Consider the following 114809-nt stretch of genomic DNA (forward strand, 5'->3'; position numbering starts at 1 on the left):
TTGAGTAAACTAAGAATATCGCTGGCGGCAGGCAACATTTTAATTTCCCTTTATATGTTAATCACCCAAAGCTTTGATTGGATTCCATTTAGTTCTTTTCTTTTAGGCATGTTAATGCTGGTGATAGGCTGGGAAGAGCTGAAGAAAGGCAAAAGGGGATTCTTTTTCATCACGCTTCAAACATAATTAGCCTAATGGTATAATAAGGAAAAATCGAAAGAAGTGTTCTTTTTGGATCTTATGACGGGGAAAATCGTGTTTACTTCTTTATTTATTATCCTTATACATAGTATTGAAACACTGGCTTATGCAGTCCGATTATCGGGTGCCAGGGTCAAGCTGATAGCATCAGGGCTTTCTTTGTTCAGTACCATTGTCATTGTTTCACGAATGGCAAACATGGGGCAGCAGCCTTTGCTTGGCAGTATTATTGATACAGCGCCTGAACAAAACTTTCTCGTTTATGTGGAAAGCCAATTCAGGGTGTTAATAGGGGCATCCACAATAGGAACCATAATTGGAATTCTATTGCTCCCAACATTCATAGCCATTTTCTCAAGAGCGATTATCCGTCTTGCCGATGAGGAAGGGTCGGTTCCTTCATTACTGAAAATCGGGTTTAATTGGAAATCGGCAAAGAGAATGGTTAAACATTTTAAAATTCCGAGAATCTCCTATTTAAATGGGCTTAAACTTAGTGAAATTCCAAAACGGCTATTTTTATTCAATATGTTTGTAACAGCCATATATACAATTGGAGTACTGGCAGCCTTATATGCTTCCCTGCTTACAACGGCTAGCTCAAATACTGCTGTAATGGCATCCGGACTCATAAACGGTGTGGCAACGATTCTTCTATCCATTTTTGTGGACCCGAAAATTTCTGTTATGTCAGATAATGTGGTGCACGGGAAGGCCAAGTATTCGAATTTAAAAGGAATTTCGATTATGATGGTTACCTCCAGATTGATTGGAACAGTCCTTGCACAAATCATGTTTATACCCGGTGCATATTACATAGCCTGGGCTTCAAAGTTTTTTGTATAAAACATAAATAGAAACGGCACTGTCCATCCAGTGCCGTTTCCATTTAAATTTATATACTTTGGCTTTTTTTGCGCTTGTTTACATATTTGTAAGTGAACACTATAATGACTGCTGCAATGATGATCAGGGCTAGAGGCAGGGCATAGCTATTAAAAATTTCCTCTGCTTCTTTGTAGTGAGGGCCCAGTTTATATCCTAAATAAACATAGAATGCGGTAATCGGCAGCATTGCGAGGAATGTATAGATAGAGAACTTCCACACATTCATTTTGGCCATCCCGCATGGAATGGAAATCGCAGTACGGACAACTGGCATAAATCGGGCGAAGAAAGCTACCCCTGCGCCATATTTTTCAAAAAACTTGTCCGAAGCATCAATCTGTTTTTGAGAAACCAAGAAATATTTTCCGTATTTTAAAACCATTGGACGGCCGCCATATCTGCCCAATGCATATAAAGTCAGCGGTCCAATCGTTCCTCCCACTGTACCTGCTAATACGACTAAATAATAATTAAAGTCTCCCTGGAAGACCCAAAAGCCCGCCAAAGGAAGAACCACTTCTGCCGGGATAAATTCAAAGCATAATGAAAGCAAAATACCAAAGTAAGAAAACTGTTTTAAGAAATCAATAAAGCTGATAATAATTTCTGACATAGCCACACATCCTGTTGATTAATAAGAAAAGCGCAAGCGCCTTGCCCACCCCGACACCTCGAGGGGGCAGGCTGCTTGCGCTGGACAATTCACGAAATTAAAAGATATAAAACGTACATAAGTCAGTCTAACGGGTAATAGGAAAACAATCAAGTATTTATATAGACAGGCAAAAAAGAAACGGCAGCTGCCGTAACCGGAGCCGCCGTTTTTCCTAGCTTAATTGGGGCTTGCTTTTAAAAACTTCCAGATAATGCAGCTGGTGCCCATCTTTTTCGTGGACTTTAAATGTAAATCCATCTGCTTCAATCTCTGTTCCTATCTCTGCTTCCATATGCTGTGTCAGGAACCAGCCGCCGATTGTATCAACGTCTTCATGCTCAAAATCTGTGCCAAGCAGATTATTGACATCGTCTATAAGAAGCTTGGAATCCAGAATATAGTGGTTATCGTTAAGCTTTCTAATTTCAGGAACCTCATCTTCATCAAATTCATCACGGATTTCTCCGACAATTTCTTCAAGAATGTCTTCGACAGTCACCAATCCGGAAGTTCCGCCATATTCATCCATTAAAATGGCAATATGGATGCGTTCTTTTTGCATTTTGACTAGCAGGTCATGAATCGGAATGCTTTCAATTACATGGATAACCGGGTTAATAAACGAGTCAAGCTCAAGATTCTCCGGGGTGATCCTGTTTGTAAGACTGGCCGTCAGAAATTCTTTTACATTAATAAACCCTCGGATATTGTCCTTATCCCCATCTTCCACTGGATATCGTGTGTAATTCTCTCTCTGGATTGTTTGCATAATATCTTCTATTGTGTCATCAGAAGCAATCGTAATCATTTCAGTACGCGGAACCATGATTTCTTTTGCAATTCTTTCATCAAATTCAAAGATATTGTTCACGTACTTTAACTCATTTTTATTGATCTCACCGCTTTTATAACTCTCGGATAAAAGAATTCGCAGTTCTTCTTCGGAATGGGCGATCTCATGCTCAGAAGCCGGTTTTAAACCAAATATGCCAACCAGTACCCGAGCAGATCCGTTTAAGAACCAAATGAAAGGGAACATCAAACGGTAGAACCAAATAATCGGCGCTGCGAACGCCATTGTAACAGCCTCAGCTTTTTGAATGGCAACGGTTTTTGGTGCAAGCTCACCTACAACCACATGCAGGAAGGTGACTAAAGCAAAGGCTATGCCGAAGGATAAAATATGGGTAAGCGATTCGGCAATCTCAAATCTTTCAAATACCGGGTGCAATAACTTTTCGACAGTAGGCTCACCAAGCCAGCCCAGCCCTAATGCGGTAATGGTTATTCCCAATTGACAGGCTGATAAATACTCATCAAGGTGAGTGACGACTCTCTTAGCTGAAATAGCCCTTTTATTGCCCTCAGCAATCAGTTGATCAATTCGGGAAACACGTACTTTTACAATCGCAAACTCAGTTGCTACGAAGAATGCGGTTAATGCTATTAATAGTGCAATCAGTAATAAATTTATGGTTGTCAACGAGCAGTCTTACTAAAGTAAGACATACACCTCCTAAAATGGTTATAATCCTTATAAAGTTCACTACTTAAATTGTGCCCAAATAGATATCCATAATGCTCCAAAAACCCAAAAAACGTTTTGGGACAGGATATCAGTTGAGCAATAAAAGCAATGTTTGAATTAATGATAAGCTTTCATGTGAAATATTCTTTTTGACATATTCGTATTTTTCGGGATCAGATTTTTTAAGCTGTGAAAGTGCTTTTGTCACATCTTCCTCCAGATCCTGAATTTTGAGCCTTAGTTCAAGAACATCTACCTCTTCAGAAAATCGGCCGATAACTTTTTCTTTATTTCCTCCAGCGACAAACCATCCGCTTTACATTTTTCGATAAAAGCAATACGTTCGATGGCGGAATAATCATAATAGCGATAATTTGAAGGGGAACGTTCTGCTTTTAGCAGTCCGAGTGAAGTATAGTAATCAATCGTTCTCTTAGTAACCTTTGCTTTTTCAGCCAATTCTCCTATTCTTAACTTCTCAGCCCCATGAGGATTCCTCCAAACTGTTACGTGATGGTTATGAATCTAATTATACTAAAAAATAATAGAAAATCAATGAATTTGAATAATGAAACAAGCAGGGAGGAAGAGATTTCCACAAAAAAATAACACCGGATAACCGGTGCTATTTTGCATTCAGGCTTTAACGGCCTCTTTCTTTGCTTCCGTTTCCGCTACAATTACTGCACAGGCAGCATCACCTGTAATATTAACTGCTGTTCGCGTCATATCAAGCAGACGGTCAATCCCAATGATTAATGCGATACCTTCAACAGGAAGATTGACAGAGTTAAGAACCATCGCTAGCATAATCAAACCGACACCAGGCACACCAGCTGTACCAACGCTGGCAAGAACGGCAGTAAGGACAACCGTGATTAGCTGTGTCAATGTTAAATCAACATTATATACCTGGGCAATGAAAATAGTTGCAACTCCCTGCATGATGGCTGTTCCATCCATGTTGATGGTTGCACCGAGAGGCTGAACAAAGCTGCTGATTGATTCAGGAACTTTCAGATTTTTTGGGCCGTATTCATGGAAATCGGCAGAGTCGCATTACTGCTTGATGTACTGAAAGCAACCCCCATGGCCGGCGCAAAGCCTTTAAAGAACCATAGCGGGTTTTTCTTTGCAAGTAAAGCAATAGAACCTCCATAGGTTAAAATCGCATGTATAAATAACGCAAGAAGAACTACGATCATATAAAGTCCCATAGCTTTAATGGCACTTAGACCCTGACTTCCTACAGCAGAAACGATAAGTCCAAACGTTCCATAAGGAGCGAACCTCATAACCAGGTTAACAAGGTACATCATCATGTCATTGCCTTGTTCAATAAGGTTTAATATACCTTTTGTTTTATTGCCGAGCATGGTTAATGCAAATCCGACAAAAATAGAAAAAGTGATAATCTGAAGCATATTGCCTTCCGTGAAGGCTTTTACCGGATTGGTTGGAATAATATTTAATAGTGTCTCTGAGACAGGAGGAGCTTCCTTCGATTCGTACTCCACGTTTGTTACGTCAAATTCACCAACGTTTCCTGGCTGGAAAACAGCTGCCAAAGCAAGACCTATGACGATTGCAATGCTGGTGGTAACCAGGAAGTAGGAGATTGTCTTAATCCCAATTCTTCCCAACTTCTTAGGATCACCGAGGCCTGCTGTTCCAAGGGTGATGGAAAAGAAGACGATCGGAACAACCAGCATATTGATGAGATTTAAAAAGATTTTTCCCAGCGGAGTAAACAAAAACTTGTCAAGCTCGGGGAAAATGCCAGGTGCAAATAAATTAATCAACAGCCCTGTGATTCCCCCGCGATCAAAGCAAGAATAATTTTAGTAGATAATTTCATACACGTTCCTCCAATGAAATAAATGATGTAAAAAAATGTAAATCGCGCACAAAAAATATTTTGCCTTTCCTATAATACCCCCAAAAAACATAAACCTAACTAAAAAAGGCAACAAAAAAACACAGAGGTAATAACCACTGTGCATTTATGCAGTGTTCCCTCTCAACACGCTTACGAGGTTAGCTGTCGGGTTCGGGTCTTGAGAGTACCCTACCTGTAAAAGGATTCACCCCAGGTACTTTTGTTAAAAAAGTACAGTTGGTTCCCCCGCTCAATTAAGATTAAGCGAAAATTATTAATGTTTTTTTAATATATTAACAATAATCATAAAAGTTGTAAATCATACGATTTTCTTATCTAGGTTTACTAAGGTTACTATAATTCAAATAGTAATTTAATAGGAAAGGTCAATTTGGTTTTTTAGCAATAAGATTAGAAGTTAAGCCAGCTTAAAAGAGGATGTCTTTTTTTGTCTTTCACTTTCAATTCCTTCTTATTCAGCTTGTCTTCATGTTCGGCCAGCCACTCTTTTAACTCTTCTTTGTCCTTGCATTGCGTATAATAAGTCTCGCCGTTTTTCCCAGTGGCACTTACAACATATCTGCATGTATTTCCCATAAAGCACCCTTTTCAAAGTAATTTCTTTTAGAATTATAACAAGATTTATGACAATGTCCACCATTATTTTTTTGGATTATGAGTATATTGGCTTTGGGGATATTGCTGATGAAAATATGCCTGAAAAAATTCAGGTAAGATATCCGCTGAATTATTGTCGCTTCTGCATTTATCCAATTGGTCCGGCAGCTTATTGATTACTGGGAAAGTTTTTTCCTGTTGTCTGTTCCAGGGGAATGGCCTTTCTTATTTGCGCGGGAAACTGTAATAAAGCCGTCGAGAATCTCATGACTAACAGTAAACCCTTTGCGAGTATAAAATTCAAGAGCCTCTGTATTCCTATTTGATACATAGATAAAATAATCTTCCACATCTTTGAATTGGCTTAACCATTCCATCGACATGTTAGAAAGAACTGATCCAATTCCATATGGTCTGTAGCATTTTTTATAAAGAATTGAGATAAGCAGCCAACATGGCTTTTCCCGACTGAAGTCAGATCAAAAAAAGTGGCGAAATCATTGGAGCTGGCTTCCTTAGGAGAAACATTGGAATAGACATAGCCCGCGATTTCTTCATCGTCCTTAACGATCTCTAAATAATTATGTAAAGCTGATTTTACGGATGGAATCATTCTAGTTTCAAAATTCATGCTGTCAAAACGCTCAGGTGTTATATGTGCCTTAGATTTCTGAAAAGCCATCAGCTTATTGCATAAATCCCGGCAAAGTCTGATTTTCTCTTCTGTTATCACTTCATATTTTAAATTCATCCTATTCACCCCTAGTTAAATTTTAAATTGGAAGGTCTTCATTCGTCCAAAAAAGAGGGAATTTATCCTTGATAGAGAAGTTTATCTTAAAACTAATATAAAAAGAGGGACCATAATGATTAGGGAAATTGATATTAAAGATCGAAAAGCTGCTGTGCAAGTTCTAAGTGTCCAGCTTCCTGCGTATAAAATTGAGGCTGAAATCATTGGATGTCCTGATTTACCGCCTTTGAAGGATACGGCTGATGACTTGCGAATAACCGGAGAAACCTTCCTGGGGTATTTTATAGGTGAAAAATTATGCGGTGTGATTTCTTTTAAAGAGGAAAATAATGTTTTAGATATTCATAGACTGATTGTGCATCCTGAACATTTTAGAAAGGGAATTGCACAAAAGCTGCTGAACTTCATTGAACTGAGGCCGATGAATGAAAAAATGATTGTCACAACAGGCTCTAAGAATACCCCTGCTGTCACTTTTTATTTAAAGAATGGTTTTAAAGAGCTGAAGAAAATGGAAATAAATGAATCACTGACTATTACTGCTTTTGAAAAATATTTATAAAATACTAAAAGATTAAGCGACTCTTTCATTTGGAGGAATCATCCTCTTTAAATCCGTTATATGTTTTTATAGAGTCTGCTATTACTGTCCCGCATTGCTTTAGGTCAATGGAATATTACTTAAAGGGGAATACTCATGTTATTTAGGGATTATGATAAAAGGTTAAGGTCTGTAATTAAAAATGTTGGTTTTTCCGGTGTCGTACTTGTTAAAGAAAAGGAGGAATTGATCCTTCAATTAGCAGAGGGGGATGCTGATCGAGCAAACAAAACCCAAAATAATCCAGGTACCAGGTTTGGCATCGCCTCCGGGTGTAAGATTTTTACGGCGGTTGGCATTTGTCAATTGGCCGAGAATGGATTCATATCATTCGAAACAAGACTTAATGATGTATTGAAGGATGTTTTTCCCTTATTTGATGAGACAATTACCATTCATCACCTGTTAACCCATACATCCGGAGTGCCCGACTATTTTGATGAGTCAATTATGGATGATTTTGAGGAGCTGTGGAAAGAAAGGCCAATGTATCTATTAAATCATCTGAGAGATTTTCTTCCTATGTTCCAGAATAAAAAGATGATGTTTAAGCCCGGGGAGAAATTTCATTATAATAATGCCGGATATATACTTTTGGGTTTAATTATAGAGAAGAAGACAGGACTGAGTTTCCAGGATTATATTCATTCCCAAATTTTTGAACCATGTGGAATGAAGGATTCAGGCTTTTTCCGATTTGACAATCTTCCTGAAAATACAGCAATTGGTTATATAGATAATGAAGAAGATGGGACATGGAGAACCAATATTTATTCATTGCCCATCAGAGGCGGTTCTGACGGAGGAGCCTATGTTACTGCTCAGGATATGATCTTATTTTGGGAAGCATTGTGTAATGATAAGCTCATGAGCGGGGAGTATACTGAAAAGCTGATGTCCCCGCATGCCAAAGCAGATGAGAATGAGTATTACGGCTACGGATTATGGATCAAAAAGAAAAACGAAGCCATCTTCAAATATCACCTCATGGGCTATGACCCGGGAGTCAGCTTTCATTCTGCCTATTACCCTGAAAGCGGGATAACCCTTGTGGTGCCATCAAATAAATCATATGGGCCATTTACTGTAATGAAAGAAATTGAAAAGGACTTTTAGATGAGCTAAGTACAGGTGCTTATTTTTTGTATCTGATCGGGTCTGTTTATAAAGGAGCGGTTATATGAATTTTAATTTAAGAGAAGCTATTGAGATTCTTGAACGTACACCCCATACGCTGGATGCATTACTAAGCGGTCTATCTTCGGAATGGCTTAATGGCAATGAAGGGGAAGGCACGTGGAATGCTGCCGAAGTGGTTGATCATTTGATTGATGGCGAGGAGAAAAATTGGATTCCACGGCTAAAATTTATTCTGCAGGAAGGGGAAAGCAAGCCCTTCCCCCATTTGACCGCTTTGCTCATTTAAATGTGTCAGAGAGTCTATCACTTGAAGAAAAGCTTGAAGTCTTTAAGACCCTTAGAATGAAAAATTTGGCCATGCTTAGGGGTATAACTGATCTGGAAATTCATTTCGAAAAGACAGGGCTTCATCCAGCATTTGGACCAGTCAGAGTCAGGGAATTGATTTCCACTTGGGCTGTGCATGACCTTACGCATATTTCACAGATTTCTCGAGTATTGGCAAATAGATACAGAACTGATGTTGGTCCTTGGATTGAGTATCTGGGCATTTTAAAAAGTAAGCACTTTAAATAAATTGCATCATAGTTAAGTTTGTAAATTCTGTGTGAAAAGTAAACTTTTGGGACCAAAACCTCATGATATGGCCGAAGGTGTTCATTTATACTTGTATGGGATTGTGACTTTTCTGATTATTTAAGTCCATTCAAAAAATATGGAGGCGAATGAATGCTGAATCGTAAGAAAAAAGGCCTGCTGTTAACTTTTATTCTGGTTACTGTCATTCTGATCGTGATGCAGCCCATTCAAAATTCTATAACTAGGGCAGCTGCAGGGGATGGCTCCTGGACATCACCTTATTCCGTATCACAGGGAATCAATACTCAAAACAACTCATCCAAAACTGTTCAAGGCTATGTGGTTGGACAGCCGACTGCGGCAAATACGGTTATTTCAAACCAGTTTCCAAATGACTATGCTTTGGCCCTGGCGGATAGTCCATCAGAGACCAGCACAGCTAAGATGCTTTATGTTCAAATTCCTTCCACGTTTCGCTCTGCTTTCGGCTTAAAATCCAATCCATCTTTGATTGGAGAAAGAATTAAGGTAACCGGAACACTTACCGCCTATTTCTCTCATCCCGGGCTAAAAGATGGGACGGCCTTCGAACAAGCTGGTGATGGAACAGTCATTCCCGGCCCTGAACCAGGAGGATATTATGATGCTGCAAACGGAAAAACAGGGGAGGCTTTAAAAACAGCCCTCCACACTATCATTGATGATCACACGGAAATTTCCTATTCGAATGTATGGGAAGCACTGCGCGAGACAGATGAAGATCCTGCCAATCCCAATAACGTCATTCTTTTGTATACTGGCCGCTCTCAGGGGAAATTCACCAATGGTTCTGGCGTCAATGATTGGAACAGGGAGCATGTTTGGGCTAAATCTCACGGGGACTTTGGAACAGCTATGGGTCCGGGAACAGACTTGCATCATTTGCGGCCAACAGATGCTTCAGTAAATAGCTCGAGAGGGAATCTTGACTTTGACGATGGGGGCACCCAGCATTCAGAGGCACTGGGAAACTACTATGATTCAGATTCCTGGGAACCCAGGGATACAGTAAAAGGCGATGTTGCGAGGATGCTTTTTTATATGGCTGTCCGTTATGAAGGAGACAGCGGAGAAGTGGATCTGGAGCTAAACAATCAGGTCAATAATGGCTCTGCTCCTTATCATGGCAAAATGTCTGTCCTGCTTAAGTGGCATAAGGAAGATCCGGTAGACGATAACGAGCGGAGAAGAAACGAAATCATCTATTCTGATTACCAGCATAACCGCAATCCATTTATAGATCATCCCGAGTGGGCATCAGCAATTTGGGAATAATCTTCAGGAAAGCACTTTCCGTTACTGGGAAGTGCTTTTTATTTTACTTACTTTGAAAAAAAGATTGACAAGAGATTTCCATGGGAGTAATTTATATTTATTAATTTCATAGTAACCTTTTTGCTGAATCATTATGAGCGGGGGAACCAATTTTGATAAACCTGGTTTATCTTGGGGTGAATCTTAGCATATTAAGGCTAAGAAGGGATACTCTCAATCCCTAATCCGACAGCTAACTCCGTAAGCCGAATCGAGGGAAGGGTTGATGGAAACCATTGGCCATTCTTTTTTTAAGAGTGGTTTTTTTGTGTTCATTTTCAAAAAGAAGGGAATTTCTTCAATGAAAAAACAGTATGCAGTATTTGGTTTAGGCCGCTTTGGCGGAAGTCTCGTAAAGGAATTTCATGAATTGGGAGTGGAAGTGCTCGCAATTGATGTAGACCAGGAGAAAGTAAATCAATACGCACAGTTTGTGACATATGCAGTTCAAATCAATGGCATTGATGAAGCTGCCATAAAGCAATCAGGGATAAAAAATATCGATCATGCATTTGTTTCATTTGGTGAAAACATTGAGTCCAGTATATTGACATCCTTGTTATTAAAAGAAATGGGGATTCCAAAGGTGTGGGCAAAGGCACATAATGAGTATCATGCCAGGGTGCTCGAAAAAATTGGCGTTGATCGTGTTATCCACCCGGAGCGGGATATGGCTAAGCGGATTGCCCACCATATTGTTTCGGAAAAAATGATTGATTATATTGAGCTGTCTGAAGATTACAGTATGGTTGAGATTGTGGCTACAGATAAAATTGCCGGAAAATCCCTTTCTGAATTGAATATTAGGGCTAAGTATGGCTGTAATATTGTGGGGATTCAGCGCGGGAAGGAAATAATCGTTACTCCGTCAGCTGAAGAGGTTATTTTAAAGGGCGACGTCCTGATTGTAATGGGACACAATAAAGGGATTGGCAGATTTGAGAGGCATGGAGTATAAGCCTTGCCGATAAAAAAATACCAATACAAGGGGTTAGCCCTATATGTATAAGGAGCATAAAAGAATGAGGAGAATGGGACGTTCCTATAACTGGATAAAAATGAATCCGGCACAAATGCTTTCGGTCGGTTTCTTAATCTTAATTGGTGTAGGCACACTGCTGCTGATGCTGCCTTTTGCTACGAAAGACAGACATCATTTATCGTTTATCGATGCACTTTTTGAGGCGACTTCTGCTGTATGTGTAACGGGTCTCGTGGTAGTGGATACCCAAACCACATTTACTGTTTTTGGCCAGATTGTACTGATGGTCCTCATACAGATTGGCGGCCTTGGATTTATGACATTTGGGGTTCTCATAGCTATCATGCTTGGAAAGAACATTGGTTTGAAAGGAAGGCTGATGATCCAGGAATCTTTAAATCAGCTTTCGATTGAAGGGATGGTCAGGCTGGTTAAATTCGTTGTCGGCTTTACATTAATCGCTGAAATGATCGGTGCATTGATATTGGCTATTCGCTGGTCGTCCGATTTTGGCTTCCCCGCTCATTGTATTATGGCATTTTCCATTCGGTTTCTGCCTTTAATAATGCCGGATTCGATATAATGGGCCAATTCAGGAGCGTTACTGAATATGCCGGTGATTTTACTGTCATCATGACACTCAGCTTCCTGTTAATAATCGGAGGTATCGGCTATATCGTTGTACTTGATGTAAAAAGAAACAAGAGTTTGAAAAAGCTCTCTTTGCATACAAAATTGGTCCTCCTGATGACGCTGATCCTTAACATTCTCGGAACAGTATTTATCTTTGCGCTTGAATATGATAATCCTGGGACACTTGCCAATTTGCCTTTAAAAGATAAACTATTGGGGGCTTTTTTTCATGGTGTGGTCCCGAGAACGGCTGGATTTAATTCTTTGAATACTGGCGAATTAACTTTAGGTTCGCAGCTGGTAACAATGCTGCTCATGTTCATTGGAGGGGGATCAGGAGGTACCGCCGGCGGCATTAAAGTCACTACCTTTGTCTTGATTTTTCTTGCAGTCAGAGCGCTGATAAAGGAAGAAGATGAAGTGAGCCTGATGGGAAGGCGAATTCCAAAGGATCTTATTGTCAGAGCTTTTACAATAACCGTCTATTCAATAGGATTCATCTTCTTTATCTTATTTATTTTATCCATAACAGAAAATGCTCCATTGAACGTCCTTTTATTCGAGGTGATATCCGCTTTTGGCACGGTAGGCATGTCGATGGGGCTCACACCTGAATTAAGTGCAACAGGAAAAGGGGTAATTGCATTTATGATGTTTGCAGGAAGAGTAGGGCCAATCACAATCGCTTTTGCACTTGCCCGAAGAAAAGGAAAGGCCAAATATAAATTTGCAGAAGAGAAAATCATGATTGGATAAGTGAAGGAAAGTTATCTGGTGTATAGGACAGAATAATTTAGTTTCAATAAAATTTTCCACCATAAATAGGATAGGGGATTTTAAATGAAAACCAGATTTAATGACTATATAAGCATTAAGATCCATCAAATAGACCTGACCTTAACAAGCTATATTAAGACTAAATTAGCCCACTTAAATATTGCCCCGGAGCAGAACCTGATTCTAATGCTTCTCTGGGAAGAAGACGGATTAAGCCAAAATGAAATCGCCAGGCGGCTGGATAAAGATAAATCTAACATTGCCAGAATGCTGAGCAGTCTTGAAAAGAAAGGCTTTATCAAAAAAAGCATGAATAAAGAGGACAGCAGATCTCTGAATGTTTATCTAACCAAAAACGGCAAAAATCTCAGTGAACATGTATATCCCATCACAGAGGAGTTTCACTCAATCGTCACATCGGGTATTACGAAGGAAGAGCTGAGAATTGTTGACGATGTTTTAATGAAAATGAGAAGAAATATGGAGGGTAATTAGCGGTGCAGGATAGAGTGGGATGCTTCTATCCTGTTTTTTTGTGAAGGTCATGAAGCCCAAAATGAGAACAGCGCTGAGAAACAGTCGCCATGAAGGCTCCATGAACCCGAAAAGTCGTGAAGCGAGAAGAAAACAGTCGCCATGAAAGCTTCATGAAGCCGAAAAGTCGTGAAGCGAGAAGAAAACAGTCGCCATGAAAGCTTCATGAAGCCGAAAAGTCGTGGAGCGAGAAGAAAACGATCGCCATGAGGCAGTCATGAAGCCGAAAAAGAGAGCAGCGGTAAGAAAACGGTCGCCATGAGGCAGTGATGAAGCCGAAAATGGGAGCAGCGCCGAGAAAACTGTTGCCATGAATCTATAAGAATTTAAAACGGCACTCTAAAGAGAATCAGTTTATATGCAAATTTGAACTATCTGAGTTACCAGGTAAATCGATTCAGTTCATTCATTAATAATAGTATAATAAAATACATATATTTCTATATCTGGCTAACGGATGTTTTCATTGAGTCATACAGGGGGAAGATGATGACGAAGATTATGCAGATATCAGATGAACTAAAGGATTGGATTGTGGGTGCGCTAAAAAGTGATGTGAGTCCGATTGCGCTTGCGAACGCTTTGATTAAGAAGGGTTTCGATAACCGGTTTGCATATGAGACTTTATTTAAAATTGTTGGAAATGAAGCAATTAAGACGACAGAAGGGCAGCAGATTCGATATACTTATGAAGTCCCCAAAATAGGCAGGAAGGGGAATATCCTTCATACGAGTGATAAGGACGTAAAAGTGCTTTCCAGAAATGAAAAGCCATTTGTGCTCCATTTGGATCAGGTGCTCAGCTCAGAAGAATGTGATGAGCTTATCAGTCTTTCAAGGAGCCGGCTGCAGCCATCCCTGGTGGTGGATAGGGGTTCTGGAGAAGAACGGGCGGGTTCAGGAAGGACAAGCAAGAGCATGGCTTTCCGGCTTAAAGAAAATGAACTGGTCGAAAGAATCGAAACGAGGATTGCTGAATTGACCGGTTATCCTGCAGAAAATGGTGAAGGCCTTCAGATCTTAAACTATGGATTGGGTGAAGAATATAAGCCTCACTTTGATTTCTTTCCCCCACATGGCGGATGCCAGCAAAGGCGGACAGAGGGTTGGAACGTTCCTCATCTATTTGAATGATGTGGAGGATGGCGGTGAAACGGTCTTTTCTAAAGCTGGACTTTCATTTGTTCCCAAAAAGGGAGCGGCCATTTACTTCCATTATGGCAATGCTCAGGGTCAGCTGGACCGATTGTCAGTCCATAGCAGTGTGCCTGTAAGAAAGGGAGAAAAATGGGCTGCTACCAAATGGATTAGGGAAAGCAATATATATTGCCATTAGAGTTTTTAAAGAATAATCAGAAGGAAGTTTGATCAGGTGAAACTCATCAACAAACTATTCTCAAAGCAAAAAACGGCTTCGATTGAATTTTGTCAGCGGAATCTGGATGAATTTTTAAAAGAAGAGAGTTTGGCTGCATTTAATCAATTTCTGAGCCAGAAGAATATTAACTATAAAGAATACGAATGCCAGAGCAGATGCAAAGAATGCAGGCAATCACCTTATGCCCTGGTGGACGGGAAGCTGATTGCAGCGGAGAGTTCGGATGAATTATTGATAAAATTGAAAGAAGAAGTAAAGAAATAAAAGGAATCGGAGCAATCCGATTCCTTTTTTCATACTCTTTTTTTGATGTACATTGAGAATGTGAATGTGCAAATTAATCTAGTATTGATCCTGAAATAGCATCTCCCTATTCATATAAAAGAGAAGGAGGATTATTGCTCCTTCCCTGCACCAAGATCTTCTGCCAATTCCATAATCGCTTTATTGATTCTCCAGACGAAATAAAGGTGATGAATCAAATCACGCTGGGATTGCTGCCTTGCTGGTGCCAATCGTTCAATTTGTTCCCTTTCATTTTCAAGACTATACACAAGCATGCCGTCTCCGCTATCTTTAATCAAATCCATTAATGTCTCAATATTTAATTCAAGCTTTTCTTCAATCCTTATGAAAACATCGACCAGCTCATCGGGATAGTCGAATCCTTTTCGGTAGGAGGAAGCCACAAGGTGTCTTGCATAATAGTTGATGGCTGAAAATAGTGTAATCCATCTGTTAACGTCAGCATGGCGCGGGGATCCGGGTTTTTTTATCAGAGATTGTGCTTCAACGTTTATGGTTTTAAGTTTTTGATCCAATAAGAAGCCTTTGCCTGAAAGCTCCTTAACGTTCACATCTTCCCGGAAGCTTCTCACATACTCAGTGACATACGGTTTCAGTTCTTGTAAGTAGTCATTTAAGGTATCCGCCACTTTTTCCTTCGTTTTCTTTGGGAAAATAAATAAGGAAACTCCGAATGCAATGCCGGCACCGGCAATTGTATCGATTACCCTTGCACTGATAAGGGAAAATGTAATTCCTCCAAGTAAAAGGTCATACATAAAAGCAACCAGCATCGTTATAAACATGCTCATTAACGTATAGGAGACCTCAAACAAATAAAAGGCGAAAAAAACCGCTGCAAAAATCAGCGTTATTTCCAGGACGGAATGGCCGCTGACCACTCTTGCAAGTGTAAATCCAATTACTGCTCCAATAATTGTTCCAACCGACCGCTGAAAACCTTTCGTATAAATGCGCCCGATCGATTCGGTACCGAGCAAAACAATAAAAGCTGTTAAAAGAACCCAATAAGGCTGGTCAGGCGAAAGAATCTGGCCGGCAATGATGGAAATGATTGCAGCAGTCAATGCCTGAAAAGCTTTTTTGGTGGAAGGTTTGATGCCCTTATCTTCTTCAGATGGTTCATCTTCAGTGTCGCCTTCAGCTGCCTCTTCAGATAATTTAATCTCATTGTCTTTCATTTTATGAAGTGCCTGCTGTATGGTTATGCCGCCCTCGATGACATGGTTCGCAATGGACTCGATCCGCCTGATCAGAAACAGCCATCCTGCAGGTTTGTCTTCCCGGCTGAACAAATCAATAATAAGCAGGCGGAGGGCCTGAACAGCAAGCTCTGCTTCACGCAGATTTTGTTCTTCATATTGTTGGGCAAGAACTTCAGCATCGCGAAGAGAACGGGTTACCCAAACCAGGAGTTTTCTCAGCTCATCAATTTCAAGGGCATTTGCTTTTTTTAAGCTTCTAATTGAGTCTGTCAGTGTTTCAATCAGCATACCTGCATCAAATATATATAACCTCAGCTGAGTAGAGGTCAGCCCAGGCCATAATTTTTGAACATCTTCATCATTTATATACTCCGAAACCATGACAGCATAATCCCTGAGCTTCAGCACGTTTCTCCCCAATTCCTCCCGCTGCTGAGGAGTCATTTCCTTGGCTTGCATCCCCTCAATTAAGAGATTGAACGTAAAATTACTTTGGAAATGAAAGGAGCGAATGCTTCTTTTCAGGTTTTTCGCGGTGTCCTGAAAAAGGATGAAATTGAACAGGAAAGCATACGCGATCCCAATCCAAATGCCGAAGTAGAAGGATGGAAGCTGACTGCCTGATAGTTTTAAAATAGACGCGAAATAAAGTGTCATGAATGCAATCATGCATAGAGAAAAATACCGCACTCCAAAGCGGGTCAAATAAAAGCTTAAGAAGATTAACAGAACCATTGCAATATCGATAAAGACCGTGCTTCCCGCCAATAGGGAACCGCTCGATACCCCTGCCATGGCTGAAAGTCCAAGCAGGCCAGTTGTGAGCATTTTACCTTTTTTGGAGTCATCCATGACAATCATGATGCCAAGCATGCCTGCCATTCCGGACACTATCGCCGGAGTGAGAGCGGCATCAGCACCAGCCAATTGCATGATGAACAAAGTCGTAAAGACTGAAGCCATTAAACTTAAAGTGGCCCGTCCTGCTTTTTGAAATCGGATAAGCCCGGGATCGGATGCCAGCAAACGTCCGAGCCACCGGTGTTTTATAGGAAACTGCTTCATTGTTTCACCAATCTTTTCAGAGAGTTAAAGATTATTTTACCACTCGTACTTTTATTATCCAAATGAACCAGCTTGAGATTTTGTGCTTTACAGGTTTAAAAACAGAACAAATGTTCTATAATAAGAATGGAGGGATTTACTATGCCGCTAAAAGACAGAGGGAAAATAAAATGGCAGCCAGCCCACTTCATGCCGGAACACCGGGCGATGCTAAGAAAATTGGAAACTGAACAAATGGCACAGGACAAGCCGCTTATAGATGAATATGAATTGGAGGACTATGAAAACAAAATTCACTATGCAATGGAATATGCCTTCTTTCTAATAGTAAAAGTCTGGCGGGAGGGATTATTCCACGAATATACAGGGAGGGTAAACAGGCTGGACGGCATCGGCAGAAAAATTTATCTGGAATTGGAAGATGGGTTTCTTGAGAAGGTCATGTTTGATGAAATAGCTTCGGTTGAAGTGAAAGAATAGTGCAGCGAGACATAATTCAATTTTTGCAGAAAAGTTAAAGCTTTACCATACCCATTATTTGCAATTTTTAGATATAATAGAAAGAAAGCGGTGATCGGAGGTACATATGAGCACGGACTTAGAAAAAGCGATTGTACTTCGCAATCTCGGGAAATACAAAGATTCCAGCCTTCTGCTTGTGAAATTGGCTGAAGAGTATCCCCTAAACCCAGTGATTCATTATCATTGTGCCTGGAGTTTTGACGTTCTAGGGGAGGAATCGAAAGCTGTTTCTCATTATGAAAAAGCGATCGAACTTGGGCTGCCTGAATCTGATCTGCCAGGTGCCATTTTGGGTCTTGGGAGCACATACCGGACTCTTGGGGAATATGAAAAATCAAAGATGGTGTTCGAGAAAGGAATCTCCCAGTTTCCGGCTAATCGTGCAATCCAGGTGTTTTATTCCATGACGCTCCATAATTTAGGCCAGCACAGCGAGGCAATGGAGATGCTCCTAAAGTGTGTGGCCGAAACTTCTGATGACCCGGAAGTTTTGCAATATAAAAAAGCAATTACTTTTTATGCAGACAAACTTGATGAAATATTTGATAAAGATTAGAAAAAGGATTTCCCAAAATACATGATATGACGGCGGAGAATAATTCAAACATCTCTGATTTATTAGAGGTAATTTTAATGAATGGTTAATTGCTATAATAGATGATCTTAAAAGGTCAGACGGCGGCCGTATCCTTTATCCATTCGATGAAAGAGACTGCTATCTTCAAAATGGAGTCTCTTATATATCTGCAGGTGCCAAAAGCGGAAAATGACCGTAGTTTCCTCCAATTTGATAAGTGGAAGAGTATGAAAAGAAGGTTTCCAAGGTTATTTCTCAACATGGCCGGAATTTCCTGTGTGCTTATGATAACAGCAGTACCCTTTGAATTAAAGAATAATTAATACGCTGCCATGATCTGCTTATTACAGATAAAGAATATAAATTTTTGCAAAACTAAAGTGTTTGCTATATTAGGAGAAGCCGATGGAAAAAATCACTTTTAATAATATCCATAAACCGGGACACACAGTACTGGAAAATGAACTTTTTATTCACAACCATAACCCTGACATGCTCCTTCAGTATGACAGCAACTTTATTGCTTTTAAAAGAATGCCTTCTGTTCAAGAGTTTGAGGAGGCACATCAATATTTAAGAACTTTTCATCAAAAATATGGCCAAAAGCATGTAAGATTTTATTTTCCTGATGACGAGGAGCTTACCGGAGAACTTCTGGCCAGCTTTGAGAAGGATGTTGATTTTACGGTTGGTTATTTAGAATTATTTGCGATTCATCCAGCTGATTTTCCTGATGTTCAGGAAAAGGATGAAATTACTGTCGAAAATGTTACGGATGAAACATGGAATGATTATCTGGAATTTCAGCATGAGCAGGATTCGGTTTACGGGATTAATTATGCCGAGAAAAAGAAAGGTCAGCATTTAAGGAATTTTAACGATGAAAGGATTAAGCAGTTCATTGCATATTATAAAGGGAAAGCTGCCGGATCAGTAGATGTAATTATCAAGGAATACACAGCTGAAATTGATGGATTGATGGTCCATGAGGATTTTCAGAAAAAGGGCATCGGCAGGCGCCTGCAGAAATGCGTGATGGATCAGTTTCAGGATAAAACCATCATACTTATTGCAGATGGAGAAGATACTCCAAAGGAAATGTACCGCAGGCAAAATTATCAGTATCTTGGAAAGCAGTATAACCTATTAAAAATATACGAATGAAGAGAAGCCTGGTTCTATAGAGAGCCAGGTCTTTTTGTTTAAATAGAACACTGTTTTATAAAGGGGAGTTCATCCTGGATTGATTTCATGGTGTAAAATCGGGATTTTGTCGAAAAACCTCGGAAAAAAATGAATAATACAATATTCTTAACGTAACAGTGTTATGTTACAATCATACCATCGGAAAGGAGACCTGGAATTGAGCGATGAATTAATTTCAAAAAAAGAAGTCCTTGATTTAACTGGAATTTCTTATGGGCAGCTTTATCGGTGGAAAAGGAAAAGCCTGATACCGGAGGATTGGTTTGTCAGAAAATCAACTTTTACAGGGCAGGAGACATTTTTCCCAAAAGAGAAAATTCTGGAGCGAGTCGATAAAATACAAAAGATGAAGGATAGCCTTTCACTGGATGAGCTGGCAGATTTGTTTTCCTTGAATGCTTCGAATCTGAAGCTGACAAAGGAAAGCCTGATTGCTAAAGGGATAGCTTCTGAACCGGTTATGAATATCTTTCTCGAGACACAGGGAGAGCTTAACGAATTCAATTACCATGAGATTTTGAAGCTTTATATCCTTTCCATCCTGCTTGAATCCGGAGATATCCATATCGAGGAAGGGAAAATGCTTCTTCAGTTATTGAGTGATCATCAAAGTATCCTGCAGCAGCCAAAAGCTGTTATCTGCTTTATTCGCAAACTTGGAATGTCCAGCTGCCTGATTTCGGTTAACGGGGAACAAGTCCTGCTTGAAAAAGGAACAAAAGTGGCCGCCACTTTATCGTTAGAACATTGTGCAGAGGAATTAAAATCCAAATTGGTATAGGGGGAATTTTGCTGTGAATATGAAAACACTAGGGAACTTAATAATTAATGGAGTGGGATCGTCTAATGGAGGTACATATCAGAAGGTTGAATTAAATGGAAAGGGAACGGTAAACAGTGATATTGAATGCGAGAGATTTCATTGTAACGGGACGGGCACTGTCCTTGGAAACATAAAAACTGAAAAGGGAAAGATCAGTGGTGCAGCAAAGATCCATGGAGCTGTTAAAGCTGAATCCCTTGTTATCAATGGCTCTGCCGTCATTTCTGAAGCTGTCAGCTGTCAAAACCTTGAAGTCGCCGGAAGATCCACTATCGGAGGCTCTGTAAAATGCGAAGTAATCGCTGTGAATGGGAAAGTAACTATTGAAGGGGACTGTGAAGCGGAGGTCTTCCGTGCTGAAGGGACATTTTCAGTAGATGGTTTACTGAACGCTGAAACTATTGATATTAAGCTTTTTGGAGACAGTAAAGCGAAAGAAATCGGCGGCAGAAAAATTAAAGTGACACAGCATAGAGAAACCCTATTAAAATTAATCAAATCCATTTTTCCCTTGAAACTGGAGGCGGATTTAATTGAAGGGGATGACATCGAACTCGAAGGCACAGCAGCTCTTGTCGTAAGAGGGAAAAATGTAAAAATCGGCAAAAATTGCGAGATCGGACTTGTGGAATACTCTGGTGTTTATGAATGTGCAGCAGAAGCGGAAGTTAAAGAACTTCGCAAAATCTGATAAAAGGAGAGAGGTGCAGGGAAGCAGTTTTTTACATTTTCTTTCGGATAGTCAAATTTTATTTACAGATAAAATGTTATAAGCTGTTTTTATGACTGGATAACAGAAATTATTTGCGTACATTGCAGAAATGAAAATGTTATCCTAATAACTAACTTCGAAAAGCATAGTGTACAAAATAAGAAAAATATACTGTAGAAAAAATAAAAAATAATTTTAGTAATGTAAGCGCTTTAAAGGGTTGAAGTTTTCAGAAGACTTTGATAAGATTTAAAAAACTGAAAAGGCTATGTGTAACTGGCGAAACGCGGATCACCGCGAGGGAGCACATAGTGTCGAAGCCGTTCGCCTGGGCAGAGGTAAGGGATTCTACCCTTGCCTCTTTCTGTTTTAAAATCTGACAAAGTTAGTTGAAAAGGGGAGAATCCAGTGAGTACCATGACTTTAGACAGAGTGAAGACGATTAAAACGCTGAATGCGATTGCGCCAAGCGGTCTTGAGGTGTTTAACAAGGATCAATTTACAATCGATAATGAAAGCGGCAATCCGGATGCGATAGTCCTTCGGAGCTTTAATATGCATTCAATGGAATTGGGTGATCGATTAAAAGCAATTGCCCGTGCAGGCGCGGGTGTGAATAATATTCCGGTTGAGAAATGCACTGAACAGGGCATTGTTGTTTTTAATACACCTGGTGCCAATGCGAATGCAGTAAAAGAAATGGTGCTTACTTCCTTAATGGCTTCATCCCGCAATCTCTTTGCCGGCATCTCCTGGACCAAAACGCTGAAAGATGAAGGAGACCAGATTCCTAAGCTTGTAGAAGCAGGGAAAAAGCAATTTGTCGGAAAAGAAATTAAGGGGAAAACTCTCGGTGTGATCGGATTGGGGGCAATCGGGGCCCTTGTGGCCAATGATGCACTTGAACTTGATATGGATGTCGTAGGCTTTGACCCATTCATTTCGGTTGACACTGCCTGGAACTTATCCCGCAATGTTCAGCGCGCCATGACCATTGAGCAGGTGTTTGCAGAATCTGACTATATCACTGTACATGTTCCATTAACCGATGATACAAGGGAAATGTTCAATGAAGATACATTCAGCATGATGAAGAATGGTGTTCATATTCTGAATTTCTCACGCGGGGAGCTTGTGAATGAATCAGATATGGCAGCCGCCCTTGAAAGCGGAAAAGTGGGCAAGTATATTACAGATTTCCCAAATGAAAATATCCTGAAAATGAAAAACGCAGTGGCAATTCCGCACCTTGGCGCTTCAACAAAAGAATCTGAGGAAAACTGCGCTGTCATGGCAGCACGACAGGTGAAGCACTTCCTTGAAACAGGCAATGTCAAAAACTCAGTTAACTTCCCAAATGCTGCTCTTCCTTACACAGGCAAGCGGCGTGTCACTGCTTTTCATAAAAACATTCCTAATATGGTCGGCCAAATCACACTTGCTATTTCAAGCTACCAGCTGAATATTGCGGACATGGTGAACCGCAGCCGCGGTGAATATGCGTATACCATGATCGATATCGATAATAAAGTTAATGGTGATGTCATCCCTGGACTGCTTGAACAGATTAATCAAATTGAAGGCATTATCAAGTCACGAATTATATAAAAATACAGCCTCAATTCCGCAGGGATTGGGGCTTTTTTTAACTGCACGAAGGAATGAATCAAAAAAGGTATATGACAAGTATAAAATCAGCTATCCTTAGAATAAACTGATAAAAAATATTAATCACCCGTATCTTTTTGTTCTCTTATTCCGTTATAGAAGCAGAGATGTATTAAAGGAGTGAACAGGTTTATGAAGCAAGGGAAAGTTCAGGCTGAATCAAGGGATTCCATAAAGCAGAAGGAAAGCTGTATTGCAGATATCTATCCTTCACTGCAGCGTTATAGCCGGTTTCTTGCACAGAACCGCTGGGACGGGGACGATCTGGCCCATGAGGCAATCATCCGCGCTTATAGAAGCTATTCGCCTGAGAAAATTAATCAGGCTCTTTTAAAGAAGATTGTCTATAATTGCTGGATTGACACTCTTAGAAACAGAAAGCGGGAAAAGCTTCAAGAGGCGCCGGAACGGGAAATGAAGGAGTTCAGCCCTGATGGCACAGAAGCAATCACCCATCTCCTCAATAGGCTGACATTAAAGCAGGCTGTTGTTTTCACGCTGAAGGAAGGGTTTCAATATCAAACAAAAGAGATTGCTGATATACTTCGGACCACTGAGTTTGCAGTGAAGTCCTCGCTGAACCGTGCACGGAAGCAGCTTCAGCACCCAGTGGAAGATGAGGCTGAGGATTCTTTTGCAAATGAGGAAGAAGAAAAGTTATTTCAGCTGCTGCAGCAATCAGTGGCAGCGGAAGACCCGTCCATCCTGATAAAAACCATACCTTTTCTGCGATCCCTTGAAAGTCATGCCCAGAAGCCTGTACTGCGCGTTCCATCTTCTTCTAATACTCTCTGTATGGCGGCATAGATCCGCAATGAACAGGAGGGATACAGGTGACAGCAATACCATATGTCATTGAGCAGTCCAGCAAGGGAGAACGTTCTTATGATATTTATTCACGGCTGTTGAAAGACAGGATTATCATGATAGGAGAAGAGATTAATGATGTGGTTGCCAATAGTGTGATTGCCCAGCTGCTATTTCTTGCAGCTGAATCTCCTGAAAAGGATATCTCCCTTTATATTAATAGTCCAGGCGGTTCGACAACCGCAGGGTTTGCCATCTTTGACACGATTCAATATATAAAGCCTGATGTGAGAACGATTTGTACAGGAATGGCCGCATCATTTGGTGCGATGCTTCTTCTGGCAGGAAAAAAGGAAAACGCTACAGCCTTCCGAACAGTGAAATCATGATTCATCAGCCTCTTGGCGGAGCAAGAGGCCAGGCGACCGAAATCGAGATATCTGCAAAACGGATCATAAAGCTTAGGGAGCATATTAATGGAATTATTGCTGAACGAACTGGCCAGCCTATAGAAAAAGTAGCACGGGACACGGACCGCGATTATTTCATGACTGCCGAAGAAGCAAAGGAATACGGGATTATCGATGAAATTATCTATAAAAGCTAGAAAAAAGAAAAAGCAGCCGATGAAGGCTGCTTTTTTCAGTTTGATCATTTTTCCTCGGAGTAGTACTCATCAATTGCCCGAAGCCAGTTGACGCGTGCAATGTGTCCGGCTTTTTCTCTGTCTTTTTGTTCAAAAGCTTTTAATATATCTTCATGTTCTTCTATTGAACGTTCTTTCAAAATAATTGTTTTATTGTAGTAAAGCCGCATGACATGAGCCTGAAGCATGGAAGCTGTATTCGAGATATAAGGATTCTGAGCAAGATCTATAATAATATTATGAAACTTCTCGTCCTGCTTCAAAGCTGTGAAGGTATCTCCTGCAATTAGAGCTTTAGCGAATTTATGATTAATATCCCTGAGTATATTAATCGTTTCCTGGCTGATAACAGGAGCAGCCAATTCTGCAGCAAGTGCCTGCAATACGCCTAAAGGGGGCAGGATTTTACTAATATCCTCAGGATTAACTGAAGTGACCTGCGTTCCAACTCCGGGAAACATTTCGACGAACCCCTGAACATTCAGCAGCTGAAGAGCTTCCCTGATGGGAGTTCGGCTGACGCCTAATGCTTTTGCTAGATCGGCATCATTCAATTTTTCTTTCGGCTGGAGTGTGCCGTCAATGATCCACTCCTGGATTTGGGAGAAGGCGCGATCCTTGGCTGACACACGGGTAGGTGATGAATAATTGGAGGGTATCGGCATAGCTGTAACCACCTTTTCATTTCATGCAATATATCTGTGAAATTATAGTTATTTCCAATAGATTATAAATTTAGTATATAGAAGTATCTTGAAAAATTCAATATATCGCATGATTCGACAAAAAGTTTTGTGCGATATATTGCATAAGTATTTTGGATATGTTATCTTGAGTTATGCAATATATTACTAGCGTACAAAAATAATAATGTTACAGCGCAATAATTTTTCGGAAAATTTAAATTTAACAAAATAAGTAAATCTTTTAAGACAGACAGATTAATAGGAGGAATTGAAATGACAAGCAAAATACCATTCTCATATATTGTAACAGTTGGTTTTATGCTCTTTGCCTTGTTTTTTGGGGCAGGAAACTTAATTTTCCCTGCGATGCTTGGCCAATCGGCAGGAACGAATGTATGGTCAGCGAACGCTGGCTTCATCATCACAGGTGTAGGTTTGCCTCTTCTTGGTATACTGGCATTGGGCTTCTCGGGAAAAAGTGATCTGCAATCACTGGCGAGCCGCGTCAATCCATTGTTCGGACTAGCCTTCACAGTGGCCCTGTACTTATCAATTGGTCCGCTTTTTGCCATTCCGAGAACAGCTACAGTGTCTTACGAAATTGGAATTAAGCCATATCTATCCGAAGGAAGCGGTTCAATCGGCTTAATCGTATGTTCAGTTATTTTCTTTGGAATTACCGCATTTTTCTCTTTAAATTCTTCAAAGATTGTTGATATCGTGGGGAAATATTTAACACCAATTCTTCTAATTGTAATCGCGGTTTTAATCGGTGCTGCATTTTTCAATCCAATGGGTGCATTCCAGGCTCCGACTGAAGCTTATATGAATGGTGCCTTCTTTAAAGGGTTCCAGGAAGGCTATCTGACAATGGATGCACTGGCAGCATTTGTATTCGGTATTATCGTTGTAAATGCTGTGAAGGAAAAAGGCGCAGTAACTAAAAAGGATATCATGTTATCCATTGCGAAAGCAGGTGTGATTGCTTCTGGTCTATTAGCAGTCATTTATACATCGCTTTCCTTTATTGGGGCTTCAAGTGTCAGCGGTCTAGGAACATTGGATAATGGCGGTGCGGTTCTATCTGGTGCATCTTCCCATTACTTTGGCTCATTTGGTGCGCTGCTATTAAGTGTCATTGTTTTTGGAGCATGTTTGACAACCAGCATCGGTTTAATTACAGCTTGTTCTTCATACTTCAATAAACTGATGCCAAGAGTTTCTTACAAAATGTTCGTGATTGTTTTATCTTTATTCAGCGCAGTTTTTGCCAACTTTGGCTTAAGCCAGCTTATCGCCATTTCCGTGCCTGTCTTGGTGGGAATCTATCCATTGGCTATTGCATTGATGGCTCTTACTTTCCTGCACCCAATCTTTAAAGGCAAGAAAGAAGTTTATCAGGGAAGCATGCTTTTCACATTTGTGGTAAGTTTGTTTGATGGTTTGAATGCAGCAGGCATTTCGTTTGCGCCAATCAATGACCTATTCGGTGCGATCCTTCCTTTATATGATGTTGGGTTAGGATGGATTGTCCCTGCTATCGCGGGCGGTCTGATCGGTCTCGTTGCTTCTGCCATAAAGAATGACAGCCAATCACCTTCGGCTGAAGCAAAAAAAGCAGCATAATGATCACAGCCTCCAGTTTTATACTGGAGGTTTTTTTATGGATGAATATAGTGGAATTACGAATATTAAATAGTTAATATGAACTAAATGTTCGTATTTTAGTTGAAAACCCACGTGCTATTTGTTATATTGTCATTGTAATCTTACAAATTTCATCACTCGTATATGCTCGGTAATATGGTCTGAGTGTTTCTACCTGGTTCCCAATGAAAGAACCGGACTACGGGTTAAAGTATAGAAAAGGCTGCATTCTTTATGTCAGCTGCTTTAACTCTATGGTCTGGAAGGTAGATATCATTCTGCTTTTACAGGCCTTTTTCTATGGTTAGAACTTCGGGTGTATCAGACAACAAGAAAAGGGGAGAACGTACAATGAAAAAGAAATTAGCTTCACTCGCTGCGATTGCAGCACTGTCTGCAGCAATGCTTGCAGGATGCTCTTCGGCTGCAAAATTAGAAACCGAGGCTGAAGGTGCCCAAAAGCCAATTCTTATCCAAGGGCCAATGCCGATCGAGGCCGAAAAGTTTGCTGAGCGATTAGATAAAGTTAAAGTAGAAAAATCAGGGAACTTTGTTTTTTATAAAGGAAAGCTGGACAAGTACCCAGTCATCGTTGCTAAAACCGGAAAAGGCATGGAAAATACGGCGGCTGCCACAGCAATCGCCATCGAAAAGTATGATCCAGCCGCAATCATCAATCAGGGGACTTCAGGCGGCCATGACCCAAGCCTGAATGTGTATGATATCGTTTTAGGAGAAAGAACAGTCAATATCGGATCATTGAAGACTGGTCATTTGGAAGAAGGGGAAGGGATTGAACCAACCAATTGGATCCCGATGGACCTGATGGCTTCTGAGGGAAGTGCCGGTGAAGACCCTGATGCAGAAAAGATTCGTTATTATGAGGGAAATGAAGACCTTCTTGCTGCTGCCAAAGCAGTAAAAGATAAGCACAAGAAGGGCAAAGTAGTCGAGGGGACAATCGGTTCAGCGGACCTATGGAATAATGAAGTTGACCGCATCAAATGGTTTCATGAAAACTACGGAACATCGGTTGAAGAAATGGAAGGCGCAGCAGCAGCGCAGATTGCCGGAGCATACGATGTTCCATTCCTGGGAATTCGTATTCTTTCTAATAACAAAACAAACGGAGGCCAATACGACCCCAACACTGCTGCTGCAAACCAGGATTACGTATATGAAGTCGTAAAACAGTATATTTCAGAGATAAAAGGAAAGTAAATTGGCTATTTACTTATTAGGACAGGAGAAGGACGAATCCGAGGAATTGAGTCCGAAGTCGGAGCACTTCGGACAGAATTAAGCAAGAATCCGAGGAATTGAGTCCGAAGTCGAGGCACCTTCGGACAGAAGAAGCAAGAACCCGAGGGAATGAGTCCGAACACGGCCCCCTTCGGACAGGATAAGGATAATTCCGAGGAGTTGAGTCCGAAGTCGGAGCACCTTCGGACAGAAGAAGCAAGAATCCGAGAGAATGAGTCCGAAGTCGGAGCACCTTCGGACAGAAGAAGCAAGAATCCGAGAGAATGAGTCCGAACACGGCCCCCTTCGGACAGAAGAAGCAAGAATCCGAGGGAATGAGTCCGAACACGGCCCCCTTCGGACAGAAGAAGCAAGAATCCGAGGGAATGAGTCCGAACACGGCCCCCTTCGGACAGAAGAAGAAAGATTCTGAGAGGATGAGTCCGAACTCGCTCGCCAGTCAAAATAGGAATAAACACGATCAAAGAGATAACACAAAAAAGAGTCTTCCAAATAGGGAAGACTCTTTTTTGATATATATATAAATTAAGCCTATAACCAGTTCTGCGACCATTTTTCTATTTCCTTCATCAGCGGCTCCATGGCCAGGCCCTTTTCTGTCAGGGAATATTCGATTCTAACAGGAGTTTCAGGGTAAACCTCGCGTTTTACGACCCCCTCATTCTCCAGGTCCTTTAACCGGTCTGAAAGAACTTTGCCGCTTATCCCGATAGAGGATTCTATACTGCAGAACCGCTGCGGCCCGTTAAGCAATTGATAAATGATCAATCCGGTCCAGCGCTGGCTCAATATGCCAATGGCTTTTTCAAATCTTGGACAAATTAGCGACTTTTCCATAATAATCACTCCTTGTTTCTTATTATAGTCATAAACTAGAAATAATTAAATCACTTTTTATAAAATGATTACTTGACGAAAACAAATATCAATATTATACTAACTTACATAAAGTAAGTAACTAACATATGATTCAAGGAGGAAAACATGAACAAAAACGAATTAGGTCATTTCATTCTGCGTGTGATTTTAGGATTTATTTTCTTTATTCATGGATTTTCAAAATTTCAGGGAGGAATAAGCAATACTGCCGGTTTCTTCGATAGTATCGGTATTCCTGGTTTTATGGCTTATGCCGTTGCTGTAATCGAGCTGGCAGGAGGCATAGCGCTTATTTTGGGCATTGGTACAAAAATGGTTTCTGTACTATTTGCTTTCATCATGCTGGGAGCTATCTTTACTGCTAAGCTGCCCGCTGGCCTGCTTGGGAACGGCCAAATGACAGGATATGAATTAGATTTAATCTTGCTTGCTGCATCGATCTATTTTGTATTAGCAAAGGAATCACCACTGTCTCTTGGGAGCAAATTAACACAATCAAAGGCAAACTAATGAGAGGAGAAATTTACATGAACTTTCATCAAAAACCGATTACCTTTGTAGCTCAAGTCAATCTGAAAGTACAGGATCTGGAACGGTCACTGGCCTTCTATCAAGAAGCAATTGGCTTTAAAGTGTTAACAAAGACTGACAGAACTGCCCAGCTTACTGCAGATGGCAATAGTACCTTACTGACCATCGAACAGCCGGAAAATGTTGAACCTGCATTGGGAAGAACAACAGGTTTGTATCATTTCGCCCTGCTCCTCCCAAAGCGTTCTGATTTGGCTAAGATCGTGCGTCATTTCGTCGAGATTGGGCTGCAATTTGGATCTTCCGACCATCTGGTCAGCGAAGCGCTCTATCTCTCGGATCCTGATGGCAATGGGATAGAAATCTATACTGACCGTAACCCTTCCGAATGGACATGGAAAAACGGGGAAGTAAATATGACTGTTGATCCCCTGGACTTCCCTGATCTGCTGTCAATTGGGCAGCAGCAGTCCTGGAGAGGACTGCCCGGCGGTACGGTCATGGGGCATATCCATTTGCATGTGGCTGAACTGGCGAATACCGAAACGTTTTACACAGAGGGGCTGGGATTTGAAGCAGTCTGCCGATATGGCAAACAGGCACTTTTCATTTCGAGCGGAAAATATCACCACCATATTGGTTTGAATACATGGAATGGAGTAGGAGCCCCGCAGCCTTCATCGAATAGTGTCGGGCTTCAATCCTTCAAACTCATTTTTGAAAATGAAGCAGCCAGGGATCAGGCCGTGGGAAATTTGAAAAAGATAGGTGCGGCTGCAGCAGTTGAAAATAATCAGGTGATTACCGAAGACCCTTCGGGGAATCGAATTGTTTTAGGATTTTAAATTGTCATCAGGTGGTGTGAGTAATGGGTTTTTTAAATCAATTATTTGGAAGAAAATCTAAGGAGGAACAAAAAATGAACGAGAAATTAAACATTGGGATTATCTTAGGAAGCACACGTCAGGGGAGAGTTAGCCCTCAGGTCGGATCATGGGTTAAAGAAATTGCCGATAAACGCGGGGATGCCAATTATGAGATTATAGATATCGCTGATTTCAAATTGCCATTCTTAGGTGAAGCGGATTCACCGGGAATTGCTGCATGGAATGAGAAGCTTAACAGTCTGGATGGATTTATATTCATCGTTCAAGAATACAACCACAGTATTACAGGGGCATTAAAGAATGCACTTGATCTAGCTCGTGAACCTTGGAACAATAAAGCTGCAGGAATTGTAAGTTATGGCTCAACCGGCGGTGCGAGAGCTGCTGAACATCTGCGCGGAATCATGGGTGAATTGATGATAGCTGATGTGCGCGTGCATCCAACATTGTCATTATTTACTGATTTTGAAAATGGCACAGTATTTAAACCTCAAGATCTTCATCTCGATAATGTGAACGCAATGATTGACCAGGTGATATCCTGGAGCGGTGCATTAAAAACCATTAGATAGAGATTATAAGCAGAACCTTCGAGGTTCTGCTTTTTTAATCTTATTCTGAATAGCGGTTTTTAGGAAGGATCAAAAGGAAATAACTAAAGAAACAAGAGAAAATGGAAGGGGTGATCATGATGTGGAATGCTGCACTATGGGGAGGGGTCTCTGGATCAGCTGTCCTTTTAGGCGCATTGGCAGCCATGTATTTGCCCATCCAAAACAAAATGATTGGTTACATTATGGCATTTGGAACAGGTGTCCTGATTGGTGCTGCTTCATATGAGCTTCTTGGGGAGTCAGTCCATAACGGCGGCTTACTGCCGACAGGCATTGGATTTGTGGCTGGAGCCATTGTCTTTACCCTGTTTGATATCATGATTTCAAACAGGGGAGCTAAGAACCGGAAAAGATCCGGCCATAAAGCAGCAGCCAGCAGCGGAATAGTCCTTTTTGCGGGGACCATCATGGATGCCATACCAGAATCAATCATGATCGGGACAAGTTTGCTTGAAGGAGGTAAGGTGAGTTTTCTATTGGTGACAGCCATTTTTATCAGCAACTTTCCAGAAGGCCTTTCCAGTACCTCGGGAATGAAAAAGAGCGGCTATTCAAAAAGAAAATGATCCTCCTTTGGAGTTCGGTATTTGTCATTGCGGGAATTGCTTCGATGGCTGGATACATATTTTTGGATGGAGCTTCAATAGAGGTCATATCAGGAATTGCAGGATTTGCCGGTGGTGCAATTATTGCCATGGTTGCTTCCACGATGATGCCTGAAGCCTTTGAGGACAGTGGTCCGATGACCGGATTCATTGCAGCTATCGGTTTGCTGGCTTCATTGGTGCTTGATCATTTTTCTTGAAATTTTCCAGAAAACAACACCTATATCATGAATGTTTGGCACCTTATGTGGAAAAGACAAAACAGAGGTGTTATTCATGAAGATTAGAAATATTGTAAAGGAACAGCAGGAAGATGTGCATATTGAGATAGGCGCCTACGAAATGATCATTGAAAAGCGATATAGGGTAGTATCATTTATTAATGATCTGCTTCTGGGTGTTTTATATTTTATCGGAAGTATATTATTTTTAACAGATGTCAGCCAGGCGGTTTCGATATCGTTTTTCCTTGCAGGAAGCATTATGATGATCATCAGGGCAGGCTTGAATATATTGAAGGACCTTCATGTTAAAAAGATAACAGGAACAAAGAGAGAGTAAATCCATTTGAACATGAATTGGGTTTTACGGAAGGGCGAAACGGCAATACTAGCGACATAGCGAAAACCAGCTAAAAAATAAAAGTTTTTAAAGGAGAATGGCGATGACTGAAGAAACAGAAAAGGTAAGCAAAGGAAAAAAGCGGATGTCGGCGATACGATCAGCATTTTAAGCGGTTCTGAAAAAGGAAAAAAGGCAGGGTAATCGTGGTACGGGATAACTCAGTCATTGTTGAGCTTGGAATTAATCCGAAAAAGGATGAGCCCATAAAAACGGTGATCAGCCACAAGCGCTATAAAGTCGTTAAATAAAAAGGGAGTGTTAAAGATGAAATCTGAGCCAAAAAGAACATCTGCGTCCATACCTCCTGACGTCCGTGAAAAGATTATTCAATCGGACAAGGATGAGAAAGCAAAGCGGCAAACAAAACGGCCGCAGTAAATGATATCCATGACAGCCCAACACGCTGTCATGGGTTTTTCTGTTGGCTGAAGGGAGTGGAGTGGAAGGTGCTAATAGGACATGTTAAAGAGATTGTCCGCTATCCGGTGAAAAGCTTTTACGGGGAAAGTGTGGAAAAAACAAAAGTAATGAATTATGGCCTGTATGGGGATCGCAGCCATGCCTACCTGGATGAATCAAGGCCGGGGAAGTATTTGACGATTACTCAGTTTCCGGAAATGGTCATGTATAAAGCAGGGTTTATGGGAGAGGAAAATGAGAACATGTTTCCTCCAGTAAGAATTACTACTCCGGACGGCAGACGGATTCCCTGGGATAATAAAGAATTGCTAAAAGAAATGGAAGAGCATTCTTCCAGAAAAATCACTCCAGTGAAATATAGTCCTGCCCATGTACCTGAAGGGGCAATTGAAGAAGAAAATATTCTATTAGTGACAGACGCGTCTTTGCAAAGAATGAAGGAGCTGTGGGGCAAGGACAAGCTGGACTTCCAGCGGTTTCGCCCGAATTTAGTCATTTCCCTATTAAGAGATGAACCTTTTATTGAGGAAAGCTGGTTTGGGAAGACAATGAAGATTGGCAGCGTTGAGATTCAAGTTAAGCGGCATTGCGAACGGTGTATGATTATTACAGTAGATCCAGAGAGCGGAAAGATGGATCCCAGTTTGCATAAAAAGGTTATCAGTGAAAGGGATAATCACTTCGGTGTGTATTCCTCAGTCAGGAAAACAGGTGAAATTTCGGCAGGGGATGAGGTTTATCTTTTTGATTAAGTACATGTAAACTGGAAGCAATAAATGTTTCCGGGAATGAAAATATGTACGGGCTGGTTTTGCAGAAATTGGCGGAGGCTATTTAATTTGGGAATGGATATGGGAAGTAAGCTTATTCCTGGTGAATCGGCAAAGCGGGTTCATCTTTGGCATCATAAGGCGATTCCTGGCCTTCCCGTTTTTTGGAAGAGTGTATGCCGCATGTAATGGGGTTTTTATAGTTCTATCCATCCTCAGGGGGTAGGGGCATAGACAAGAAGGCACCGGATCTATATGACTGGAATGTTGCATTAGTTTGTCTGGCGGTGGCTTCCATGAACCTCTTCGCACCGAATCATCAAGGCTATTTTTTATACCTTTTTATTTTAAATGACAGGGTAGTATTGCTTATATGTGGGTTGACAATAGAAAGGAGGCCTCATCCCTATCACTGGCAATCGCAGACTCTGAGCATTTGAATTATACATAATCTTCACTTTTTCATCTGACTGGCTGACTAATAAAAATTTTACTTCCGGTGAGTAATAAAACGGCTCCATATCCTTCTCCTCCTCGGCATCTCTCCATTCACTTTATGCACTTCTGCACGGTTTGATGCAAATTCCCGTATATCGGGAGAACAAATTGGGCATTTTCCGCATATTTTAGTCGGGAGTGGAATATTAGGAGGGTTTCTATGCCTGATCGGAAAAAGAATATCCCATGCACCCTAATTATGGGAAAATAACCCGTTATGAAGAAGTGGCGATTACAGTACCGGAGCAGCGGCAATTTCGGCAGCCGGGGACAGAAGGACTAATGGTTCCGAGACCAATCATTGAGAATCCCAATTATATTGGTACAGGCAAACTTGCGGGAAAAGTGGCGCTCATCACGGGAGGAGATAGCGGCATTGGTGCTGCGGCGGCAATAGCTTTTGCAAAAGAAGGGGCAAATGTAGCAATTTCGTATTTGGATGAACATGAGGATGCGAATCGGACTAAATCAAGAATCGAAGAAATCGGGCAAAGCTGCTTATTGCTTCCGGGAGATGTGAGGGAAAAAGAGCATTGCGCCGACATTGTGGAAAAAACAATCCAAACTTTCGGGCGGCTGGATATCCTTTGCAATCATGTCGGAATTCAGTTCCAGCAATTAAGCCTGCTCGATATTACGGATGAGCAATTCGATGATACCTTTAAAGTGAATGTTTATTCTCATTTTTACACAACGCGGGCAGCTCTTAGATACTTAAAAGCCGGAAGTTCTATTATAAATACATCATCAGTAGTCGCATACTATGGGAATGAGCAATTAATCGACTATTCCACGACAAAAGCAGCTAATGTTGGCTTTACCAGGGCACTTGCCAATAATTTGGCAGCAAAGGGGATTCGCGTAAACGCGGTGGCTCCAGGCCGTTTCTGGACACCGCTTATTCCGTCCAGTTTCTCCGCGGACGAGGTCACATTAGCCGGCAACCCGATGGACCGGCAGGGACAGCCATTTGAGCTTGCGCCAACTTTTGTATACCTTGCATCAGATGATTCAAGATTTGTAACCGGGCAAACCCTTCATGTTAATGGAGGACAGATTACATCCTCATAAAATGGGCCATTCCCCAGGATTAAGGGGAAGGCCCGTTCTCAAATTCTCCTTCTTAAACATTTTGACCCATCTGTTCAGCCTTTACCGGCTTTCTCGAAAAGAAAATCACCAGAATGACTGTGGTAATCAGGGACCCATGGAATATCCATACCATCTTAGATAATGATAAAGACTCCAATAAAACAGGAGCGACAGCGAATCCGAGGGCAAAACCTAGAGATTTTAAGAGCATGCCTACTCCAAAAATTCTCCCTCTAATATGATTATCTGTCTTTTGCAGGATTGTCGCATGCAGAGTAGTAAAGCAGGCATCAAAAATACCGGTTAAAAAGGCAAACGGCAGGATAATCCATAAGCTGCTATTTGAGAGGAAGGTGATAAATCCTGCTGACATAAGCATCGCTGTAAAAAAACAAGCATAATATAAACGGCTCCCCTGCAGGCTTTTCAGCTTTGGCAGAATCATGGTTGCCAGTACGGAACCAATCCCCCAAACGCCCCAAATCAACCCGTAATAGAAACTTTGTTTGCTGCTGTCGATGTTTTCAGCGAGCAGCGGAATCCCTAAGTTATGTGAAGCTCCTGCAAATGCGCCTGAGAGGAAGACAATATTCACCAGAAGCAGCATCGGTTTAAGTAATATAAACGAATAAACTTCTTTCAAATCCCTGCCAATGCTGGCCAGTTTTTCTTTAAGGCCGCTGCTGATTTTTTTATTCACAGCCGATTCCGACGTTTGCCATTTCATTTTTAATAAAACGAGTGCTGAAATGACGTATGTGGCGGCATCAATGATTAAAGTTATCTGGTATCCGAGGAAATCAGTTATGACTCCAGCCCCGATAAAACCAAACACCAGACTGACAGATGTTAATCGGGAAATTAACGCATTCGTCTCAAGTACCTTATCCTCGCCAAAAATCTGAGGGATTTCTGCGCTGTAGCTAACTGCAAAAAAGCTTGATGTCAATCCGATAAAGAAGCAGACAATGAGAATCATGATTGGATTTGGAAAAGGTATTAAGCCTAAAATGATGACTACCCGGAATACATCTGTCCAAATCATAATTTTTCGGCGGTCAAAGCGATCGGCCAGAACCCCTGAGAAAAGACTAGATAAAACGCCGCCAAGTGTCCTGATGGCCATTGTCGCTGCAAGCCAGGCAGAGCTTCCGGTGGCCGCATACATGAGCACATTAATGGCAATCAGGTCCATGAACGTACCCAAATCGGAAAAAGCTTTTACATACAGAAAAATTTTACGGTTCATGCGTGTCTCCCTAGTTTTCAAAGATGTTTTCTGTTTTATTTTAAAGATTTTGAATTTAATTCGCAATACGAAACTTCAGATCTTTAATTTGCTGATTTGGCATTCTTTATAAAGGATAATCACATAAGAATGTGGAATACATGATTGGTCAAATTTGAAAGCAAGGCTGAATTTAAAAGCACATTATACAAAGAAGGTAAGAGAATGAGCAATATATTCGGGAATCGAAAAAAGGACTTGATTATAAAATACGCAAGGGTGCTTACGCTGTCATATTCAACCCGGAAAATGAAAAAGTATTAACTGTGCAAACTCAGTCTGGCCATTACTTTCTCCCAGGCGGAGGAATAGAAAAAGGTGAAGGGAAAATCGAATGTCTGAAAAGGGAAGTACAGGAGGAGACCGGCTATGAGATTTCAAATTTATTCTTTATCGGTAATGCAAAGAGCTATTTGCCGCAGACCAAGAAAAGGCCAATGCTAAGTGACGGGTATTTTTATCTGGCTAATCTGGCGGATAAAATACAAGAGCCGACTGAAGAAGACCATGCAATAAAGTGGATTGAAACTGAAAGAATAGCAGAATTGCTGGTTCACAGTCACCACATATGGGCGGTCCAGAAAGGGATAGGATATAAAAAGCAGGAGGGGGAAGATGAATGATTGCCTACTACGGGGAACTCTGCACTAAGATGTATGAAAGTGATAAATCAATGGCAGAGGGTCCAGAGTTGAGCTTTTACCTGTCATATGCAAAAGGCAGGAAGATGAAAGTATTGGAGCCGATGTGCGGAAATGGAAGAATGCTTCATTCAGCATGGCGTCGACACTGATGGTTTTGATATTTCAGAAGACATGCTGAAAGTCTGTAAGGAAAAAGCTAGGAAATTAAACTTAAAGCCTAATGTTTTTCAGAAAATGATAGAAGAGTTTAATAATGCTAAAAAATACGATTTAATTATGATCCCTTATGGTTCTTTTTCACTTTTGCCTGACTCTCTGGTAAATATAAGTCTTCAAAATTTAAAGAATGCCCTAAATGAAGGCGGTAAAATGCTTCTTACCATTGTAGAAAAAGATAATGAAATTGAAGAAGCTGCAGAATGGACAGAAACGAACAGGAAGGAATTAGAGGGGCAGACCATTATTGAAAATAGAAAAATAGCTTATGATGATGAAACGAAAATCCTGCATATCCAGCTGAAGTATGATGCTGTTGGAGAGGAACCGCAGAAAGAACAGAATTGATGGATTTTCCTATACGGCTCTATGATCCAGGTGAATTCAATAGAGTACTCAAAGATAACGGGTTTAGGCAAATCGCCGTTCATGAAGTTAGAGATGGGTACGGAGATGGACAATCTTTTCCTGTTTATGAATGTACGAAATAACAAGCTGTCATCTTGACGGCTTTTTTCAGCTTTGTTGGCGGGATAAGGGGTTTTTTATCAAATTACTAAGTGCCAGCATTCATCAGAGAGGGGTGCTCATATGGAACTGGAAGAAAAAGGAGTCATCTGAACGTTTGAGGCTGAATAAAAAGATCATGTGGGGAATAACGATTATTTCGATCCTCTTAGCGATGTTCTATATAGATAAGCAAAAGGTATACAAGGAAGAAAAACCGCCAATGCCCACTGTACTATTAGGGGAGCAGGAGTTACATCCAATCTTAAGCACTTATACATGGAACGCAGGAAAAATTGAGAAGGAGATAAAAGATCTTACCAAATTGATTGAATATCAGCATGCTGAATTTCGCGAGAATCTTAACATAGAATTTCCTAAAGATCAGCAGCCCATCTTCATTGCTAGAGGAAATTACTATAATGGCGGGATTCAAGTAGAGCCTTATCAAACTCTTTATAGTAATTTTACACTATTAAGAAACGAATCCCGCAAAGAAATATATTCTATAAAAGCCTACTGGAAGGATGGCAAGCGGGCTGAATATATCATACCTGTTAACATTAAAGAGGTTAGTCCGGAAAAGAACTATCTGGCAAGGAATAAAGGGTATCATTCACTTCTGATTGTTGGAGATACTGATAAAAATGTAATTGATGAACTCTATTCGGAACCATTGCACTTTCTTTTCGAAACAAGCAATTCATTAGGTCTAAAGGATGTAAATGATATTTATCTTGAATTACAAGTAAAGGAAGAGCCAAGTTATATTTTATTTGATCATACGAAGGAAGTATTTCGCGCAGCTTCTCTAGAAGAGTTATTGAAATATATGAAAGAAAATACGTATTCTAAAAAAAGCACAATAGAGGGAAAAGTCACAAAGCTGGATCGAAATTTAGGAGTAATCCAAGTGGATGATAAAATTTTTACTGCTGCAGATATGGAAGAGGTTAAAGTTGGACAGAAAATCTCTTTAGAGGTGATTCAGCTAAATAAGGACATCCCTTACTATCGAGCAATCGAAAACATCAATGTGATAAAAGCTCCTGACACGGTCTTTTCCGCTGCTAAATGGCTAGCGAAGGATGCTGAAAAGGTTTCTATTCTTGCTATTGGACCATCTGCCTTTACTGAGCAGTTTAAATCTCCAAATAAGGAAGACTTCAAGCTGGTGGAAAATATAGAGATTCAAGAGACACTAACATTAAAAAATGGAGAGGCAATCACAGATGCTGCTGTTTATGTATTTAATGATAAGGAATTAGTTTTTCAGACGGACGAATTTGACCAGCTCCTGAACTATTTATTTGAGTTTGAAATGTTAATGCCTGCTAGAAAGGAAAGAAACGGTCTTTAGTGCAGCGAAAGGGGAATAAAGGGTGACTGCTCCTATTATCAAAACAGACAGATTAATAGCGATCTGTCTCATTTAATGGAAATTTTCTCTGACCCGGTGGCCATGAGATTTTATCGCTCAAAAAACAAGAGAACAGGCCGAAGAATGGATCAGCTGGACCTTGCATAATTATCGGACGCATGGTGTGGGCCTTTGGGTTGCGGAAGAAAAACATCCGGCAGGTTTTTGGGGCGGTGCGGAATTACCCCCAGGATACAGGCGGCGTTACAGAAATGGAGATTGGCTATTTGTTTGCCAGGCGTGAATGGGGAAAAGGCTATGCGGCGGAAGCGGCATTAGCCTGTAAGGAATATGGGTTTAAAAGCTTAAAATATAAAAAGCTGGTTTCCATTATAAATGTGAAAAATTTTGCTTCTATCCGTGTTGCGGAAAAAGCTGGCATGAAAAAGGAAAAAACATTTCTCAGAGCGGGAAATAAGATGTATGTATATTCCATATCAAACGGTTAGCATTTTAGATGATGTTTTTATAATGTTCATTAAATACCTTAAAAAGCCTTTCATCACCGCCTCGGTCTGGATGGAGGGCTTTTAGCAGTTTCTTGAATTCTTTACGGATCAATTGCATATCCTCATCAGGTTTCAAGCCCAGAAGCTTTCCAGGCTTGATTTCTTCATCAGCAATCATATTTTGGGCTTGTATCATTTTCTTCAATGATCTAACTTTGGATTCCTCTATTTGGACTCTAGTATTCAGGATCTCTATTTGTCCTTTAAGGTCTTTAACTTGCACGAGGATCCCTTCTAGTTTTTGCTGATAAAGCTCTTCATGTTTTTTGATGATGAAATCATTGAGATCCTTCGTCTTAATTGTGTAGCTGATTTGCCTCCTGGGGCTTCGATCCGCTTTCATTTTTCCTTCTTCAATCCAGCGCTCAATGTCGGCCCCATTCGCCTTTATTCCAGCTTTATGTAATTGTGCCACAGCATCAGTAATGTTCATGCTTCATGCTCACTCTCTATAAAATCTATTTAGCATTCAAAAACATCATATCACTGAACACTTTCAGAAAAATAACAAGCAGATAACATAGTATTAAAGTTTATTTACACTGGTAACGCCATCATTTCGAAGAACTGGAATTATTAGAAAATTAGGTGGAATCTTGGTATAATGTAAAAAAATGGATGAGGAAGGATGGGGATAATATTGAAGAAAATGTTTAAATTTGCAGTATGGGTCGCTGCTTTACCGTTTATTCTGCTGTGGACAATCTTTTTTGATTCGAGCGGAAACTCTGCCATGTTTGTGAATGATGTATTAAATGATAAAAAATAGGTTGAAGAAATCCTATGTTTAAGTTTGATTGTTAGCTGAACCAATCGGACCGTATGGGCAGCTGGACTCCCGTACATCCTCAGTTGAACCTTTGAGTGAGGGAGTCTTATGCCCGTTAGACTGCTGTAAAGTGAAACTTCAACAAACAATTACTTTATAGGGCGCTCGAGAGTCAGGATTTCATCCTCCATTGAAGCATATTGCTGCTCCACTACATGCTTAACATCTGAAATTGCTGCATTGTAAAAATGCGGGGCCAATGACTCTTTAACAAAATCCAGCACCCTTTCTGCACCGAACTCAGATATTTCCTCATCTCTTTCTTCAGAGAAAAAAATCTGGATATCCTCGATCATCTTTTGCTGCTGCTCTTTTGTTATTTTTAAAAACATGCCATGCCTTCCTTTCGGTTTTGGATACATGTTACTATACACGGAAATTTTATCAAAAGGGAGGCTGTTATTTTTAAAAGAAATATGTACAGCAGGAAAATGGAGAGTTCCTGCCAACTACTTATGTGATGATTCATCGCCATAGACATCAAAGAGAAGGCTGTAATAATCTTTTACATAAATGTCTTTGTTTGCAGCTTTCTTTTTCGGATAGAGAGAAATAGGGATAGATGACAAGGCAAGAATCGAGCTGCATAATAGAACCAGATATAATATTCCAGATAGAATGAACATTTAGGATACCTCCTTGAGTTGTTAAAAAAGCTTAAATTATGAAACGCATTTCATAGCAAGAAAAAATGAAAAAAATTAGGTGGTTTTATGGCAAATATAAAAGACATCGCTAAAAAGGCAGGAGTTTCAGTTACGACCGTATCCAGAGTGCTGAATAATCATCCTTATGTAAGTGAGGATAAAAGGGAAGCTGTCTTGCGGGTGATGGAGGAATTCAATTATCAGCGAAATATTAATGCAGTCCATTTAAGTAAAGGGGAAACACTTCTTATAGGGGTCGTAGTTCCTTTTACCAATCATCCTTATTTCGGCCAGCTGGTAGAAGGGATTGCAAATGAGGCCATGAAAAACAACTATAAATTAGTTCTTTTTCAAACAAATTACGAGGAAGACAGGGAGATTGAAGCTCTAAAAATGCTTCAGCATAAACAAATCGACTCTTTAATCATCTGTTCCAGAATCTGCGAATGGGATGTCATCAATCAGTTTACCGAGTATGGCCCCATTGTTCTCTGTGAAGATGCGAGGAATCGTAATGTATCATCTACTTTTATCGACCATTACATGAGTTTCTCTAATGCTTTAGAGTATCTGCATAACAAAGGGCATCAGAAAATCGGGTATTGCATTGGAAGAAAGACTGGTGCCAACAGCAGGCAGCGCGGAAAGGCTTATGCTGATTTTTTAAAACGAATTGACGAACCATATAAGGAAGAATTTATCTTCTATGAATGTCTGCATTTTGAGCATGGCGAAGAAGTGGTCCGGCGATTATCGAACATGGATAATCCCCCATCTGCTCTGCTGGTAACAAATGATTTTGCTGCTGCCGGAATAGTAACTTCCTGCAGGGAAAACGGCATCCATATTCCGGATGATCTGGCAATCATGGGATTTGATAACCAGCCAATAGCCAAAATCATGCACATTACAACACTTGAAATTCCGCTGGTTCAAATGGGAAGGCAGCTGCTTCTTCAAGCGATTGATGGTAAAAAGCACACACATCAGGAGATATCGGTGAAGCTGATCGAACGGCAAACCGTATAGCATTAAGTTGTTTGAAGCGGCTGCCCTCAGCCGTTTTTTTATTTATTTGTTTTTGCAATTTAAAGATATCAGAGGGTGTCCATTCTGACAGCTGAAAGAGAAGTCTTATGAAATGAGTCTGAACAATGCTTATCTTCGGACAGGAGAAGATGTAATCCGAGGGAACGAGTCCGAACATAGCACATCTTCAGACAGAAGGAGATGAAATCCATGGAATGAGTCCGAACAAGGCTCATCTTCGGACAGGAGAAGAAAAAACCCGTGGGAATGAGTCCGAACAAGGCTCATCTTCAGACAGAAGGAGAAGAAATCCGAGGGAGTGAGTCCGAACATAGGACATCTTCAGACAGATGAAGAAGAAATCCCTGGGAGAGAGAAATCCATAGAACGGGTCGAACCACAAAACAACCATCAGAATAATTGTCAATTTCCAAGCCAATACTAACAAAAAAGTATGGGACTGATGTTACATGGGATTTGTACTTATAGTTTTTCTAGCCTGGCTGGTGCTAATGCTGTTTACATCGATGAATAAAAATCTGACATTTATTGAAAATACCTTCGTCTATTTGGTGGCGTTAGTCATTAATATTAATTTTACATGGATTGTGTATGAAGAGTTGAATATGGCGAAGATTTCCGAGCAGATCTTAGATAATTCCGCGTTCTTAATACATAGAAGTATAACCCTTCCGCTCACAGTTGCTATCACACTGAATTTATTCAGGACAGCGCCTTCCTTTGGTTCAAAAATTTTTAAAACCATCCTGTCAGTGTTGTTCCTTGTTTTGGCAGTGGTGATTGCCCTTTATTTTGACATTGTGGATTATAGAAAGTGGAATATCGGTTATGAAATAATATATTTATTCCTCCTGCATTTAGTGGTTCAATCCCTGCTGAAGTATTTTGGACAGCTTAAAACTAAAGGGGTGAACGAAGCATGAAATTATGGGAGGATTTCGGCGGCAATGAGCTCTTTCTCTTATTAACTGCTGCTGCTGCCTATCTTGTATATTTTTTACTTATAAGAAGGCCGGATAAGCTGGCCAAACAAATCAGAATCCTGAGCCTGCTTTGGGGAATGTCCATTGGCATTCTATATGATTTCACAATAGGCGGAGGCAGGACTGATTTTTATAAGATAAACGATTTAAATAATTATGAAGTGACAGATGTTCTTTATTATTTATTATTCGCGCCATTCGGCTACTTCTTTTTTATTTTTATGAAAAAATGAAGATGGGCAAAAAAACATTCATTATATATGTTTTGGTATGGGCGTTATCAGGTGTTTTCTTTCAATGGGTGTTAACTGCTGCAGGTATCATTACCCTGCAGAAAGAGTATCGGATCGCGCACTCTTTTCCTATCTTTCTGCTGACTCAAACACTGACAGGAGTTTATATCCAGGTGCTCAAATCCAAAGAACAGCTTTCAGCAGGAGAATAGACAAATGAAGGCGGCCACATCAGGGATGGCCGCATTTTCTGTTTTTCATGAAACCTTTTCCGGCTTCTGCTCGTATTTAATATTATCAGTAGCAGAATGGGAGAAAAAAATGTCCTAAGTGCGGATCTAGTGAATTGGGGAAAGGGAACCATTCGGGTTATGGAGTTATGTTCCCTGTCAACAAGATGAGCATCGGTTCTGATATTGAATATCTTATTTGCACCAGCTGCGGTCTTATCATTGAAGGGTACGTGAAGAAGCCGAGAAAATTTATAAGTTCAAAATTTTAAAAAGTCTTTTTAAATTATGAAAAATGCTTACCAGGAAAATTAAAATTCTAAGGTGTATAATAACTATTCTAGAGATTCAATCTCAATTAATCTGAAAAGCTATAGGAGCACCAAGATAAGATCATGAAAAAATATAATTTAAAGAACCATTTTAAAGGATTAAAGAAGGGAACGCACTTTTACCTGATTGCTGAATCTGAATTTATTGGCATTAAAGAGTATGTTTTGCGGACAAAAGACTTAGCGGTCAGGATTTCCATTAATGAAAGCGAGCTGAACAGGCATTTTACTTTAATGCACAGTTATGCATCCAAAGAGGATTAATTCCTCCACTTTATTGTGCTGTAACATAATAAAAAAGCCCCGTATAGGCGGCCTTAAATTAGTACTCTCGATGTTTGACCCCAGCGCATGACAATGGCTCCCCAGCCGAGACCTGCACCATATCCAGCCAGTACAACTACATCCCCGTCTTTTATTTTGCCTTCCTTCACTTCTTCATGAAGCCCAATAGCTATCGTAGGTGCAGAAGAGTTTCCGTAATATTGTATGGTTTTGGTATGAACTTTTTCCATAGGAAAGCCGAGGCGTGCTGTACCTGCTTCAATGATACGCAAGTTGGATTGGTGAGGGATGATGAAATCCACTTCTTGCAGGCTCAGGCCAGAGAGTTCCAAAACTTTATGAACCGCTTTGGGAAATCTGTCTACTGCAAATTCAAAAACGGCTCTTCCGTCCATCTTGATGTGCTTGTTTTCATCAAGATGAAGATATTTTCCCCCGCTTCCATCCATTTGCATATGGATGCCGAGAATACCATTGCTTTTATCCACCTGCCCTAAGACAACAGCAGCAGCTCCATCTGAAAACAGCAGCGCCGTCTTTTTATCCATCGGATTCAAGAGGGAGGAGCATTTGTCGACAGCAATGACTAATACGTTTTTATACAATCCTGTCTGAACAAATTGGGCCCCGGTTGCCAGGGCAGTGATAAAGCTGGAACAGCCTGAATGAAGGTCCAGCCCTGCACAATGTGCAGCACCGATTCTATCCTGAACCAGCGCAGCCGTAATGTGGGTGTCATGTGTGTTTGTTCCAATAATGACCATGTCAATATCCTTCGGGTTGACCCCTGCGTCTTCTATCGCACGTTTTCCAGCAATTTCGCACATATCTGTAAGTGATGAGTCTGGAGATTCGTAGCGTCTTTCCAGTATGCCCGTTTTTCTGCATATTTCTTCTTGTGTAATACCGAAACGTCTGGCAATCACCTCATTTGTTATAATATTTTCTGGAATGTTTACACCGATTCCTAAAACACCTGCACTGAACAAAGCAATGACCTCCTCGGATGAGTTAATTTTTACCATTACATTTTATCACATAATTGGACAAATTTTGCAATATTGAGAGTTTTATAATTTTATAAAAAAATGCTCAGAGCATTTCGCCCTGAGCAATCTTCATTTCATAAGTTCTTTTACCAGATGTCACCGCGCTCTTTTTTTAGAGCCTTCATTTTTTCAACCCATTCGTCGACTCTCAGCTTGATCTCATCACTTTCCGCCTCAGCTGTATTTCGGTTTTTTTCATAGAGTTCTAAATAGAGGTCCTTCATTTGCTCGCTTCGTTCATAGCCCCAATCACGTAGCTCTGATCGCTGCTCATCAGTGATCCAGCCATTGTCTCCCATGACTGTAACAGCATCAAGGATTCGATGTGCTTCACGCCTGCCGATCGTAAATAATTGGCGGGGATAAATTTCTCCGAGTTCATACTCATCCATCATTTCCCATGGGCTTGGCGACAGTGTAAATGCCCAGGCCAGGTCGCCGGCAGAAGGAAGCCACTCGTATTGGATCGTGTTTTTCAATTCATCCGGGTTATCCGCTTTTAAATATTCCCCATTGCCGGCTTCGGCTACTGCTTTTAATTGGTTCTCGGCTTTTCCATCTACACCAAACCCTATGATATTCACACTATTGCTGCTGTTGTTTTTTACAAGGTTTTTACTGGCCGAGACGGGGTCGCCATCACATGTTTCGGCACCGTCACTGACAATGTAGATCGTTGTGGATCCATCATAACCGCTGCTCATTTCTGCAGCCTTTTGAATGGCACCGGCAAGAGGTGTCCAGCCTTTGCTTTCAAATGAATCCACTGCTTCGTGGAACTCTTTCTTGGAATATTTCCCCATCGGGTAGACTTCCTCTACTCCTGAGCAGGAAATTTCTTTATCAGCGTCCGCTTCAGAGCCTTTATGGCCATATACAACTAGGGAAACTTCGCTGCTTTGGCCAATTGTCTGGGCGAAACTCTTTACGGCACTTTTAGCAATATCCATTTTCATTTTGCCGCCTGCCTGCAGCAGCATGCTTGAACTGGCATCAAGAAGAATAATAGCCTGTTCTGATGCCTTTTTTCTTCCCCAGGTTCTGATTTAGTGGGATCCGGCAGGTAAGGCTCTTCAAAATCTGGTTTGTAGGAATTGGACTTTTCAATGATGTTTTTATAATTCGGACTCGCCAACAGGGAAAGAAGCCCTTTTTTAATCGAGTCTGTATCTTTGGCTTCTTTCGTCAGCTCCTCAAGTTTGGGGGTCATCTTGCTTATAAGCTCAGGATCAGTTTCAGGCACATTGAATTCAATGGCCTCAATGTCCTTCTCGTATGTGAGCCCTTCCATTAGTGTTCCAGGGGTCAATTTCAGCAGGCTTTCTTCTGAAACCTCCAAATTAATATTCTCAGATTCTGCTAAAATGCTTTCCTGCTTTTTTCTTCCTTGTCTTCTTGTTTTTGTTCTTCTTTACCTGATGAATCAGCTTCCGCTTCCGCTTTCTCTTTGTCATTGCTGCATGCTGAAAGAATCAATGCGGCAAACAGCAGCCATAACGCATAACGTTTCACATAAATTCTCCTCTTTATTTAAGTTTTACTAATAATAGAGTTTAACATGGATAAAGCTGGGTTTGAAGTAATTTCCATATGATAGGATTTTTTTACAGCATTTTGGTATAGTTGAAGGAAGATATAATGCAAAGGAGGCAATCCGTTGGAAACAGTATTTCCGATCCTTGAAACAGAAAGATTAATTTTAAGAGAAGCAACTGAAGAAGATGCAAAAGATATGTTTGTATACCTGTCAGATCAACTGGTTGTAAAGCATATGGGAATCTCGGCCTGTGAATCTGTCGAAGAGGTGCTGGATGAAATAAAGTGGTATAAATCCATTTACAAAAATCGCACTGGAATGCGCTGGGGCATAACCCTAAAGGATTCCGGGAAGGTCATAGGGAGCTGCGGTTTCCTAAACAGGAATCCCAGACATTTCCGAAGTGAAGTCGGTTATGAATTAAGCAGAGAGCATTGGGGAAAAGGGATTGCCAATGAAGCTCTTGAGAGAGTTTTAAAATTCGGATTTGAACACCTTGAGCTTGAAAGGATTGAGGCCCTGATAGAACCTAAAAATCTCTCATCCCAGAAGCTGGTTGAAAGGCAGGGATTCACGAGAGAAGGTTTGCTGAGGCACTATGAATATACAAATGGAAAATTTGATGATTTGTATATGTACTCTATTTTAAAAGGGGATTTGTAGAAGGGCTGGAGTTAGGAATACATATTGAGTTTGAGTGAAAAAACCAATCTGCTGGGAGGATTATTTTTATGAACTACAATGGCCGTACCTTTGTTTCTGTTCAAAATACTGAGAATGGTGAAGTATCATCAAAAACCTTTTTTCAGTATAAACAGGAGGGAAACATTATATCTGCTGATTATGGCGGGGGAGAGATTATTCAGGGGACACTTATTGGAATTGTAAATGAAGATGGCAGTTTAGAATTTAGATATAACCATGTGAATAACAAATATGAAATACGCGGAGGAAAATGTCATTCAAAACCTGAAAAGCTGCAAGACGGCCGCATCAGGCTATATGAAAAATGGCAATGGCAGGATGATGAAGGGACGGAAGGTCATTCGATTATCGAGGAAGTAAAAAATTAAAGTTTAATAGGCGGCATGGGAGCCGGAGGGAATTATCCCTCCGCATGCAGCTTCAGGTTCTGTCTGCTTCTTTTTGTTTTTTCTTTCGTTAAAGTGAAGAAGAAAACAAAGCCGATGAATGATGTAATAAACAATATGGCACCCATTGGTACCGCAGTGGTTTCATCAATGCTCACCAAAGGGGAAACAGCAGAACCCAGCACTAAAGGAAGCATTCCAATAACGGCGCTGGCACTGCCGGCACGATGCCCCTGATTTTTCATGGCCAATGTAAACGAGCTGGTAATGATCATTCCCATTGAAGTCATATAGATAAAGATCGGAATGACAAGCATGAATAGCGGACCATTAATGATGGTCATGATTAAAAGTAACGAAGTGGCACTGACGGCAAGGCAGACGGCTGTCCGGAGCAGGCTTCTTTCCGGAATGACACCTGCCAGGCGGCCAATTAGAAAACTCCCCGTAATGATGGCCAATCCATTAATGCCAAACAGGATGCTGAACACCTGAGGCGATACACCATAAATCCCCTGATAGACAAAAGGTGTCCCCGAAACATAAGCAAAGCTTCCACCATGTATAAATCCTACGATAAGGGCATACCCGATGAAGGAACGGTCCCTGAAAAGGCCCCCCATGCTTTTAACGGAATTTCCAATGGAGCTTGGGACCCTTTTTTCTGGAGGAAGGGTTTCTTTTAATCGGAAATAGATCACAATGGTAATAAATAATCCCAAAAAGCTTAGAAAATAAAATATGGTTTCCCAGCTTGCGAAAGGAATCAGAAGCAGGGCACCGCCTGTCATTGGTGCGATCATCGGAGCTGTTGCATTAATGACCATAAGCAAGGCAAAAAACTTCGTGAGCTCTTTACCGCTGAACACATCACGGACAACTGCCCGGGATAGGACAATTCCAGCAGAGGCGGTTAATCCCTGCAGAAATCGGGCTGCAATAAAGGCTCCGATATTTGGTGAAATGGCGCATAAAAGGGAAGATACGGCAAAGAGAGATCCCGATAAGAAGAGGCTTTCTTCTTCCATGGGAATCACTGAGCGGTCCGACAATAACCTGTCCAGCCGCAAGTCCAATCAAGCAGGCTGTTAAACTCATCTGAACAAGTGAAGCCCGGGCACTGAAATCATCAGCGATTTCTGGGAAGCCTGGCAAATACATATCAATATTAAATGGCCCCAATATTCCAAGCATGCTGAGGAGAAATGCCAGCGCAAGCCTCTCTTTTCCAGTAGGGTTGTGAATCATGTTAAACACCTTTCTTTCTATGAAGCTGTTAATCTTTTACATAAATATGGCTAGTATACGCCAGGTGCAGGGGGATGTCCAGCGGAGAATGCTGTAAATAAAAAAATCCATGGCGGAATAGCCACAGATTTAATCATTAACAATTGCAGATCATCAATACATTTCCATCCAAGTCCTGAAAGTTGAAATAGGCAAAATCTCCAATACGCTCAATTTCCTTTACAATGGTGATTCCCTGATCTTTAACAAACGTGTATGCCTCATCAATATCCTGGACGAAGAAATTAAATAAAACGTGACCGGAAGGATTTAAGGTAAAGGCTGGATCAAAGGTGTGGTCATCCAGTGTAAGACCGGTTTCAGAGGTGACAGGAATGTTGTATACCGGGGATTCTACTGAACCCTTATGAAAAGGCAATCCAAGCAGTGTGCTATACCATTCAGCCGACTTTTCCAGGTCGCTGACATGAATAAAAACATTGTTCACTTTGCCTGCAATCGGGGAAGCAATTGATTTCATATACTCACCGCTTTCATTGTGATTATTTTACCAATTCTCCATACGCAGGAAATCTCCTTTAATTTAAGGGTTCAGCCTGTGTATTTCCCTGGCGACAGCTTCCAAAATGTACACAACTGGAACTTGAGTCGTAATATTGGACTGCTCAAACGTTTCCTCTGTCACATAATAGGCGATATTCAAATCTGAAACTTTCGCAATTGTTGAAAGCCGGCTGTTTGTGATGCTGATGATTTTACTGCCTTCCTGCTTCAGCTGGTTAAGATGGGTGACTGTAAAAGGAGTTTCCCCTGAGACAGATAAGGCAATCGTGACACTGCTGCTGCGGATGCTGGAATGGATCGGAAAATGGGGATCCTTGATATACAGTGAAAACTTGCCAAGACTCGAGAAATATCTGGCTCCGTATTCAGCCAGTATGCCTGAGCTTCCGATCCCTATAAATATAATGTTATCTGCCGTATTTATAAGTTCTGCTGCCTCGATGATTTTTTCGTCTAAATCACCTCTTAGCGTTCGCTCGAAAAACTCGACGATGGATTGCTTGGAACCTTTTATAGAGGTCTTTTTATTTTCCTGCAAATATAATTTAAACTTTATCTTAAATTCAGTGAAACCCTCACAATTCAGCTTCCTGCAGAACCGCAGGATGGTGGCCGTCGAAACATGGGTTTCATCTGCAAGTTCACGAATCCGCATATAAGGAATCTTTTCTTTGTTTTGACAGATGTAATGATATATGGATGTTTCTAAATCATTGAAAGATGCGATGATTTCATTTGAAAACATGATTCAGTAATCCTCCGTTGAAAAAATAGATAGGCTTATTTTATCACAAGGAGAAACAATACGTTACTTTTATGTAACAAATATCAAAATGCCGTTAAACAAGACTTAATTAACTCTATTTATTTACATACCCTTCGACTCGCTTTAAGCTTCTTCTATATCCCTTTTCGGGTAACATAAAAACTCCATTTAAACAAATATTAAAAAATAGCAGGTATTGGAGGTAATGAAATGAAAAAATACGATTTTCCTAAAGGTTTTTTGTGGGGCGGCGCCACTGCAGCGAACCAAATTGAAGGCGGATATAAGGAAGGGAATAAAGGCTTGAATATTGCGGATGTCCTTCCCGGAGGAAAAGAAAGATACAATATCTTAATGAAGCCTGGGTTTGACTTCGAAATTCATGAGGATCTTTTTTTATCCCAATCATGAAGCAATCGATTTCTATCATCGATATGAAGAAGATATTGCCTTATTTGCCGAAATGGGCTTCAAGGCATTCCGATTGTCGATAGCCTGGACCCGCATTTTTCCTAATGGTGATGAGTCGGAGCCAAATGAAGAAGGACTTGCTTTTTATGATCGTGTTTTTGATAAATTGCAGAAATATGGAATTGAGCCGGTTGTAACGATTTCCCATTATGAAATGCCTGTTCATTTAGTAAAAGAGTATGGTGGGTGGAGAAACCGCAAAGTTGTCAGTTTCTTTGAGAGGTATGCTAAAGCGATTTTGGGCCGGTATAAAGATAAAGTAAAGTACTGGATGACTTTTAATGAAATCAATAGCGGATTGGTCATGCCGATTAATGGGCTCGGCTTTTCCTATCAAACTGAAGAAGATAAATACCAGCCGACCTTCCAGGCCTATCACCATCAATTGGTCGCAAGCGCAATCGCGGTTAAGGCATGTCATGAGCTCATTCCTGAGTCAAAAATTGGCTGCATGCTTCTATTTGCGCCTGTGTATGCTTATGACAGCAACCCGGAAAATGTCATGTATGCCCTGCAGGAAGAGCAGCTTTTCAATTACTTTTGTGGTGATGTACAGGTTCGCGGGGAATATCCGGCTTTTATTAAAAGGTACTTTAAGGAACATCATATCAGCCTGGACATACAGGAAGGCGACCTGGATTTGTTGAAGGACGGCACTGTTGATTATATTGGCTTCAGCTATTATATGTCCCGCACCGAAAAGAAGGTTAAATCAGATGCAGACTCATCGGAAGGGAACATCATTGGCGGGGTTAGAAATCCCTTTCTTGAAACAAGTGACTGGGGCTGGGAAATCGACCCTGAAGGTTTGAGGATCAGCTTGAACAAGTTATATGATCGCTATCAGAAACCGCTATTTGTCGTAGAAAACGGACTTGGGGCCTATGACAAGGAAGAAGAGGACGGCAGCATCCATGACGACTATCGGATTGACTATCTTCGCGAGCATATAAAAGCAATGGGTGAAGCTATAGAGGATGGCGTCGAGCTAATGGGCTATACAAGCTGGGGCTGCATCGATATGGTCAGCATGTCAACAGGCGAATTTTCAAAACGCTATGGCTATATTTATGTGGACAAGCATGATGATGGCAGTGGAACATTGGAACGGAAAAAGAAGAAGTCTTTTTATTGGTATAAAGATGTGATCGAGTCAAACGGAGAAAAACTATAGAATATTTAAGCGGGCTGCCTGAGGGCAGTCTTTACTTGTTTAGAAAGTTAAATGTGCAGGTGTTATTATGAGAAATTTACACATGAACTAATGAAAAAATCTTTATGGAGTAAAATATGAATTAAGTCCAGGAAAATGATATTTCAGAGGAGCTAATAAATAATCCTGGTGTTCAGGAAGTCTAATGAATAGGGAGATGAAGCAGGTGATTTATATCTACCATGATTTTGGGGGAACTCATACAACATCTCTGGCAGCGGCATACCATCTAAAAATCATTCGTCACCGCAAACTCGAAAAAGAAGAAATAAGTGAGCTGCCGTATTTTAATAAATTGACAAAGAAAGATGCAGGAAAATTTATTTTTCATGGTGAAGATGAGGAAGGAAATCCGGTGTACACCCTTGGAAGAAGATCTTCTAAGCTGGCAGTTGAAACACTGCATCATTTTTGCCATTTATTAAATAGTCATAAAGGAATTAATGATAAAATCGTCCTCTCTGATACTTCACCTGCAGTACCGCTTTCTCTGACTATAGGTGGATTCATATCCAAAGGCTTAGGACTGGACAGATTAGGGACTCCACTGGTTATTAAAGGAGCACAGAAATGCAGCGGAAATATTCTGGAGCTGGTGAACGAAACGAAAAAAATTGCCGCCGGTTCTAATTCTGCTATAATTAAAATTGATAATAAGGAGTTTCAGGCATAGACAGTAAGAACCACCCTGATATTCAGATGGTTCTTTTCTTTTGCAGGTAACTATCCGGACAGAAAAAGCCTAGTTTCTTAATATAAATATAGTATCAGTCTGTCGGTCTTAAAATTTCCAGCAGCAGCTCTAACAGCTCTTAAAAACTTATGGAATGTTAGTTTTGCAGGAGTAAGCAAATAATAAAAAGTATTATTAAACCCCCATAATATAAAGAATCTCCTTCGTATTCTTTGAATATAATCAATCAAAAGTCTCGAGGGGAAAAATATGAAATCACCAGCTAAGGGGGCCCTTGCCATGGTATTTGCAGGGGCTATAACGTTTTCTGTTGCCAATGGCATGCTGAAAGCTACTAAACTTTTTTCAGAGGAACACTCTTCTGTTTTATCAGGTATTCAACAAAAATCTGAAGTAAACAGACAAATTGATGAAAAGTCAGAAGCAAACATACTGGCTGTGCAAGAGAATGCGAAACAAAAAACGGTTACAGAAGATGCTCCTGATTTTGAAGAATCATTAAAAAAGGAAAAGAATAGCGATAAGATGATTGTTGCTGTTCATACGAATACCGAAAAATCCAATCGGAAACCTGCTGTAAATCCTGTTTCAAAAGCTGTATCTGTCTCAAACGAAAAACCTTCGGCACCGGAGCCTGCCTCTGCACCTGCGGGAAGCAAGACAACAACTGAAGCATCAAAACCTGAGACCAGCACACAAGATCCAAACACACCTGCCTCTGGCACGGGAGGAGGAAGCATAATAAATCCTGCTGCAAAAACACTTAACCATGGCCAGCAGGTTTCCCAAGCCGCAAAAGAAAAAGCTGAGAGTAATCGGGTTAGCAAAGGAAAAGAAGACAAAGAAAACAATGGGAAAAATCATTAAACCTCAGGAAGGATCATCAGGAGACGGTGGTCCTTTTTCCTTTATAGGTATTAGATTATACAGCAAAAAGGCCTTCCCCAAATGGGAAAGGCTCTTGAATTCATTTAATATTCATAATGGAATTATCCTGAGTTACATTGCCTTTTCGTTTAAGTTTATTCCAGCCAACGGCTACTCCTTTTATAGCGGAGAAGATCGATTTTACCACAACATAAGTCATCAGCTGTTTATATAAAATTCGCTGCAGAAACAATGAGACTAGTGGTTTAGGGCTTTCTTTCTCCAGCCTGAACGCATAAAGGGAGGCGAAGAAATCCATCAAGTAGAATAGGACAAATCCAATGGCTGCTTTTTCAGGGTTTGGGCTGAAAAGGGCAAAGATGAACAATATATCTGCAATAGGAGAAATGGTTTGATAAACATATTGAAAAAGCCACATGTTAGGCAAGGCTACATATCCTAATGAATGATGTTTTTTGTTAAATAATGCCGCGCGATGTTTCCAAAGGCATTGGAGAGTGCCATATACCCATCGGTAGCGCTGCTTTGCCAGGCTTTTAATATCTTCAGGCACCTCTGTATAAGCATAAGCCTTTTCTTCGAACTCAATTTTCTTACCTTTGCGCAATAGTGCAAGTGTGATATCCGTATCTTCTGCAAGGGTATCCTCTCTAAAGTAACCAGCCTCTTCAACCGCAGACTTTTTCCATGCACCGATGGCACCTGGTACTACGGTAATGCAATTAAGAGCCGCAAAGGCTCTTCTTTCCAAATTAAAGCCTGTCACATATTCAATATGCTGCCAATTCGTCAGGAGATTCCCCTTATTCCCAACCTTTACATTACCTGAAACAGCAGCCACTTGATTATCTTTAAAATGGCTAACAAGTAAAGAGATGGCGTTTTCAGCAATGAGTGTATCGGCATCTAATGCAATTACTATTTCCCCTTAGCTTCCTTAAATCCAAGGTTTACAGCCGAGGATTTTCCGCCATTGGGTTTTTTAATTAACCGGACGCAAGGAGTGTCCGCAAAAGTTTCTTCAACTGCACGAGCAGTATGATCCTTTGAGCCATCGTCGATTATCAGTATCTCTAAATCCGGATAGTCACTGGATAAAATAGAATCTACAGTTTTGCAAATTACTTTTTCTTCATTATAAGCTGCAATTACAACACTGACATAAGGAGTAAAGCCAGGGTCAATCCGGGTCTCTTTATACCTTTTGACCTGTTTCCAGGATAGGAAAACAAGAAATAGAATGCGCAAAACACCTAAGAGGATGGCTGAGTAAAACAAAAAGCTAAGTCCAGTGTTCCAGCTTTTAATGACCTTAAATACCGCCATATCATAAACAGAATAAGGGTTTTCCTGATCAGCAAAAGGCATGATTTCGGTATCTCTTTTCCCAATTAAACCGGCAGTTGTCGTAAATGTGTAGCCTCTATTTTTAAGAGTTTCAATAATTACCGGAAGGGCTTCCACTGTTTTGGAGCGGTCACCGCCAGCATCATGAAGCAAAATGACGTTACCTTCGGCCAGCTGATCCAATGTTCGATTTACAAGGTCATCTGCTGAAGATCCTTGCCAATCACCCGAGTCAATGGATTGGCCGACCATGGTATAGCCCAGATTCTGAGCTTCCATAATAGGAAGCTGTTCGTTTCTTGTGCCCAGTTCCGTATCTGCTATGTATGGAGGGCGAAAAAGAGTCATAGAATGACCTGTTATGCCTTGAATTAAGCGCTGTGTTGCATTCAATTCCATTCGTAAACGAGATGGTGTGATGGATGTAATATCAGGGTGTGTAAAGGTATGATTTCCGATTTCATGTCCCTCATCATAAATTCTGTTAACCAGCTGGGGATGCATCAATGCATTTTCTCCAACAATAAAAAAGGTGCCTTTTACCTCATACCTCTTCAATATATCCAATATTTTTGGTGTGTAGTCTGGATCAGGACCGTCATCAAAAGTAAGGACGATTTCTTTTTTGCTGGAGTTTCCATGGCGGATTACTTCAAAAGGCTTTGGATATTTAACATAGCTTTCCTTTTTTATCATTCCATTGGAATCCATCTCAAAGGTTCTTTTTCCTTTTTCAGCTTGTGAAGCGATTTTCAATATCTCTCCGTTACCTGTATGAAGTGCTGAGGAATGACTTTCAAAGGCACTTAGCATTTGAGATGGATTAATGATTTCCTTAGGCTTGTTAATAAAACTCCAGATAGAGGGATCCTCAGAACCGAGCCGCCATATTGCTATTCCGGTAGAGCCGCCATTAATCGCAAGGTTCATCTGGTTATAAAAAGTAGCAGCATCCAAAAACCAGACAGTATGATTTTTTCCATCTTCTTTATAGCGTAAGTAGGGGTTTCCAGCATTCATACTCCAATTAATATTAAGGTTCGCCTCGCTGCCCAGCTTCATGATATCTCCAAAAGTCATGTCAGCTGCGGGCTTATCCGAACCTTCTTCCCAGTCGTAACCGTATGTTCCTAAGCCTGCTACCAATTTTCCGGATGGAATATCAGCTTGATTCAAGTTCTCCTTAACCCAATCGGTTTGAGCGACAGGGCCTGGTGTGCTCATGGAATAATGCTGGTCATAGAGCATGACAATCACTCGGTCAGCGTATTTTGCTAAAGAAGTATAATCGTAGCTTTCGTCATTGGGCGGAACATCCAATGTCACCATAAAGCCTTCTTTGTGGAAGGCTTTATAAACTTTACTCATGAACTGAGTAAAATGATCCCTGTCGGCTGGTTTAATTGCTTCAAAGTCTATATTTATACCATCAAAGCCATTTGTTATCACATAAGAAAGCATTTCTTTAATAAAGAGATCGTCAGCACCTGGGGCAGTGAATAACCGGTGAAGAACATCTGAATCCCATTTGTTGTCTATAAAATTATTCACTAATGGCAGAATCTTAATTTCATGTTTATTTGCTTCTTTTACTATGGACCGGTCAATTGAAGACTTGAGCTTTAGATCTGGAGTAACCTGCATCCACTCAGGGACTAGAGTGGTTATGGACTCTTTATTTTTCTTGAAGGATGTTTTACTATTCTTGTCCCAATTGACATAGAATCCATACACTTCTTGCTTTCGTGCAATTTGTGCCATCTTTGGCTTTTCTGAAATAGCCGCTGAAGAAGTTGTCTTTTGAATCTGTGATGCCAATTCTTCTTCATTGAAGGGCTTATTTATCGGATTGATCCCGGAACTTGATACGCTTTGATCTAGATGCAGTTCAGGAAGCTTTGGAGCTGTATTTAAACTCTGTATGAAAAATGTCGATATAACAGCAATTAATAGGATGAAGCCAGCGCTCATTCGCTTAATCAGGGACCATCGCATTTTAGCAGGATCAAGAAATATATATTCCTGCTTTCCCTCGTTTTTTTTCAGACCCAGGTTATAAAACCAGTGGAAGAAAAAATAGCAGACTAGTCCAACCAAGCCTCCGAAGACTCCTGATGCAATTGATTCCGAGGTTACTATTTTGGTTTTAAGTGATGAAATGAACCAGTACTCTTCAAATGGGCCAAAATCCATGAAAGGCAGCTCGTGTATGTAGGGTATAAAAACAGTAATCAGAGTGCCCAGGAATAAGGCAATAATATTTAGGCGCAGCAGCAGTGAACAAACAAACAATAATGGAATACTAAAACTTTCCAAAGGTAAAAATGCCAGAAAAAACCCTAGAGTGCTTGCAATCGCTCCTGCATTTCCGGAGACAGGTGCAAACAAAGATCTGACAATCCACCTGAAAAAACGATCCACATTCATTCCCCCCAAAAGTAATGTCGAATTATCTATAATAATTTAATAGCTTTTGGAGTGTATGCTCCAAACATCCAATGGGTCAATTTTTCGACAAAAAATGACCATCAACAAAAATTTAGGTTGTGGTTCTTTAATTTTGGGGGTGGGATAAAAAAATGTGTTTGCTTTTTTATGGTATTTAACGCGATTTACCATGGTTTAATGTAAGTAAGTGATAATTGTTTCAATTAAGTTAATTTGAACACCTTATCACCTTGTCTGCTCTGTAAGATTTCCAGCAGCTGTTCCGACATATAATTTGAGTCATATTCAAACCCATGATTTATCCATTCCGTAATCATTCCCAGCATGGCATGTACATAGAAGCTTGCCTGCAGTTCACGATTAATTTTGGGGTTAAACTGTACACCTTTAAGGTCTCTCAAAGTTACCTCTTTCAGTACATCGCACAATTTGCTCTGCAATCCAGATAATGCATTGGATTTTACCATTAGGGAATAGAATTCTTTTTTATGACTGACATGTTCAAAGATTTTAATGGCAGAAGAGGTAAGGGTCTTTAACTCGAAGGTTTCTGTGTCCTTATATGGTTCGCGATAGGAAGAGATTAGGTCTGCTATAACATCATCGACAATTTCATCAAGGAGATCTTCTTTGTATTCATAGTGCTTATAAAAGGTCCCCCTGTTGAGATTGGCTGTCTTCACGATATCTGTTACAGTTATTTTCTTGAATTCTTTCGTCTGCATTAAGGATAATAGGGCATCCATTAAGGCTTGTTTAGATTTAGTTATTCTTCGGTCAATAGGGAGATTTTGCTTATTGGACATAAATGGCCTCCATTGTAGAAATTGGATGAAAAAATGATCAAAATACAATGAATGTGTTCAATAGTAGACAAATTGCCGTTCATTTGCTGATTGAATGGAAGGTTTTATTACCATATTATAAAGGTGTAAGAGATAATCAACAAGTGTTCACTAAAACATTCAACCGAACGGAGGAAGTCTTTATGAAGCTTCAGGATAAAGTAGCGATTGTAACAGGTGCAGCATCAGGAATGGGAAAAGCGATTGCGGAGTTGTACGCAAGGGAAGGTGCAAGTGTCATTGCAGCTGACCTGAACCTGGAAGGGGCAGAGGCTGTGGCAAAGGGAATTACTGAGAATGGCGGAAAAGCCAAAGCTGTTCAGGTTAATGTTTCAAAACAAGCAGATATTGAAGGAATGATAGATGCAGCAGTACATGAATTTGGAACGCTGGATATCCTGGTGAATAACGCAGGGATTATGGACGGATTTGAACCCGTTGGAGACATCCAGGACGAACGATGGGATTTAATATTTGATATCAATACGAAGGGCGTCATGCGCGCCATGCGAAAAGCCATCCCGCTCTTTTTAGAAAAAGGGAAAGGGGTAATCATCAATACTGCTTCTACAGGCGGATTGAATGGTGCCCATGCGGGAGCTGCTTATGGGGCTTCAAAGCATGCAGTTATAGGGCTTACGAAAAACACTGCCTATATGTACGCAAACAGCGGCATCCGCTGTAACGCCATTGCACCAGGCGGAGTGGAAACAAACATCGCTGCTTCAATGAAAAACCTGAACGAATTTGGATTCGGCCGTACAAAAGCTGTTCAGGGTGTAATGCCAAGAGTCGGAAAGCCGGAGGAAATTGCACAGGTCGCATTATTCCTGGCATCTGATGATTCCAGCTTTGTTAATGGATCCGTGATTGTTGCTGATGGCGGGTGGACTGCAGCATTCTAAAGGGTAATCATATTTAAAAATGGTGAGGCATCAAATCATGATGATTTGGTGCCTTTTTTCGCGACATATAAGCTAACTGGTTTTGGCCGTGTCTTGATTCATGCATAGCTGCCAAATTCATAAAAGAATCATAATCTGAAGTTGTCCGGCAGTATGATAAAGTAATAACTTTTTGGCAGATCCCCAGGAGGAGAATAGGTATGGTCTTTTATCGGGATCCACAGGTAAATACAGAAGAAATGCTATCCATCATCAGAAACGGTCTCGGCATTTCTAAGGTCCAAAAAAATAATCGTTGTCGGAGCCGGTATGTCAGGTCTTGTTGCCGCTTCCCTGCTGAAGGCAGCAGGGCATGATGTGACGGTTTTAGAGGCAACACAAAGGGTTGGCGGCAGAATATTTACAATGAGAGAACCTTTTATGGACGGAATGTATCTGGATGTGGGAGCCATGCGCATTCCTCATACCCACCCTTTAGTTTTGGAATATATAAAAAAATTCCGCTTAAAGGTAAATGAATTCCGGAACACAACTCCCCAGGATCTTATCTTTGCCAATGGCATTAAAATAAATCGCACCATATATCAGCAAAACCCTGATATCCTGCGTTATCCTGTTGCTCCGCATGAAAAGGGGAAGACGGCGGAGGAGCTGCTTACGATGGCCATTAAGCCAGTAGCAGATTTTATTAATCAAAACCCTGCTCAAAATTGGAATATTATAGTGAGAGAATTTGACCGGTATCCGATGAGCTTCTTTCTCAGATACAACCCGGTTGGACCGAGTTTATCACCTGGTGCCCTTGAAAGCATTAAAGTTTTGCTTGGTCTGGAAGGCTTCCCGGAGTTGTCGTTTCCTGCGATTCTGCGGGAACTGCTTCCTTTATTTAGCCCGGACATTCATTTTTATGAAGTAGAAGGAGGGAATGACAAGCTTCCAAATGCATTTTTGCCCCAGTTAAAAGAAGACCTTTATTTCGGTTACCAAATGACAAAAATAGAACAGGATCCTCAGCAGGTTACAATCCATGCCAGACATACCTTGAGTCAAAAACCTTTGACGGTCAGTGGTGATCTTGCCATCTTAACTATACCTTTCTCCTTGCTGTCCTTCGTTGAAATCGTTCCCCGGCAATCATTTTCCCCTAATAAATGGAAAGCCATCAGGGAACTGCATTATGTTTCCTCCACGAAAATTGGGCTGCAGTTTAAACAGCGTTTTTGGGAACGCGAAGGTTTGCAGGGAGGAAAGCTGATGACAGATCTGCCCATTCGGTTCGCTGCCTATCCGAGCCATCTGATTGGATCTTCAGGTTCCGGCATCATTATGGCAAGCTATACATGGGAAGATGATACTTTATCCTGGGATAACCTTAAAGAAGGAGATCGGATTCGGAATGCCCTTGACAACTTGGCTGTCGTTCATGGCAATCAGGTTTACGAGTATTTCTTAACAGGCGCCTCCCATAGCTGGTCACAATATCCGTTTTCTGGCGGAGCCTTCTCCATGTTCAAACCGAACCAGGAAACTGAGCTATTCCCATTTATTCCTGTTCCGGAGGGAAGAGTCCATTTCGCCGGGGATCACACGTCCCTAGCCCCGGGATGGATTGAAGGGGCAATTCAATCAGGAATAAGGGTTGCACGTGAAGTAACCGATTTGCCCCGCAGCTATTAGGGGAGGCAAAAGCTAAAATGCGACAGGAATGTCTGTTTTTGACGTTAAAATGTGCCATTGGATAGGCACTTTTTAACGATTTTCCAACAAATTGTACAAGACAGCTGTAAACGCTTTCAATATAATTGAAATAACAGATAGGAAAGGGGGATGCGTTCAAATGGAACTTTTAATGGAAAAATGTGAACATGGCCAGCAGGAAGAACCTTGTGAAAAGTGTGCCCCTAATCCAGAAGGGGAAGAGAGTTACGATACCTCTGATTATGACTATCATAAGAGACTGTGGTTCTAAGAAAAGCGAAAGCGCCTTGCCCGCCCCCGTTTTGAGACCTCGGGGGGGGCAGGTGCTGAAGCTGGACAATTACAAATTGTTGTATGTTAAAAAACACTTGGAGAAAATTTTTCCCAAGTGTTTTTCTATCTATAATTTTTTTCTCCTCATCCATTGCGTAGCAGCCCATTTATCACCCATGACAACAGGTGCTCCTCCATGAAGTGTCAGGTCGTTTAAGTTCTGATCATTATAAAAGTATTCAAAATAAACAGCCATGCCTTTTTGTGGAGAAACGGAGAAGTTAAGCTTGGGAAAATACGTTTCCCCGCCCTGTTCCACATCATTCAGGTACATGACAAGCGTGCTGATTCTAGGATTGCTTGCTGCTCTGCTGGTCGAAGAGAAGAAGTCAAAATGAGCTTTATATTCCTGGCCTATTTTATAGTTAAGGATCTGCAGCCCTTCACCATGCTCAACTGGAATGTTCATGATTTGAGATATTCTTTTTTCGATTCTGGCGACAATTTCATTTTCCCCTTCATGGAAAAAGTGCTGCTGCTGGTTCGCAGTTCATCAACTTCAAGGGAGTTGGCAACTTTTGAACGCTGCATGCGATCTTTTGATTGCTGAATCAGCTGGTCACATTCTTCATCGCTCAGCACATTTCCCAGAATCACGATCAATGGTTCTGCTAATTTGGCAATTATATGAATTTCTCGATCTTCTGTAATTATTTTATTTCCAACATGATCAAAAATCGTTAGTTCTTTATTAGATGCATCCATTGCCATGTACATCAACCTCTTTTTATTTAGTTTTCTGAAAATTCGATATATTAAGGAGCTGCTTGAAGTATTCCTATTTGTGCGTTCCTTCCTCCTAAATAAATGGATGTCTGCAGCAGTTTTTCAACAGGCTGAATTTATTTTACACTCTGATATGAAGGAATTCTATCTTTTTTTACTGGTAAACTATTAAAATAGAAAGGAGGCTTCTGCATTTTATTGATTTTCCGGAATATATTTCAATACATAAGCCAGTCTTAACAAAAGGAGATGGCCAGTGTATAGAAATAGGGTTCAATACTATTTAAGCCAAAGACGAAAGGGCAATTTTTCCACCTTTAAAAATGGACTGATTATCATACTCGGAGCAACACTTGTGGCTGTTTCCCTGCAATTATTCCTTGTGAAAAATTATGTTATTGATGGAGGAATTGTTGGATTGAGCATCATCCTTTCACATGTCTTTCGTGTAGAGGTGGGTGCCTTGATCCTGCTGATGAATCTCCCATTTTTAGTGGCAGGCTTTTTCTTTTTAGGGGGAAGATTTTTGGTGTTAAGCCTGTTTGCCAGTTCAGTGCTGGCAGGGGAGACATACATATTGGCCCCATTTGAGGAAGTGACTAACCATCCGCTGCTGATCATAATTCTGGGAGGCCTCTTGCTCGGAATGGGAGTGGGCCTCATTATCCGGTTTGGAGCCTGCCTGGATGGAACAGAAGTTTTGGCGATTTTATTCAGCGAACGTTTGCCCTTAACCATCGGACAATGCATTCTTATAATGAATACCTTTATCTTTGGAAGTTCTGTATTTTTATTCGGCATTACTGAAGCCGCATACTCCCTTGCAACATTTTTTGTTGCTTATAAAACCATAGATACCATTATAATGAAGACTTAAACATTTTCGAATAATTTGATGGGCCAGGTGCATCCTAAGTCGTAAAAAAGCTGAAGGAGATTTCCTGTGAATCCATACGAAATTACCAGCATGATTATTGATGATGAATTTGATGGAGAAGAATATGTCACAACTGAATTTCTCCAGGAAAATAATACTTTTAGCATAACATTTAAAAAAGCAGATCTTGAGGTGATCAACGCCTGGGTATTTAATGATGGCTCATCGCTTCCCGCGAATTTATCTGAGGAGATGATAGAGTCAATCAGAAACTCTGTGAAAAAAAGAATAGGACGAAAATAGAGGCAGGAAATTGAACCTCTATTTTTTTTGCATAAAATAAACCCTCTCTCAAACAATACTTGTAAATACAATTGTATCTGCAAGTGAGGGGGAAAAGGGTGAACATTCTATTGAAACAGCAGACATTGCTTGTCATAAGGGCACTGTACTTCTGCATGGAAAAGAAGTGGGCGGAGCTTGAAAAGAAGTTTAAACTGACGCCCGCACAGCAGCATATTCTGTTTCTGCTTGGCACTCATAATCAAAAAATAACCCCGACACAAATAAGTGATCTGGGATGCTGGCATCCATCGACTGTAACTAGGCTTTTAAAGCCGTTAAAGGAAAAAGGGCTGGTCGAAATCACGGCCAATAAAAAGCAGCTCCGCTATAAATTTGTCGCTATTTCTAAAAGCGGAAAGGAAGTATTGGATCAGATTATGGATGAGGTAAAAGAGATGGAACAATTTCCGCTGAATTTGAGTCATTTATCCGAAAACGAGCTTATGTCTTTCCTTGAATATGGTCAGAAGATAGCAGGGGTTCAAAAAGGAGATGCCTTTAGAAAAATGCTGATTGATGCACGGGTAGAAAATTATGATTATGCATAATTCTTTTAGGCTGATGATGCATTTTGGGAGGTGATTGTATGAGTTATAGCGAATATTGGGAGCAAATATATTCACGAAGCGAAAAGATGAATGTCCTCATTTCTTCATACTGGAGAGAATATTCAGGTCTTGGAACCTGGCAGTTTTGGGCGGTTTTGGCACTAATGGTGCTGCCTCTTGTTATTGTATATCTATCAGTAGACCGGACCAGGATATTTGAGATTTTCTTTTTTGGATATACCTTGCACATTCTATGGACGTACGCCGATAGCTTTTTGGAGAGGTACAGTTATTTTGTCCACACCTATTTTATATTGCCCATGTTTCCCTATGCCATGAATATGACAGCCTCTGCTTTGCCGGTCGGTTTCCTTCTGATCTATCAGTACTGCACGAACCGCAATAAAAGCTTTCTTCTTTACACCATTTTAGCAAGTGCGGTTTTTGCCTTTGTTTTTGCCACGGTAGAAGAATGGGCTGGTATGGTCCATTTTAACAAAGGAATGAATCAATTTTATATTTTTCTGATTGATATCGCTATTGCTTATGCAGCCTATTTTTTAACGATGTTTGTTAAAAGAATGAGTGATAATATCAAAGGGTGAAAAGCAACTAGCCTCCCATCTGCTTAGAGATGGGAGGCTAGTTGTTAAACGTTCTCTTTCCAAAGCTTCATTGGATTGTCTTGATCCTCCTGCAATGGCATTTGCACCAATTTGAGTTCCCTGTCATCTCTTGCGTTTTTCAAATCTTCATAAATCATTTTAGACTTGCCTAAGCCTGCATGAAAAGCGTCGTCTACTGATTGGCAATAGTATACCTTATCGATGCCAGCGAAATACATGGCAGTTAAACACATCGGGCAAGGTTCCCCGCTTGCATACATCGTAAAGCCGGCTAAATCATTCGTTTGAAACTGCTCCTGTGCCCGCCGGATAGCAAGCAGTTCCGCATGACCGCTGACATCATGCTTTTTATGCAATTCATTCACTCCTTCAGCAATGATGTCCTGTTCTTTCACCAGAACTGCACCGAAGGGCTGGCCGCCGTCTTTTACATTATTAATGGCCAGTTCTATAGCCCGTTTCATGAAGTGATCCATTATTAATCATCCTTTTTCAATTAATTGACTCTAATTAAATTAATATCATTTTTTCGTTGGTTATCCAAATAATCTGCTGACTTTACAGCCTGGCAATAGCAAAATTTTCAAATTCGCGCATCAGCATCTGCTGTAAAAGGATGGATATTCATTCAGGTAATCTATATAATTAATTATACATTTTACAGAAAAATAATAAGGAGGCATCCATTATGACAGAGTTAGATTCCAATAGTCCTATTCCGCTTCACATACAGCTAAAGAATGAGCTGCAGGAGTTAATAGACAATCGTTCTTTCAATGAAAAAATACCAAGTGAAAGAGAGTTGATGGATACCTATAAAGTGAGCAGAAGCACTGTGAGAGAAGCGGTTTCCCATTTAGTAAACGAAGGTGTGCTAAAGAAAGTCCACGGAAAAGGCACTTTTATATCAAAAAAACCGATTGAGGAGTGGCTTGGGAATATTACCAGTACAACAGAAGTGATAAAAAAATGGGTATGAAGCCGGATGCAAAATTATTGGATAATGGCATCGTTGTTCCGGCAAAAGAAATTGTGGAAGCCAGCGGACTTACAGAGGCATACTTTATAAAGCGAATTCGCTATGCTAACGATAAGCCATTGGCCCTTGAAAGTCAGTATTACCCTATTGAAATTGGTGAAAGCCTCGCCCAATATGATATTGAAAAGGGAACACTGTATGATCTGCTTGAGCAGAGTCTGAACTTAAAGTTTGCAGAAGCCGAACAGATGATTACAAGCACTTATTTATCTAAAGAAGAAGCCGATTTGCTTGGTGTTCCATGTTCCTTAAGTGTGCTTCACATTGAACGGTTATTATCAGACATTAATGGAAACTTAATAGAATATTATTCTGCTTATTTTCGTTCGGATATGTACTCATTTAGAATAAAACTATCAAAGAATTCTAGTTAAATACAGTGTTATGCAATTTTGCAATGATACCTATTGATAATTCCGATAATATAAAATTTTTAGAAAATATTGAAAAGAAGTAATGGTTGTGTTTTAATTACAACTGAGGCTAGTTATACAACAACTGGTACGGACGACATGACGTCATGATGTGATGAATACTATTTTTATTTTGCAGGATGGAGTGATGACATGATTATAGGTGTGCCAAAGGAAGTAAAGAATAATGAAAATCGGGTTTCCGTTGTACCGGCAAGTGTTTCTGCGTTTGCAGATGCCGGCCATACAGTCCTGATTGAGAAAGGTGCAGGTGCAGGATGCGGGATCTCTGACCAGGAATATGAAAAAGCAGGTGCAGCAGTTGTTTCAAGTGCAGAAGAGGCCTGGTCTGCGGATATGGTCATGAAGGTTAAGGAGCCGCAGCCTGATGAATACCAATATTTTCGAAAAGGATTGATTCTCTTTACCTATTTGCATCTGGCTGCCGAACCTGAATTGACAAAGGCTTTGCTCGAAAAAGAAGTTACCTCGGTTGCTTATGAAACCATTCAGCTGGATAACAGATCATTGCCTCTCCTTACTCCTATGAGCGAAGTTGCGGGCAGGATGTCTGTCCAGCTTGGAGCCCAATTTCTTGAAAAGATTCATGGCGGGAAAGGAGTCCTTTTAGGCGGAGTTCCCGGTGTGAAGCCAGGAAAAGTGGTGATTATCGGCGGTGGAGTGGTTGGGACGAATGCCGCAAAAATGGCAGTTGGCCTCGGTGCAGAAGTTAGCATCATTGACATAAGTGCTGAAAGACTCCGCCAGCTGGACGATCTTTTTTCCGGCAGGGTAAGGACGGTCATGTCAAATCCGTTCAATATCGCCCAGGAAGTAAAACATGCCGATTTAGTGATAGGGGCTGTTCTCATCCCCGGTGCAAAAGCACCTCAGTTAGTAACCGAAGAAATGGTTAGGCAAATGGAAAAGAATTCGGTCATTATTGATGTTGCCATTGATCAGGGCGGTTCAATTGAAACCATCGATCATATTACCTCACACGATTCTCCAACATATGTAAAGCATGGTGTTTTGCATTATGCGGTTCCAAACATTCCGGGCGCTGTAGCAAGAACTTCCACTTATGCCCTCGCTAATACTACAGCACCATATGCCTTAATGCTCGCTAATACAGGGATTGAAAATTCTATTGTTAAGTATCCTTTTCTTGAAAAAGGGGTCAATACCATGAATGGAAAGGTCACTCATCAGAGAGTTGCAGAGGCGCATAACTACCCTTATACATCCACCCATGAGTTAATAAACAAAATTCCAGCCGCAACATGATTCCCCATTAGAAGAGACACAATGCATACCTGAATCTTTACTAAATAGAAGGAGGCAAGCAATATGTCTACAGTAGAACTGAATGATAACAAAAAGTTAACTGATCAGGATCAGGAACACTTATGGCATGCGATGAGCCGGCATACAGAAGGAAGCAGTCCGATGATAGCCAAATCAGGTGAAGGCTCATGGTTTACTGATATGGATGGCAATCGATATTTGGATGGTGTTTCCGGTCTTTGGTGTCTGAATCTGGGACACGGACGGAAAGAAATTGCAGAGGCCGCAGCAGAGCAAATGATGCAGCTGTCGTATTTCCCTCTCACATTAAGTCATGCGCCAGCCATTAAGTTATCTGCCAAAATTAGTGAATTGCTGGGGGATTCCTATAAAACATTTTTCTCAAATAGCGGTTCCGAAGCAAATGAAACCGCATTCAAAATAGCGAGGCAATACCATAATCAGAATGGCAATCCGGGTAAATATAAATTTATTTCGCGCTACCGTGCCTATCATGGTTCAACTTTAGGTGCATTAAGTGCTACTGCACAGGCCAACAGGAGAGTGAAATACGATCCTGGCATGCCGGGATTCCTGCATGTTCCGCCTCCTTACAGCTATCGCTGTCCATTTGGCGAAGATGTGAAGGATTGCGATAAAGTCGCAGCTGATATGATTGACCAGGTCATCCAATGGGAAGGGTCCGAAACCGTTGCTGCGGTCATAATGGAGCCATTCATTTCAGGCGGGGGAGTTATTATCCCATCTCCTGAATATCTGCAGAGAGTGGCACAAATCTGCAAAAAACATGATGTCCTCCTGATAATGGATGAGGTTGTATCCGGATTCGGGCGAACGGGTAAAATGTTTGGATTTATGCATTCGGCGGGGTTCAGCCTGATATCGTAACGATGGCAAAAGGGTTGACAAGCGGCTATCTCCCGCTTGGTGCTACGGCAGTGCATTCCAGAATTTATGAGAAATTTAAAGAGCAAGGTACAGATAACCATTTCCGCCATGTCTCAACATATGGCGGACATCCGGTAAGCTGTGCGGTTGCATTGAAAAATATCGAAATAATCGAAAGAGAGAATATTGTCAGCAGGGTAGAGATTCTGGGTGAAAGCATTTTAGGCAGCTTAAAAGATTTGCAGACTCATAAAAATGTAGGCGAAGTCAGAAGCGCCGGTTTCTTGTATGGAATTGAAATGGTTGAAAATAAGGAAACAAAGCAGCCGGCATCAGATCAATTAATGGCAAAGATCATTGCACTATGTAAAGAAAAAGGCCTGATCATTGGCAGAAATGGGGATACAGTGCCTGGTTTCAATAATGTCCTTATTATAGCTCCGCCACTTTCATCTACAGAAGAAGATTTAAAATTCGTTGTCAGGACGGTCGAAAGTGCATTTAAGGAGATTTAGACAAAAAGTTGTATCTGGATGAGAGCTCTTTTTTACAGGGCTTCTATCCATTTAAATATATGGAACTTTTAAAACCGGAAAGGAGTGCTCGTAATGGCAAAAGCAGAAAAAGAATTAGCAGAAATCAAAACAAAAAAGGTGAAAATGACACCAAGTGAGGCTATTGTAGAAACTTTGGTCAAGGAAGGTGTCACACATATTTCCGGGATTTTGGGATCGGCATTTATGGATCTATTAGACTTGCTTCCAACTGCCGGGATCCGCTTCATCGGTGTGCGGCATGAGCAAAGCGCTGCCCACATGGAAGATGCCTATACTCGAGTTAGCGGAATTGCAGGAGTAGTGATTGGCCAAAATGGGCCAGGAATCACCAATATGGTAACATCTGTTGCCGCTGCGAATCAGGCACACACCCCTATGGTCGTTATTTCTCCATCAGCGGGAACACCTACAGTCGGATGGGACGGTTTCCAGGAGTGTGATCAGGTTTCAGTTTTTAAAGCAATTACAAAGGAAACCGTTCGGGTCACACATCCGGGGCGTGTGGCAGATTGCCTGAGGACTGCCTTTAGAATCGCTTACGCAGAGAGAGGTCCAGTGCTCTTTGATATTCCGCGGGACTATTTTTATGGGGAAGTAGAAGATGTCATTCTTGAACCGCATCAATATCGTGTTGATAATAGGGGCTGCGGATCATTAGAGCAGATTGATCAGGCTGTGGATTTGATTGCTTCTGCCAAGAACCCAGTCATCATTTCCGGCAGGGGAGTAGTGGATTCAGATGGAATAGAGGCAGTGAAGGAAATTGCCGATCACTTAACGATTCCTGTAGCTGTTTCATATATGCATAATGATGCTTTCCCGGCAAATGAACCTTTAGCGGTAGGACCTATTGGATATATGGGGTCAAAAGCAGCTATGAACACATTAAAGGATGCAGATGTGGTGCTGGCTATCGGTACTAGATTATCTGTATTTGGAACATTGCCATGCTATGACATTGATTATTTTCCGAAAAACGCAAAGATTATCCAAATTGATATCAATCCACGCAATATCGCCAGGACCCATCCAGTAGAAATTGGGATCATTGGAGATGCAAAAGCAGCTTCTGTTGAAATCGCAAAACGGCTAAAAGAAAAAGTACCAAGTAAGCAATTCAATTCTGAAAGAATGGCAAGAGTCACAAATGAAAAAGAGCAATGGGAAAAAGAACTTGTGGATCTGGCCATGGTGGAAGGAAATCCAATCAATCCGCGCAGGGCGCTCCTGGAGCTTACTAAGGTCCTTCCGGAAAACGCGATTGTTACTACAGATATCGGGAATGTATCTTCTACCGCAAATGCCTATTTAAAATTCAATTCCGGCCGCCAGCATGTGGCAGCCTTAACATTTGGGAATACAGGCTTTGCCTATCCTTCAGCATTAGGCGCTAAGCTTGCAAATCCGAATAGCCCTGTAGTGGCCATCGTAGGGGATGGCGCATGGGGAATGAGCCTGCATGAAGTAAGTACGGCTGTAGAGGAAAACATTCCAGTAGTGGCATGTGTTTTTAATAACAATGCCTGGTGTGCAGAAAAGAAGAACCAAGTAGATTTCTATAATAATCGCTTTGTAGGAGCAGATATCCAGAATCCCGACTTTGCAGAGGTAGCAAGGTCCATGGGGGCACAAGGAATTAGTGTAGATAAACCTGAGGATGTAGGGCCAGCCATTCTCCAGGCTATAAAATCCAATAAACCGACAGTCATTGATATTCAGGTGGATGGCACGCAATTGGCACCTCCATTCCGCAAAGATGCGTTAAAGATGCCGACTCGCCTTCTGCCGAAATATGCTCACCTGGATCATAAAAACTGGTAGGTAAAATGGAAGGAGCTTAATAGATTTTTGATTAAGCTCCTTTTTAAAGGAAAGCTTACGAGTTTGAAGAGATCGTTATTATGCTGATGTTAGAAAGTTCCTATGACGCGGACTGACCGATATATTAGAAAAGATGGCCGATTAAAATAAAAAATGACCGATAAATCCTAAATCTGACCTATAATCATAGGGAAGTGACCAATATAGTGGAATCCAAATAAAAGATATTACTGTCAATAATTTACAGAATATTAAGAAAAAATAAAGGGGGCAGTCGATGGGCTGGTATTTTGGATACATTTTGGCGTATTTCATATTCATGTTTGCAATTGGAATCTATTATTTTACAAAAATAAAAACCTCAGACAGTTATTTAATTGCAGGCTGGAATATGGGTTTTTGGAATATTGTCGGCACAATCATCAGCACGAATTGCGGCGCTGCTGTTTTTATTGGCTGGATTGGAATGGGATTCACAATGGGCGTATCGGGATTTTTAAATTTGCTTTACCAGCCATGCTTGTCAGTATGCTCTTGATCTTCTTCTTTAGCCGTCCATTAAGAAGACAGAGATTATATACACTGGCGGACCTATTTAGTGAAAGATTTGGATCAAAAACCGGTATCATTCCATCAGTGTTATCTGCTTTCATTTACTCAGTACCCACTACTGCCCTGCAGATTGTAGGGATGAGTACCGTATTCAGCATTGCTTTTAATATGAATGTGAAAACTGGAATTGTGCTGTCTTTTATTTTGATTCTCGGCTTTACGATTTTGGGCGGCTTAGTAGCGACAATTGTAACGGATGCCATTCAAAGCGTAATTCTGATTGCAGGGATTGTTATGCTTGCATATGCCGCCTTGCAATTTGGCGGAGGAATGGAACACATTCTCAGTAACACGCCGAGAGATTTTTTGACTCCGCTTGGTGCGAATGGCCTTGGGGATGTACTGCTTTTTGCTCTTTCTGTGGCTCCGTTCTACTTGGTCTGGCAATCTACATGGCAGCGTATCTTTGCTTCTAAGACAGAAGATATCGCCATTAAAGCAGGCTTAACCGGTTATGCCATTACTTTATGTATTTCTGTGCTTCCTTATAGTATAGGAATTATGGCAAGGCAATTTGTGCCAGCCGATATTCACCCAGATTTAATTTTCTCCTATGTAACCGTGGAAATGCTTCCTCCGTATATTGGCGGCATTATTCTGATCGGACTCCTATCAGCACTTATGACAGGTGCAGACTCCTTCATTTTACAGGGAAGCTCTAATATTACTCAGGATTTGTATCACCGGCTATTAAATCCCAATGCAACAGAAAAGCAAATGATGTTTGTTTCCCGCTTGAGTGTAGTGATTATATCGGTATTATCACTGGCAGTTGCCTTTGCATTAACAGATATAGTCAGTATGTATCAATGGGCACTCAGGCTGTCAGCAACCACTCTGGTGTTTCCGTTTCTGGCTATTATGTTTTGGAAAAGGACAACCAACACCGCTGTCATTTCCAGCATGCTTCTTGCTTGTTTCACGACCATTCTATGGCCTCTTCTCCATACAGGAATAGATCAGACCATACCTGGCTTTATCATCTCTTTTTGTTCGCTTGTCATAATTAGTCTCTGGACAAAACATTCATCATCAGAAAATGTAATAGCTGTTTACTGGGAAGACCTTCCTTCAGCAAATAGAAAGATAGACGCTATCGATTCAGCAGAAAACAAAGCTGTCTAAATAAGGAGGGATAAGGGTGAGTATCCTTATCATAAAAAATGCAAATATCATCACGCTTGATCCACATAATACTAAGGCAAAATCACTGCTTGTCAGAAATGGCATCATCGAAAAAATTTGGAATAAAACCGAGCCCGAGCGTACGGAAGTTCCAGACGGTCCTGATATTGAGATCCTGGATTTAAAAGGGGCTGCGCTGCTTCCTGGTTTTATAGACACTCATAGTCATTTATTAATGTACGGTCAAATGCTGAATTATGTTGATTGCAGATCCCCACGGAATAAAAACATTGGTGATATAAAGGGAGAAATAGCAGCAAGAGCCGGTAAAGCGAAACCTGGGGCATGGATCATGGGGTGGGGTTATGATGATACCCTCTTGGAGGACAAGAGACATCCGAACAGGTCTGATTTAGATCAGGCAGCTCCGGACAATCCCGTTTTTATCCGGCATATTTCAGGGCACTTTGGTGCTGCCAATTCCAAAGCTCTTGAATTGGCTGGAATCGACGAAAGCACATCGAATCCGCATGGCGGGTACTTTACACGGGATGATAATGGAAGGCTGGATGGTGTCATTCATGAAATACCTGCCCTGGAATTTATTTTTCCAGTCCTGCCTTCTCCGTCAAGTGATGAACAAATCAAAAATATTGGGAATGCGGCGAAGGTGTACCTGTCTCAGGGGATCACCACATGTACAGATGCCGGTGTGGGCCTTGACAGAGGAATAGAGGAATTAAATGCGCATATAGCGGCCATTAATTCAGGAAAGAATCCGATGAATATGCGGCTAATGATCTTGCATCATCTTTTAAGAGAGGGAAGTGCTTTTTCCGGTTATACTGCAGATCAGCTGGATCTTGAATTAAAAAGACGCACTAAAAACAGAGCTTCACTGGATAGTGCCAAATTATTTCAGGATGGATCCATCCAGGGACTTACAGGTGCACTCCGCAAACCCTATCATTGTGATGAATCTGTATATGGTGAGCTGCTGCATGATCAAAACAAATTTGCAGAAGAAATGCTGGATCTCCATAAGAGAGGATTTAGGATTGCGATTCATGGAAATGGAGATCGGGCAATCGGATCTATCCTTGAGGCTTTCGATTATGTTTTGTCAAAAAGTCCGATGGAAGACCACAGGCATCGGATTGAACATGTACAGACTGCCGGAAGTGAAGACCTTGATGCCATGCAAAGATTAGGTGTAGCAGCTTCGTTTTTCATCAATCATGTTTACTATTGGGGAGATCGGCACCGCAGAATATTCCTGGGTGAAAAGAGAGCGGCTAGAATTAATCCTTTGGCTGATGCGGTTGACCGCAATTTGCTGTTCACACTGCATTCTGATTGTCCTATTACCCCAATTTCGCCCCTGTTTTCCATATGGGCGGCTGTGAACCGCATCACTTTAGAAGGTGAAGTGCTTGGAGATGATCAAAAAATTGATGTTCTGGAAGCTTTAAAAGCGATGACATCTTACGGGGCAGCTCTGAACTTTGAAGAAGATTCTGCTGGCACCATTGAAGAAGGAAAAAGAGGAGATTTTGTTGTCCTGGAGGCCGATCCTCTAACTTGTCCAGCAATGGAATTAAAAGATATTCCTATCTTGGCGACGATTATTTCCGGTAAGGTTGTGTGGGAGAATACAGAAAAAGCTTATATTCATTCATAGATAACCACTATTGAAAAACTCCTTAATACTGAAGCAAAAGCCGGGGGTCAGCTTTTGCTCCGTTTAAGGATGAGGCATTAGCTCAACAAGATTAAGCAGTCCTTAATAGATTTGAGAGAAGCCTTAATAATGGAGGGGAAAACATGGAAGAAAGGGTACAGCTGGAAAAAACGTTTAAGCCGCAATGGGTGTGGGCTATCGCGCTTGGTTCTGCCATTGGATGGGGAGCATTTATTCTGCCAACTGAATGGATGGGGAAAGCAGGGCCGATCGGTGCGGTGATCGGGTTAACCATTGGTGCTTTATTAATGATGGTGATTGCTGTCAGTTATGGGGTTTTAATTGAAAAGTATCCTGTTTCCGGCGGAGAATTTGCTTATGCATATATCGGGTTTGGGAGGAATCATGCTTTTATTTGCGGATGGTTTCTGACTCTTGGCTATATTTGTATTGTCGCCCTGAATGCATCTGCATTGGCCTTGCTCGGAAAGTTTATGCTTCCCTCGCTTACAAATATCGGTTTGTTATATGAAATAGGCGGCTGGCAGGTTTATCTGGGTGAAGTAGCAATAGCGACAGCAGCACTCCTGATCTTTGCCTATTTTAATATAAAGGGTGCTTCCATATCTGGTAAACTCCAATATATATTCTGTATTATCCTTGTTGCCGGTGTGTTTCTGCTTACTTTAAGTATGTTATTAAGTCCATCTTCAGATCTGTCAAATCTTCAGCCTTTTTTTAAGCCCGAGATTCCTGCCCTTACTGGAATCATTGCAATCATCGCTATTGCTCCATGGGCATACGTTGGTTTTGATAACATTCCTCAGGCGGCTGAAGAGTTTAATTTTCCTCCTAAGAAGGCATTCATGCTTATCATATATTCGTTAATTGTAGCCTGTATCTTATACTCCTTTATGATTATTGCAACAGCAGTGGCAATGCCATGGCAAAACCTTGTTGCCGGAAAGCCGATTTGGGGGACAGGTGATGTCATCTCTGATACTTTAGGTGCCTTCGGAGTACTTCTGCTCGCAATCTCCCTTTGTATGGGTGTATTCACAGGGCTTAACGGATTCTATGTATCTTCCAGCCGTTTATTGTTTGCGATGGGGAGAGCTAAAGTAGTTCCTAAAGTATTTTCCAGGCTTCATCCGAAGCATGGCACCCCATATGCAGGAGTTCTGTTCACATGTGCCGTGTGTCTGTTTGCCCCATGGTTTGGGCGTCCCGTCCTATTATGGATTGTTGACATGTCAGCAACAGGAGTAACCATTGCCTACTTTTATACTTGTTTCACAGCCTATAAGCTATTCAGCTGGACAGAAGCAGCCGATGGAAAAATGGTCTCACCCGGCAAAAAACTGGTTGCTCTGATAGGTGCACTAAGCGGTCTTTCATTTCTTGGATTGCTGCTCATTCCTGGGTCTCCATCAGCACTTGGAGCACCTTCACTGATCGCCTTACTGGTTTGGACAGTATTAGGATTAGCTTTCTATCTATATAAAAGGAAAGAATATAAGCAAATACCTAAAAGTACACTTGATTATTATATTTTAGGGAGTACAGAGAAAATTGGGAAGGAGGATAAGACTGACACTGATACCCAGGTTAGTATCAAAATAGATGCTTAAGTGCTTAAGGGGTCAGCCGCTGATAAATCTATTAAACTGCGTAAATTGGTCTGTTAATTAACGGGGGATGAAGCTTTGGGCAAAAATAGAGCTGGCTTCCAATTCTAGTGCGAAGACGGGCGGATTAAGACAGGAGAGACCGAAAATAGCCTGTTTGTGTCCGAAGAAGGGGCAGGTTCAGACAGGAAGAACGAGAAATAGCCTGTTTGTGTCCGAAGACGGGGCAGGTTCAGACAGGAAGAACGAGAAATAGCCTGTTTGTGTCCGAAGAAGGGGCAGGTTCAGACAGGAAGAACGAGAAATAGCCTGTTTGTGTCCGAAGAAGGGGCAGGTTCAGACAGGAAGAACGAGAAATAGCCTGTTTGTGTCCGAAGACGGGGCAGGTTCAGACAGGAAGAACGAGAAATAACCTGTTTGTGTCCGAAGAAGAGGCAGGTTCAGACAAGGAGAACCGGAAATAGCCTGTTTGTGTCCGAAGACGGGGCATGTTCAGACAGGGAGAACGAGAAATAACCTGTTTGTGTCCGAAGACGGGGCGAGTTCAGACAGGAAGAACCGGAAATAATCTGTTTGTGTCCGAAGAAAGAACAAGTTCATACAGGAATAAGTATAGCCCCAATCAATAAGTGATTGGGGCAAATTGTTATTTATAAAGTTTAATCACAAAAACTTAACTACCCAGCCTGCAGCTCTACTATAATCCTGCCAATGTCTTTATTGTCTTGATGATATAAATTCCATCAGCTTCCTGCTGGTATGTTTCAGGGCTTCCTCATGATAGATCATGTAAAAGTCCCGCTGCATTGTAATTCCGTCTATATTTAATTGCTTTAAAGTACCGAGCCGAAGTTCTTTTTTTACAGCAGATTTTGAGATGATGGAAATTCCTAATCCTGCTTCTACACAGGATTTTATGGCTTCGGTGTGTTTCAGTTCCATAATGACATTCAATTTGGATGCATCTACATGGCATCTTCTAAAGGAATCCTCCATCACTTGCCTTGTTCCTGATCCTTTTTCACGGATAATAATAGGAACTGAGAGCAGCTCCTCGATGGTTATATTGTCCGTCTTAATGAATTTATTTTCAGGAGAGGCTATGATAATCAACTCATCTTTGGCAAATGGAACTTGTTTTAAGGCTGGGTAGGAGAGCATGGATTCAATGAATCCTAAATTGATTTCATGATTTAACAGCTTCTCAACGATATGCCTGGAGTTGTATACATTTAAATGCAGGCTGACTTTTGGATAAAGACTCGAAAAGTCGGCTAATAAAAAGGGGAGGACATGCTCCCCGATGGTTAAGCTGGCTCCGACCTTTAAGTCCCCATGTACACTTCCCTTTAGTTCTTCAAGTTCATTTTCAGTTTCATTCATTAAAGCTATCAGCTTTTTGACTTTATGATAAAGGATTTCGCCTGCAGGAGTCAGCGAGATTTTTTTGGTTGTCCGTTCAAAGAGCTGACAATCCCACTGTTCTTCAAGTTGTTTGATTTGAAGGCTGACACTTGATTGAGAGAGGTGAAGATCTTTGGCAGTCTGAGAAAAACTCTTATTATTTGCAGTGACATAAAATACTTTCAAATAGTCGAGGTTCATAAATATTCTCCTTCAATCCTGTAACTTCCCTCTCTATTGTAATCGATAGAGGGACATTTAAAAATTTTATATAGCAGGAGCAGCAGAGGGGTTATGGCAAGAAGACCCAGAAAGCCTGCTATGGCAACAGCCACTGGTTTAAAGCCTACTTTCACGAAGTCTTTCCATTTAATATTAAGCCCAAGCCCTGCCATTCCCATTGCGAGGAGGTAGGTGCTAAGCAATAAGAAGATGCTGACGATACTTCCGGGGATGGAGAAAAGAGTATTGATCAGGCTGGTAAGCAGAAATCCAAAAATAAACCATGGAATTGGCAGCTTCCCTATATTCCGGCTTTTACCGCTGTTTTTTCTGCTGTAAACAAAACTGATAATAAGGGCAACTGGTATCAGCAATAATACTCTTCCGAGTTTAACCAGTATGGCAGAGTCACTGCTGGCATCTCCGCCTGGAACACCAGCCGCCACTACATGGGCAAGTTCGTGCAGTGTTGCGCCGGCTAATACACCATATTCCTGCTCGCTAATAGGCAGCAAGGGAAATAAAACAATATACAAAATGGCCCCTATGGTCCCTAAAACTGCTATGCATGAAACTGCAACTGCGGTTTGCTCTTCCTTGCTTTTGACAATAGGCGCAATCGCAATAATGGCTGCCGCTCCGCAAATAGCAGTGCCTGCAGCAAGCAAAGCTGACAATTTCTTATTGATTCTGAACGCTTTGCCCAAAAGCAGGATGAAACTCATGGTAAAGACGATGACCACAACATCGATGATCATGATTGAAAAACCTGCTGATATAATTTCCTGCAAATTCAGCCTAAAGCCCAGTAAAATAATCCCTGCACGAAGCAGTACCTTGCTTGAAAACTGAATACCTGAATGAGCGTCCGCAGGTACAGATAGCGTATTTCCCCAAATGCCTCCCATCAGAATGGAGAGGATCATGATTCCGAGAATGGAGAAAAAGGGAAGATTGGCAATTTGGCCAGCCAGAACCGCAAGGATGAGGGTCAGCAATAATCCTTTCGCAAACCCGATAGCCTTTTGTTTTTTTTAGGTTCTTCTATTACATATTCTTGAATTTTTTGTGCTTCCACAGAAAGTTCCCCTTTCGTTCATTTGATACCTTAACCGTATCATAGGAAAGGAAAACCGCTTCACCGATTGTTTAATAAGGCTTATTGGATTTCTTAATGATTCAAAATGGTATGGCTTAAGCCCCTTTTTGCTGCAAAATCATGACTTCCTCTTCTTTTTCTTTCATTGATAGGAAAAGTACTCCAGCAATGATGAAAACACCGCCGAGCAGTTGATAGCTTCCGAAGGTTTCTTTTAGCCACAGGAAGGATATCAAAGCTGCCACAAGCGGCTCAATACTGGATAAAAGACTGGTTTCTGTGGGGGAAAGATACTTCAGACTTCCTATATAGAACAAAAAGGAGAGGGTGCTGATCACAATAATGGCAATTAACATAGATAATGTACCAATATTAAGGGCAACTGCCATGCTGGCAAAGCTGAATGATGGCATCAGTAAATATAGGACGATTCCGCCAAGCAGCATTCCCCAGCCTATGATTGTCATCGTTCCCCAGGTCTTAATGAGGGAAACAGGCTGCAATGTATAAAAGGCAAATCCCAGCGCAGTTAAAAATCCGATCCATAAAGCCTTATCTGTCAAGAGAATTTGGTCCAGAGATCCATTGGTAATAAGCAGAAAAATTCCTGATAAAGCGGTGACAATGGCCAGCAAATGGGTCTTGGATGGCCATCTTCTGGACTCGATTGCCACATAAATCGTGATCAGCACCGGACCAGCAAATTGAAACAGGGTGGCTGTAACGGCATTGCTCACCTGAATGGTTTCAATAAAAGCATATTGCCCTCCAAGCATCCCCAAAACAGCAAAAAGAAGTAGCTGTATCCAGTGGCGGGGATGTTTCCATATCGCAAATACATTTACTTTTCGGCATGATAAGAAAATGAGCGTGAAAATGCCTGCCGCAATCAATCTGATAACTAAATAATCGCTTGATGATAAGTGGGTCTCCTGAAAAAACCACTGGAGCATTGGACCAGATAATCCCCACAAAGAAGCACCGCTTATAATCATGGCCAGTCCCAGCCTGCGTGAATTGCTCATGTTGTATGTCTCCTTACTATATATGTAATTATCATGTATTATAGATAATAACTGGTGTTGTTAGAAGGGTCAGATTTTTATTATAGAAGGGGGCCAGATTAATGTCCGAGTTAACGCCAAATCTAAACTTTACAAGCGGTGAGCCACTATATGTGCAATTATATAAATATATTAAAAACGAAATTAAGACAGGCAATCTGGCGGTAAATGCAAAGCTCCCATCCAAAAGGAAATTTGCCCGTTATCTTCAGGTTAGTGAGAATACAATTGAATCTGCATATGAACAGCTTATGGCTGAAGGATACATCGAATCGAAGGCACGCAAAGGATATTTTGTGTGTGAAGTTGAACAATATCATTTTGCTTCAGAAAATGAAGAGCCTCTCGCTGAAGAAAAGCAGCATATAGAGGGTAAGTTCATGTATCATTTTACTCATTCCGGGGTGGATATCAGGACGTTCCCATTTTCTGTGTTCCGGAAATTAACAAATCAAGTCCTGACAAGGGATAATGGCGAGGTTCTAATGCTTGGCCATCCTCAAGGCGAGCAGGAGCTGCGGAACCAGATCGCGAAGTATCTCTATAAATCCAGGGGTGTAAATTGTTCCCCAAGCCAAATCATTCTTGGATCTGGAACACAATATTTAATGAAAACGTTATTACAGCTGCTGGATGGAAGTACTTTTGCTGTTGAAAATCCGGGATATCACCGCAAGCTCATCATCTTTGAAAAAGGTATGGACAATGTGAGGGACATTCCTCTCGATCAAGATGGACTTGTTTTATCAAAGCTGAAAAAGTCAGGAGCAAACATCGTCTTTGTCACTCCATCTCACCAATTCCCTTGCGGAATGATTATGCCTATTGCCAGAAGGATGCAGCTTTTAAAATGGGCAAAGGAAAAACCTGGACGTTATATCATTGAAGATGACTATGACAGTGAATTCCGCTACACGGGCAAGCCGATTCCTGCCCTGCAGGGATTGGATAAGGATGAAAAAGTAATTTATATGGGCACATTCTCGAAAGCCCTGCTTCCCTCTCTAAGGATTAGTTATATGGTCCTTCCAAGACCTTTGCTGAAGATTTATCAGGAAGATTATTTCTTTTATGCGCAAACTGTTTCCCGGACAGATCAGGAGATTTTAATAAAATTTCTTCAGGAGGACTACTGGGATAAGCATATCCAGAAAATGAGGGTCGTTTATCGAAAGAAAAGAGATATCCTAATTGCTGCCATATCGAAGTATTTTCCACCAGGTTCTGAAGTAATCGGACAGGACTCAGGTTTGCACATATTACTTCGGCCGAATAATGAAATGAATGAACAACAGCTGATCAGGAAAGCCTTAGAGGCAGGAATAAAAATTTATCCTGTATCTCAATTTGGAGAAAATGACGGTCACACTGTATTGCTTGGTTTTGCCTTACTATCTGAAGAAGAGTTATTTGAAGCTATAAGGGTATTGGCCAGGGCATGGTTTGAATTGTAAAACCTGAAAAATGGTGATTTAGCATTCGTAGATTATCAAAACCCATAATGTGGAGAACAGTTGCAGGATTTTTAAAGTAGTTATTAATGCTCATTTTACCAAGTAAAGCGAACTGTTTGTCCATTCAGTACGTTTCCATTTATAACAGGCTTAGCCTGAAAAATTAGATGGAGGTTTTCTTGAATGAAAAAGTTTTCTTTCCTGATGGTTTGTCTATTTGTTATGGCAGGTGCAGCGGGTTTTACGGCATTTTCGAATTCCGCAGAGCCGGCAAATTCTTCAGTTGAAGCCGCACAGACTGAAGCTGTTCAAGTTTATGGTCCAGGTGGTCCTTTGGGCCCGATAAAGGAGACTGCAGAAAAGTTTTCAGCTGAAACAGGTATCAGGGTGAACGTAACGGCTGGACCGGAATCCAATTGGATTCAGCAGGCAAAGGAGGATGCTGACCTGATTTACGGAGGTTCAGAGTATATGATGCAAAGCTTTGTTTTTAACCACCCTGGAATGATAGACGAAAAATCACGAACAGAGCTGTATACTCGTGCTGCTGGCATTCTGGTAAGAAAAGGAAACCCCAAAAAAATAGAATCCCTAGAGGATTTAACAAAGCCAGGAGTTAAAATAGTGGATGTTAACGGTGCAGGCCAGCTTGGTCTTTGGGAAGACCTGGCAGGAAGAAAGGGCCTGATCGCTGGTTTAAATCAAAACATGGATATTTCAGTCAAAACCAGTGCTGAAGCCATTGATCTTTGGAAGACTAATTCAAAGCTGGATGCATGGATCACATATGAGTCCTGGCATTATCGCTTGAAAGAGGAAACAGAATTAATCCAAATGCCGGAAGATGAAAAGATTTACAGAGGAACACCTATTGCTATTGCCAAAGCTTCGCAGCATAAAAAAGAGGCTAAAAAATTCATAGAGTATCTACAAACGGAATCAGCCCATAAGATTTTTCAAAAATGGGGATGGAACTAAGTGAGTAAGCTGCTATTAAACATGCCTATTTTTCTATCGAAAAACAACAGGCTGTGACCTCTTATCAAGTTTGATATGAATACAAGAGGGAATGAAATGGGCGAGGAGGGATCAAATGAAAAAAATACTTTCATTTATATCCATTTTGGTGATTATTATATTGGCAGCGGGCTGCAGTTCCAATGGAGAGAATGAGAAGCAGGAAAATGCAAACAGCGAAAAAGCAAACAACGCAGACGGACAAATGGCTGATGAGCTTTTAAATGGCAGTGATGAGGTAATGGCGGTTCTGGATGATTTACAAGCTAATTTGGAAAATAAGGCGGAAAACTCGGAACTGATACAAAAAAAGGGCAAAGACCTTGAGGAAAACTGGGATGAGATTGAGAAGAAAGTGGAGGAGAATTTTCCAGAAGACTACGAAAGTATTGAAAAGAGCTTATATCCGCTAATTAGTGAATCTCAGAAAGATCAGGGTGACTCAGCAAAAATGAAAGATCTGGTTACCGAAACAAAGGAAAAATTAGAGTCATTTAATGAGAAATTAGCTGAAAAATAATGAGTTTAAACCTGCCCTAAATTTTATTGGGCAGGTTTATTTCATTATATTAGGTTCCCAGCACTTTTTGTCCTTGCGGCTGAGTGTTAAACGGATTAGGTTCCAATGTAATCCCAATATCTTCAAACGAATATTCTGGAGGCAGGCGGTAGGTGATAAGTCCGCTGCCGTTTTGATCAGGTATCAAAGTGCCAGCACTTTGCCGGTTTCCGTTTTTTAACAGCCATACTTGGTAAACCTCATTACCCTTCGTAATAGGCATATTATTCAAGGCAATGACAAGACTTGTTTCCGTACCTTCCTGAAGAAGGTATGCGCTGCCGGTTGCAGAAGCAGCTAAGCTTTGCCCTGTTAAGGAATAAGTCGTAACAATTTGTGTCGGATCAGCAGCTTTATTCTCTAATGACTTAATAGTATCTTTCAATTGAAGGCTGTTCCAATAAAACCCAATTAAACAAATGATTAAAATAGCTGTTACAGCAGTGGATAGGGGTGAGAAATGCCTTTTGGTAACTGATAAAATTCGTTCTTTAAAGCTAATCGGTTCGGCTTCTATTTTTTCTTCGTGTTTAAGAAATTTATTTTCTTCAAAGACAAAATCCATCACTTGTGACTTCAATGATTCCGGTACCTCTGTTTCTTCTACATCATAAGAAAGCATTTGCCATGTTTCTTGTATAGATTTCAGTTCCTGCTGGCATTTTGCGCATTTTAGCAGATGGTCTTCGAACTGTTTTTTATCTTGGTTATTAAGTTCATTTATAATATATAAAGATAAATTATCACATTTATTCTCCATGCCGAACACCTCCTATTTTCCCGCTGAAATTATTCCGCAGTTTCTTTAAGGCCTGATGCAGGCGGCTTTTAATCGTACCCAGCGGCTTTTGTTCAAGTTCTGCAATTTCACTTAAGGAGTACCCTTCCCAATATAATAAGTTGATCAGGCGCTGCTGAGGTTCAGAGAGATGTCGTTTTGCTTCTTGAATCTGCTGTTTTAGCTGATTTCTGGTAACTTGCTGCTGTACATCATCAGCTGGTAGACCTTGCATTTGCTGCCAGTCCTCAAGCTCCAATTGGACCGTTCCTTTATATTTTTGTTCTTTACGGATGAGATCTATGGAAATGTTTCGAGTTATGGTGAGAAGCCAGTTCACAAACTGTCCTTGGGATGCATTATAGGTGCTTTTTGTCGTCCAAAGCCGAAGGAACACCTGCTGAACAATTTCTTTCGTTTTTTCCGTATCGCCTTTGGTTATTTTTATGGAGAAGCTATAAATAAGCTTTACATATCGGTCATATAGCTCTTCAAGTGCTGGCCGATGATTTTGAACAATTAATTCTATTAGTTCTTCATCTGACTTAGACTTCATTGACGGAAATCGCTCCCTTGTTAAACGAAATTATTTAGTATAGATGTTAACATAGATTGACGGGAAAATTTGATAGGGGAGGAAAAAAGAACTGCCGATAAACCAGGCAGTTCCTTCGGCAGTATCCATTATTGTGCAAATGATGTTTCGCTGTTAACAATAAACCAAACATCTTTGACGCCTTGTCCCTTTACATCACCAGATGCTCCGTCCTTTACGAAGTAGTAAAGCGGATAGCCCTTGTAGGTCGTTTGTTTCTCACCAGTGTCAGCGCGAGTAATCGTTCCGAAGTCTTCTTTATTAAATCCTTCCGGAACGGCAAAATCTTCAGAGTAGAAAGCAGGCCAGTTTTCAAGGCAATCTCCACTGCAATTTGATGTATTTGGCTGATCTTTTGCAAAGAAGTAAAGTGCCATACCTTTAGCATCTGTAAGATATTTACCAATTTTTTTGTTTTCCATCAGTTGAAGTTTCGCATCCGATTCTGCAAGATCTTTTTCTGACTCGTTGTTAACCGCTGTTGTTGTTTCTTGTGCTTGTTCTTTTGTACCTGTGCTTTCTGGTTTTTCCTGAGAGCTGCATCCTGCAAAAAGTATGCAAGCTAAAAGAATTGTCCAAAAATAAACTTTTGTTTTCATGTTTAATCCCTCCGTTATTTTTTCTTATCAAATACAGGTAACGCAGGGGAGGGGTAAACGGTTTTAAACAAATTTAAAATTTTTTAAGATTCCTTAAGACAGGGCGGAATCAACAACGCGTATTGTGGCATTGATAAATTTAACAATTTTATATTTGTATATAACTTTCTAATCTGACTAGCCTGATTTGAGTGCGCTGATGAGTCAGGGGAAATAATACTAATGAAACAGCAGCCGGTCTTATGTGAACCGGCTGCTGTTTTTTTGCATTATGCAATAGTTGAAGCAGTTTTATCCTGTTTATTGTGCTTATCCTGCAAAACAAATTGATTACGCCCTGCCCCAATTCCGGAAATAGTAAAGATGGCAGTAATGGCCATAAGGAAGATAAGTGGAACGGTCCAGGAGTGAAACAGGTCATACAGTGAGCCGATGAGTATCGGTCCTGCCGCGGCAAGCAGGTAGCCGACCGATTGTGCCATTCCTGAAAGACTGGCTGCCTGTTTGGCATTTTCAGCACGAAGGCCGATCAGGGTTAAGGAATGACTGATTGCAGCCCCAAGACCAATCCCGAGGAGAACAATACTGATGTTAGAGATGATGGCATTGATATTCATCAGGAGTCCCGTTATGCCGGCAAAAGTGAAAATGCCGATGCCAAGAGCAATCCCCTTTTGGTTAGGCAGCCGATCGGCAAGAACCGGAATAATAAAATTAACAGGGAGTCCTGAAAACTGGAAAACTGTTACCATCCATCCAGCAGCAGCGATTTCCCGCCCCTGGCTATGAAGAATTTCGGGGAGCCAGGTGGTGGTGCTGAAATAGACCATTGATTGCAATCCCATAAACAGTGTGACCTGCCAGGCGATGGGTGAGGACCAGATAGAACCCTTTGGTGCAGAACCTTTAGGTGCTTCCGTTTTTTTCTTTCGCAATCTGATCTGAGGAAGCCAGACAATAATGGCGATAAGGATTAAGATGGTCCATACACCAAGTGAAAGCCTCCATCCCAGGCCAAGATCTTCTGCAATCGGGATACTGAATCCTGGCGCAAGCCCTGCACAAATCCCCATTGAAAATGTATAAATGCCTGTAAGCAGGCCAACCTTCTGCGGAAACTTTTCCTTGACCATTCCAGGAAGAAGCACATTGCAAAGACCTACGCCTAAACCTATTAAAATAGTTCCTATGTACAGAGGCGGAAGCATCCCTACAGAACGTGCAGCAATGCCGGATCCCAAAATAGTCAAACCCAATAGAATGCTCCATTCACTTCCAAGCTTTTGGGCAATCCTCGGAACAAAAGGAGAGAGCAGGGCGAAGGCAACGAGCGGAAGGGTAGTCAGAAGGCCTGCTGCACCATTGGAAATTCCCGTTTCATCCCGGATTGCTCCGATCAATGGCCCAACTGATGTAATCGCAGGGCGTAAATTAAAAGCAACAAAAATAATGCCGGCCATCAGGAAAAAGGTTTTTGAATCAAATTTTGCTGAACTTCTCAACTAAAGACACTCCTTAAAGGTATTTCGAAAATCCTTCGCGTAACGAAAAGACAATATTCAGAATAGTATAATTGCTTTTGAGCTAAAAGTACATAGCTTTTAAGCAAAATGGCAATATTTTTACAGTTTATTAGATGGGGATAAATCTGAGGAAACAGCCGGATATATAAAAAGCAAGGGGAGGTACCCCTTACTTCTATTTTTATACTGATTCTAATGCATCAAGAATTTTAGAAAGCCAATTCATATAAAACTCATTTAACCCTTTATAATGCTCCTGGATCAGGTTCGGAATGACGTCTTGGTAATCATGCTTCACTTCACTTTCTGTCTTCAGATCGGAGATCCAGGATTTAATATGCTCTGCTGCTGCAGGGACTTCGGGTGATTCGATAAATAATAGGGCTGGATAAAGGGAACGAGGTTCAGGCATCCGTTTTTTAAACACCTCAATGATCTCTTCTGAAAGCTGATTTTTTCCTTCTTCAGTAATTTGATAGACAGTGCGGTTTGGCCGGTTATTCACCTGTTCCCGCTTTTCCGCCTGGATCCACTTATGTTTTTCTAGTTTGCGGATGGCATGATATAAATTGCCGTCCGTAACGGGGAATAGCTGATCCCATTTGTGTTCTAAAATAACTTTTTTCATTTCATATGGATGATATTCTTTCTCTTTTAAAAGACCGAGAATCACGATTTGCATGGACATAATAGCAGCTCCTTTTAAATTATTACTTTGTACAAAGTAATGAATGATTTATAATAAAGGTGAGGAGGAGATCATATGAATCTAAAGGACAAAGTTGCATTAATTACAGGCGGTGCCGGCGGAATTGGCAAGGGAATAGCTACTGCCATGCTGAAACATGGCGCTAACGTTGTGATTGCAGATATCAACCGGGAAGCCGGAGAAGCGGCTGTAAAGCAATTACGCCAGTTTGGATCGATTCTTTTTATTGAAAAAGACATATCCCGGAAGGAAAATGCCGTAGAGCTTGTGCAGGAGACTATCTCACAGTATGGAAAATTGGATATCCTTGTCAACAACGCGCATGTTTCCAGACAGATGCCATTTGTGAATACAACACTGGAAGACTTTGAATTATCCTTTAATTCAGGATTTTACCCTACTGTCCATTTAATGCAAGCCTCATACGAACAGCTTAAGAAAAATAAAGGATTCGTGATTAACTTTGCTTCAGGTGCCGGTATTTCGGGCCAGGTTAACCAGGCTTCCTATGGATCTGCAAAAGAAGCGATTCGCGGTTTGACGCGAACCGTTGCAAATGAGTGGGCTAAGGATCAGATTAATGTGAATTTAATCTCACCAATCGCTTATACTGAAGGCGTGAAAAATTGGAGCGAGAACTTCCCTGATCAATATGAGCAGGTACTCAATGGAATTCCGCTTGGCCGCATGGGGGATCCGGAAAAGGATATTGGGGAAGCGGCTGTATTCTTAAGCAGCGAAAGCAGCTCTTATATTACCGGACAGACAATAATGGTAGACGGCGGAACGCAAAAGTTAACATAAACAAAGAAACTGTCTCCTTGGACAGTTTCTTTGTTTGAGATAGGCTTACCTGCTCTGAAGTTAGTTAATTGTCTGGCTTAAAGACCCTTCCGCTTTTCTATTGTGCAGAAAAGCCGCCGTCAATAACTAATTCTGCTCCTGTAATATATGAAGAATCATCTGAAGCAAGGAACAATACAGCGCGTGCCACGTCATCCGCTTCACCAAGTCTTTGGAGCGGAGTGGCCTGAATTAATCTTTGCAGCACTTCACTGGATTCTGACAGGTTTTCTGTCATTGGCGTTTTAATGACGCCAGGGAAGACGGCGTTAACCCTGATACCGAAACGGCCATACTGTGTGCTTGCCGCTCTGGAGATGGCTCTGACAGCACCTTTTGAAGCAGTGTACGTGTTTGTCCCCATCCCCACCATGGCTGTGTAGCTTGAAATATTCACAACTGCACCGCTTTGCTGTTTGACCATCTGCGGCAATACATGCTTCATTCCTGCAAATGGCCCGAAACCATTTATGCGCATCATAAGATCCCAATCTTCAATGGTCACATCATCCATATGCTTCTCGCTTGAAATGCCGGCATTATTAATAAGAACATCGATTCTTCCATGATCGGCAACGATTTCTTCCACTGCCTTTTTCCAATCATCCTCTGACATGACATTCAGCAATTTGCCTTCCACTGAAACATTTTGGCTGACAGCGTTCAAGAGCTCTTTATTAATGTCCGCTGCAATAACATAAGCGCCTTCTTCGACTAAAAGCTCAGTCATTCGTTTTCCCATTCCAGATGCTCCGCCAGTAACCAATACAATTTTATTATCAAATTTACCCATTACAATTCCCCCTTGATGTATCTTTTTAAAATGCGTTTGCAAATTAAGTATAATCGAAAATATACTTTGCGCAAAGTAATTAGTTCTGGGAAAATAACAAGTTTTAAGGGACATTTCATTATTCTTGATAGAAAGGGAAAGGATTGGTATAATGAATGACAGTCAGTCACTTTGAACAAGGAGGATATATACATGCAGGATCGGCCGGATGATAAATACAGTAGAATACTGAACGCTTCTATTGAGGTTATTTCTGAAAAAGGCCTTGAAAAATCCTCGGTATCAGAGATCGTTAAGAAAGCAGGCATTGCTCAGGGAACGTTCTATTTATATTTTTCTTCAAAAAGTGATTTGGTTCCTGCGATCGCCAATTCACTTCTCACCAAAATACTGGATCGGATGAAGAGGAAGGTGCAGGGAGCAGAAAGCTTCTGGAGCACTTTAGATGCCGTCATTGATGAGACCTTTAAGGTTACAGATGAACATAAAGATATCATCGTACTTGTATACTCAGGGCTTGCTGTCAACCATTCCCTGGAAAAATGGGAAGAGGTATACCGGCCATATTACGAATGGCTTGAGGTTGAAATCAGCAAGGCGGTTCAAAAAGAAGAAATTTTACCAGACATTAATGTGAAGTGGACCTCAAGGACCATCATTAACCTTATCGAAAATGCTGCTGAAAGATATTATATTGGCCGCGAGCGGGATGAGTCCCTGACTGTTTATAAGGAAGAGCTTTTTAAATTTATCAGGAAATCATTAATCACGGACTAAAATTATTGGACTGCTTCCAATAATTTTTCTTTAAATAAAAATGACTGACTGTCATTCATAAGGAGTTGAGAGCAAATGAAATGGATGTTAGTATTTACAGCCGGCATCCTTGAAGTGATGTGGGCTTCAGGTTTAAAATATGCAGATTCATTTCTGGAATGGACGATTACCACTGTACTGATAGCAGCAAGCTTTATACTATTGATTCGCTCATATAAAGTAATTCCTGTTGCGGCAGCTTATACCGTATTTGTCGGGATTGGAACTGTAGGCACTTATATTTTAGGTGTGATCATGGGGGAGCCTTTTTCGGTAACTCAAGTATTTTTTCTGGTGATATTATTGGCAGGGATCATTGGCATGAAGACTTTTACGAAACAGGAAAACACTGAAGTGAGAGGTGAATTATAATGGCTTGGGGATTATTGATTCTGGCGGGCATAGAAGAAGTGGTCGCTACAATTGCCATGAAATACATGGATGGAACGAGAAAGAAATGGCCGATCGTTATAATGGCAGTTGGTTTTATTTTCTCTTTCTTCTGTTTATCTATGGCCATGCAAAGGATTCCAGCCGGTGTGGCCTATGCTATTTGGACAGGAGTGGGGAGCATTGGCATTACGCTGGCTGGTTTGTTTTGGTTTAAAGAAAAATTTGGTTATAAGCAATATTTATCCCTGGCATTCATCTTAGTTGGTGTTATTGGACTGGGGATGACATCTTAAGAACTCCTTAGGCTATTAATATCAGAAGCAGACCTTAAAAGTGATGGTCTGTTTTTTGAAAAAGAAATTAGTTGCAAAATACAACTAAAAGAACTATACTGTAACCAAGAGGTGAAAATAATGGAAAATCTTCGCAGTTTGTTTCAAGTAATGACGCGCCGTTTTGGCTTACTCAATAAAAATTGCTGCAATGTCGGCGGTTGCGATATTTCCCTCATTCAAAGCCATATTCTTTATGAGATTGACAATCAGCATAACCCCTCCATGCAGCAGATTGCAGATACGTTAGGGACGGATATTACTACTTTCAGCAGGCAGGTTCAATCTTTAGTCAAGATGAACTTAGTTAAGAAAACACCGGATCCTGCTGATAAGAGAATCAGTATTCTTTCGCTGACTGCAGAAGGCAAATATATTGCAGGTTCAATAGATCAGCAGATGAATTCATTTTTACATGAGGTTTTTTCACAAATGAATGAGTTTGAAAAAGAAACAGTCATCCGCTCGATTCATTTGTTAAATAATGCAATGGCAAAGTCCAGTGCATGCTGTAAGCCAATACAGGGGTGAATCCCCTGGGTATAATACTTGTATATTGCAAGTAAAAGCAATCAATCCTAATTTGGAGAAAGAGGAGAGAGCATGACGAATCAGAATGATCTTTTTGTTGTCAAAGGGTGCTGCACGTCTAAGAAAGATGTATCAGAAAAGGCGTCGCTAAATAGGGATGATGGAAGAGAGTTGCCTGTGGCTATAATTGGCGCGGGGCCGGTTGGGCTGGCAGCAGCTGCACATCTGGCAAGCAGGGGGCAATCATTTATTTTGCTGGAGTCAGGGAAGCAAGCAGGAGCCAATATTAAAAGCTGGGGTCATATTCGGTTATTCTCACCATGGCGGTACAATATTGATAAAGCGGCTGTCAGGTTATTAAGCGCCAATGGCTGGGTACAGCCGCAGCTGGAAGCTTTGCCTACAGGGGAAGAGCTTGTTGAACACTATCTCAAGCCGCTGTCCAGGTTACCTGAAATAAAGCCTTTCATTCACCTAAATACGAAAGTTTTGTCAGTTGGCAGAAAAGACACCGATAAAATGAAAACCGCAAACCGGGAAAATATTCCCTTTGTTATCCATGCTGAGGAGAATGGAGAGTACAAAACATACGAATCAAAAGCAGTAATAGATGCTGCAGGCACCTGGGGAAATCCTAATCCAGCTTCGTCAAGCGGAATTTGGCTGGCAGAAGAACAGCAGCTGAAGGAGAAAATATATTATGGAATACCCGATATATTAGGGAGTGAGCAGCAGCGCTATAGGAATAAACGGATAGCAGTTGTCGGGGGTGGCCATTCAGCCATTAATGCCTTGCTGGATTTAGCCGAATTGAAAGAGACCTATCCTGAAACAGAGATTCTATGGATTATGAGAAGGAATCAGGTTGAGGATTCCTACGGAGGAGAAGAAAAAGATGCACTTGAAGCACGCGGCCGCCTCGGAAGCAGAATCCGCCAATTGGTTGATAACGGCCAAGTGGAGGCCATTACTCCATTTCGCATCCAGCTGGTCAAAAAGTCAGAAACGGGAATCGAGTTAATAGGCAGCCAAAACGGCAAGCCGGGCAGCCTGGAAGGAATCGATGAAATGATTGTCAATACAGGAAGCCGTCCGGATTTTGCAATGATAAACGAACTCCGTACTTCTATAGATTCTGCAACTGAAAGTGTAGAAGCTTTGGCACCATTAATTGATCCTAATATTCATAGCTGCGGTACAGTTCGCCCCCATGGAGAAAAGGAGTTAAGACAGCCTGAGAAGAATTTTTATATCGTGGGTTCAAAAAGCTATGGCCGTGCTCCAACCTTCTTGATGGCGACAGGCTATGAGCAGGTTAGGTCAGTGGCAGCTTATCTAAGCGGTGATTTCGCCGCTGCAGAAAAAGTGGAACTCGATTTGCCGGAAACGGGTGTTTGCAGCGTTAATCTAAAAAGTTCCTGTGATGAACCTGCTTCTACTTGCTGCAATTAAATAAAGGGGAGAATTAGTTCCCTAATAAAGGTGATGCCAATGACCATCAATCATGCTGGATCGCTCAAAAAAGAATATTTTATTTCATATATGAAATTACTCATGAATGCATTTGGATGTTCTGTTGAGGAAGCCAAAGATAGAACCTTTGAAAGGCTGTTTCGATTGCGCGAAAGTGAAATGGGGCAGGAAACGTATACACAATTTCTTTTGGCTTATCGGGATTTAATGAAACATCCCAATGATTAAGAAAACTCCGGAGAGGATGAATCATGGTGACTATTAAAGATCAATTATCTTCAAAGCCTATTATAATAGTCGCCGTCGTCACAGCTTTAAGTCTATTAGGAGATTCCATGCTTTATATTGCCTTGCCTGTCTATTGGGAAACTGCAGGCCTTGATTCAATTTGGCAAGTGGGTGTGCTCCTATCCATAAACCGTTTCATACGATTGCCTTTTAATCCAATTGCAGGCTGGATATATAAACATATTTCATTAAAGGCTGGCCTGATCGTTGCTGTTCTGTTAGGCGGATTCACAACGATTTGTTATGGTGTTTTCGAAGGATTTGCGGCATGGGTGATCCTCCGTGCATTATGGGGGATTGCCTGGTCATTTTTTCGAATAGGCGGATTATCAGCTGTTGCCGTATATGCGGATAACAATAAGCGGGGAAGTTCCATGGGGTTATATAACGGGCTTTACCGTACTGGAAGCCTGGTTGGAATGCTGATTGGGGGCTTGTTCGTTCCGGTTATAGGTTTGAGCACGGTTTCAATTGCATTTGGGTTTTTGTCCCTATTGGGGCTGCCTTTAATGCTGATTTCTAAAATAAATCAGGATGTGAAAACTCCTGAAAAGAAAGATAGAATGGCTAAAGAGACGCCTTTCATTGGAAAGGCCGGATATAAAGCATCGATAATTGTTTCAGGCTTTCTAATTGCCATGTTATATCAAGGAATAGTGACATCCACACTTAGTTCCTTGATTGAACATTTTTACGGAGAGAATATATCAATATGGAATGTGGTTGTCAGTGTTACATTATTATCAGGCATCATTCAAGCGGTAAGGTGGACATGGGAACCTTTTCTGGGAAGGACAGTGGGGCATTGGTCTGATGGAGCGCGTGGGAGGCTGCCGATTTTTATTGTGTCCCTGATTTTTGCAGGGGTTGTCTTTGGCATGGTATCCATTAGACTTCCATTAGAGCTGTGGATAGCCGTTACTCTTTTAGTAATGGCCGGTGCTACAATTTTATCTACCATTCTGGACACGATTGCACTGGACACAGCAAAGACTGCAAACATTGTATCTTTCCTTACGATATACTCAATCTCTCAAGATATGGGGGCAGCTTTAGGCCCGGCGCTTAGTTACATATTAATACAGTTAGAGGCGGGTTTTACATTTTTATATTGGGGCGGTTCGATCATACTGATTATTTTAGCAGCGATTTGGATGTTGTTAGCAAAGAGGTTAAACACATGTATAAAAAAAGAGATCTATGAATCTTATTAGCGGGGGACCAGAAATGATAAGTGAAACTGTTATTCGTGAAGCCAGAAAGACAGATTTAGAGGATATTCTGGAGATTTATAATCAGGGAATAGAAGATCGCATCGCTACATTGGAAACAGACGCAAAAGATCTTTCCTATATGACAAACTGGTTTGAACAGCATCAAGGCCGATATAGTGTGCTTGCCGCTGAAGAAGGGGATCAAGTGATTGGCTGGGCTTCCTTGAATCCGTATAGCAGCCGCTGTGCTTATGATGGAGTTGCAGATCTATCAGTCTATATCTCCAGAGCATTCAGGGGCAAGGGAGCAGGCGGGAAGCTGCTTTCTGCTCTCGAAATGAAAGCAAGAGAAAACAAGTTTCATAAGCTGGTCTTGTTTACTTTTCCATTTAATGGACTTGGACAGGGACTGTACAAGAAAATGGGGTATCGTGAAGTAGGCATATTTCAAAACCAGGGTGTTTTGGATGGAGAGTTTGTCGATGTGATGGCTATGGAAAAACTGCTTTAATTAAAGGTGCGGCTATTGGTTTAGCCGTTTTTTTGTTGGCTTTTTCTTAAAAGTTCGGAGGGGGAAGAGGTTCAGACAGGGTTTCCCGGATTTCCTGTTTATCTGTCCGAAGTTGGATAAGGTTCGGACAGGATTTCGCGGATTTCCTGTTAATCGGTCCGAAGTTGGATAAGGTTCGGACAAAATCAGCCGGAATTCCTGTTAATCAGTCCGAAGTTGGGACAAGGTTCAGACATGATCTCTCAGATTTCTTCCTCGCCTGTCCGAAGGAACGGAGTGCTATCTATAGTCAGTTTCTTCATAGTAAAATCCCCTTGTTCGAAAAAGCCTTAAGTAAGGCAACCGCACAAAAAAACGGCTCTGTTCCAATAAGCTCATTTGTCAAAACCAGCAAACCAAAATGAATGAGCTGAAGTAAAAAAAGCAAACTATATGTGTAAAGTTTTTGTAAATAAGAAAAAAGCATTTACTTATATAAGTAAATCATTATATATTAATATGTGCAAAGCGGGGGTGAAAAGATCATGGAAGTGTCCACAGTTGAAATCGACAAAGCATCATCCATTTTAAAATTATTAGGCGATAAAACACGGCTCACAATGGTCAAACTTTTAAATAACCATGAATGCTGTGTGTGTGAGTTTGTGGAAATTTTTAAAATGAGCCAGCCGGCCATTAGCCAGCATCTCAGGAAACTAAAAGATGCAGGAGTGGTAAGGGAAACCAGAAGAGGTCAGTGGATTATTTATTCATTGAATCAGGATAGTGAATACTACCCATTGGTTCAGACTGTGCTCGATCACCTTCCAAGCCAAGATTATTTATTAGAAAAATTGAAAGAACAGGGTTTGCGAATTTCCTGTGAGTAAGAGGGGAGAACACATTGACTCAAATAATTTTAGCATCGGTGATTTTCTTGGTCACCCTCATATTAGTCATTTGGCAGCCAAAAGGGCTATCCATCGGCTGGTCAGCATGCGGTGGAGCCATCCTGGCCTTAATTGCCGGTGTGGTTGACTTCCATGATGTTATAGATGTTACTTCAATTGTCTGGAATGCGACATTAACTTTTATTGCCATCATCATTATATCTCTTATTTTAGATGAAATCGGGTTTTTCGAGTGGGCCGCTTTACATATGGCGAGAGCGGCAAAGGGCAGCGGAGTGAAGATGTTCATTTACGTGTCCATTTTGGGAGCGGTTGTCGCAGCATTCTTTGCGAATGATGGAGCGGCACTCATTCTCACGCCAATCGTCCTCGCAATGGTCCGGAACCTTCAATTTGAAGAAAAATTGGTTTTTCCGTTTATCATTGCGAGCGGATTTATTGCGGATACAACGTCCCTGCCATTGGTTGTCAGCAACCTTGTCAATATCGTCTCAGCTGACTTTTTTGGCATCGGCTTTGTGGAATATGCGTCCCGCATGATTATTCCGAACTTCTTTTCGCTGGCAGCCAGCATTTTAGTCTTATTCCTATACTTTAGAAAAAGCATACCAAAAAATTATGATTTATCTCATTTGAAGGAACCGGCGGAAGCAGTTCGGGACAGCAAAATGTTCCGATTGTCCTGGCTTGTTTTAGGCATCTTATTAATTGGTTATTTTGCAAGTGAATGGATTGGTGTCCCCGTTTCATTCATTGCAGGCATTATAACCATTTTCTTCCTGATTATGGCGCGAAGAAGCCCGGCTGTGAATACGCGTACTGTCATCAAGGGTGCTCCATGGGCGATCGTTTTCTTTTCAATTGGCATGTATGTTGTGGTTTACGGATTAAGAAATGCGGGTCTTACAAATGTATTGGCAGACTTAATTCAAATGACAGCGGACCAGGGACTATTTGCAGCCACGATCGGAATGGGATTCATTGCGGCCATCCTTTCATCTGTCATGAACAATATGCCAACCGTTATGATTGATGCCCTGGCCATTGCTGATACGAATACAAGCGGAATCATGCGTGAAGCCCTTATTTATGCGAACGTGATTGGATCTGACTTAGGCCCGAAAATCACGCCGATTGGTTCCCTGGCAACCTTGCTATGGCTTCATGTATTGTCCCTGAAGGGAGTAAAAATCTCATGGGGAACGTATTTTAAAACAGGGATTGTATTAACCATTCCAACATTATTTATAACATTAGCCGGTCTATATATTTGGCTGCAGATCCTTTAAAAAACTTACCTAAAAGGAGAAATTCAACATGACTAAAAAAACAATCTACTTCCTATGCACAGGCAACTCATGCCGCAGCCAGATGGCAGAAGGATGGGCCAAGCAGCATTTAGGTGATGAATGGAAGGTTTATAGTGCGGGGATCGAAGCACATGGTTTGAATCCTAACGCTATAAAAGCAATGAAAGAAGCAGGAATTGATATTTCCAATCAGACTTCTGATATCATAGATCCTGAGATTCTGAATCATGCTGATTTGGTTGTAACGCTTTGCGGAGACGCAGCTGATAAATGCCCGATGACACCTCCTCATGTGAAGCGGGAGCACTGGGGATTTGATGACCCTGCAAAAGCAGAAGGAACAGAAGCAGAAAAATGGGCTTTTTTCCAGCGTGTCCGTGATGAAATTGGCAGCCGCATTAAAACATTTGCCGAAACAGGAAAGTAAATAATATACTAAAAAACATTCAAGGGAGGGAACAAACATGATAATCACAGACAATGCGCGTGATGAATTAAGAAAAATGCTGGAAGAACAAAATGCCAGCAGCATTCGCATCTTTTTTGATGGCTATGGCTGAGGACAGCCAAGAATAGGACTGGCTCTGGATGAGCCGGCAGCAGATGATATTATTGTCACAATCAATGAAATCAAAGTAGCAATTGACCCTATTATTGAACCAAACACCGAAGACCTTGTTTTAGAGCGAAGCGGAAACGGAAGCGGGATTTCGATGATCGGGAATACGGGAAGATGCTGTTAGAAATAGGACCTTTAGGGTCCTTTTTTATTTTCTTTAAGAGATAGGTGAAATCGGATCAAAAACCTAAGCTGCAGGAGGAATTTAGCACATTCTTGCGGAATAGTCATAGCATCGAAGTAAAAGAAGGAACAAATAAACCCATGAATGAAAATGAAATAAAGGCTATTGTTGACTGCATGGCAGCGGGCAAAATGGCATATGAAGTACAGATGGTTCAGACGAGGCATCGCATAAAGCTTGTGGATTTCTGGGGTATAAAAGCTGAAAGCCAAATTCTTGAAATTGGATGCGGACAGGGAGATACAACCGCGGTGCTGGCTGCCTATGCTGGTGAAAAGGGATTTGTACATGGGATTGATTCTGCTTCACCTGAATACGGGAGTCCGGTTTCACTCGGTGAATCGGCTGAATACCTGAACCAATCCAAAGTCGGCAAGCAGATCAAAATAGATTTTAATTTAGATATTTTAGCTGAGAATGTGGAATTTCAGGAAAACTTCTATGATTATATCGTATTCTCCCACTGTTCATGGTACACGAAATCTTCTGCCGAGCTTTTAAGGATCCTCGAAAAGGTAAAAAAATGGGGAAAGCAGCTTTGTTTTGCAGAATGGAACACCGATATAAACACAATCGAACAATATCCGCATTTATTATCGATCCTCATTCAGGCACAATATGAAGCCTTTAAACAAGAAAGTGATTCTAATGTGAGAACCCTGCTGACTCCTGGCGATTTGAGGGATATTGCGGAACAAGCAGGATGGCGAATCATTAAAGATTCTAACATAGATTCCCCTGATTTGCAGGACGGCCTTTGGGAAATAGATAAGGTGCTGACGGACTTTAACGATGAAATAAAGGGGATAAAGAATTTGCCTGAGAAATTAACAGATCTCCTGCAATCCGAGGTTTCGATGCTGAAAACGGTAGCAGAATCAACAGAAGTTAAGCCTCTATCTGTATATAGCTTTATAGCTGAATAGCTGACTAAAAAAGCCATGCAGCCCCCAAAGAGGACTGCATGGCTCTTTTAACTCAGCGTTCCGAAGTTTTTTCAGTCAAAAAGGTAATCGCCACAAACAGTGCAAAGGCCAGCAGCAGCAAGGTTCCGCCAACGATGAAGAAGACCAGAACAAAGGTATCCCCTAAATTAAACGGATTTAATGTGTACATCCACATTCCGATTGTCAATCCGAGTGCTCCTGCCATTCCAAGTATGCTGTGAATGGCAACGAGCTTTTTATATTTTACTCGGTATACCTTATAAAAGATTCCCCATGCAAATACGGAAAGCCATCCTACGAGCAGGATGTGGGCATGAATAGGCCTTAAAGAATAATCCATTTGCCCGGACATATGCGATCCAAGGTAGGTCCCGATAATGCCAAAGATGGCTGCAAATCTTATTAATCTGATGCTCCATTTTTGTTCCATAGTTTTTTATTCCTCCCGATGTTTCTCCCTGAAAAATGTAATGGTTAAGGTGGTTCCTTTGCCAGCCTGGCTGACTGCCCTGATTTCCCCAGTATGCAGTTCAATAATCTGTTTCACAATCGAAAGCCCGAGTCCTGTGCCATCTTTTTTCTTGCTGAGTCCACCCGGTAAAATCGGTCGAAAATCTGGCTGATCGCATCCTCGGATATTCCGGTCCCGGTGTCTTTAAAAACAACTTCAATCGATGATTCAGTTTGAGACAGGCTGATTAAAATACTTCCGCCATGAGAGTTATATTTTATCGCATTCGTCAGCAGGTTGTCCCAGATATTCACCAAGAGCTCCGGATCTCCCTTGAAAATGACAGGCGCAAGCTTGTAGGAAACCTCAATCTCTTTTTCTTCCAGCCGCCATTGATGTCTGCGGATGGTTTCCTTGATCTGATCGTCCAATTTCACATCCGAAAGCTTCATCGGATACGATTTCTGGTCAAGAGAAGTCAAAAGCAAAAGCTGTTTGGTCAGATTGGAGAGCCGCTTCGACTCCTGATCGATAATCTGTACATATTCGAAGTGTTCTTCTGCAGACAATTTCTGTGTCTGCAGAAGTTCTGCATACCCTTGAATATTCATAAGAGGGGACTGAAAGTCATGAGATACATTGTTGATGAATGACTTGCGGGCCTCGTCATTGTGCTGCAGCTGTTCCTGCATGCGGCTGAAGCTTTCTGCCAGCTGTCCGATTTCATCCCTGCGGGCAATATTCAGCGGGAAGTTAAAATTCTCCCGTGTGATTTCCCTGGTGGCTTCCGTCAGTTTTGTTATCGGCTTAATGAGATGCTTGGCGAACCAAATTACTCCGGTGATGCTGACAACGGCAATGGCGACAAAGAACCATGCGAAAATCATATGAATGTCCGAGAAAAGAAGTTTATTATTCGGGCGAAGGAATAGCCCGTAATTCTGATCGTTCATGGTAAAGGGGACACCGACGGTATTTTCAAGATCGTTTGAAAAATGCCCCATCAGCAGAAATTGGCCTGCAAAACTATCCATCCCATGATAAACTTCCTGATCGGTCAGCACTTTGGCAGCTTCCTCAGGCAATTCGGTCTTATTAAACGGCTGCCCGAAGAATTCCCCTTCACCCGATTCCGTCACGATATAGAGCTGATAGCCGAGCTTGCTCATGGAATTTAAGTAAGTTTCATAAGCAGGACCAGAGGAATGCATATTTTCCAGGCCATGAGCAATTTCCTCTGCAATCACAACATTTTGCCGGTCGATTTTCCCCTTTGTCGAAGTCATATAGACCCAATTGGTTAAAATGAAGGAAAGCACGATGCTTATGGCTAGAATCACAATTGTGGCTACAATGAATTTTCGGTATAGGGTTTTCATTTTATTTCCTCAAGCTTATAACCGATACCGCGAACAGTCTGGATTTCAACGGTTGCGCCATATTTTTTCAAACGATCGCGAATTCGGTTGATATGGGTATTTAAAGTTTGTTCGCTGCCCTCGTAATCCGATCCCCAAGCCTGTTCGATCAATGCAGCCCGCTGTGTGATTTTACTTTTTCGTGCCGAAAGTAAGCTCAGCAGCTCAAATTCCTTTAATGGAAAAAGGATGGTCTCCTGATTGATTTCCACTTCAAAGCTTTTTCTGTCCATTAACAGGTTTCCGGCTTTGATGACTGTTTCCATTGCCCGCTCAGCCCTTCTTAACACCACGGCTACCCGGAAAAGGAGCTCCCTCACTTCAAACGGCTTTACAATATAATCTTCAGATCCGGATAAGAAGCCTTGTTCCTTATCACCCAGCTGCCCCTTCGCCGTTAAGAGTATAACAGGGATTCCGAAGTCATTAGTCAGAAGCCTGGTGAGTTCGAAACCGTCCATACCAGGCATCATGACATCGACAACTGCTAAATCTGCGGTTTGTTCTTCTAAAAGTGCTAGTGCTTCTTGTGCATTGTTTGCGCGCAGGACTTGATAGCCTTCACGATTTAGATGGATTGTGACGAGTTTCTGTATATTCACATCATCGTCTACGACAAGTATCTTCATATCAGGGCCACCTCACAGAGGAATAGGAGGGGACCCTCTCTCTATTCCGATATTTTTTGCCGGGAAGTCTCCTTGTCTTTTTCGAAAAACAGAATTAATGCTGGAAGCAGCATCCCTCTAACAAGGAAGGTATCAATCAATATTCCCATGGCAACAATGAATCCAAAAACGAATAAGTCCGCTATCGGCATGGTCATCAGGGCCGCAAATGTAGCAGCCAGAATGAGGCCGGCAGAAGAAATGACGCCTCCGGTATTCCGGATGGCAATTTCAAGAGCGTTCTTGACTCTATGTGTCTTCCTTTCCTCGATAAACCTTGAAACAAGAATGATGTTATAGTCAATCCCCAATGCTACAAGGAAAATGAATGAATAGACAGGAACACGGGAACTGATGGATTCAAAGCCGAATAATACATCAACAAGGAATATCCCCAGTCCTAAAGCTGAGACAAATGAGAGCAGAATGGTTGCCATCATGTAGATCGGCATCTTTACAGATTTCGTAAGCGCAAATAACAGCGCAAGAATCAGAACCGTCTCAAGCAGAACAATTTTTATTATATCACCGTTGTTGATATCCTGTTCGTCCACTATTTTCGCAGTGACCCCGCTGTAGTAAGATTCAGCTTCCAAACCGGCTTCTTGCAGCAGCTCCGGTGTGTCGTCACGCAAATTTTCCATAAAGGCTAAGGCTTCAGTCGAATAGGGATTAATGGATAAAGCGACACTCATTTTAGCTGCCTTGCCGTCTTCAGAAAGTGCTGACAGGCGGACAGAAGCAATTTCATCAAATCCCTGCAGCTTCTCAGTTATCGCACTGGCATCTGTTTCATCCAATTTTTGATTACTGACAACCAGAAGTGTCGAAGGAGCCAGTTCTCCTTTGTCAAATCTGGATTCTACTATTTCATAGCCGACACGGGATGGCAGGTCATCCGGAAATTTTTTAACCATATCGAATTCATAATCAAGGTTAAAGATATTAAGCGCTGTGATGAGCATAAAAATGCCGACCATTCCGCCTGAGAGGCCAGGCTTGTTCACTACGAATCTGGCAAGCGGTCCCCAGACTTTATGTTTAACTTCCGTTTCCGTTCCGTACTGAGGAACTTTCGGCCAAAAAGCCTTACGCCCGAACAGGGTGAATAAAGCAGGAACCAGCGTTACGGACGCGAGCATGATAAAAAACATGGCTGTTCCAAAAATAGGAGCAAAGTTCTGATAATCCCGGAAATCCGCGAAGAACAGAACCAGCATGGCAGCAAGAACGGTTCCGCCCGCAAAGAACACAGGCTCGCCTGTTGCGCGCATCGCATGCTTCATCGCTATATATTTGTTTTCGTAATGGTTGAGCTCCTCCCGATAACGGGAGAATACAAATAATGAATAATCAATGACAGCAGCAAACAGCAAAATACTCATAATCGAGGTTGTCTGGTTATTAACCTCAAGTCCGCCAGCACCCATCAAAGCTATACTCTGGTTTACGACCTGGTAGACAATCGCCGTTGCCAGAAGCGGTATGACTGCAAGCAATGGTGAGCGGTAAATCGCTATAAGCAAAACAAGAATGATAAGAACGGTGGCAATCAGGAGAACAAAGTCCGCCTGTTCAAAAAGTTTAACCGTGTCTCCCGCTATACCCGCTGGGCCAGTGATATAAAATGCAGTACTCTCGAGATCCTCTGCAATGTTATTGCCAGCTTCAGAAGCAAGGTCGTTAATTTCGGCATACTGGTCATTGCCAAGCCCGTTCTCAAGCTCCATCGGCACAATCATCGTGGACTTATCTTCAGAAATGAAAGAACCTAAGGCTTGAGGGGGAAGCTTGCTGATATCGATAATCGTCTTGATTCCATCGATGTCCTCAAGCGTGATCCCTTCTAATATCTGTTTAGCTTCTTCGATATCAACCTCGCCATTTTCATTATGGAAAACCAGGATGCCCGGAGTTCCTTGTTTGTTTGGAAAATATTCCTCGGTTTTATTTTCGGCAATAATGGATTTCGCCTCATCAGGAAGTGACTGGAAATTATTTGTTTTATAATCGCCAAGCTTTGGACCTGCACTTAAGCCAATCATCAGCACAAGCCAGGCAATAATGGTAATCCACATCCCCCGTTTGGTGGAAACCCAATCTGTAATCGAATGCAGCAGTTTTTTCACATGAATGCCTCCTTAACTTATTTCAATGCCTATCTTACAAAAGGAAAATAAACTTAAGATCAACTTTTGTTTACAGTTGAATGGTGAAGGCACAAGGTGATGATTTAGCATTAACAAGCATATTGGATAAAGTATGAAAAAATCTTTTTGCAGAAAATAGCCATAATGATTTTCGCTGTCTTGGGAGGAGAATTATGGCTCTTGTACTCAGGAAACAGAAAGAGGCTTCAAAGCTTTCCCATTTAAGTATCTTTGGCACAACACAAATCCATCTGCGGAATCCATATATTATAGCCATGTGGTCTGTGATGTTCCCAGGCTACGGGCATCTCCTGTTAAATAAATATTTAAGAGGGTTTTCATTGGTTATATGGGAATTGTTCATAAACCAATCGATCCATTTAAATTCGGCCATGGTTTACTCTTTTATTGGTGAAATTGAAAAAGCAAAGGAAGTATTGGATGTCAGGTATATGCACCTGTATATCCCTGTTTATATATTCGCAATCTGGGATAGTTACCGGACAACCGTGGATATGAATAAAATATATTTGCTTAATGAAAAGGACGCTGCTGCTGTGGAACGTTTAGTGATAAAGCCTTTTGAAATAAATTATCTTGATAAGAGAAATCCTTTATCCGCCATCATGTGGTCAGTGACTATCCCAAGCCTTGGCCAATTGTACATTCACCGAATATTTGCAGCTTTATTTACTTTGGTCATGACTGTCATACTTGTTCACTTTTCTCACTTTATCGAAGCCTTTCATTACCTCTTGGTGGGTGAACTTAAAAAATCCACTCAGGTATTGAATGCTCAGTGGTTAATGTATTTGCCCTCTTTCTACTTTTTTACGATTTATGATTCCTATATGAATGTGGTTGAAAATAATAAATTATATGATTCAGAGCAGAAAAGGCTATTAAGGAAGTTCTATCAATCCAAATCATTTATAGTAAAGAAAGGCATTAAGGTGAAGTAAATGCAGGTTTTTGCAACATTTGATCATTCATCCTATCTGGAACTGGCAATTAAAAAGCTGGAGCAGCATGGAATAAAGGACATATACTCAGTTCCATTGGATAACCGGGCGGAGGATCCCGCGTTGTTTGACACCATTCACCAATCGGATGGAACATCTCTCATAAATAAAGGGATGATTCTGGCAGTAATGTTCTCGGTTGTTGGAGCCAGCAGAGGATTTATATTGGAATGGGGTCCAATTTATTGGGGCCTAATTGGAGCTGTTGCTGGTTTTCTGCTTGGATTTGCAATTGATTTCACTCTTTTAAAGCTAAGGTCCAGAAATAAGCGCCTGTTAAAAGGAGTAAAGTCAGAGGTTATTCTTATTATTGACTGCCAGGAGGAAGAAGGAAAAAAGGTTGAGGCAATCCTCTGGGAGCATCTTGCAAACGGAGTCGCCAGAGTAAATTAAATATCCTTTTTGGAGGACGAGTGATGAATTAATTTCCTAATGCACCAGCATTGATGGTATTAGATATGCAAAAAGGCTTTGATGATCCGTATTGGGGGAAGCGAAATAATCCCCGGGCTGAAAAATGATTTAAGGAGCTGGCAGCTGTTCTGAAGGCGCAGGCCCATAATGTGTAGGGGGAATTTTAATGACGGTAAACGAGACGATCCTTCGTGTAACTATCTCGTTTCTAGTACTTTTCTTATTAGCCAGACTGATGGGACGCAAGGAAATTGGACAAATGACCTTTTTCAACTGGGCTTCAGCCATTGGAATCGGGTCTATCGCCGGTAACCTTGCTGTGAATGAGAGTACCCTCATCAAAGATGGAGTTATATCACTGATTGTTTGGACACTTTTTACCATACTGATGGACATGCTTGACCTCAAGTCGAAACAGGGAAGGACAGTCACAACTGGTGAACCATTAATAGTCATAAAAGCTGGCAGGATAATGGAAAGGGCACTCAAGATATCGAGGGTGGATCTGGATGAGCTGCAGGCATTATTAAGGCAAAAGGACATATTTTCGCTTAACGATGTCGATTACGCAATCCTGGAAACAAACGGAGATCTGTCCGTTTTGAAAAAGGAAAGTCAACAGCCTGTTACGAAAAATGATTTAAATATTATGAGTCCAAAAAAGATCTCATTCCTTTACCAACAGAAGTCATTGCAGATGGAAAGGTCAATTCAAAAAATCTTTCTAAATTAAAATTAGACAACAACTGGCTTGACAGGGAACTGCAAAAAGCGAAGATCCACTCAGCCGAAGATGTATTTTTTGCTCAAGTCCAGCAGGATGGCACTCTTTATATCGATAGAAAAAACAAATAGAGAACAGAAGCTGCTTCTGTCCTCCTTATTTATTCTTGAATGTTCCCAGCAGACGATGAAAGGGGCATTTAGAGATCGTGGTGTCATCATCCCGCAGAAAATATTGTTTCCATTCGAAGTTATCATCGGCTCCATAACTGTTCAAATCAGGGTGTATCGCTATGCTGTCATATTTTTGAAGCCGTTTGCGGACCTGACTTTTAATTCGTGATGCTAAAGGTACTTTTTTCATAAACTCTTGCAAAACCCACCTCGGTGTGATGGCGAGCATCATCGTATCAAAATGCCGGCTCTGCCGATTTTTATGCGCAGGGGTGGCACAATAGACAAAATACTTTTCTCCGTTAAAGCAAAACTCCCAAAGTGGATCATGCGGATCTTTTGGGATTTCGTTTGGCCACCCAGCATTATCCATCTCAGATAACTCTGTGAGCTGCTCCCAAAAAAGCTGCTCATATTCCTCCACACTCAAATCATCCCTTGTTTTGTAAAAAATGATCAGAGAAGTGTAGCTTCCGAACTCTCTTGAATGTAGAGAGAATTCCCTCAGCATGACTGCGGTTTGCTGAATGGCGGCCGGATCCATTGGGTCGTCAGCAAACCCATAACGGAGCTGATTTTTGGCAAACCCTATAGTTGCTGGTATGCAGGGGAAAGGCCTTTCTTTATCGGTCATCTTTGTCTGGAATCTATCAAAAGCAATCTGCTGCCAATCTTCTAAACTATGCATGCCGGAGGAGTTCGCAGTATATAGACTGTTGATCTTAGTCACCCCCTTCAGACTCCTACACTATATTCAAAATGGGATAAGGCAGGTGAGTGTCCATGGTGAAAATGGGCTGACAGAGGAGGTGACGTTGTGGGGTTTGCAGGGGATGGCGACTAGAAATAGGAGAGTGGGCTGGGAAATGGTACCCATGGTGGGGACAAGGCGACGAAAAGGGGTGGAGAGGTGGGAGAGTGGCAGTCATGGACACAGTGATAAAGACGAAAAATCCAGTGATCAGGAAAAATGGTAGTTAATCAGAGTGAATAACGACGAAAAAGCGGAATGGTCAAGGAAACTGGTAGTTAATCAGAGCGAATAACGACGAAAAAGCGGATGGTCAAGGAAACTGGTAGTTAATCAGAGCGAATAACGACGAAAAACGGAATGGTCAACGAAAGTGGTAGTTAATCAGAGCGAATAACGACGAAAAACGGAATGCTCAAGGAAACTGGTAGTTAATCAGAGAGAATAACGACGAAAAAGCGGAATGGTCAAGGGAACTGGTAGTTAATCAGAGCGAATAACGACGAAAAAGCGGATGGTCAACGAAACTGGTAGTTAATCAGAGCGAATAACGACGAAAAACGGAATGCTCAAGGAAACTGGTAGTTAATCAGAGCGAATAACGACGAAAAAGCGGAATGCTCAAGGAAACTGGTAGTTAATCAGAGCGAATAACGACGAAAAACGGAATGGTCAACGAAACTGGTAGTTAATCAGAGCGAATAACGACGAAAAACGGAATGGTCAACGAAACTGGTAGTTAATCAGAGCGAATAACGACGAAAAAGCGGAATGCTCAAGGAAACTGGTAGTTAACCAGAGCGAATAACGACGAAAAAGCGGAATGCTCAAGGAAACTGGTAGTTAATCAGAGTGAATAACGACGAAAAACGGAATGGTCAGCGAAAGTGGAAGTTAATCAGAGTGAATAACGACGAAAAACGGAATGGTCAACGAAACTGGTAGTTAATCAGAGCGAATAACGACGAAAAAGCGGAATTCTCAACGAAACTGGTAGTTAATCAGAGCGAATAACGACGAAAAACGGAATGGTCAACGAAACTGGCAGTTATTCACCATTCTTCCTCAATTAACTTAAATAATTTTAAAGTCAGAGGTTTATTCCAAAACTCGCACGGGTATTGAGATATGTTTAGGATGAAGCGGACCCATTCTTAATGGATTAAATCTAAGTACTATAGGGGGAGAACATGAGTAAACAGATGTGTCTTTTAGGGGAAAAGATTTTAAGAGAGAAAGATATGATAGCCAAAAACCTGCATAAGGATCGAATGAGCGGTGTCGAGATGACGGAAATGGAGAGAATGCAGGCTGACAAATTGGAAGCGCAGATTATTCAGATTCGTGCTGAGTTTATTGGATTGTTCGGTGAAGCATTGCTGAACCATGATAATAAAGATAAAACGATGGAAAAGATAGAAAAATGGTGCAAGGAAACAGGGGGAAATTTATTTAAGCTTGGAATCCCTTTGGATGAAGCTTTAAAAGATGCGGGTTATTATCGGAAACATATCTGGAAATCTTTAGAGGAAGCTATGATGGAGCTTGAGATGCCGGCAGCAGAGGTTTTTAAGGTTATCTATTTTATAGATCCCCTGCTGGATCATTCCATCCATTGCTTCAGCATGTCTTATGTCAAATACCATCAGGTAACACTCGAGAATGCAAAGCAGGCTTTTCTTGAGTTATCCGTCCCTGTCGTTCCTCTTTCAAAAGGAGTTGGCATCCTGCCGCTAATTGGAAACATTGATACTGAGAGGGCGCAGCTTCTGATGGAAGAAACATTAAAACAGTCTGCGAACCTGAAGCTGTCGCATTTAATTTTAGACATTTCAGGCGTGATGATTGTTGATACGATGGTGGCAGATCAGCTGTTTAAAGTAATTGAGGCACTCTCGCTGATTGGAGTTAAAACGATTATTACCGGTATCCGTCCGGAAGTGGCCCAGACGATAGTCACGCTCGGCATTAAGCTGAATGGCATTCAGGTTAAAGCCAATGTGTATCAGGCTTTTGAAGAACTGCATGGGTGAGCATAGAAAAATAGCAGAGTAATTCAAAATGAATTTACTCTGCTATTTTTTGGTTTCATAAATTGGGTTTTCGTGCCCAATAATTGATATAAAGGTTTGAAAGAGTAATCTCAACAGTCTCTTCATTCTGGGAATCAACATCTGAAGCGTATAAATAGAAACTGAATTCATCCCCATCCTTGTATCCTTAAAGGGCCTGAGCACGCAGGAAGTAGTTCAAAATGTTATACCCTGATAAGCTACACCTGCAGTATATCTGTATCTCCTTTATTTTGTCTGGCGTGTTCAATTCCAGAAACCAGTGTCGCCCCGCTGAAATTATAGCTGCCAATGGAGCTAAAAATCACTTGATAATTTGAATATGTGTCGATAAATACCTCTGAAACATAAATCTTATTGTTTTCTTCCTCATAAATAACTTTTCCCTCAGTTTTTTCAAAATTTATTTTTACAACAGGATAGGCTTGAGCAAAAATATCCCCAGCATCTTCCGATATATCCTTTATTTCATGTTTCCAGAATCCGAAGAAGCCGGCTATCCAGAGGAAAAAGATTAGACCAAGTAAAGCAATGAGGTTAATGATAAAAAGAGGAGACTTAAAACTCATTCCATCCCCCTGCCCCTTATACTAAAAGGTTAACATAATTTTCCTTTTGGGCGGGCATAAAATCCGGTTTTTCCGCATATTAACCGTGTTTATTTTCCTCACTGTGAATAGAATGAATCAAACAGCACTTCACTGCCTATTGAGGGGGATGACATCATGTTTTCGGTATCGGGTATGCAGGGATTTGAAATATTTTCGGTTATGCACCTTGTTACACTGTTTCTTTTCTTTTTTACCGCCTGGTGGCTTGTGTATTACAGGCAGGCACTTAGGGCCTATCAGAAAATCATAAAATGGTCGCTGTTTGGTGCTTTGCTGGCTTGTGAAGTGACGCATCATATATGGCTGGTTCTTACAAATCAGTGGGATGTGGCAGATCTGCCGCTCCAGCTTTGCTCTTTGAGCACTTTCATTGCTCTTTACCTGTTTTTGAAGCCTGATAAAAAGGCTTTTTGGCTGCTTTATTTTATTGGTACAATACCTCAAATTTTAAGCATGGTGACACCTGATATGGTTTACCAATTTCCTCATTACCGCTACATCAAATACTTTCTTCATCATTCAGCCATTCCGCTTGCCGTATTATATTTTATTTTGTTTGAAGGATACAGGGTGCCAAAAAAGGCAGTGCTGAAAGGCTTTTTAACACTCAACGTCATTGCGGTTCCAGTCTTCTTTTTGAATATGCTGCTTGGTACAAATTTCTTTTATTTGACCAGCCCGACAGAAACTAAAACCCTGCTGTCGTTTTTCGGGAACGGTGTCTGGTACTACGCAGCACTTGAAGCTGCTGCGCTGATTGTCTTTTTGATTACCTATTTACCAATGAATTACATGCAGGCAGTCGAACAAAATAGGGTCCGCGGAAAATGAAAGCCTTATTCCTGCCGGGATTAAGGCTTTTCTCTTTGAAACATATATAATGTAGGTACATATTTATCAAAGCAGGAGGATTTATGCTGATTAAAGACGAGTTATATGGAGAATACAAGCTTGAACAAGTGCTGGAAGAATTAATCAACAGCAGGCCGGTGGAAAGGTTAAAGGGTGTACACCAGGGCGGAGCGGGCTACCTTGTCAATGAAAAATGGAATGTCACGAGGTACGAACATTCATTAGGCGTGATGCTGTTAATAAGGAAACTGGGCGGTTCTGTGGAAGAGCAGATTGCCGGTTTGCTTCATGATGTTTCTCATACTGCCTTTTCCCATGTGGTTGATGGAGTCTTGGAAAATGAAGCAGAAGATTATCATGAACATATTTTTGAGCGTGTTGTCCTTGAATCTGAGATCCCGGCCATTTTGAAAAGGCATCATCTTGATTATGAAAGTATCCTTTTTGAGGATTCACAATGGACATTATTAGAACAGCCCGCACCCGAACTTTGTGCGGACCGGCTGGACTACACGTTGAGGGACATGTACCGATACGGTTATATTTCTTTAAATGAGGCACACAGCTTTCTGAAGAGTCTGATCGTTGTTGACGGCCGAATTTATATTTCTGACCTGCAGGCAGCTGAGTGGTTTGTAAAAACTTATTATAAAGAAGTCATTGATTTCTTCATGGAACCCTTAAATATTTATGCAAATGAATCTCTTGCAAAGGTCCTGAAAAGATCTCTGGAAAAAGAAATTCTTCATTTGGGTGATCTCCTTGGCAAAGATGAAGAGGTATTAGTTAAAATAAGGGAATCAGGGGATCAGGAAGTGAAGGGTCTGCTTGAGAAAATTGATCATAAGGTCACCGCAGAAGAAAACAAGTTAGACTACGATATTCATTTCAAAGGGAAAATCAGATTGATAGATCCTTCCGTTTTGATTAACAGCAAGCTCATCAGGGCATCAAGCCTGTCAGATGATGTTAATAACAGTGGACAAAATGCATATGAAAAAGCCATGGAAGGTGTGTACATAAAAATTCAATAATGAAGGAAGCCTTATCACTGCATCCGGGCAGGAATAAGGCTTTTCCTTTTATCGTTTATTCTGTTCCTTTTCTTTTTCATACTGCCGCTGCGGAGTCATTTTGGAAATGGCATCTTCAACAACTTCCTGTGCTTTCTGCGCTTCCCGATCCTGTTTTTGAGCTTCTTCCTGAATACGGTTAACATCCTGTGGAGTTTTTTCACTCATATCATTTGCCTCCCTTTTCTCCTGTATGTTACTAATGTTTCCGTTTTAGAAGGAAATAAACAATCCGGATAGAGATGATACCAACGTAATATGATAGCGAAGGGGCTGAGACGATGGCAGATTTCTTATTTACTGAGTGCTAATCTGGAGTTATTTCGATCCGAAGAAAGCCTGCTGTGGGGAAAGTGGTGGATGTATAAGGAAGAGCCAGAGAAATCGGAAGGGGCCATTGCTAATCAAAAATGATGTGTATGATCGTTCTAACTGTTATCTTTGCATTTGGCCTCTTTTAAGAGAACTCTCAGTCACTCCGTCTAACAGTGGCCTGAGAGTTCTGTTTCATTTTATGTATAGACTTTTACCCATTTTAGCCCATTGAACTTGATTTCCTCCTCCGGCCAATTCTGCGGCAAATCCGCATCAGTAATGACAAAATCAATAGCCGAAAAAGGGCTGATATGGAAAAATGCCCTTTGATTCAGTTTTGAGGAATCGGCTGCCACATAAACCTGTTTAGATCTTTTTATCATGATAGCAGAGGCAGCAGCTTCATCAATATTATAATCGCATATCCCTTCGCGGTTCATTCCTCCACAGGAGATAAAGGCCTTGTCAAAATAAAAGTGTTCCAGCATCTGATTAGTTAGTGAACCTGAGGTTGAGCGCTGCAGAGGATTCACGGTCCCGCCAATCAGAATGACCCTGCCATTGAACAGTTTATTTTCCATTCTTGTATTTAATATTTCTGCGGCAGCCAGTGAATTGGTTACGATCGTTACGTTCTCAACATTTTCAATCGAACCGGCAATATGAAGAGTTGTGGAGCCGACATCCAAAACAATTGTTTCTCCATCGGAAATAAAGCTTGCTGCAGCTTCACCAATTTTCTTTTTGATGGGGAGGCTTACAACAATCCTTTTATTTAATTGCTGCTCCTTCTCTAAGCCAAAATAGCATATGGCTCCTCCATGAATTCTTCGCAATTTATTTCCCTTCTCAAGCCGTCTCAAGTCACTCCGGATTGTTTCTGGCGTTACACTTAATTTTCTGGAGAGATCCGCTACACTCACTTTATTTGTTAATTCTAATTCCCTGATAATCCTCCTGTGCCTTTCCGCAACGAACCCTTTTTTCATTATTGGTCCCCCCGTTTTCATCTTATGGATCATTATAGGGCTGAAGTTTTAAAAATTGAGGTCAAAAATATTAATTTATATAAAAGTTTAAAAACAGAAATGAAAACAAAAGAATACAAAGAGAGGAAAGTCCCGAATTTCATTCTTCCTTCCTATTAATCTCAGATGAAAATTGAAAATCATATTTTTGTTTATCTTTTTGCCTTTGTTTTCTTTACTAAACAATCTATTGATATTAATACTTCTTTAATAGATTTACTCTAGGATTTTAACCGTAGGGGAATTTTTTATCAATTCATGGAGGTAAGGATGATGAAAGAAAATGAAAGCAAAGGAATGGACAGAAGGGCATTTATTAAAGCGGGAGGAGCAGGGACACTGGCTTTAACTATGGCAGCTGCAGGCTTGCCTGGAGACTTATTCGAAAGCAGGGTTCAAGCGGAAGAGATAAGTGAAAAGCTGGAAGGGCCAAGGCTTTCCTTCAATTCGAATGGGAAATTTAAAGTTGTCCAATTTAATGATACTCAGGATGATGAAAGGATCGACAGACGGACCATACAGCTGATGGAAAAGGTGCTTGATTCAGAGAAGCCTGATTTTGTCGTTTTAAATGGTGACAATATAACAGGCGGGTGTGATACAGAATTAGAAATGAAGCAAGCCATGAATAATGTCGTCCAGCCAATGGAAAAAGGGGAATCCGCTGGGCGGCTACGTTTGGAAATCATGATGAGGACTCATCTCCAAAGAGCGGCATGGATGAGAGCGGTATGCTCAAGTTCTATATGAAATACAAGCATAATATGAACACACCTGGACAAAAAGGCCTTACAGGAACAGGAAATATGAATCTATTAATCAAAAAATCCAGAGGGAATAAGGCAGCATTTAATCTCTGGCTTTTAGACAGCGGCAGATATGCCCCTCAAACGATCGCCGGCCAGGATTTCAAGGGCTATCCAACATGGGATTGGCTGCGATTTAATCAGGTTAATTGGTATTATGAAAGATCCAAAGCAATAGAAAAGCGTTATGGCTATAAAGTGCCTTCTCTTGTATTCATTCATATTCCTCTATGGGAGCACCGTTTTATGTGGTGGGGCAGTGTGGACGGCAGAACACAGGCCGGGCATGATTTGGCTGTGGCCAGGCATCAAATCAATGGAGAGCGGAATGAAGATGAGTGCCCCGGCCCAATCAACAGCGGCTTGTTTACAGCCATGCTGGATAGAGGGGATGTGAAAGGCGTATTCTGCGGCCATGATCATATTAATACATATTGCGGCAACTACTATGGAATTCTGCTCGGATATGCCGGGAATACCGGCTTTGGCACTTACGGTCTTTCAGGGCCCGACAGAAACAGACTTCGGGGAGCGAGAGTGTTTAATTTAGATGAAAATCATGAAGGTGTTTTAGCAGATACCCATATGGTTTTTGCCAAAGACTTCGGTATTGATTTAACAGCCAACGACCAGAGCATTGATCCGCTGCCGCTGGAGAAAGAATAGGCTAAAACAGGCCAACGAAGTTAATAAGGGACGGTGTTAAGAGGAGTATGGAAAAATTGGAGAAGGAGTTTATTAATCATGAATGATAATCGGACTGGACAAAGAGATGGAAATATATTTAAAAAAGAAATGGATCGCCGTGCTTTTTTGCAGAAGACTACCTTAGCTGCCAGTGCAACAATTGGATTATCTCTTGCTAACTCTCTTAATTTAATTACAGCAAGTGCTGCCTCTTCTGCTTCGATTATGAATTCTGCTGGCAAACCGGATTTAGTTTTCCCGGTTATTAGTGACATTCATATCCATAACAGCAGCAATAAAACACTTGAAAAGTTTATAACAACTTTAGAACAGCTAAATAAGGCTGTTCCGGAGCAGGATGCTTTTTTGGTTGTGGGAGATTTAACAGATTATGGATATGAAGCCGAATTCGATAAGTTTATGTCAGCTTATAATGCCCACAAACAGCCGGGTGCCGTCTCCATGTTTGCCATAGGGAATCATGACTATTGGAATGGCTTATCAGCAGCAGATGCACAGAAGCGATTCCTAACAAAAACAGGCATGGAATCTATCTGCTATCACAAGGTAATCAAAGGCTACCATTTTATTATTCTGGGAACAGAAGATGGATTAACAGAGGGCACATTCTCCGTTGAACAAATTAATTGGCTGGGTGAGCAGCTGAAGATTGCTCATGAAGATGATTGGAAAAAGCCAATTTTTGTCTTTCACCATCAGCCGATTAAAGGGACAGTCTATGGCAGCGAATGGGGCTTTACTCAAAATAGAGACCTTTTTTACAACACTTTAAAGGAATATCCGCAAGTCATCTCATTTTCCGGTCATACGCACTATCCTCTTGATGACCCGAGAATCATTCACCAGAAGGATTTTACTTCAATTGGAACCTCAACTGGCGCTTATTTGTGGCTGGATGCCGGCAGAATTCAAGGGGAAGTGCCTGAGGGTGCAGATGTCCTGAATCAGGCATTAATTGTAGAGGTACATAATAATAAGGTGCTGATCAGGCGACGCGATATTCATCATAATGATTGGACAGGTGAGCCATTTGAAATAAACTATCCGGCAAATAAGCGGAAATTTTCATACACAGAAGACAGAGATAAGCAGGCACCTTTTTTTACAAAAGATGCGATGCTTTCCATTAATCATGAAATGACATCAGCCACTGGCATGGCCATTATGTTTACCCAGGCCAAGGATGACCTGCTGGTTCATGACTACAAGGTAGTGGCAAGACATGCAAATTCAGAGAAAGTTGTGAAGGAATTTCTTGCTTTCTCGGAATTCTATAAAGATCCTGTGCCAAACCCCTTGACGTTAACAATTGAAGGATTAGAGGCCAATACAGCCTATCAAATTGAGGTGCATGCACTGGATGCTTATGGGAATGTATGTAAGAGGCCTTTAAAAGCTTTAGGGAAGACGAAAACATTGGCTGCCGCAGAAACCGTTTAATTAAGACGGTTAGTAACAATACTCAGCAGGAGGGATGAACATGCTGCAAAATATAGGTATACCTGGACTAATATTAGTATTAGTTATCGCACTTATCATTTTCGGTCCATCGAAGCTGCCGGAAATTGGCCGAGCATTCGGCTCGACATTGAGGGAATTTAAAAGCTCAACAAAAGAATTGCTGTCAGAGAACCAGGAAGACAGCAGCAAAACGAAATCATAAAGCAGAAATGGGCCGACTTTTTTGGAGTTGGCCCTTTTTCGTGAAGATTTTTATGAAAAAAGCTGTCTTCCAAATGGGAATATCGGCCACTTTCGGTAGATTATCGGTCAGAAATTGAATATATCGGTCACTTTTCCAATATATCGGTCAGTTGCTTTAATGCGGGGCTTTTACTAAGGCAGAAACCACTAAACTGAAAATCATAATAGGAATTACAAACTCTTAACAGAAATTTACATCCCGTTAACCTATCTGGCTTGGCACCAAGTTATTCTAGTAAAAAAGGCTGCAAATGGGAGGAATGGAGATGAAAGCAGAGCTGCATTGCCATACGAATATTTCTGATTGCCCGCTATCAATTGATGAGGTTTTGAATCTGGCCATTGCCAATGAGGTTTCACATTTGGCCATTACGAACCATGACACCACAAAAGGGCTGAGGGAAGCAATTGAGCGAGGTAAGAGGTATGGAGTGGAGGTGATCCCTGGTATTGAAATTTCTGCTTTTGATTTTGACAGGGCACGCCGGGTCCACATTCTGGGCTATTTTATCGAACCTGGGCATAAGTCAATTGAAACGCTGTGCCAGCCGATCATTGAGCGGAGGCATAAGCTTTCGTTCGAAATGGTTCAAAGGCTGATATCAGCAGGCTACAGCATTACATGGGACCGCTGTCTGGAGCTTTCTGCGGGTGGAACGGGAGTTTATAAGCAGCACATCATGGA

119 protein-coding genes, 14 pseudogenes and 4 riboswitches (1 of these 137 only partly in view) are annotated in these 114809 nt (G+C 41.2%); of the genes and pseudogenes, 92 read left to right on the forward strand and 41 right to left on the reverse strand.

Going from position 1 to position 114809, the window contains the following annotated elements; all coding sequences use genetic code 11:
- The gene (locus M5V91_RS03770) at positions 1-186 is read left to right on the forward strand and encodes a hypothetical protein (RefSeq protein ID WP_009333650.1); all 186 of its coding nucleotides are present in this window, start codon (positions 1-3) and stop codon (positions 184-186) included.
- 45 nt (positions 187-231) lie between these two features.
- Positions 232-1047 carry a lipid II flippase Amj family protein gene (locus tag M5V91_RS03775; protein WP_034296771.1) on the forward strand — a complete coding sequence of 272 codons (816 nt, stop codon included), beginning with the start codon at positions 232-234 and terminating at the stop codon, positions 1045-1047.
- A gap of 49 nt (positions 1048-1096) precedes the next feature.
- Here the strand turns inward: M5V91_RS03775 and M5V91_RS03780 are convergent, their stop codons facing one another.
- The 6 genes and pseudogenes from M5V91_RS03780 to M5V91_RS03810 form a co-directional block, all read right to left on the reverse strand.
- The gene (locus M5V91_RS03780) at positions 1097-1702 is read right to left on the reverse strand and encodes a DedA family protein (RefSeq protein ID WP_009333652.1); all 606 of its coding nucleotides are present in this window, start codon (positions 1700-1702) and stop codon (positions 1097-1099) included.
- 214 nt (positions 1703-1916) lie between these two features.
- Complete coding sequence (locus M5V91_RS03785; RefSeq protein WP_009333653.1) at positions 1917-3227, reverse strand: hemolysin family protein; 1311 nt, start codon at positions 3225-3227, stop codon at positions 1917-1919.
- A gap of 297 nt (positions 3228-3524) precedes the next feature.
- A complete protein-coding gene (locus M5V91_RS03790; RefSeq protein WP_284521725.1) occupies positions 3525-3731 on the reverse strand; it encodes a MerR family transcriptional regulator in 207 nt (68 codons plus the stop codon).
- 177 nt (positions 3732-3908) lie between these two features.
- A pseudogene (locus M5V91_RS03795) lies at positions 3909-5130 on the reverse strand (dicarboxylate/amino acid:cation symporter).
- Positions 5131-5282: 152 nt separating this feature from the next.
- Positions 5283-5428: riboswitch (cyclic di-AMP (ydaO/yuaA leader) on the reverse strand.
- 134 nt (positions 5429-5562) lie between these two features.
- Positions 5563-5748 carry a hypothetical protein gene (locus M5V91_RS03800; RefSeq protein ID WP_009333656.1) on the reverse strand — a complete coding sequence of 62 codons (186 nt, stop codon included), beginning with the start codon at positions 5746-5748 and terminating at the stop codon, positions 5563-5565.
- Between the two features lie 385 nt (positions 5749-6133).
- A complete protein-coding gene (locus M5V91_RS03810) occupies positions 6134-6520 on the reverse strand; it encodes a hypothetical protein (RefSeq protein ID WP_251156138.1) in 387 nt (128 codons plus the stop codon).
- A 115-nt stretch (positions 6521-6635) separates the two neighbouring features.
- On the opposite strand from M5V91_RS03810, the gene M5V91_RS03815 reads away from it, so the two are divergent.
- The 10 genes and pseudogenes from M5V91_RS03815 (at position 6636) to M5V91_RS03860 (ending at position 14764) form a co-directional block, all read left to right on the forward strand.
- On the forward strand, positions 6636-7085 hold the full coding sequence (locus M5V91_RS03815; protein WP_009333659.1) for a GNAT family N-acetyltransferase: 450 nt from the start codon (positions 6636-6638) through the stop codon (positions 7083-7085).
- Between the two features lie 135 nt (positions 7086-7220).
- On the forward strand, positions 7221-8240 hold the full coding sequence (locus M5V91_RS03820; RefSeq protein WP_009333660.1) for a serine hydrolase domain-containing protein: 1020 nt from the start codon (positions 7221-7223) through the stop codon (positions 8238-8240).
- A gap of 64 nt (positions 8241-8304) precedes the next feature.
- A pseudogene (locus tag M5V91_RS03825) lies at positions 8305-8840 on the forward strand (DinB family protein).
- A 153-nt stretch (positions 8841-8993) separates the two neighbouring features.
- Entirely contained in the window at positions 8994-10157 is a 1164-nt protein-coding gene (locus tag M5V91_RS03830) for an endonuclease (RefSeq protein ID WP_251174947.1), read from the forward strand.
- Between the two features lie 111 nt (positions 10158-10268).
- Positions 10269-10419, forward strand: a riboswitch (cyclic di-AMP (ydaO/yuaA leader).
- A gap of 78 nt (positions 10420-10497) precedes the next feature.
- Complete coding sequence (locus tag M5V91_RS03835) at positions 10498-11154, forward strand: potassium channel family protein (RefSeq protein ID WP_026041776.1); 657 nt, start codon at positions 10498-10500, stop codon at positions 11152-11154.
- A 64-nt stretch (positions 11155-11218) separates the two neighbouring features.
- Positions 11219-12567: pseudogene (locus M5V91_RS03840) on the forward strand (TrkH family potassium uptake protein).
- Positions 12568-12651: 84 nt separating this feature from the next.
- The gene (locus M5V91_RS03845; RefSeq protein WP_071155725.1) at positions 12652-13083 is read left to right on the forward strand and encodes a MarR family winged helix-turn-helix transcriptional regulator; all 432 of its coding nucleotides are present in this window, start codon (positions 12652-12654) and stop codon (positions 13081-13083) included.
- Positions 13084-13608: 525 nt separating this feature from the next.
- Complete coding sequence (locus M5V91_RS03850; protein WP_284521726.1) at positions 13609-14256, forward strand: prolyl 4-hydroxylase family protein; 648 nt, start codon at positions 13609-13611, stop codon at positions 14254-14256.
- Position 14257: 1 nt separating this feature from the next.
- A complete protein-coding gene (locus M5V91_RS03855; protein ID WP_284522240.1) occupies positions 14258-14458 on the forward strand; it encodes a 2OG-Fe(II) oxygenase in 201 nt (66 codons plus the stop codon).
- Between the two features lie 36 nt (positions 14459-14494).
- Positions 14495-14764, forward strand: coding sequence for a DUF1450 domain-containing protein (locus M5V91_RS03860; RefSeq protein WP_251174946.1), 270 nt, complete (start codon positions 14495-14497; stop codon positions 14762-14764).
- Positions 14765-14895: 131 nt separating this feature from the next.
- On the opposite strand, the gene M5V91_RS03865 is transcribed toward M5V91_RS03860, so the two are convergent.
- Positions 14896-17076 (reverse strand): FUSC family protein, encoded by a 2181-nt coding sequence (locus M5V91_RS03865; protein WP_251267116.1) that lies wholly within the window; start codon positions 17074-17076, stop codon positions 14896-14898.
- A 141-nt stretch (positions 17077-17217) separates the two neighbouring features.
- Between M5V91_RS03865 and M5V91_RS03870 the strand changes: the two genes are divergently transcribed.
- The 8 genes and pseudogenes from M5V91_RS03870 to clpP all read left to right on the forward strand — a co-directional run bounded on the left by M5V91_RS03870 (position 17218) and on the right by clpP (position 23998).
- Entirely contained in the window at positions 17218-17556 is a 339-nt protein-coding gene (locus tag M5V91_RS03870; protein WP_019382671.1) for a YolD-like family protein, read from the forward strand.
- Positions 17557-17662: 106 nt separating this feature from the next.
- Positions 17663-18154 carry a tetratricopeptide repeat protein gene (locus M5V91_RS03875; RefSeq protein ID WP_019382672.1) on the forward strand — a complete coding sequence of 164 codons (492 nt, stop codon included), beginning with the start codon at positions 17663-17665 and terminating at the stop codon, positions 18152-18154.
- A gap of 426 nt (positions 18155-18580) precedes the next feature.
- On the forward strand, positions 18581-19339 hold the full coding sequence (locus M5V91_RS03880) for a GNAT family N-acetyltransferase (RefSeq protein ID WP_251267115.1): 759 nt from the start codon (positions 18581-18583) through the stop codon (positions 19337-19339).
- Positions 19340-19538: 199 nt separating this feature from the next.
- Positions 19539-20162 carry a YhbD family protein gene (locus M5V91_RS03885; RefSeq protein ID WP_217032104.1) on the forward strand — a complete coding sequence of 208 codons (624 nt, stop codon included), beginning with the start codon at positions 19539-19541 and terminating at the stop codon, positions 20160-20162.
- 19 nt (positions 20163-20181) lie between these two features.
- Positions 20182-20895, forward strand: a complete 714-nt coding sequence (locus M5V91_RS03890; RefSeq protein ID WP_009333674.1) for a polymer-forming cytoskeletal protein — start codon at positions 20182-20184, stop codon at positions 20893-20895.
- A 283-nt stretch (positions 20896-21178) separates the two neighbouring features.
- Positions 21179-21257: riboswitch (ZMP/ZTP riboswitch) on the forward strand.
- 67 nt (positions 21258-21324) lie between these two features.
- Positions 21325-22524, forward strand: a complete 1200-nt coding sequence (locus M5V91_RS03895; protein ID WP_019382676.1) for a phosphoglycerate dehydrogenase — start codon at positions 21325-21327, stop codon at positions 22522-22524.
- 192 nt (positions 22525-22716) lie between these two features.
- Positions 22717-23391, forward strand: coding sequence for a sigma-70 family RNA polymerase sigma factor (locus M5V91_RS03900; RefSeq protein WP_019382677.1), 675 nt, complete (start codon positions 22717-22719; stop codon positions 23389-23391).
- Between the two features lie 26 nt (positions 23392-23417).
- Positions 23418-23998, forward strand: a pseudogene (clpP, locus tag M5V91_RS03905) (ATP-dependent Clp endopeptidase proteolytic subunit ClpP).
- A gap of 44 nt (positions 23999-24042) precedes the next feature.
- On the opposite strand, the gene M5V91_RS03910 reads toward clpP, so the two are convergent.
- Entirely contained in the window at positions 24043-24702 is a 660-nt protein-coding gene (locus M5V91_RS03910; RefSeq protein ID WP_009333678.1) for a GntR family transcriptional regulator, read from the reverse strand.
- A gap of 294 nt (positions 24703-24996) precedes the next feature.
- Between M5V91_RS03910 and brnQ the strand changes: the two genes are divergently transcribed.
- Together brnQ and M5V91_RS03920 are read left to right on the forward strand one after the other, a co-directional pair.
- Positions 24997-26349, forward strand: coding sequence for a branched-chain amino acid transport system II carrier protein (gene brnQ, locus M5V91_RS03915; RefSeq protein WP_251267114.1), 1353 nt, complete (start codon positions 24997-24999; stop codon positions 26347-26349).
- A gap of 139 nt (positions 26350-26488) precedes the next feature.
- Positions 26489-26592: riboswitch (purine riboswitch) on the forward strand.
- 129 nt (positions 26593-26721) lie between these two features.
- Positions 26722-27591 carry a 5'-methylthioadenosine/S-adenosylhomocysteine nucleosidase gene (locus tag M5V91_RS03920; RefSeq protein WP_009333680.1) on the forward strand — a complete coding sequence of 290 codons (870 nt, stop codon included), beginning with the start codon at positions 26722-26724 and terminating at the stop codon, positions 27589-27591.
- 573 nt (positions 27592-28164) lie between these two features.
- Here M5V91_RS03920 and M5V91_RS03925 read toward each other — a convergent pair.
- Complete coding sequence (locus M5V91_RS03925) at positions 28165-28470, reverse strand: winged helix-turn-helix transcriptional regulator (protein ID WP_019382679.1); 306 nt, start codon at positions 28468-28470, stop codon at positions 28165-28167.
- Positions 28471-28617: 147 nt separating this feature from the next.
- On the opposite strand from M5V91_RS03925, the gene M5V91_RS03930 reads away from it, so the two are divergent.
- The 9 genes and pseudogenes from M5V91_RS03930 to M5V91_RS03970 all read left to right on the forward strand — a co-directional run bounded on the left by M5V91_RS03930 (position 28618) and on the right by M5V91_RS03970 (position 34532).
- On the forward strand, positions 28618-29022 hold the full coding sequence (locus tag M5V91_RS03930; RefSeq protein ID WP_019382680.1) for a DoxX family protein: 405 nt from the start codon (positions 28618-28620) through the stop codon (positions 29020-29022).
- Between the two features lie 17 nt (positions 29023-29039).
- Positions 29040-29888, forward strand: coding sequence for a VOC family protein (locus M5V91_RS03935; protein WP_251156132.1), 849 nt, complete (start codon positions 29040-29042; stop codon positions 29886-29888).
- Between the two features lie 23 nt (positions 29889-29911).
- Positions 29912-30502: an NADPH-dependent FMN reductase gene (locus M5V91_RS03940; RefSeq protein WP_071155708.1), complete on the forward strand. Its 591-nt coding sequence runs from the start codon at positions 29912-29914 to the stop codon at positions 30500-30502.
- Between the two features lie 119 nt (positions 30503-30621).
- A pseudogene (locus tag M5V91_RS03945) lies at positions 30622-31349 on the forward strand (ZIP family metal transporter).
- 76 nt (positions 31350-31425) lie between these two features.
- Positions 31426-31710, forward strand: a complete 285-nt coding sequence (locus M5V91_RS03950; protein ID WP_019382684.1) for a YrhK family protein — start codon at positions 31426-31428, stop codon at positions 31708-31710.
- A gap of 206 nt (positions 31711-31916) precedes the next feature.
- Positions 31917-32021 carry a DUF2187 family protein gene (locus M5V91_RS03955; protein ID WP_369425930.1) on the forward strand — a complete coding sequence of 35 codons (105 nt, stop codon included), beginning with the start codon at positions 31917-31919 and terminating at the stop codon, positions 32019-32021.
- A gap of 198 nt (positions 32022-32219) precedes the next feature.
- The gene (locus M5V91_RS03960; RefSeq protein ID WP_251267113.1) at positions 32220-32945 is read left to right on the forward strand and encodes an MOSC domain-containing protein; all 726 of its coding nucleotides are present in this window, start codon (positions 32220-32222) and stop codon (positions 32943-32945) included.
- Between the two features lie 67 nt (positions 32946-33012).
- Positions 33013-33277: pseudogene (locus M5V91_RS03965) on the forward strand (YnfA family protein); the annotation flags it as partial.
- Between the two features lie 370 nt (positions 33278-33647).
- On the forward strand, positions 33648-34532 hold the full coding sequence (locus M5V91_RS03970) for an SDR family oxidoreductase (RefSeq protein ID WP_284521727.1): 885 nt from the start codon (positions 33648-33650) through the stop codon (positions 34530-34532).
- Between the two features lie 52 nt (positions 34533-34584).
- On the opposite strand, the gene M5V91_RS03975 is transcribed toward M5V91_RS03970, so the two are convergent.
- The gene (locus tag M5V91_RS03975) at positions 34585-35802 is read right to left on the reverse strand and encodes an MFS transporter (protein ID WP_251267111.1); all 1218 of its coding nucleotides are present in this window, start codon (positions 35800-35802) and stop codon (positions 34585-34587) included.
- Positions 35803-36107: 305 nt separating this feature from the next.
- Here M5V91_RS03975 and M5V91_RS03980 point away from each other — a divergent pair, with 305 nt between their 5' ends.
- From M5V91_RS03980 to M5V91_RS03995, 4 genes and pseudogenes are all read left to right on the forward strand, one after another.
- The gene (locus M5V91_RS03980) at positions 36108-36464 is read left to right on the forward strand and encodes an NUDIX domain-containing protein (RefSeq protein WP_284521728.1); all 357 of its coding nucleotides are present in this window, start codon (positions 36108-36110) and stop codon (positions 36462-36464) included.
- Positions 36461-37192, forward strand: a pseudogene (locus M5V91_RS03985) (class I SAM-dependent methyltransferase). Before M5V91_RS03980 ends, M5V91_RS03985 begins: the two are co-directional and overlap by 4 nt.
- A gap of 134 nt (positions 37193-37326) precedes the next feature.
- Complete coding sequence (locus M5V91_RS03990) at positions 37327-38568, forward strand: hypothetical protein (RefSeq protein WP_284521729.1); 1242 nt, start codon at positions 37327-37329, stop codon at positions 38566-38568.
- Between the two features lie 233 nt (positions 38569-38801).
- Positions 38802-39077: a GNAT family N-acetyltransferase gene (locus M5V91_RS03995; RefSeq protein WP_284521730.1), complete on the forward strand. Its 276-nt coding sequence runs from the start codon at positions 38802-38804 to the stop codon at positions 39075-39077.
- 4 nt (positions 39078-39081) lie between these two features.
- Here the strand turns inward: M5V91_RS03995 and M5V91_RS04000 are convergent, their stop codons facing one another.
- Positions 39082-39570 carry a J domain-containing protein gene (locus M5V91_RS04000; protein WP_009333697.1) on the reverse strand — a complete coding sequence of 163 codons (489 nt, stop codon included), beginning with the start codon at positions 39568-39570 and terminating at the stop codon, positions 39082-39084.
- 207 nt (positions 39571-39777) lie between these two features.
- Here M5V91_RS04000 and M5V91_RS04005 point away from each other — a divergent pair, with 207 nt between their 5' ends.
- Positions 39778-39906: a hypothetical protein gene (locus tag M5V91_RS04005; protein ID WP_256815919.1), complete on the forward strand. Its 129-nt coding sequence runs from the start codon at positions 39778-39780 to the stop codon at positions 39904-39906.
- A 149-nt stretch (positions 39907-40055) separates the two neighbouring features.
- Here M5V91_RS04005 and M5V91_RS04010 read toward each other — a convergent pair whose 3' ends face one another.
- Positions 40056-40298, reverse strand: a complete 243-nt coding sequence (locus tag M5V91_RS04010) for a DUF2164 domain-containing protein (protein ID WP_019382696.1) — start codon at positions 40296-40298, stop codon at positions 40056-40058.
- Positions 40299-40415: 117 nt separating this feature from the next.
- Complete coding sequence (locus M5V91_RS04015; protein ID WP_157380214.1) at positions 40416-40592, reverse strand: hypothetical protein; 177 nt, start codon at positions 40590-40592, stop codon at positions 40416-40418.
- 87 nt (positions 40593-40679) lie between these two features.
- Between M5V91_RS04015 and M5V91_RS04020 the strand changes: the two genes are divergently transcribed.
- From M5V91_RS04020 to M5V91_RS04045, 5 genes are all read left to right on the forward strand, one after another.
- Positions 40680-41642 (forward strand): LacI family DNA-binding transcriptional regulator, encoded by a 963-nt coding sequence (locus tag M5V91_RS04020; protein ID WP_019382698.1) that lies wholly within the window; start codon positions 40680-40682, stop codon positions 41640-41642.
- A gap of 470 nt (positions 41643-42112) precedes the next feature.
- Complete coding sequence (locus M5V91_RS04025) at positions 42113-42586, forward strand: hypothetical protein (RefSeq protein WP_217025533.1); 474 nt, start codon at positions 42113-42115, stop codon at positions 42584-42586.
- Positions 42583-42879 (forward strand): hypothetical protein, encoded by a 297-nt coding sequence (locus tag M5V91_RS04030; protein WP_284521731.1) that lies wholly within the window; start codon positions 42583-42585, stop codon positions 42877-42879. Before M5V91_RS04025 ends, M5V91_RS04030 begins: the two co-directional genes overlap by 4 nt.
- A 2-nt stretch (positions 42880-42881) precedes the next feature.
- The gene (locus M5V91_RS04035) at positions 42882-43091 is read left to right on the forward strand and encodes a hypothetical protein (protein WP_284521732.1); all 210 of its coding nucleotides are present in this window, start codon (positions 42882-42884) and stop codon (positions 43089-43091) included.
- 413 nt (positions 43092-43504) lie between these two features.
- The gene (locus M5V91_RS04045; protein ID WP_251267106.1) at positions 43505-43705 is read left to right on the forward strand and encodes a hypothetical protein; all 201 of its coding nucleotides are present in this window, start codon (positions 43505-43507) and stop codon (positions 43703-43705) included.
- Positions 43706-43758: 53 nt separating this feature from the next.
- Here the strand turns inward: M5V91_RS04045 and M5V91_RS04050 are convergent, their stop codons facing one another.
- The 4 genes from M5V91_RS04050 to M5V91_RS04065 all read right to left on the reverse strand — a co-directional run bounded on the left by M5V91_RS04050 (position 43759) and on the right by M5V91_RS04065 (position 46287).
- Entirely contained in the window at positions 43759-44715 is a 957-nt protein-coding gene (locus M5V91_RS04050; protein WP_251267105.1) for a 3-oxoacyl-ACP synthase III family protein, read from the reverse strand.
- Between the two features lie 146 nt (positions 44716-44861).
- The gene (locus tag M5V91_RS04055; protein ID WP_284521733.1) at positions 44862-45731 is read right to left on the reverse strand and encodes a vWA domain-containing protein; all 870 of its coding nucleotides are present in this window, start codon (positions 45729-45731) and stop codon (positions 44862-44864) included.
- Positions 45728-46114, reverse strand: coding sequence for a hypothetical protein (locus tag M5V91_RS04060; protein ID WP_284521734.1), 387 nt, complete (start codon positions 46112-46114; stop codon positions 45728-45730). Before M5V91_RS04060 ends, M5V91_RS04055 begins: the two co-directional genes overlap by 4 nt.
- 20 nt (positions 46115-46134) lie before the next feature.
- The gene (locus tag M5V91_RS04065) at positions 46135-46287 is read right to left on the reverse strand and encodes a hypothetical protein (protein ID WP_284521735.1); all 153 of its coding nucleotides are present in this window, start codon (positions 46285-46287) and stop codon (positions 46135-46137) included.
- A 145-nt stretch (positions 46288-46432) separates the two neighbouring features.
- On the opposite strand from M5V91_RS04065, the gene M5V91_RS04070 reads away from it, so the two are divergent.
- Both M5V91_RS04070 and M5V91_RS04075 read left to right on the forward strand, forming a co-directional pair.
- Complete coding sequence (locus tag M5V91_RS04070) at positions 46433-46975, forward strand: GNAT family N-acetyltransferase (RefSeq protein WP_009333705.1); 543 nt, start codon at positions 46433-46435, stop codon at positions 46973-46975.
- 68 nt (positions 46976-47043) lie between these two features.
- A complete protein-coding gene (locus tag M5V91_RS04075; protein WP_217025537.1) occupies positions 47044-47385 on the forward strand; it encodes an avidin-fold protein in 342 nt (113 codons plus the stop codon).
- 32 nt (positions 47386-47417) lie between these two features.
- Here M5V91_RS04075 and M5V91_RS04080 read toward each other — a convergent pair.
- The 3 genes and pseudogenes from M5V91_RS04080 to M5V91_RS04090 form a co-directional block, all read right to left on the reverse strand.
- A pseudogene (locus M5V91_RS04080) lies at positions 47418-48564 on the reverse strand (Bcr/CflA family efflux MFS transporter).
- A gap of 223 nt (positions 48565-48787) precedes the next feature.
- A complete protein-coding gene (locus M5V91_RS04085; protein ID WP_009333708.1) occupies positions 48788-49171 on the reverse strand; it encodes a VOC family protein in 384 nt (127 codons plus the stop codon).
- Between the two features lie 63 nt (positions 49172-49234).
- The gene (locus M5V91_RS04090; RefSeq protein ID WP_009333709.1) at positions 49235-49960 is read right to left on the reverse strand and encodes a MurR/RpiR family transcriptional regulator; all 726 of its coding nucleotides are present in this window, start codon (positions 49958-49960) and stop codon (positions 49235-49237) included.
- Between the two features lie 231 nt (positions 49961-50191).
- On the opposite strand from M5V91_RS04090, the pseudogene M5V91_RS04095 reads away from it, so the two are divergent.
- The 3 genes and pseudogenes from M5V91_RS04095 (at position 50192) to M5V91_RS04105 (ending at position 53226) form a co-directional block, all read left to right on the forward strand.
- Positions 50192-51626, forward strand: a pseudogene (locus M5V91_RS04095) (glycoside hydrolase family 1 protein).
- A 205-nt stretch (positions 51627-51831) separates the two neighbouring features.
- Complete coding sequence (locus M5V91_RS04100) at positions 51832-52338, forward strand: DUF3189 family protein (protein WP_026041781.1); 507 nt, start codon at positions 51832-51834, stop codon at positions 52336-52338.
- Positions 52339-52608: 270 nt separating this feature from the next.
- Complete coding sequence (locus M5V91_RS04105; RefSeq protein ID WP_009333712.1) at positions 52609-53226, forward strand: hypothetical protein; 618 nt, start codon at positions 52609-52611, stop codon at positions 53224-53226.
- A gap of 100 nt (positions 53227-53326) precedes the next feature.
- Here M5V91_RS04105 and M5V91_RS04115 read toward each other — a convergent pair.
- Positions 53327-56589 (reverse strand): annotated as a pseudogene (locus M5V91_RS04115) (trifunctional glycoside hydrolase family 18/polysaccharide deacetylase/glycosyltransferase family 2 protein).
- A 656-nt stretch (positions 56590-57245) separates the two neighbouring features.
- Positions 57246-57848, reverse strand: a complete 603-nt coding sequence (locus tag M5V91_RS04120; RefSeq protein WP_009333715.1) for a TetR/AcrR family transcriptional regulator — start codon at positions 57846-57848, stop codon at positions 57246-57248.
- Positions 57849-58030: 182 nt separating this feature from the next.
- Between M5V91_RS04120 and M5V91_RS04125 the strand changes: the two genes are divergently transcribed.
- The 3 genes and pseudogenes from M5V91_RS04125 to M5V91_RS04135 all read left to right on the forward strand — a co-directional run bounded on the left by M5V91_RS04125 (position 58031) and on the right by M5V91_RS04135 (position 60761).
- Positions 58031-58792: an SDR family oxidoreductase gene (locus M5V91_RS04125; RefSeq protein ID WP_009333717.1), complete on the forward strand. Its 762-nt coding sequence runs from the start codon at positions 58031-58033 to the stop codon at positions 58790-58792.
- 200 nt (positions 58793-58992) lie between these two features.
- Positions 58993-60469, forward strand: a pseudogene (locus M5V91_RS04130) (flavin monoamine oxidase family protein).
- Positions 60470-60629: 160 nt separating this feature from the next.
- Positions 60630-60761: a hypothetical protein gene (locus tag M5V91_RS04135; protein WP_256815916.1), complete on the forward strand. Its 132-nt coding sequence runs from the start codon at positions 60630-60632 to the stop codon at positions 60759-60761.
- A gap of 129 nt (positions 60762-60890) precedes the next feature.
- On the opposite strand, the pseudogene M5V91_RS04140 reads toward M5V91_RS04135, so the two are convergent.
- Positions 60891-61534, reverse strand: a pseudogene (locus M5V91_RS04140) (2OG-Fe(II) oxygenase).
- Positions 61535-61805: 271 nt separating this feature from the next.
- On the opposite strand from M5V91_RS04140, the gene M5V91_RS04145 reads away from it, so the two are divergent.
- The 4 genes from M5V91_RS04145 to M5V91_RS04160 all read left to right on the forward strand — a co-directional run bounded on the left by M5V91_RS04145 (position 61806) and on the right by M5V91_RS04160 (position 63924).
- Positions 61806-62426, forward strand: a complete 621-nt coding sequence (locus tag M5V91_RS04145; RefSeq protein WP_251156123.1) for a YitT family protein — start codon at positions 61806-61808, stop codon at positions 62424-62426.
- Positions 62427-62492: 66 nt separating this feature from the next.
- On the forward strand, positions 62493-62729 hold the full coding sequence (locus M5V91_RS04150) for a hypothetical protein (RefSeq protein WP_009333725.1): 237 nt from the start codon (positions 62493-62495) through the stop codon (positions 62727-62729).
- Positions 62730-62827: 98 nt separating this feature from the next.
- Complete coding sequence (locus M5V91_RS04155; RefSeq protein ID WP_251156122.1) at positions 62828-63319, forward strand: MarR family winged helix-turn-helix transcriptional regulator; 492 nt, start codon at positions 62828-62830, stop codon at positions 63317-63319.
- 38 nt (positions 63320-63357) lie between these two features.
- Complete coding sequence (locus M5V91_RS04160; protein ID WP_071155679.1) at positions 63358-63924, forward strand: hypothetical protein; 567 nt, start codon at positions 63358-63360, stop codon at positions 63922-63924.
- A gap of 44 nt (positions 63925-63968) precedes the next feature.
- Here the strand turns inward: M5V91_RS04160 and M5V91_RS04165 are convergent, their stop codons facing one another.
- On the reverse strand, positions 63969-64421 hold the full coding sequence (locus M5V91_RS04165; protein ID WP_071155677.1) for a nucleoside deaminase: 453 nt from the start codon (positions 64419-64421) through the stop codon (positions 63969-63971).
- 212 nt (positions 64422-64633) lie between these two features.
- Here M5V91_RS04165 and M5V91_RS30265 point away from each other — a divergent pair, with 212 nt between their 5' ends.
- The 10 genes and pseudogenes from M5V91_RS30265 to M5V91_RS04205 all read left to right on the forward strand — a co-directional run bounded on the left by M5V91_RS30265 (position 64634) and on the right by M5V91_RS04205 (position 75273).
- The gene (locus M5V91_RS30265; RefSeq protein ID WP_369425931.1) at positions 64634-64924 is read left to right on the forward strand and encodes a GntR family transcriptional regulator; all 291 of its coding nucleotides are present in this window, start codon (positions 64634-64636) and stop codon (positions 64922-64924) included.
- Positions 64915-65358 carry a GntR family transcriptional regulator gene (locus M5V91_RS30270; RefSeq protein WP_369425932.1) on the forward strand — a complete coding sequence of 148 codons (444 nt, stop codon included), beginning with the start codon at positions 64915-64917 and terminating at the stop codon, positions 65356-65358. Before M5V91_RS30265 ends, M5V91_RS30270 begins: the two co-directional genes overlap by 10 nt.
- Before the next feature lie 192 nt (positions 65359-65550).
- Positions 65551-66684 carry an alanine dehydrogenase gene (gene ald / locus M5V91_RS04175; protein WP_009333730.1) on the forward strand — a complete coding sequence of 378 codons (1134 nt, stop codon included), beginning with the start codon at positions 65551-65553 and terminating at the stop codon, positions 66682-66684.
- A gap of 63 nt (positions 66685-66747) precedes the next feature.
- Positions 66748-68108 (forward strand): annotated as a pseudogene (locus M5V91_RS04180) (aspartate aminotransferase family protein).
- 93 nt (positions 68109-68201) lie between these two features.
- Positions 68202-69971 carry a sulfoacetaldehyde acetyltransferase gene (gene xsc / locus M5V91_RS04185; RefSeq protein ID WP_009333732.1) on the forward strand — a complete coding sequence of 590 codons (1770 nt, stop codon included), beginning with the start codon at positions 68202-68204 and terminating at the stop codon, positions 69969-69971.
- Positions 69972-70248: 277 nt separating this feature from the next.
- Positions 70249-70509 (forward strand): hypothetical protein, encoded by a 261-nt coding sequence (locus tag M5V91_RS30275; RefSeq protein ID WP_369425933.1) that lies wholly within the window; start codon positions 70249-70251, stop codon positions 70507-70509.
- On the forward strand, positions 70500-71708 hold the full coding sequence (locus M5V91_RS04190; RefSeq protein ID WP_369425972.1) for a sodium:solute symporter family protein: 1209 nt from the start codon (positions 70500-70502) through the stop codon (positions 71706-71708). Before M5V91_RS30275 ends, M5V91_RS04190 begins: the two co-directional genes overlap by 10 nt.
- 16 nt (positions 71709-71724) lie before the next feature.
- A complete protein-coding gene (locus M5V91_RS04195; RefSeq protein WP_252245133.1) occupies positions 71725-73389 on the forward strand; it encodes an amidohydrolase in 1665 nt (554 codons plus the stop codon).
- 143 nt (positions 73390-73532) lie between these two features.
- Complete coding sequence (locus tag M5V91_RS04200) at positions 73533-75020, forward strand: APC family permease (RefSeq protein WP_251267093.1); 1488 nt, start codon at positions 73533-73535, stop codon at positions 75018-75020.
- Positions 75021-75087: 67 nt separating this feature from the next.
- Complete coding sequence (locus tag M5V91_RS04205) at positions 75088-75273, forward strand: hypothetical protein (RefSeq protein ID WP_284521737.1); 186 nt, start codon at positions 75088-75090, stop codon at positions 75271-75273.
- Between the two features lie 461 nt (positions 75274-75734).
- Here the strand turns inward: M5V91_RS04205 and M5V91_RS04210 are convergent, their stop codons facing one another.
- From M5V91_RS04210 to M5V91_RS04220, 3 genes are all read right to left on the reverse strand, one after another.
- Complete coding sequence (locus M5V91_RS04210) at positions 75735-76622, reverse strand: selenium metabolism-associated LysR family transcriptional regulator (RefSeq protein ID WP_009333736.1); 888 nt, start codon at positions 76620-76622, stop codon at positions 75735-75737.
- Positions 76619-77641: a YeiH family protein gene (locus M5V91_RS04215; protein WP_284521738.1), complete on the reverse strand. Its 1023-nt coding sequence runs from the start codon at positions 77639-77641 to the stop codon at positions 76619-76621. The genes M5V91_RS04210 and M5V91_RS04215 overlap by 4 nt, the downstream gene beginning before the upstream one ends.
- 196 nt (positions 77642-77837) lie before the next feature.
- A complete protein-coding gene (locus M5V91_RS04220) occupies positions 77838-78767 on the reverse strand; it encodes a DMT family transporter (protein ID WP_009333738.1) in 930 nt (309 codons plus the stop codon).
- A gap of 101 nt (positions 78768-78868) precedes the next feature.
- On the opposite strand from M5V91_RS04220, the gene pdxR reads away from it, so the two are divergent.
- From pdxR to M5V91_RS04235, 3 genes are all read left to right on the forward strand, one after another.
- Complete coding sequence (gene pdxR / locus M5V91_RS04225) at positions 78869-80260, forward strand: MocR-like pyridoxine biosynthesis transcription factor PdxR (RefSeq protein ID WP_009333739.1); 1392 nt, start codon at positions 78869-78871, stop codon at positions 80258-80260.
- Positions 80261-80443: 183 nt separating this feature from the next.
- Positions 80444-81238 carry an extracellular solute-binding protein gene (locus M5V91_RS04230; RefSeq protein ID WP_251267092.1) on the forward strand — a complete coding sequence of 265 codons (795 nt, stop codon included), beginning with the start codon at positions 80444-80446 and terminating at the stop codon, positions 81236-81238.
- A 115-nt stretch (positions 81239-81353) separates the two neighbouring features.
- Positions 81354-81797 (forward strand): outer membrane protein assembly factor BamD, encoded by a 444-nt coding sequence (locus M5V91_RS04235; protein WP_019382361.1) that lies wholly within the window; start codon positions 81354-81356, stop codon positions 81795-81797.
- A gap of 49 nt (positions 81798-81846) precedes the next feature.
- On the opposite strand, the gene M5V91_RS04240 is transcribed toward M5V91_RS04235, so the two are convergent.
- The 5 genes from M5V91_RS04240 to M5V91_RS04260 all read right to left on the reverse strand — a co-directional run bounded on the left by M5V91_RS04240 (position 81847) and on the right by M5V91_RS04260 (position 86019).
- A complete protein-coding gene (locus M5V91_RS04240; protein ID WP_009333742.1) occupies positions 81847-82596 on the reverse strand; it encodes an anti-sigma factor in 750 nt (249 codons plus the stop codon).
- Positions 82586-83170, reverse strand: a complete 585-nt coding sequence (locus M5V91_RS04245) for an RNA polymerase sigma factor (RefSeq protein WP_009333743.1) — start codon at positions 83168-83170, stop codon at positions 82586-82588. Before M5V91_RS04245 ends, M5V91_RS04240 begins: the two co-directional genes overlap by 11 nt.
- Positions 83171-83298: 128 nt before the next feature.
- Positions 83299-83808: a COG4315 family predicted lipoprotein gene (locus tag M5V91_RS04250; protein WP_192908854.1), complete on the reverse strand. Its 510-nt coding sequence runs from the start codon at positions 83806-83808 to the stop codon at positions 83299-83301.
- Between the two features lie 269 nt (positions 83809-84077).
- Positions 84078-85268, reverse strand: a complete 1191-nt coding sequence (locus M5V91_RS04255; protein WP_071155768.1) for a CynX/NimT family MFS transporter — start codon at positions 85266-85268, stop codon at positions 84078-84080.
- A gap of 244 nt (positions 85269-85512) precedes the next feature.
- A complete protein-coding gene (locus M5V91_RS04260; RefSeq protein ID WP_019382358.1) occupies positions 85513-86019 on the reverse strand; it encodes a PadR family transcriptional regulator in 507 nt (168 codons plus the stop codon).
- A gap of 75 nt (positions 86020-86094) precedes the next feature.
- Between M5V91_RS04260 and M5V91_RS04265 the strand changes: the two genes are divergently transcribed.
- Entirely contained in the window at positions 86095-86844 is a 750-nt protein-coding gene (locus M5V91_RS04265) for an SDR family NAD(P)-dependent oxidoreductase (RefSeq protein ID WP_251175279.1), read from the forward strand.
- A gap of 97 nt (positions 86845-86941) precedes the next feature.
- Here the strand turns inward: M5V91_RS04265 and M5V91_RS04270 are convergent, their stop codons facing one another.
- Complete coding sequence (locus M5V91_RS04270) at positions 86942-87676, reverse strand: SDR family NAD(P)-dependent oxidoreductase (RefSeq protein ID WP_009333748.1); 735 nt, start codon at positions 87674-87676, stop codon at positions 86942-86944.
- 192 nt (positions 87677-87868) lie between these two features.
- On the opposite strand from M5V91_RS04270, the gene M5V91_RS04275 reads away from it, so the two are divergent.
- The 12 genes from M5V91_RS04275 to M5V91_RS04330 all read left to right on the forward strand — a co-directional run bounded on the left by M5V91_RS04275 (position 87869) and on the right by M5V91_RS04330 (position 97163).
- Positions 87869-88453, forward strand: coding sequence for a TetR/AcrR family transcriptional regulator (locus M5V91_RS04275; RefSeq protein ID WP_251175280.1), 585 nt, complete (start codon positions 87869-87871; stop codon positions 88451-88453).
- Positions 88454-88528: 75 nt separating this feature from the next.
- Positions 88529-88864, forward strand: coding sequence for a DMT family transporter (locus M5V91_RS04280; RefSeq protein ID WP_009333750.1), 336 nt, complete (start codon positions 88529-88531; stop codon positions 88862-88864).
- Positions 88864-89178: a DMT family transporter gene (locus tag M5V91_RS04285; protein ID WP_009333751.1), complete on the forward strand. Its 315-nt coding sequence runs from the start codon at positions 88864-88866 to the stop codon at positions 89176-89178. Before M5V91_RS04280 ends, M5V91_RS04285 begins: the two co-directional genes overlap by 1 nt.
- A gap of 120 nt (positions 89179-89298) precedes the next feature.
- Entirely contained in the window at positions 89299-89748 is a 450-nt protein-coding gene (locus M5V91_RS04290) for a MarR family winged helix-turn-helix transcriptional regulator (protein WP_009333752.1), read from the forward strand.
- Positions 89749-89820: 72 nt separating this feature from the next.
- A complete protein-coding gene (locus tag M5V91_RS04295) occupies positions 89821-91200 on the forward strand; it encodes an FAD-dependent oxidoreductase (protein WP_251175281.1) in 1380 nt (459 codons plus the stop codon).
- A 39-nt stretch (positions 91201-91239) separates the two neighbouring features.
- Positions 91240-91449, forward strand: coding sequence for a hypothetical protein (locus M5V91_RS04300; protein WP_034296789.1), 210 nt, complete (start codon positions 91240-91242; stop codon positions 91447-91449).
- Between the two features lie 23 nt (positions 91450-91472).
- Complete coding sequence (locus tag M5V91_RS04305) at positions 91473-92723, forward strand: MFS transporter (protein ID WP_009333755.1); 1251 nt, start codon at positions 91473-91475, stop codon at positions 92721-92723.
- A gap of 13 nt (positions 92724-92736) precedes the next feature.
- Entirely contained in the window at positions 92737-93234 is a 498-nt protein-coding gene (locus M5V91_RS04310) for an arsinothricin resistance N-acetyltransferase ArsN1 family A (protein WP_009333756.1), read from the forward strand.
- Between the two features lie 524 nt (positions 93235-93758).
- Entirely contained in the window at positions 93759-94103 is a 345-nt protein-coding gene (locus M5V91_RS04315; RefSeq protein WP_009333757.1) for an ArsR/SmtB family transcription factor, read from the forward strand.
- 14 nt (positions 94104-94117) lie between these two features.
- Positions 94118-95413 carry an arsenic transporter gene (locus tag M5V91_RS04320; protein ID WP_284521739.1) on the forward strand — a complete coding sequence of 432 codons (1296 nt, stop codon included), beginning with the start codon at positions 94118-94120 and terminating at the stop codon, positions 95411-95413.
- A 28-nt stretch (positions 95414-95441) separates the two neighbouring features.
- Complete coding sequence (gene arsC / locus M5V91_RS04325) at positions 95442-95861, forward strand: arsenate reductase (thioredoxin) (protein ID WP_251175282.1); 420 nt, start codon at positions 95442-95444, stop codon at positions 95859-95861.
- Between the two features lie 408 nt (positions 95862-96269).
- Positions 96270-97163, forward strand: coding sequence for a class I SAM-dependent methyltransferase (locus tag M5V91_RS04330; protein ID WP_251175283.1), 894 nt, complete (start codon positions 96270-96272; stop codon positions 97161-97163).
- A 52-nt stretch (positions 97164-97215) separates the two neighbouring features.
- Here M5V91_RS04330 and M5V91_RS04335 read toward each other — a convergent pair whose 3' ends face one another.
- The 4 genes and pseudogenes from M5V91_RS04335 to M5V91_RS04355 form a co-directional block, all read right to left on the reverse strand.
- Entirely contained in the window at positions 97216-97614 is a 399-nt protein-coding gene (locus M5V91_RS04335; protein ID WP_009333761.1) for a hypothetical protein, read from the reverse strand.
- A gap of 6 nt (positions 97615-97620) precedes the next feature.
- Positions 97621-99014: pseudogene (locus M5V91_RS04345) on the reverse strand (sensor histidine kinase).
- On the reverse strand, positions 99011-99682 hold the full coding sequence (locus tag M5V91_RS04350) for a response regulator transcription factor (RefSeq protein ID WP_009333763.1): 672 nt from the start codon (positions 99680-99682) through the stop codon (positions 99011-99013). The pseudogene M5V91_RS04345 and the gene M5V91_RS04350 overlap by 4 nt, the downstream one beginning before the upstream one ends.
- A gap of 41 nt (positions 99683-99723) precedes the next feature.
- A complete protein-coding gene (locus tag M5V91_RS04355) occupies positions 99724-101850 on the reverse strand; it encodes an MMPL family transporter (RefSeq protein WP_251175285.1) in 2127 nt (708 codons plus the stop codon).
- A 194-nt stretch (positions 101851-102044) separates the two neighbouring features.
- On the opposite strand from M5V91_RS04355, the gene M5V91_RS04360 reads away from it, so the two are divergent.
- From M5V91_RS04360 to M5V91_RS30280, 4 genes are all read left to right on the forward strand, one after another.
- The gene (locus tag M5V91_RS04360; RefSeq protein ID WP_251267090.1) at positions 102045-102833 is read left to right on the forward strand and encodes a hypothetical protein; all 789 of its coding nucleotides are present in this window, start codon (positions 102045-102047) and stop codon (positions 102831-102833) included.
- The gene (locus M5V91_RS04365; protein ID WP_019382342.1) at positions 102834-103286 is read left to right on the forward strand and encodes a hypothetical protein; all 453 of its coding nucleotides are present in this window, start codon (positions 102834-102836) and stop codon (positions 103284-103286) included. It abuts the gene before it with no gap.
- A 187-nt stretch (positions 103287-103473) separates the two neighbouring features.
- On the forward strand, positions 103474-104040 hold the full coding sequence (locus tag M5V91_RS04370; RefSeq protein ID WP_369425934.1) for a DUF421 domain-containing protein: 567 nt from the start codon (positions 103474-103476) through the stop codon (positions 104038-104040).
- On the forward strand, positions 103998-104162 hold the full coding sequence (locus M5V91_RS30280; RefSeq protein ID WP_369425973.1) for a YetF domain-containing protein: 165 nt from the start codon (positions 103998-104000) through the stop codon (positions 104160-104162). The genes M5V91_RS04370 and M5V91_RS30280 overlap by 43 nt, the downstream gene beginning before the upstream one ends.
- A gap of 25 nt (positions 104163-104187) precedes the next feature.
- Here M5V91_RS30280 and M5V91_RS04375 read toward each other — a convergent pair whose 3' ends face one another.
- Positions 104188-104925, reverse strand: coding sequence for a YqcI/YcgG family protein (locus tag M5V91_RS04375; protein ID WP_374940707.1), 738 nt, complete (start codon positions 104923-104925; stop codon positions 104188-104190).
- Positions 104926-104977: 52 nt separating this feature from the next.
- On the opposite strand from M5V91_RS04375, the gene M5V91_RS04380 reads away from it, so the two are divergent.
- Complete coding sequence (locus M5V91_RS04380) at positions 104978-105181, forward strand: hypothetical protein (protein WP_284521742.1); 204 nt, start codon at positions 104978-104980, stop codon at positions 105179-105181.
- Positions 105182-106145: 964 nt separating this feature from the next.
- Complete coding sequence (locus M5V91_RS04385; RefSeq protein ID WP_217025560.1) at positions 106146-106988, forward strand: STAS domain-containing protein; 843 nt, start codon at positions 106146-106148, stop codon at positions 106986-106988.
- A gap of 239 nt (positions 106989-107227) precedes the next feature.
- On the opposite strand, the gene M5V91_RS04390 is transcribed toward M5V91_RS04385, so the two are convergent.
- Positions 107228-107596, reverse strand: a complete 369-nt coding sequence (locus tag M5V91_RS04390; protein WP_284521743.1) for a hypothetical protein — start codon at positions 107594-107596, stop codon at positions 107228-107230.
- 156 nt (positions 107597-107752) lie between these two features.
- Here M5V91_RS04390 and M5V91_RS04395 point away from each other — a divergent pair, with 156 nt between their 5' ends.
- Together M5V91_RS04395 and M5V91_RS04400 are read left to right on the forward strand one after the other, a co-directional pair.
- The gene (locus M5V91_RS04395) at positions 107753-108469 is read left to right on the forward strand and encodes a YwaF family protein (protein WP_284521744.1); all 717 of its coding nucleotides are present in this window, start codon (positions 107753-107755) and stop codon (positions 108467-108469) included.
- 83 nt (positions 108470-108552) lie between these two features.
- Complete coding sequence (locus M5V91_RS04400) at positions 108553-109524, forward strand: HD domain-containing protein (RefSeq protein ID WP_284521745.1); 972 nt, start codon at positions 108553-108555, stop codon at positions 109522-109524.
- A gap of 48 nt (positions 109525-109572) precedes the next feature.
- Here M5V91_RS04400 and M5V91_RS04405 read toward each other — a convergent pair whose 3' ends face one another.
- Together M5V91_RS04405 and M5V91_RS04410 are read right to left on the reverse strand one after the other, a co-directional pair.
- On the reverse strand, positions 109573-109731 hold the full coding sequence (locus tag M5V91_RS04405) for a hypothetical protein (RefSeq protein ID WP_009333774.1): 159 nt from the start codon (positions 109729-109731) through the stop codon (positions 109573-109575).
- Positions 109732-110075: 344 nt separating this feature from the next.
- On the reverse strand, positions 110076-110867 hold the full coding sequence (locus tag M5V91_RS04410; RefSeq protein WP_192908840.1) for a DeoR/GlpR family DNA-binding transcription regulator: 792 nt from the start codon (positions 110865-110867) through the stop codon (positions 110076-110078).
- A gap of 309 nt (positions 110868-111176) precedes the next feature.
- Here M5V91_RS04410 and M5V91_RS04415 point away from each other — a divergent pair, with 309 nt between their 5' ends.
- From M5V91_RS04415 to M5V91_RS04435, 5 genes are all read left to right on the forward strand, one after another.
- The gene (locus M5V91_RS04415) at positions 111177-111656 is read left to right on the forward strand and encodes a metallophosphoesterase (RefSeq protein ID WP_284521746.1); all 480 of its coding nucleotides are present in this window, start codon (positions 111177-111179) and stop codon (positions 111654-111656) included.
- A complete protein-coding gene (locus M5V91_RS04420; RefSeq protein WP_369425935.1) occupies positions 111638-112378 on the forward strand; it encodes a metallophosphoesterase family protein in 741 nt (246 codons plus the stop codon). Before M5V91_RS04415 ends, M5V91_RS04420 begins: the two co-directional genes overlap by 19 nt.
- 78 nt (positions 112379-112456) lie before the next feature.
- A complete protein-coding gene (locus M5V91_RS04425) occupies positions 112457-113860 on the forward strand; it encodes a metallophosphoesterase (RefSeq protein ID WP_019382331.1) in 1404 nt (467 codons plus the stop codon).
- A gap of 40 nt (positions 113861-113900) precedes the next feature.
- Positions 113901-114083 (forward strand): twin-arginine translocase TatA/TatE family subunit, encoded by a 183-nt coding sequence (locus tag M5V91_RS04430; RefSeq protein ID WP_009333778.1) that lies wholly within the window; start codon positions 113901-113903, stop codon positions 114081-114083.
- Between the two features lie 307 nt (positions 114084-114390).
- Positions 114391-114809 carry the 5' portion of a PHP domain-containing protein gene (locus tag M5V91_RS04435; RefSeq protein WP_258752533.1) on the forward strand. It continues 448 nt past the right edge of the window, so only the first 419 of its 867 coding nucleotides appear in the window; its start codon is at positions 114391-114393; its stop codon lies off the right edge, out of view.

It is taken from the genome of Cytobacillus pseudoceanisediminis (assembly GCF_023516215.1).
In the GTDB taxonomy this organism is placed as follows: domain Bacteria; phylum Bacillota; class Bacilli; order Bacillales; family Cytobacillaceae; genus Cytobacillus; species Cytobacillus pseudoceanisediminis.

Excerpts from the sequence above, each read along its gene's own strand:
- M5V91_RS04235 (WP_019382361.1), top strand. The coding sequence starts at position 81,354 with ATGAAAAAAATACTTTCATTTATATCCATTTTGGTGATTATTATATTG.
- M5V91_RS04265 (WP_251175279.1), top strand. The coding sequence starts at position 86,095 with ATGAATCTAAAGGACAAAGTTGCATTAATTACAGGCGGTGCCGGCGGA.
- M5V91_RS03850 (WP_284521726.1), top strand. The coding sequence starts at position 13,609 with ATGATGACGAAGATTATGCAGATATCAGATGAACTAAAGGATTGGATT.
- M5V91_RS04090 (WP_009333709.1), bottom strand. The coding sequence starts at position 49,960 with ATGTTTTCAAATGAAATCATCGCATCTTTCAATGATTTAGAAACATCC.
- M5V91_RS04425 (WP_019382331.1), top strand. The coding sequence starts at position 112,457 with ATGAATGATAATCGGACTGGACAAAGAGATGGAAATATATTTAAAAAA.
- M5V91_RS03910 (WP_009333678.1), bottom strand. The coding sequence starts at position 24,702 with ATGCCGATACCCTCCAATTATTCATCACCTACCCGTGTGTCAGCCAAG.
- M5V91_RS04255 (WP_071155768.1), bottom strand. The coding sequence starts at position 85,268 with ATGGCCGGCATTATTTTTGTTGCTTTTAATTTACGCCCTGCGATTACA.
- xsc (WP_009333732.1), top strand. The coding sequence starts at position 68,202 with ATGGCAAAAGCAGAAAAAGAATTAGCAGAAATCAAAACAAAAAAGGTG.
- M5V91_RS04165 (WP_071155677.1), bottom strand. The coding sequence starts at position 64,421 with ATGGATCACTTCATGAAACGGGCTATAGAACTGGCCATTAATAATGTA.
- M5V91_RS04210 (WP_009333736.1), bottom strand. The coding sequence starts at position 76,622 with ATGAACCTCGACTATTTGAAAGTATTTTATGTCACTGCAAATAATAAG.
- M5V91_RS04360 (WP_251267090.1), top strand. The coding sequence starts at position 102,045 with ATGGCTCTTGTACTCAGGAAACAGAAAGAGGCTTCAAAGCTTTCCCAT.
- M5V91_RS04285 (WP_009333751.1), top strand. The coding sequence starts at position 88,864 with ATGGCTTGGGGATTATTGATTCTGGCGGGCATAGAAGAAGTGGTCGCT.
- M5V91_RS04335 (WP_009333761.1), bottom strand. The coding sequence starts at position 97,614 with ATGGAACAAAAATGGAGCATCAGATTAATAAGATTTGCAGCCATCTTT.
- M5V91_RS03920 (WP_009333680.1), top strand. The coding sequence starts at position 26,722 with ATGAAAAAGAAATTAGCTTCACTCGCTGCGATTGCAGCACTGTCTGCA.
- M5V91_RS04160 (WP_071155679.1), top strand. The coding sequence starts at position 63,358 with ATGAGTTATAGCGAATATTGGGAGCAAATATATTCACGAAGCGAAAAG.
- M5V91_RS04270 (WP_009333748.1), bottom strand. The coding sequence starts at position 87,676 with ATGGGTAAATTTGATAATAAAATTGTATTGGTTACTGGCGGAGCATCT.
- M5V91_RS04280 (WP_009333750.1), top strand. The coding sequence starts at position 88,529 with ATGAAATGGATGTTAGTATTTACAGCCGGCATCCTTGAAGTGATGTGG.
- M5V91_RS04085 (WP_009333708.1), bottom strand. The coding sequence starts at position 49,171 with ATGAAATCAATTGCTTCCCCGATTGCAGGCAAAGTGAACAATGTTTTT.
- M5V91_RS04020 (WP_019382698.1), top strand. The coding sequence starts at position 40,680 with ATGGCAAATATAAAAGACATCGCTAAAAAGGCAGGAGTTTCAGTTACG.
- M5V91_RS04250 (WP_192908854.1), bottom strand. The coding sequence starts at position 83,808 with ATGAAAACAAAAGTTTATTTTTGGACAATTCTTTTAGCTTGCATACTT.
- brnQ (WP_251267114.1), top strand. The coding sequence starts at position 24,997 with ATGACAAGCAAAATACCATTCTCATATATTGTAACAGTTGGTTTTATG.
- M5V91_RS03950 (WP_019382684.1), top strand. The coding sequence starts at position 31,426 with ATGAAGATTAGAAATATTGTAAAGGAACAGCAGGAAGATGTGCATATT.
- M5V91_RS04260 (WP_019382358.1), bottom strand. The coding sequence starts at position 86,019 with ATGTCCATGCAAATCGTGATTCTCGGTCTTTTAAAAGAGAAAGAATAT.
- M5V91_RS04135 (WP_256815916.1), top strand. The coding sequence starts at position 60,630 with ATGGAACTTTTAATGGAAAAATGTGAACATGGCCAGCAGGAAGAACCT.
- M5V91_RS03875 (WP_019382672.1), top strand. The coding sequence starts at position 17,663 with ATGAGCACGGACTTAGAAAAAGCGATTGTACTTCGCAATCTCGGGAAA.
- M5V91_RS04385 (WP_217025560.1), top strand. The coding sequence starts at position 106,146 with ATGAGTAAACAGATGTGTCTTTTAGGGGAAAAGATTTTAAGAGAGAAA.
- M5V91_RS03890 (WP_009333674.1), top strand. The coding sequence starts at position 20,182 with ATGAAAACACTAGGGAACTTAATAATTAATGGAGTGGGATCGTCTAAT.
- M5V91_RS04125 (WP_009333717.1), top strand. The coding sequence starts at position 58,031 with ATGAAGCTTCAGGATAAAGTAGCGATTGTAACAGGTGCAGCATCAGGA.
- M5V91_RS04390 (WP_284521743.1), bottom strand. The coding sequence starts at position 107,596 with ATGAGTTTTAAGTCTCCTCTTTTTATCATTAACCTCATTGCTTTACTT.
- M5V91_RS04220 (WP_009333738.1), bottom strand. The coding sequence starts at position 78,767 with ATGAGCAATTCACGCAGGCTGGGACTGGCCATGATTATAAGCGGTGCT.
- M5V91_RS03935 (WP_251156132.1), top strand. The coding sequence starts at position 29,040 with ATGAACTTTCATCAAAAACCGATTACCTTTGTAGCTCAAGTCAATCTG.
- M5V91_RS04200 (WP_251267093.1), top strand. The coding sequence starts at position 73,533 with ATGGAAGAAAGGGTACAGCTGGAAAAAACGTTTAAGCCGCAATGGGTG.
- M5V91_RS03820 (WP_009333660.1), top strand. The coding sequence starts at position 7,221 with ATGTTATTTAGGGATTATGATAAAAGGTTAAGGTCTGTAATTAAAAAT.
- M5V91_RS03810 (WP_251156138.1), bottom strand. The coding sequence starts at position 6,520 with ATGAATTTAAAATATGAAGTGATAACAGAAGAGAAAATCAGACTTTGC.
- M5V91_RS03800 (WP_009333656.1), bottom strand. The coding sequence starts at position 5,748 with ATGGGAAATACATGCAGATATGTTGTAAGTGCCACTGGGAAAAACGGC.
- M5V91_RS04190 (WP_369425972.1), top strand. The coding sequence starts at position 70,500 with ATGCTCTTGATCTTCTTCTTTAGCCGTCCATTAAGAAGACAGAGATTA.
- M5V91_RS04350 (WP_009333763.1), bottom strand. The coding sequence starts at position 99,682 with ATGAAGATACTTGTCGTAGACGATGATGTGAATATACAGAAACTCGTC.
- M5V91_RS04240 (WP_009333742.1), bottom strand. The coding sequence starts at position 82,596 with ATGGAGAATAAATGTGATAATTTATCTTTATATATTATAAATGAACTT.
- M5V91_RS04305 (WP_009333755.1), top strand. The coding sequence starts at position 91,473 with ATGGTGACTATTAAAGATCAATTATCTTCAAAGCCTATTATAATAGTC.
- M5V91_RS30275 (WP_369425933.1), top strand. The coding sequence starts at position 70,249 with ATGGGCTGGTATTTTGGATACATTTTGGCGTATTTCATATTCATGTTT.
- M5V91_RS04055 (WP_284521733.1), bottom strand. The coding sequence starts at position 45,731 with ATGAAAATGGATATTGCTAAAAGTGCCGTAAAGAGTTTCGCCCAGACA.
- M5V91_RS04025 (WP_217025533.1), top strand. The coding sequence starts at position 42,113 with ATGGGATTTGTACTTATAGTTTTTCTAGCCTGGCTGGTGCTAATGCTG.
- M5V91_RS03940 (WP_071155708.1), top strand. The coding sequence starts at position 29,912 with ATGGGTTTTTTAAATCAATTATTTGGAAGAAAATCTAAGGAGGAACAA.
- M5V91_RS03970 (WP_284521727.1), top strand. The coding sequence starts at position 33,648 with ATGCACCCTAATTATGGGAAAATAACCCGTTATGAAGAAGTGGCGATT.
- M5V91_RS04310 (WP_009333756.1), top strand. The coding sequence starts at position 92,737 with ATGATAAGTGAAACTGTTATTCGTGAAGCCAGAAAGACAGATTTAGAG.
- M5V91_RS04415 (WP_284521746.1), top strand. The coding sequence starts at position 111,177 with ATGATGAAAGAAAATGAAAGCAAAGGAATGGACAGAAGGGCATTTATT.
- M5V91_RS04315 (WP_009333757.1), top strand. The coding sequence starts at position 93,759 with ATGGAAGTGTCCACAGTTGAAATCGACAAAGCATCATCCATTTTAAAA.
- M5V91_RS04075 (WP_217025537.1), top strand. The coding sequence starts at position 47,044 with ATGAACTACAATGGCCGTACCTTTGTTTCTGTTCAAAATACTGAGAAT.
- M5V91_RS03975 (WP_251267111.1), bottom strand. The coding sequence starts at position 35,802 with ATGAACCGTAAAATTTTTCTGTATGTAAAAGCTTTTTCCGATTTGGGT.
- M5V91_RS04120 (WP_009333715.1), bottom strand. The coding sequence starts at position 57,848 with ATGTCCAATAAGCAAAATCTCCCTATTGACCGAAGAATAACTAAATCT.
- M5V91_RS04000 (WP_009333697.1), bottom strand. The coding sequence starts at position 39,570 with ATGAACATTACTGATGCTGTGGCACAATTACATAAAGCTGGAATAAAG.
- M5V91_RS04205 (WP_284521737.1), top strand. The coding sequence starts at position 75,088 with ATGAAGCTTTGGGCAAAAATAGAGCTGGCTTCCAATTCTAGTGCGAAG.
- M5V91_RS04105 (WP_009333712.1), top strand. The coding sequence starts at position 52,609 with ATGAAATCACCAGCTAAGGGGGCCCTTGCCATGGTATTTGCAGGGGCT.
- M5V91_RS03815 (WP_009333659.1), top strand. The coding sequence starts at position 6,636 with ATGATTAGGGAAATTGATATTAAAGATCGAAAAGCTGCTGTGCAAGTT.
- M5V91_RS04395 (WP_284521744.1), top strand. The coding sequence starts at position 107,753 with ATGTTTTCGGTATCGGGTATGCAGGGATTTGAAATATTTTCGGTTATG.
- M5V91_RS04035 (WP_284521732.1), top strand. The coding sequence starts at position 42,882 with ATGGGCAAAAAAACATTCATTATATATGTTTTGGTATGGGCGTTATCA.
- M5V91_RS03780 (WP_009333652.1), bottom strand. The coding sequence starts at position 1,702 with ATGTCAGAAATTATTATCAGCTTTATTGATTTCTTAAAACAGTTTTCT.
- M5V91_RS04410 (WP_192908840.1), bottom strand. The coding sequence starts at position 110,867 with ATGAAAAAAGGGTTCGTTGCGGAAAGGCACAGGAGGATTATCAGGGAA.
- M5V91_RS04230 (WP_251267092.1), top strand. The coding sequence starts at position 80,444 with ATGAAAAAGTTTTCTTTCCTGATGGTTTGTCTATTTGTTATGGCAGGT.
- M5V91_RS03880 (WP_251267115.1), top strand. The coding sequence starts at position 18,581 with ATGGAAAAAATCACTTTTAATAATATCCATAAACCGGGACACACAGTA.
- M5V91_RS03865 (WP_251267116.1), bottom strand. The coding sequence starts at position 17,076 with ATGAAGCAGTTTCCTATAAAACACCGGTGGCTCGGACGTTTGCTGGCA.
- M5V91_RS03830 (WP_251174947.1), top strand. The coding sequence starts at position 8,994 with ATGCTGAATCGTAAGAAAAAAGGCCTGCTGTTAACTTTTATTCTGGTT.
- M5V91_RS04030 (WP_284521731.1), top strand. The coding sequence starts at position 42,583 with ATGAAATTATGGGAGGATTTCGGCGGCAATGAGCTCTTTCTCTTATTA.
- M5V91_RS04405 (WP_009333774.1), bottom strand. The coding sequence starts at position 109,731 with ATGAGTGAAAAAACTCCACAGGATGTTAACCGTATTCAGGAAGAAGCT.
- M5V91_RS04015 (WP_157380214.1), bottom strand. The coding sequence starts at position 40,592 with ATGTTCATTCTATCTGGAATATTATATCTGGTTCTATTATGCAGCTCG.
- M5V91_RS04365 (WP_019382342.1), top strand. The coding sequence starts at position 102,834 with ATGCAGGTTTTTGCAACATTTGATCATTCATCCTATCTGGAACTGGCA.
- M5V91_RS04400 (WP_284521745.1), top strand. The coding sequence starts at position 108,553 with ATGCTGATTAAAGACGAGTTATATGGAGAATACAAGCTTGAACAAGTG.
- M5V91_RS03835 (WP_026041776.1), top strand. The coding sequence starts at position 10,498 with ATGAAAAAACAGTATGCAGTATTTGGTTTAGGCCGCTTTGGCGGAAGT.
- M5V91_RS04045 (WP_251267106.1), top strand. The coding sequence starts at position 43,505 with ATGAAAAAATATAATTTAAAGAACCATTTTAAAGGATTAAAGAAGGGA.
- M5V91_RS03930 (WP_019382680.1), top strand. The coding sequence starts at position 28,618 with ATGAACAAAAACGAATTAGGTCATTTCATTCTGCGTGTGATTTTAGGA.
- M5V91_RS04420 (WP_369425935.1), top strand. The coding sequence starts at position 111,638 with ATGCTCAAGTTCTATATGAAATACAAGCATAATATGAACACACCTGGA.
- ald (WP_009333730.1), top strand. The coding sequence starts at position 65,551 with ATGATTATAGGTGTGCCAAAGGAAGTAAAGAATAATGAAAATCGGGTT.
- M5V91_RS04275 (WP_251175280.1), top strand. The coding sequence starts at position 87,869 with ATGCAGGATCGGCCGGATGATAAATACAGTAGAATACTGAACGCTTCT.
- M5V91_RS04245 (WP_009333743.1), bottom strand. The coding sequence starts at position 83,170 with ATGAAGTCTAAGTCAGATGAAGAACTAATAGAATTAATTGTTCAAAAT.
- M5V91_RS03870 (WP_019382671.1), top strand. The coding sequence starts at position 17,218 with ATGCCGCTAAAAGACAGAGGGAAAATAAAATGGCAGCCAGCCCACTTC.
- M5V91_RS03845 (WP_071155725.1), top strand. The coding sequence starts at position 12,652 with ATGAAAACCAGATTTAATGACTATATAAGCATTAAGATCCATCAAATA.
- M5V91_RS04300 (WP_034296789.1), top strand. The coding sequence starts at position 91,240 with ATGACCATCAATCATGCTGGATCGCTCAAAAAAGAATATTTTATTTCA.
- M5V91_RS30270 (WP_369425932.1), top strand. The coding sequence starts at position 64,915 with ATGGGTATGAAGCCGGATGCAAAATTATTGGATAATGGCATCGTTGTT.
- M5V91_RS03900 (WP_019382677.1), top strand. The coding sequence starts at position 22,717 with ATGAAGCAAGGGAAAGTTCAGGCTGAATCAAGGGATTCCATAAAGCAG.
- M5V91_RS04010 (WP_019382696.1), bottom strand. The coding sequence starts at position 40,298 with ATGTTTTTAAAAATAACAAAAGAGCAGCAGCAAAAGATGATCGAGGAT.
- pdxR (WP_009333739.1), top strand. The coding sequence starts at position 78,869 with ATGTCCGAGTTAACGCCAAATCTAAACTTTACAAGCGGTGAGCCACTA.
- M5V91_RS04290 (WP_009333752.1), top strand. The coding sequence starts at position 89,299 with ATGGAAAATCTTCGCAGTTTGTTTCAAGTAATGACGCGCCGTTTTGGC.
- M5V91_RS04370 (WP_369425934.1), top strand. The coding sequence starts at position 103,474 with ATGACGGTAAACGAGACGATCCTTCGTGTAACTATCTCGTTTCTAGTA.
- M5V91_RS03925 (WP_019382679.1), bottom strand. The coding sequence starts at position 28,470 with ATGGAAAAGTCGCTAATTTGTCCAAGATTTGAAAAAGCCATTGGCATA.
- M5V91_RS04430 (WP_009333778.1), top strand. The coding sequence starts at position 113,901 with ATGCTGCAAAATATAGGTATACCTGGACTAATATTAGTATTAGTTATC.
- M5V91_RS30265 (WP_369425931.1), top strand. The coding sequence starts at position 64,634 with ATGACAGAGTTAGATTCCAATAGTCCTATTCCGCTTCACATACAGCTA.
- M5V91_RS04295 (WP_251175281.1), top strand. The coding sequence starts at position 89,821 with ATGACGAATCAGAATGATCTTTTTGTTGTCAAAGGGTGCTGCACGTCT.
- arsC (WP_251175282.1), top strand. The coding sequence starts at position 95,442 with ATGACTAAAAAAACAATCTACTTCCTATGCACAGGCAACTCATGCCGC.